The following is a 115343-nucleotide window of genomic DNA, read 5'->3' on the forward strand; positions in this document are numbered from 1 at the left end:
CCCTACGTTGTTGCCCCTGCACCCGGGGGCGTCTACGGCGCCGTCGCGCGGTATGACCCGAATTTGGGCCACCCGTCCCTCGCCTACGTGCTGGGCGTCGGCGGCGGCCCGCCGGGCGTACCCGATGGCCTCGGCCGAGATGTCCACGCCGGTCAGGCGGTGGCCACGCGCGGCGAGGGCCAGGGTGTGCCTGCCGCTGCCGCAGGGAGCGTCGAGGACACGGGCGCCGGGCCGCAGCCCGAGATGACGTTCGACGAAGTCGACGTCCGCCTCGGTGGATTCCGGCGTCGCCGCGCGCCGCCAGAACTCGTTGGGAAGTTCGGTGAAGAAGTTCGCGTACCAGGTGGATGAGATGTCGTGTGACATGGGAAAGCTCCAATGGTGTCGTGCGTCAACATGATCGCGACATCACCGGGGCACCACGGGAGAAGGCCGATCGCCACTCGGGTTGTCTCAGGCGTCGACCTCGATCGTCACCGCGCCGGAACGGCCGGTGCGATGCGGTGGCCCGGTGTCAGATCCCGGGCAGCCATGGCTTCCTCCACACTCGTCGCCGGACCTCGCCCGGCGGAACTCCATCGACGGTAACAGAGCGGGTCGCATCTCGCCGCCGGGTTTTTCGCCGCGACCGGTCAGTCCGCCGCCCCGCGCTCGTCGGCGGAGGCGCCGGGGACATCGGGGGTGTCGGGAGTGTCAGGGACATCGGGGGTGTCGGGAGTGTCAGGGACGTCGGGGACGTCAGGGGCGTCGGGGGCGTCGGGGGCGTCGGGGATGTCCTGCACGTTGTGCGCCATCGTCGCGAGCACCCGTTCGAAGGCGGCGACGTCCTCCTCGTCCAGGTCCGCACGCAGCCGCCGGTCGAAGGCCGTCGCCGCCTCCCGCAGCCGGTGGAACAGGGCCTCTCCCTCCGGGGTGAACTCCACCATGTGGGCGCGCCGGTTGGCCGGGTCGCGGCGGCGGGTGAGCAGGCCGGTGCTCTCCATCGCGTTGAGGTGATGGGTCAGCGTGGCCCCCTGGATGCCGACCGCCTCGGCCAGCTCGCGCTGGTTGCCCAGCCGGTGGGTCTTGAGGGAGATGAGGATCAGCCACACCGGCAACGACCCGCCCGCGGCGGCCAGCGTCTCGTCGAAGGCGCGGCCGACGGACTTGGCGGTACGCGTCAGGTGCAGGCCGATCGGCGGCCTGAAGGGTGGCGGCATCCGCCCACGATAACATCACGCTCTAACCATTTGACATCTAATGATTAGACATCTATCGTTCTGACGAGACGGGCCGCGGGGTGCGGCCGTTCGTCTCTGTCCACCACATCCCGCCCGTCAGGGGGAGTACGCGATGGCCTTTTCCACGGGGAGCACGCCATGACCGTCCACGGGGAGCACAGCATGACCGTCCACGGGGAGCACACCATGACCGTCCACGGGGAGCACACCATGACCGTCCACGGGGAGCACAGCATGACTGACCAGGGGAGCACGCGATGACCGCCACGAACACCACAGACACCACGACGCACTCGGCCGGAGGCCGTCCGCTCGACGGCAGGGTCGCGCTGGTCGCCGGAGCCAGCCGGGGCATCGGCGCCGTCACCGCGCGGGCCTTCGCCCGTGCCGGTGCCGCCGTCGTGCTGGGCGCCCGCGACGAGCGGGCGGTGGAGTCCGTCGCCGAGTCCATCCGCGCCGAGGGCGGCCGGGCGCTGGCGGTGCCCGCCGACGTCGGTGACGCCGCGTCGTCCGAGCGGCTCGTCCGGCACGCGCTGGACACGTTCGGCCGCCTGGACGCCGCCTTCAACAACGCCACCGACGGCCCCCTGCCCGCACCGCTGGCCGACATCGACCCCGACGACTTCGACCGGGGGATCCGCACCAACGTCCGCGGCACGTTCCTCGGGATGAAGTACCAGGTCCGGGCGATGCTCGGTTCGGGCGGCGGCGCGATCGTCAACATGGCGTCCATCGCCGGGACGCGGGGCACCGCCAACCTCGCCGCCTACGTGGCCGGCAAGGCGGGGATCATCGGCCTCACCCAGGTCGCCGCGCTCGACTACGCCGACCAGGGGATCCGGGTCAACGTCGTGGCCCCGGGGCCGATCCTCACCCACCATCTCAGGGCCGCGGGCGAGGAGGCCCAGCGCATGGCAGGTCTCTCCACCCCCATGCGCCGCGTCGGCCGGGCCGAGGAGGTCGCCGACGCCGTCGTGTGGCTCTGCTCCGACCAGGCGTCCTTCGTCACCGGGGTGGTCCTGCCCATCGACGGCGGGCAGTACGCCGGCAACAAGCCCCCGCGGATGTACCGCCAGGGCCGGCCCATGCAGCCCCAGTCCGCGCAGCCTTAGGTCCATACAGCCCCGGTCCATACAGCCCCGGTCCGTACAGCCCCGGTCCGTACAGCCTCAGAGCCCGTGACCCGCCGCGCGGGGCCGGAGAGTCACGACCCAGCGGGGAGGCCGGAGAATCACGACTCCGACGGGAGGCCGGGGGTCACGGTTCCAGCAGTTCGACCGTGCCGTGCTCGCCGTCGACCCTGACCCGGTCGCCGTCGCGCAGGCGCATCGTCGCGTTGCCGGTGCCGACCACGGCCGGGATGCCGAGCTCGCGGGCGACGATCGAGGCGTGGGACAGGGGGGCGCCCATGTCGGTCACCACGGCGGCGGCGCGGGGGAACATCGGGGTCCAGCCGATGTTGGTCAGCGTCGTCACGAGGATCTCGCCGGGGGCGAGCCTGTCGCCGTCCTCGGGACCGGCGATGACGCGGACCACGCCCTCGACGACGCCCGGCGCTCCGGGGAAGCCGGTCACGGTGTCGCTCACCGGGGCGCCGCCGCCCCTGGCGTCGAAGATGTCACCGCGCCGGGCGGGGTCGGCGGCCCAGCGTTCCGGGTCGAAGCGGCCGACGATCAGCGTGGGGTAGGCGGGCAGGGCCGCGTACCGCTCGTACGTCGCCCGCCGGACCGCGACCTTCGCCGCCGGGGTGTCGTCGCCGCGCAGGACGGTGAGGATCTCCTGGATCGACAGGAAGAACAGGTCGTCGCCGTGGCCGGTGAGTTCCCCGGCCCGCAGGACGAAGGCGCGCAGCGCCCAGAAGGCGCGGATCACCTCCGAGCGGGCGCTCTCCCGGTCGCGGACGATCGCGTTCCACCGCGCCACCCGCAGGCGCGTCCCCGCCAGCTTGCGGGGGTGACGCTCCCCGAAGCGCCTCCAGGCCGCCTCGCGCGCCTCCCGCTGGTGGTCGAGCCGCGTACCGGCGTGCCCGCCACCTCCGGAAAGGGCCGCGAGCCGCGCGTCGATCCACCGCGGGTCCTCACCGGGCCGGGGGATGGAGACCTCGAACTCGTGCGCGCCCCGATGCCCGTAGAGACGGGCGAACGTCTCCCTGTCGATCTCCTTCGCGGCGAGTTTCTCCAGGCCGACGATCGTCCCGAGGCTGGCGAGCTCCCCGTCGGCGTTGGCGCCGGTGAGCATGGCCTCGGCGTCCTTCTCGCCCACCGCCTCGCGCAGCCTCGCGCGGGTCATGACCAGGATGTTGCCGCCCTGCCGCCCGGCGGCCTCCAGGGTCCGGCAGGCCTCGACGAAGTACGGGAGCAGCTCGGCCTCCCACAGCCCGGCCAGCTCGCCCGGGGTCGCGGTCGCGGCGATCCGCTCGCGCAGCTCCTCGCATCGCCGTCGCGCCGTGGCGAGGAAACCGGGCATCCTCTCGGCGTTGGCCGCGATCCGCCTGCGCAGGGTGAAGGCGAGCGGCAGCACGCTTTTGATGATCTGCCAGCGCGAGGCGGGCAGCAGCGGCACGTCCAGGCCGCGCGGCAGCCTGCCGAAGACCTGCTCGACCGCGCCGAGCCGCTTCCGCATGCCCAGGGCATGTGCCACCGAGAACACGACGCTCATGTTCATGTAGAAGCGGCCGCCGATGTTGCCGACCATGGTGAAGCCCGGCAGCGACGACGTCGACATCGCCTCCCCGATGAAGATCTGGACGAGTGACCACGTGCACGGCGTCATCACGTCGGGGATGGCCTCGCCGAGGTTGGCGCTGGTCCACAGGCAGTCGCCGGTCAGGCTGTCGTTCCACTCCTCGACCTGCCGCCTGAGCCGGGTGATCGGGCGGGCCTGCACGACGAGGAACGTCCCCCCGCGTCTGACCCACTCCACGTCCATGGGCGTCCCGTACAGTTCCTCGATCTCCGTCGCGAGCCGCGCGAGCCGGGTGACCTGGGCGGGGTCGAGTACGGGCCGGTGGCGCAGGTCCTCGGGCACGGGTTCCTCGCGCGTGCCGCCGGGGACGCGGACCGTCATGACGGCCTTGTCGCCGACGCGCTCCTCGACGATCTCACCGCTCTCCTCGCCGCCGGTCCTGGCGACGATGACGGTGTCGGGTGTCACCTGCCCGCCGACGACGGCCTCGCCCAGGCCCCACGAGGCGTTGACCACGATCTGGTCGAGCGCGCCGGTGACCGGGTTCGCGGTGAACAGGACGCCCGCGGCGTCGGCGTCCACCAGTTCCTGCACCACCACGGCGAGCGCCACGTCGTCCTGCGGCACGCCGTTCGCGGCCCGGTAGGCGATGGCGCGCGCGGTCCACAGCGAGGCCCAGCAGCGCCGGACCGCGTCCAGCAGGCCGTCACCCCGGATGTTGAGGTAGGTGTCCTGCTGCCCGGCGAACGACATGCCGGGGAGGTCCTCCGCGGTGGCCGACGAGCGTACGGCGACCGGCACGTCCTCGCCGAGCCTCGCGTGGGCCGCGCGGATCTCGGCGGCGGTCTCGGCCGGTATCTCCCGCCCGGAGAACAGCTCCGCGATCCGCCGCGACGCCCGCTCCGGGGACGTGCCGGAGACGGCCTCCATGATCTGGTCGTTCAGGCCGTCGCGCGAGACGAAGTCGCGGTAGGCGTCCGTGGTGACGTGGAAGCCGCCGGGAACCGGCAGGCCCGCGCGGGCCAGCCGGGCCAGCGAGGCTCCCTTGCCGCCCGCCAGCGCGAGGTCGGCCGCTTCGTCGTCAAGGGGGAGGGTCTTCACCGTGCGTTCTCCTCGTTCTCCTCGAACTCCTCGTTCTCCCGGAAGCCGAGGGAGACGCGCAGTTTCCGCCGCGCGGCCTCCAGGATGGCGTCGACGTACTCCAGGGTGGCCCGCGTCACCGCGCGGGTGACGTCGGCGGGGAGCGGGCCCGCGACCTCCGTCGCGCTGCCGCCGGCGTCGGCGATCAGCTCCGCCAGCCGTTCGTCGGGCGGCCGGTATCCGGCCGGCATCCTCGGCGAGACGAGCAGGGACCCGTACAGGACGGAGACGAGTATGGTCACGTGCTCGGCGGGCGACAGGTCGCTCCGCAGGGCGCCGTGGCTCCGCAGTGTGGCGAGGTAGGCCTGGAAGTCGCCGCCCAGTTCGGCGCCGGCCGCGCCGTCCCGCTTCTGGCGCGTGAGCCTGCCCAGCACCTCCGAGTCGCCCAGGACGCTCGCCCGCATCAGGGGCCTGCCGAGGACTTCCGAGGCGAGCGACCTGAGCAGGTCGCGGAGGGTGGCCGGGCCGTCCCCGAGCCGCCTCCGCACCTCGGTGACCATCTCGACCCGCTCGCGGCGCACCAGCGCGGCGAACAGCTCCTCGCGCGTCTTCCAGTGCAGATAGATCGTGCCCTTGGCCACCCCGGCCCGCCGGGCGATGTCCTCGACGGTGGTCTTGTCGTATCCCCAGCGCAGGACGAGGTCGGCGGCGGTGTCCAGGATGCGGTGCGCCCGCGCGAGCCGGTGCGAGGCGTTCTGCGGGGGGCGCCCCGCCCTCCTGGTCTCCGGCTTCACGGCACCGTCGTTTCCCGTAATTTTGACCAGATGTCATTATTTGGTCATTTAATTAATACCACGCCGCCGGGGAGGTGGTGGTAGGGGATCGAAGCGGCGGTACGGGGACGGCGTGACGGTGTGTGGACGGCGTGACGGTGCCGTGGGCAGGGTGCGGGGAAGCGGTGCCGGTGTGCGGCCGGGAGCGCGTCCGGGATGCGGCCGGGAGCGCGTGCGGGGTGCTGCCGGGAATGCGTCCGGGAGCGCGTCCGGGGTGCGCGAAGGCGTGAAGGGTCGTGGAAGGGCCGGAGGATCGCGTCCGGGGGGCGCGGTGGCGTGAAGGGTCGCGAAAGGGCTGGAGAAGTTACGTCCGGGGGCGGTGCGCGGGCAGGTCGAACCAGACGCCGGTCCCGATCTGCCCGGTGCCGCACAGCCGCGTCCAGCGGGCCCCGCAGTGACCGGCGGTGAACTCGTCGACGATCCGCAGGCCCCGCCCGCCGAGCTCCAGGTCGTCCACGCGGCCGGGGGTGGTGAGCGGGCGGTGCAGCAGGCGTTGGATCAGCGGGACCCCGCCGCCGGCGTCGGCCACCTCGGCCCTGATCGGCAGGTCGTCGTCGTGCAGGACGCGAAGCTCGTACGGGCCCGGGGCGTAGCTGCCGGCGTTGGTGGCCAGCTCGGTGACCACGACCTCCAGGTCGGCCACCTCGTGGGCGGCGAAGGGCGGCCGGGACAGCAGGTCGCGGAGCAGCCTGCGGGCGCGGCGGGCGGCGTTGCCCGGGGGGAGGCACCAGGCGGTCATCCGGAAGCGGTCGTGGACCCTGCCGTGCACGCCGAAGTCCAGAGCCTGAGCGCGCTCGGTGAGCATCGTCGCTCCTATCGCGTAGGGGACCAGGGGCACTGTCGCCGGGGCGTCCGGCCGCGCGCTGGTCTGAATTACCCATGGTGCGGGACAAGACCGATATACGGAGAGTCGCAGGACCAATACTGTCCGCAGATCGGTTCGCCGATAGGCCGGGCCGATCAGCTTGCATGATCGGTCGTACCGATACGGCTTCGGCGGCGCGGGGTCGCCGGTTACCTTGGCGTCAAGGGAACCCGTCAAGGGGATCCGCCAGGGGATTCGGCCGGGAAAGGTCGGCATGAACGTCAGCAGTGGGAACGCGCAGGACATCGACCCAGCGCTCTGGGAACGCCCGCAGATGCGCCAGGCTCTGGCCGCCCGCGACATGGCCACCGTGTACCGGTTACTCCAGCGGATCGGGGTCTCACAGCGTCACATCGCCGCCCTCACGGCCCAGTCCCAGTCGGAGATCTCCGAGATCCTCAAGGGCCGCCAGGTGATGGCGTACGAGGTGCTCGGCCGGATCGCCGACGGGCTGGGGATCCCGCGCGGCTACATGGGACTGGCCTACGACGCCTCGTCCACCGCGCTCGCCGGGGCGGCGGCGGCCGAGCACCGCGACGACCCCGGCGAGGACGAGCAGGTGCGCCGCCTCCTCGCGCACGCCGCGCAGGTGACCATCGGCGCGACGGTCGGGGACGCCGAGGAGTGGGCCGAGCCGCTGACGCCCACGGAGACCCCCGTCCCGTACCGCATCGGCATGGCCGACGTCGAGCAGATCGAGGCGGTGACCCGCACGCTGCGCGCCCTGGACTACCGGCACGGCGGCGGCGTCTGCCGCGACGCGGTGGTGGCGCAGCTGACCTGGTCGCAACGGCTGCTGCGGGCCAGCTGCCCGGAGTCGGTCACCCTGCGGCTGCACGAGGCGCTGGCCGACCAGCACAACCTCGCGGGCTGGACCTCCTTCGACGTCGGCCTGTACGGATCGGCCAGAGGTCACCTGGCCCGCGCGCTGGAGCAGGCCAAGTACGCGAGGAACTCCTCGCTCGCGGCCAACGTCCTGTACCGGATGGGACGCGTCCACCTGCACTGCGACCGGATCCTGGACGCGCTGCGGTTCTTCCAGCTCGGGCAGATCTGCGCGCAGGACGCCAGCTGCGAGCGGACCGTGGCGATGCTCTTCGCCAACGAGGCGTGGGCCTACGCGCTGCTGGGCGACAGCGACCTCGCGCTCAAGTCGATCAACAGGGCGAGCGACGAGCTGGCGCGCGCCCGCGACCGCGAGTCGCCCGCCTGGGTGAGCTTCTTCGGCACCGCCGACCTCGACGCCACGAGCGGCATGGTCCACGCCGACCTCGCCGAGACCCACCTCGACAGCCACCTCGGCATCGCCGAGCGGTTCCTCACCGAGGCGCTCGGGCAGCGCGACCCGAGCATGGCCAGGAGCAGGGCGTTCGAGCTGACGGCCCTGGCGACGGTGCAGCTCAGAGCGGGGGACATGACCTCGGGGCTCGCCAACGGCGACGAGGCCGTCACCCTGGCGACCGAGATCCGTTCGGTGAGGATCATCGACCGCCTCGCGCCGCTGCAGGCCGTCGCGATGATGCGGGCGCACAGCGGCGACGCGCAGGACCTCGCCCGGCGGATCTCGGCGGTGCGCGCCGCATGACGACGACCACCGACCACACCGGCGGGCTCACTCGCGACCGGCTCCGCTCGCTGCTGGCGTCGGTCTGCGACCGGGCGGGGCTCGTGCCCGGTGACGCCGAGGACGCGGAGCTGATCAAGTTCACCAACAACGCCGTCTTCCGCCTGCGGCGGGCGCCCGTGGTCGTGCGGGTCGCCGGGTCCTCGGCCGCGCGCTCCCGCGTGCCGACGGTGGTGCGGGTCGCCCGCTGGCTCGCCGACCACGACTTCCCCGCGGTGCGGCTGCTGCCCGGCTGCGAGCAGCCGCTCCAGGTGGAGGGCCACGTGGTCACCCTGTGGGAGGAGACCCCCGAGGTGGGGCCGCGCCCCGGCGGCGGCGAGCTGGCCGCCGTGCTCAGGCGGCTCCACACGCTCGGGGACCCGCCGGTGGACCTGCCGGAGTGGACCCCGATGACCGAGGTCCGCCAGCGGCTCGACGAGCCGGAGGACCTGCCCCCGGACGACCACGCCTTCCTGCTCGACGAGTGCGACGAGATCGAGGAGCGGCTCGCCGTGCTCGACTACGTGCTCCCCGCCGGGGTCATCCACGGCGACGTGTTCATGGGCAACGTCATCGCAGGTCCCGGCGGGCCGGTGCTGTGCGACTTCGACAGTACGGCGATCGGCCCGCGCGAGTGGGACCTGGCTCCCGTCGCGGTCGGACGCCTGCGGATGGACTATCCCTGGGACGAGCACACGCCGCTCGCCGAGGGCTACGGCTTCGACGTCACCCGCTGGCCGGGCTTCCCCGTCCTGCGCCGCCTCCGTGAGCTGAAACTGGTCACCAGCGTCGTGCCCGTCCTGCGCAGCAACCCGGGCATCCGGCCGCAGTGGGAGCACCGCATGCGCAGTTTCAGATCCCGCGACCAGACGGTCAGGTGGCAGCCGTACCGGTGACCGGGTTTTGAGGAGGCCGGCGCCCGGCCGTCCGGAGGGAGAACCGGCCGGCCGGTGCCGGGGAAGCGGTGACCTGCCGTCCGGGGAGGAGCGGTGGCCGCCTGCAGGGAAGCGGCGACCTGCCCTACCGGGGGAGGGGCCGTGGACGGCTGCCGGAAGTGAGCGGGTCCGCCGTCCGGGGACTCCCGCCGTCCGGGGATTCCCGCCGCTCGGGGATTTACGAGCGGGCCTGCCGTCCGGGGATTTCGGGCGGGCCCGCTTCGGGGATTTCGAGCGGCCTGCCGTCCGGGGGTGGAGCCGCGGCCGGTTGTCGGGAAGCGACCGGGCGCGTCGTCCGGAGGGGCGGGGAGCGGCGGGCGGCTGTCGGGAAGCGACACCCGGTCAACGTTCGGGACGGTTTTCACGGGGGACATAGGGGCTGAACTCCGGGCCCTCGTTCGAAGGACATCGCATGCTCAGCATCGGCAAGCTCAGATCCGCGGACCGCGCCACCTGGGAAACCCTGTTTCGCGGCTACAACGACTTCTACGGGCGCACGCTCACGCCCCAGTTGTACGACCGCGCCTGGAACGAGTTCCGGGAGGACGTCCGGATGCACGCCCTCGGCGCGAAACTCGACGGCGAGCTGGTCGGCATCGCGCACTTCCTCATCCACTCCAGCACCACGGCGCTGGACGTGTGCTATCTGCAGGACCTGTTCACCGCGCCGGAGGCCAGGGGCAAGGGCGCGGGGCGGGCGTTGATCGGGGAGGTGACCAGGTGGGCCCGCGCCCGTGACTGCAGCCGGGTCTACTGGTCCACCCAGGAGACCAACACCGCCGCCCGGCGGCTCTACGACAAGGTGGCCGTGAACCGGGGATTCATCCTCTACCAGATCGACCTCTCGGCGGGTGGGTCCTGACCGAGGCCGGTGACCGCAGGCGACCGGTCGCCGCGTCCGCCGCGTCCTCTGTGTTTGCCGTGCTCTCCTACGTCCCCTGTGTGCCCGTGCGCTCCCCGTGTTCCCCGAGTGAGCGCCGCCGATCTCCCGCGATCCCGTCTCCCCGCTCTCCTGCCCTCCCCGGTCTCTCCCGCGACCGCGACCGCGAGCACGAACGCGAGCACGAACGCGAAAAGGATTTGTGGCCCCCCGCCCCGGCCAGCATGCTGGACGTCATGCTGATCAGAGACGCGACATCCGGTGACTGGCCGGCGATCTGGGCCTTCCTCCGCCCGATCGTGGCCGCCGGCGAGACCTTCACCTGGGATCGCGACGTCAGCGAGGAGCAGGCCAGGGCGATGTGGCTGCTGGAGCCTCCGGGGCGCACGGTCGTCGCCGTCGACGCCGGCGGGACCGTTCTGGGCACGGCCAAGATGAATCCCAACCACATGGGGCCCGCCGCGCACATCTCCAGCGCGAGCTTCATGGTCGATCCCGATCACGCCGGACGCGGCGTCGGGCGGGCCCTGGGCGAGCACGCCCTGGACTGGGCGCGCGCCGAGGGCTACCGGGCGATGCAGTTCAACGCCGTGGTGGAGACCAACACCCGGGCGGTGCGCCTGTGGCGCTCGCTCGGTTTCGAGGTGCTGGCGACGTTGCCGGAGGGCTTCGACCACCCGGTCAAGGGCTACGTCGGCCTGCACATCATGCACCGGTTCCTCTGAACGTAAGAGCTCCTTCCCCCGAACGTACGAGCCGATCGCCGGTGCGCGGTCAGCCGCCCCCCGCGCCGGGGCCCGCCGCCCGGCCGCGCCGCCGACCGGCCGGGGCGACGCCGAGGCGCGGCGCCTCGACGTCCTCGATCGTCTTGGCGCGCCCGCCCGCTCCGGGAGCGGAGGGGGACGACCGCTCGGCCGTCAGCTGGGCGAGCGCGACCAGGAGAAGCTCGCCGCTGCCCCAGTCGGCGCGGTCGCCGCGGCCCAGCTCCACGACGCGCCGCATGACCTCGGCGGGGCTGAGGCCCAGCGCGATGGCGATGAGTTTGGCGGCCTGCAGGAGCTCGTGGTCCCGGGCTCCCATCAGGCCCTCCCGGGGAGGCCGCCGCCTGCGGGCGACGGGTGGATCGGGAACGGCGGGGCCGCCAGGGCCCGGTCGTGGGGTGACCCGCGCATCTCTCTGTCTCCTCGGCTTGGCGTTCGGGGCTGAGGACATGTTCTCCGACGGCACACCGGCCGGTCCGGTCCTCCCGGCAGCCGATCCCGCGGGCGGACGCGGCGCGGGCCCGCGACCGTCGCTCCCGCCGCGGGTCAGGAGACCCGGGACGGAGGGGCTGTCCACGTGTCGCAGGCGGCGGGGGAGACCGCCCGGTGGCCGCGTTCGAACCAGCGGAGCCGGTTGGCGCCGGTGCCGTGGGTGCGGTGGTCGCCGTCGTCACCGCCGGCGCGGAGCGCGCCGGACAGTGCCTCCCAGTCCTGTCCGGTACGGGGCAGCGAGCCTCGTACGCTGCCCAGGAACACGCCCGCCAGGCAGTCGGCCTGGAGCTCGTAGCGGCGGCCGAGCTCGGCCTGGTGGGTGCGGTCGGAGCGGACGCGGGCCTCGTAGCCGGCCCTGACACCGGTGAGGCTCTGCAGGTGGTGGCCGTACTCGTGGGCGGCCACCTTGAGGGGGTACAGATCGGTCCGGCCCTCGATCCAGTAGCCGGTGAGCGGGAACACCAGCGTGGCGCGTTCGGTGCAGTAGAAGGCGTCCGCGTTGGCGGGCCAGCGCACCCCGCACACGCGCCGGGCCGGTTCCTCGTAGAAGCGGACCGCGGGTTTGCGGAACCTCAGCCCGGCGCGCGTGAGATGGGCGGACCACGATGTGTTCAGGCACTTCACGGCCGCCGCCAGATACTCGCGCGTCAGCGGCACGCCCCTGTCGATGATCGGCGGCTCCTGACAGGAGGTGGCCGCCAGCTTCCCGGTCCTCAGCAGCGGGTTCTTGGGTGAGGTGGCCTGCGCGACCCCGGACGGCAGCACGGCGAGACACACGGTCACCAGAAGGGTCCACCGGGTGAGGGAGGCGGAGCGCCGGGAGGCGACGCCGGGCGGGAGGGGGCGCATGGTCGGACAGCATAGGACCCCCGGCGCGCCATGCCGAGGCGGCGCGGGAAAAAGGGGAGAGGGGCCGGAGAAACGGATCTGCAGAGTGCCGACTCCGCCTGGAGAAGGTCATCCCGGACTACGTCGAAGCCGCCTGCCGGCTCCAGGTGGGCCCGGCCAGGAGGCGACGAGGTCGTCGGCGAGCTGGACCCGCCCGGGGTCTGAGAACGCCGTGGTGCCCGCCGGGTTTCACCGGCCGCCGCGCGGGCGACCGGACGCTCACGCGGGGACTCTTGCCGGACGTTCACGAGGGAACGGGACGGTGTTCTCAGAACGCGGCCCGCTCGGCGGTCGTGGCTCCGGCGTACGGCGTCAAGATGATCCCGGTGCCGGTGGTGGTGACCGGCGTCCAGCCCGCGATCACGAGGCCGGGGGCGGCTCACCGGACGGACAGGTCCTGGGGCGGTTGAGGACAGGTCGAGCCCGCGCCGGTGGGAGCATCGCCCGATCTGCCGGAGGTCAGGGCCGGGAACGAGGTCAGGACCGTGAACAAGGTGTCGAAAGCGGCCGGGCAGGCGCGTTCGGACGGGGCGGCGAAGCCGATTAACAGGCCCTGCGGACGGCCGGCGGGGTCGTGGTGGAGTTCGGTGAGACCGCGCAGGGCGAGGCCGTGGCGGGCATACGCGGTCAGGAGCCGCTCCTCGGCAGGGCCGTCGGGCGGGAGGGTGACGAGGGTGTGCAGGCCGGCGGGGACCCCGTGGGCGGTGAGGCCGGGGAGGGCGGCCACCCGGTCGAGGAGGAGTTCGCGGCGGCGGCGGTAGCGCAGGCGGGCGGCGCGGATGTGGCGGTCGTAGGCGTGCGTGGTGATCAGGTCGGCGAGGACGAGCTGGCCCAGGGTCTCGGTGTACAGGTCGGCGTGCTGCTTGGCCCGCGTCACCGGTCGCACCAGGTGGGGCGGCAGGACCATCCAGGCCAGGCGGAGGGCGGGGCCGAGGGTCTTGGACACGGTGCCGCAGTACACGACCTGATCGGGAGCGATGCTCTGGAGGGCGCCGACGGGCTGGCGGTCGTAGCGGTACTCGCCGTCGTAGTCGTCCTCGACGATCAGGCCGCCCGTGGAGCGCGCCCACGCGGCCAGGGCCCGGCGGCGGCCGGGACGCAGCGGAACACCGGTCGGATACTGGTGCGAGGGGGTGAGGAACACCGCTCCCGTGCTCCGTGTCAGCGCCTCCACGCGGGCGCCGTGCGCGTCGACGGGCAGGGCCTCGACGGCGAACCCGGCACGTCGCACGACGTCGCGGTAGCCGTTGTGGCCCGGGTCCTCCACGGCCACGGTGCCGGTACCGCCCGCGGCCAGCACGCCGCTGAGCAGGCCGAGGCCCTGGTGGTAGCCCGAAGTGATCACGATTCGATCCGGGGTCGTGATCACGCCGCGGGTGCGGCCCAGGTAGTCGGCGAGCGCGGCCCGCAGCTCGATCCGCCCCTGCGGGTCTCCGGCGCCGAAGACCTCGGGGCGGGCGTGGGTGAGGACGCGCCGGGTGGAGGCGAGCCAGGCGCGGGTGGGGAAGGCGCTGAGGTCGGGGAGGCCGGGGCGAAGGTCGTGGCGGGGAGCCGCCGGAGCGGGCGCGTGCCGCGCGGGGGCCTGGGCGCGTTGCGACACCTCGGCCACCCTGGTCCCCGATCCCGGCCGCGCGGTCAGGTAACCCTCCTCGGCCAGCTGGTCGTAGGCGGCGCTGACGGTGCCCCGCGAGAGTCCGAGTTCCCTGGCCAGCCCGCGGGTGGACGGCAGCGGTGTCCCGGCGGGCAGGCGCCCCTGGCGAATCGCCTCCCGGAGCGCGGACTCCAGGCCGGAGCGCCGCCCGCCCGCGACGTCGAGGGGGATGTACAGGTCCAGCCGGGAACTGGCCCAAGAATTCGACACGAAACCGGATCTTATTCCTGGTCCGCCTGCCCCTTACGTTCGAGGTGAGCCCGAACGAGGGGCATGAGCGTGAAACGGGCCGCTGACGCCGGAATCGGCTCGCTGACACCGGTTCGAGGGGGTGCCGGTTCGAGAGTTGCTGGCTCGAAAGGCGCCAGCTCGAGAGGTGCCGGTTCGAAGGGCGCTGATTCGAAGGGCGCTGGTTCGAGAGGTGCCGGTTCGGAGGGGTGCCGGTTCGAGGCCGCCCGGCCGTCCCCGCTCACCTCCCGCACATCACGACGAAGGCACCACGACAAAGGCACCACGACAAAGGCACCACGCAACGAAGCCACCATGACGAAGCCACACAACGACGAAGCCACACAACGACGAACGAAGACACATCACGACGAAGGGACCCCAGGGATGATCGTGATCGCCCACCTCAGCGACACCCACATCGACGGCGGGCAACGCAGCGTCGAGCGCACCCAGGCCGTCATGAACCACCTCGAAGACCTCCCCTACGACCTGGACGCCGTCCTGGTCACCGGTGACATCGCCGACCACGCCCTGCCGGCCGAGTACGAGCAGGCCCGCCGGCTGCTGACCTCCCGGCACCCGGTCGTGATCTGTCCCGGCAACCACGACGAACGCGCCGCGTTCCGGCGGCACCTGCTCGGGCAGCCGGAGACGGCGAGACCGGTCAACCAGGCGCACCACGCGCCCGGCGTCGTCATCGCCCTGTGCGACTCCTCCGTGCCCGGCAAGGACGAGGGCTTCCTCGAGGACGAGACACTGGTGTGGCTGGAGGACACCCTGGCCCAGGCCCCGGCCGGGGTGCCCGTCCTGGTCGGGTTCCACCACCCGCCGGCTACGCTGCACATTCCCTTCGTCGACGGCATCCGCCAGTTCGGGGCGGAGCGGCTCGCCGCGATCGCGGACCGTCACCCCAACCTCGCGGCCTTCCTGTGCGGCCACGCCCACACCTCGGCGGCGACCACCTTCGCCGGACGGCCGCTGCTGGTGGCGCCGGGAGTCGTCTCCACGACCCGGCTCCCCTGGGAGCACCGGGCCCACCCCGATGACCACGTCCACCTCGACCAGCCGCCCGCGCTCGCCTTCCACGTCCTGGACGACGAGGGACGGCTGACCACTCATCACCGATGCGTCGTCAAGCGGTCCCGTCGCCACAGGACTTGAGCCCCCGCCGACCGCGCCCCGCGTGAGGACCGACGGCCCGATCACCGAAACGCGTCACCCGGTACGGCGGTATCTGCCGGGGGCGGTGCCGTACCGGCGTTTGAACGCTCCGGCGAAGGCGAACTCCGAGGTGTAGCCGACCCTGGCCGCGACGGCGTGCAGCGGGGCGTCGGACTCCCGGAGGAGCCGGGCGGCGGTGGTCATCCGCCACCAGGTCAGGTACGTCAGCGGCGGCCGGCCCAGCAGGGCGGTGAAGCGGCGGGCGAACGGCGCCCGCGACAGCCCCGCCTCGGCGGCGAGCGCCGCGACGGTCCACGGGTGCGCGGGGTCGCGGTGCATGGCCTGCAACGCGGCGACGGTGGCCGGGTCGTTGAGCGCCGCCGCCCAGCCCGTGGCCCCGGGGACCGGCCGCCGGTCGAGCCAGGCGCGCAGGATGTGCAGCAGCAGCGTGTCGAGCAACGCGGGAACGATGGCGTCCGTGCCGAGACGGGGGTTCTCCAGCTCGGTGGCGAGCAGGTCCACGGTGGAGCGCAGCTCGGGGTGCCGCCCGAGGTGCGCGGGAAGGTGGATGAGCTCGGGCAGGTCGTCCAGCAGCGGATGGGCGAGGTCCCGATCGAGGCGGTACCCGCCGCAGAGCGTCACGGTGGCCGGAGGACCGGCGTCCTCGGAGAGGTCGGCGCGGAATCGCGGGACATCCGGCTCGTCCGGGTCGCAGGCGCGCGCGATCGCCGGGGGCGTCGGGCTGCCGGCCAGCGTGTGCCCGTGCCCATGGGGCCGGAACACCACGTCACCGGCGGCCAGCGGCACCGGGGCGTCACCCGGCCGGAGGAGCCAGCACGATCCTCGCAGGATTATCTGCAGGCCGGCGGCCCCGGGCATGGCCGCGAACTCCTGCGCCCACGGGGCGTGCCACGCCACCAGCGCCGAGCTCGGCCGCCCGGTCCGCATGAACGCGATCACGTCGCTGAGTACGTCCATCCGGCAAGGGTATCCCCACAGAGACGATCAAGTATGAATCGAGGCTTCTCAAGCATGGTTCATCTCCCATAGGCCCCCGTAGGTTCGACCTGTGAAAGCCATCCGAATTCACCGGTACGGTGACGCGTCCGTCCTCCGCCACGACGACATCCCCCGCCCGGCGCCCGGCCCGGGCGAGGTACTGATCGACGTCGCCGCGACCTCGTTCAACCCGTCCGACATCGGGTTGCGCGAGGGGCTGCTGCGCTCCGTCTTCCCGATCGACCTGCCGTACACGCTCGGCGGGGACGTCGCGGGCACGGTCGCCGAGGTCGGCGACGGTGTGCACACCCTCGCCGCCGGTGACCCGGTCATCGGCCGGCTCGACGGCGGGGGCGCCGCGGCCGAGTACGTCGTCGCCCCGGCGGACATCCTCGTCGCGGCGCCCGCCGGCGTCCCCCTCGCCCACGCCGCCGCCATCCCCATCGCGGGCCTCACCGCGTGGCAGGCGGTGTTCGAGCACGCGGACGTCACGTCCGGGCAGCGGGTGCTCGTCAACGGCGCGGGCGGCGGCGTCGGCGGGTTCGCCGTCCAGCTCGCCAAGCACGCAGGGGCGCACGTCGTCGCCACCGCGGGTCCGCGCAGTGCCGAGACGGTACGCCGGTTCGGCGCCGACCGGATCGTCGACTACACGGCCACGCCCGTCGCCGAGGCGCTGGACGAACCGGTCGACGTGGTCCTCAACATCGCCGCGGTCAGCGCCGACACGCTGGTGCCGCTGGTCCGGCCGGGCGGCGTCGTCGTGTCCATCACCTTCCCGGTCGAGGTGCCGGCCGGTTCCCCGGTGAGCGCGACGCACTTCGTGGTCCGCAACGACACGGGCCACCTCGCCGCCCTGGTCAAGCTCGTCGAGACCGGCGCCGTCCACCTCGACATCTCCGCGTCCCGCCCGCTCGCCGACCTGGCCGCGGTCCACCGCGACGCCGAAGCCGCCCGCACCCGCGGCAAGATCATCCTTGTTCCGTGAAGGAGCCCTTGGCATCGCCGGCCATGCCTCTCTCGTCGCCCGGTACGCCAAGCGGGCGGGGGCCACCTCGTCTGCCCGATCTGCCTCGGTTCGCGGGAACTCGACATGGGCGAGCTCATCGACGGCGCCGAGCCGGGCGGGACCGTCCCCGTGTGGCGGTGGAGCGGCAACGAGGACGCCACGACCTTCGGCTACCGACGGCGGAGCTCACGAGGTCCGGTACCGCCGGAGCGGCCCTCGGCGGCATCCTCGCGGTCGAGGCGGGGCTGATCGTACCGGCCTCCGCTCGTGAGGCCATGATCACACCGAACGAGAACGATCAAGTCATTCGAACCGGCGGTCGAGCCCGGCCGCCCACCGCGAGGTCGGCGGGTGCGCCTCCTCCCCACCCGCCTCCGGAAGGCCACCGTCGGAGTGATCGGCGGAGATCCGGTTCCGTGACCGGGCAACACGTACACTCGGAGACATGACCGCTGCCCATGACTACGAGGACATGCACCACCTTGTCGACCGGCTTCCTCCGGCCGGGGTGCGGCGTCTACGTGTGCTCGTGGAGTCCGATCCGGAACTCGCCAGGTTTGTCGGGGCTTCGGACCCCGAAACCGTACGGAGGGGACTGTCGTTCATCGGCCTGGGGGCTTCTGGACGAGATGATGTCTCCGAACGGCATGACGAGCTGCTTCGTGAAGGGTTAGATCGTCCTTCGTGACGGTTACCTTGCTGGATACCGGCGTCCTGTACGCCGCGATCGACCGATCCGATGCCCATCATGAGGTGTCCGCGCGGTTGCTCTCCACGTTGCCCGATCGGCTTCTTCTCCCCGTGACCGTGCTGACCGAGACATCCTGGCATGTGGAGAGGAATCTCGGCGCCAAGAGTGAAGCCGCGTTCCTGACGTCGGTGGCGCGAGGCGAACTCGAACTGGTGGACCTGACGGTTGAGGACGTCGACCGCACCGCGCAACTCATCGAAACCTACGACGATCTGCGGCTGGGGCTGGTCGATGCCTCGGTGATCGCGCTGGCGGAGCGGCTGGAGATCTCGAAGGTCGCCACCATCGACCGTCGCCATTTCACCGCTGTACGACCACGTCATGTCACGGCCTTGACGTTGTTGCCGGAGATCTTGTGAGGCTGCCGAGGAAGCCGTCCGCCGGTCCGAACGCTGTTGCCCGATCCGGTGCCACAGGACGCGGCCGGCACCTCTGACCTGCTCCTTGGTCATCGTGACCAGGGCTCGGGCGCGAGGACGAACGGCGTCACGGGCCGGTCGTGCGGCGCCTCACGGGGATCGAGCTGGCGGGCGATGACACCGTTGCCGAGCATCAAGATCGGCACCTCGTCATCTCCGGCTCGCGCGGCTCGCCTCGACGTCCACGGCCTCGCTGAGGCCTGGAACCGTCCCGGTCACGCCGTCGAGCCGGCTGCGACGTCGCCGGATGACGATCTGGCGGCCTTCTTCGGCGATGTCGGCGATGTCGGCGATGTCGTTGATGTCGGCCAGGTCTCCCGGGCGAAGACCGGGCGTGCGTAGCGCCGCCGTCGGCAGGGGCACCTGGTTCTCGCCGTCGATGCGCACCGGTCCCGTACGCCTGGCACGTGGCCCGTCGCCGTACTCCGTAGCCTCTGCTTCAGCCGTCACCGGTACAGGTTGACCTGTGTCACGTGGCGCGTGTCGGTGATTCCGGAGAGTCGCTCTCCCTTCGTCGCCGTCCCCGCGTCGCCGTCCCCGCGTCGCCGTCCCCGCGTCGGCGTCAGCCGGTCAAGAAGACCGAGGTCCTCTGGCGCCGGCCAGTCCGGGCCCAAGCGCCGCCGACGTGTTGGCAAGGTGCGCTTCCAGGGCCGGGCGGGGCCGACGCCTCGCGGAAAGATTTAATGAACATTCTCGTCGAATAGGTAAATAGACAATAAAGACACTTTTGGCTGATCATACGTAGCATCATGCTCCTGGGTAGACCCCTATCGATCTAGGAGCAACCTCCTGTGGCACCTCCCCTAGTGCGTCGGCTGATCACGGCCGCGAGTCTGTCGCTGGTGGTCGCGGCGACCATGACAGCACTGCCCTCCAGCACCGCGAACGCTCTCTCGTCCGACGTCGTCATCTCCGCCGTGTACGGCGGCGGCGGCAACTCCGGAGCGGTTTTCAAGAACGACTACATCGAACTGGCCAACCTCACCGACAGCCCCGTCGACCTCTCGGCCTGGAGCGTCCAGTACGCCTCGGCCGCGGGTGCCGTCTTCCAGCTCACCAGCCTGACCGGCAGCATCCCCGCGCACGGCAGGTACCTCGTCCAGCAGGCCGCGGGCGCCGGCGGCTCCGTCAACCTGCCCACCCCCGACGCCACCGGCACGATTCCCATGTCGGGCACCTCCGGCGTCGTCGCGCTGGTCACGAACAAGATCCCGCTGGTGGGCTGCGGCATCTCGTGTTGGAGCGCTCCTAACGTCAAGGACCTGGTCGGATACGGCGCGACCGCGAACGTCGAGACCCTCGCCGCCCCCGCGCTCACCAACACCACGGCCAACGCCCGCACCGGAGCGCTGACCGACACCGACAACAACGCCGTCGACTTCGTCTCCGGCGTGCCGAAGGCCACCAACTCCGCGGGTACCACGGTCAGCGCGGGCGACCCGGGTGGCCCCGGCGACCCCGGCGACCCGACCCCCGGCACCAGGCGCATCCACGACATCCAGGGCTCGGGCCGGATCTCCCCGATCGTCGGGCAGAACGTCACGAACGTCCCGGGCATCGTCACCGCCGTCCGGGTGACGGGCAGCTCCCGCGGTTTCTGGTTCCAGGACCCGTCCGCCGACGCCGACCCCCTGACCAGCGAGGGCCTCTTCGTCTTCACCGGCTCGACGTCGCCGACGGTCGTCATCGGGGACTCCGTCCTGGTCTCCGGCCGCGTCACCGAGTACCGCCCGGCCACCGGCGCGCAGACCCTCACCGAGCTCGGCGGCACGATCAGCACCATCAGGCTCACCGGCGGCAACGCGCTGCCCGCGCCCGTTCCGGTCACCTTCCCCGAGGCCTACACCAAGAGCGGCAGCCTGGAGGCCCAGCCCCTGGAGCCGTCCTCGTACGTGCTGGACTGGCTGGAGGTCCACGAGGGCATGCGGATCACCGTCGCCCAGGACACCCGCCTGATCAGCCCGGTCAACACGGCGTTCTCGGAGCTGTGGGTGACGCTCAAGCCGGGCGAGAACCCGACCCCGCGCGGCGGTACCGTCTACTCGGGCTACGACGCCCTGAGCAGCGGCCGGCTGCTGATCCTCTCGCTGAACGGCGGCGCCCCCGCCGCCAACGTCGGCTCCACCCTGGCCGCCGGGACCACCGGACCGCTCGACTACCAGTCGTTCGGCGGCTACGTCCTGCTGGCCACCCAGCTCGGCACGATCACCGAGGGCGGCCTCAAGCGCCAGAAGGTGCTCCCGCCGAAGAAGCAGGGCGACCTGTCCGTCGCGACGTACAACGTCGAGAACCTCGCCGCCACCAACCCGGCCGCCAAGTTCGCGCGGCTCGCGGAGGCGGTCGTCGACAACCTCGGCAAGCCCGACATCCTCGCCCTGGAGGAGATCCAGGACAACAACGGCGCCACCGACAACGGCGTCGTCGCGGCCGACGAGACCGTCGCGAAGTTCATCGCGGCGATCGAGACCGCGGGTGGACCCACGTACGACTGGCGCTCCATCGACCCGAACAACGGCACCGACGGCGGCGAGCCGGGCGGCAACATCCGCCAGGTGTTCCTGTTCAACCCCGCGCGCGTGACGTTCGTCGACCGTCCCGGCGGCGACGCCGACACGGCCGTCTCCGTCGTCCGCGAGCGGCCGACCAGCAACCAGGTCTCCCTGTCGGTCTCACCCGGCCGGATCGACCCGGCCAGCGACGCCTGGGCCTCCAGCCGCAAGCCGCTCGTCGGCGAGTTCCTGTACGACGGCAACAAGCAGCTGTTCGTCGTCGCCAACCACTTCAACTCCAAGGGCGGCGACGCTCCGCTGAGCGCGGCCGTGCAGCCCCCCGTCCGGAGCTCCGAGGTCCAGCGCGTCAAGCAGGCCACCGAGGTCCGCGACTTCGTCAAGGACCTCTCCGTCAAGAGCGCCGGGCGCGCCGAAGTCGTCGTCCTGGGTGACATCAACGACTACCAGTTCAGCCCCACCATCCAGACCCTCACCGAGAACGGCACCCTCCTCAAGACCCTGATCGACACCCTCCCCGTCAACGAGCGCTACAGCTACATCTTCGACGGCAACTCCCAGGTCCTCGACCACATCCTCATCAGCCCGGCCATCAAGGGCTACTCCTACGGCGTCGTCCACATCAACGCCGAGTTCTCCGACCAGGCCAGCGACCACGACCCCCAGGTCGTCCGCATCCTCACCGGCTGCAACGTCGACCCCCTCCCCACCCGCTGCCGCCCCGGCAGCCCCGTCGTGGACGAGTGACCCCCTGAAAAGCGCCCGTCCTCAGAGGACGGGCGCTTTTCTCGTTCCGTTCCATGCGGTGGTGATTCTGTCGGTGGCGGACCGTATGGTGACGGCATGATCATCATCTCCGGTCGGCTCAGTGTCGATCCCGCCGCTCGTGACGCCTACCTGCGCGACTGCGTCAGCGTGGTCGAGCAGGCGCGCACCGCGCCCGGCTGCCTCGACTTCGCGCTCGGCGCCGACCTCGTCGAGGCCGACCGGATCAACGTCTACGAGCGCTGGGAGTCGGAGGAGAGTCTCGACGCCTTCCGGACCTCCGGGCCGAGCGACGACCAGACGGCGATGATCCGCGACGCCGAGGTGCTCCGCTACCAGATCTCCGGCTCCGGCCCCGCCTGATCAGACGGGCGACGACGGAAGCCGGGTGTCGCCACCGCTGTGGTCCAAGCGGAGGACAGCCCCGCGGAGCAGTGCTTACTGTTACCCCATGGTTCCCTTGCCGTTCTGCACCGCCGTTGTCGAGGTGACTCAGGCCCAGGGGGAGTTTCTCGCCAATCTCCCGTGTGCCGGGCTCGTCGTGGAGCCTTACATGCGATGCTCTCTGGAGGCGGGACATCGCGGTCGGCACGTCACCCTGGCTCAGGGGTCGTCGATGACGGACTGGTGGGCGACCTGGGGGACCGAGGACATCCACGGGGAGTTCCAAGTGCTTCCGAACTGCCCGATCACCGAGCCGATCAGCGAGGACGCGTGCGTCCTACCGGCCGAGCACGTGGGAAAACACAGCTTCCAACTGGTCTGACCCACCGTTCCCGCCCGGCCCGGGTCGGTGCCGAAGGTCCCACGCCTTCTCCCGTTGTCGCCCGGGCGCTCGAAAATCTGGGCTTCGAAGTGACGAAACCGGGGCAGACTGCCGAGGTGCCCTCTGTCGAAGAGCTCCTGCGGAAGGTCGAGTCGCTCAAGCCCGCCGTGTCTCCCGCGACCGGCGCGCAGAAACGGCACCAGCCGTTGACCCTGCTCTGGGCGATCGGCCGCGCGGCCCAGGGCAAGCCACGTCTGCGGCGGTGGGAGAGCGTCTACCGCGAGCTCGGACGGCTCATCGAGGAGTTCGGGCTTGAGGAGGACCGGCCCAACCCCGAGTTCCCCGTGCTGTGGCTCTACCACCACGGTCTCTGGGATCTGCCCGGCCACGCCGACGTACCGGCCGCCAGTGGTCGGAGCGCGCAGAAGTGGATGAAGGAGAACGATCCGGACAGTGGCCTGCAGCCGTGGGCGTACGAGATCGTCACCGACCGGGAGGACATCCGGGCCCGGATCGTCGTGAGGCTGCTCAGCGCGTACTTCCACGGCGTCGACCACAACAGGCTTCTCTCCAGGGTCGGGCTGGACGCGATCTCCCCTCCGGCCAGTCGTCGCGAGGCCGTCGTGGAGCGCGTCATCCGCGACTCCCTGCTCGCCGACCAGATCAAGCGCGCGCACGACTTCCACTGCCAGATCTGCGGCGACCGTCTCGCTCTCCACCGGGGCTTCTACGCGGAGGGGGCCCACATCCGCCCGCTCGGAAAGCCGCACAACGGCCCCGACGAGCCCGGCAACCTGCTCTGTCTCTGCCCCAACCACCACGTCCTGCTCGACAGAGGGATGATCGCCATCCAGGCGGACCTCACGACGACGGACACGGTGTCCGGCGCCTCGCTCGGCCGGCTCCGGGTCACCGAGAACCACGAGATCAGCCAGGATCATCTGGACTACCACCGGCAGGTCATCGCCAAGCGGAGCTGAGCTTCTTCCCTGCCACACCGAGCCGGAGGGGTTCGTTCGTCGGCGTGACGACGAGAACCATCGCGCCGAGATGGGGAGACCGGCGTCCCGGACGAGAGTGGCATCGGGTCCGTGGACGCCGGTCTTTTCGCACGGCCCCACGCCCGGCACGGGGGAGCCGTCGGCGTGGGCCGGCTCCGGGGTCAGCGGGGGTCGGGGGACGACCCCGGCTGCCCGGAGATTGGGAAGTCGTGCCCGGCCGGCAGGTCGAACCAGACGCCGGTGCCGAGCCGGCCGGTGCCGCACAGGCGGGTCCAGTGGGCGCCGCAACGCCCGTGGGTGAGCTCGGCGACGATGCGCAGGCCCCGGCCGCCGAGTTCGAGGTCGTCGACGCGCTCGGGGACGGGCAGGGGGCGATCCAGGAGGTGTTCGATCAGGGCGGCTCCGGCTCCGGCGTCGACCACCTCGGCTCTGACCGGCAGGCCGTGGTCGTGCAGGAGACGTAGCTCGTAGGGGCCGGGGGCGTGGCGGGTGGCGTTGGTGGCCAGCTCGGAAACCACGACCTCCAGCTCGGCGAGCATGCCGGCGGTGAGGGGTGGCTTGCACAGCTGTTCGCGGAGCAGTTCCCGGGCGCGCCGGGCCGCGCTGCCGGGAGGAAGGCACCAGGCGGTCATCCGGAAGCGACCACGGAGTTTCCCGTGTCCGTCAGGAGCTTGGACGGGAACGTCTCGGGGGAGGTGGAGCAGGCGTGCCTGGTCGCCTTGGTGGCGCTGAGATCTGGCGAGCGGTTGCGGTCTGCCCGCTGCGCGAGCTATCTCCGAGAGTTCTCGGTACGCCTCGCGTCGGTGACCACGGCCGCACATCTCGGGGACTTCTACGAGCAGGCCGCGAATTTCTTCATGTGGCAGCAGGTGACGGCGGCTTAGTAGGGTTCCCAATCGTGCCGGTCGGCACCGGTCCTGAGTGCCCGGACGCGTTTGCGCACCTCGGCGGAGGCCCGTTCGTCCTGGCCCGCCTTCTGGCCGAGCCAGGTGACCATGAGGAACTCCCGGACGTCGCCCAGCACCCGGTAGCCGGGCCAGCGCATCACGTCGAAACCGTAGGCATCGACGTAGGCGTCGTACTCCTGGGCCGTGTGCCAGCCGAAGCGTTCGTAGTAGATCGCGGTGAGGACGAGATCCCACTCGCGAGGTCCCAGCGCGAAACCGTCCAGATCGATCAGCACAGGGCGGCCCGTACGGTCGCGGATGACGTTGCCCACGCTCGCGTCCCCGTGGATCACACCCTGGGGAAGCGCGAAGGTCAGCGCCGCGTAGTCGTCACGGAGCCGGGTGAGTCGCTCGTGCAGGAACCGGGTGTCCTCGGAACCGAACCAGTCGCTGCCGGTGATCCGACGCTCCGCCCGAGCGAAGGGTTCCAGACGTGGAAGCCGCAGTTCCGCCGGCGCCCGCATCGCGTGGAGTCTGGAGAGCAGGATGCTCAGCTCGGCGGGTGACCCGTAGTCCTCTCCCTCGGAGAGGGACTCCCAGAACGTGACAGCGTGTCCGTCCACGGTGAGGGGCTGGTCGAGGGGAAGCGCGCGAACGGCCGGAAAGCCCTCGGCGGCCAGCCATCCGGCTACCTCGACCTCCTTCCTGACGTCGTCCGTGGGTGCCGTCGTCCGGCCGATGCGCGCGATGACGGGTGAGGCGAGGCGGTAAACCGCGTTCTCGCCGAGCCGGATCAACCGGGCGTTCGACGGATCGAGCCCGGCCCGGACGCATGCCCGCACGAGGGTGGCCCGGGTGTTCTCGTGGGTGAAGAGAGATCCAGGATGCTGAGGGAGCGATGCAACCGTTCGGCTCTCGGTCATGAGCCGAACGGTACCCCCTGTCACCGGAACCGTCTCGACGCTGCCGGGTGGAGTGCTTCCAAGGATCGGGGGTGTTGACGGTGAGCAGCCGGATGGGCTCGCGTCGCGACATGGCGGACGCCTCCTCCGTCGGACGTTCGCCACTCCGGGATGGCCGGGCGCGTCAGAGGAGGTCGCGTACATGCTGGACGAACGCGAACCACTCGCCTGGCCGGGTTCCTTTGTGCCCGTTGTGCTCCAAGGTCAGCTTCAGGGTCTTCTTGAGTGGGTGCGGTGACAGCATGATGGCCTCGTTCCGCCGTGCCAGCCTGGTCATTTCCGCTGGGGTGGGTGGCCGGTCGCTCTTCCGGCCGTTGCACCGCGCGTGTGTGGGGGCCAGGTTCCAGATCGCGTCCAGGTCCGGTGCCGTGCCCTCGCCTCCGGGGCGGAGAAGTCGCATGAACGAGTAGGGGAACACGTGGTCGACGGCGATGACGTCGGTGCCCGTGGTGATGAGTTCCGCGCAGATCATGCAGAGACCGTGCTGGAAGCCGATGACCGCGTCCGTGACACCGGTGACCGGTCGGCGGCGCCGCCTGTCGGTGATCCGCAGGGTGGTCATGTCCACGGCGACGCCTTCGTCGATCAGGCTGCGGCCGATCCCGGCGGCGAAGGACATCTCCACGATGTTCCAGCGGGCCGACAGCTCGCCGCGCAGGGTCGGGGCCTGCTCCGACCGGGCGAGGTCGCGGAGTTCCCTGCTCAGCCGGACGACCTGCTCGTGGGAGCGGCCCGTCACCTCGTAGAAGCGGTGCGGCACCTCCGCTCCTTCGCCGCGCAGGTTGTGGAACTTCCGCATCACCATCCTGGGCATGGACTCGACGGCCGCCGCCAGCAGTTCTTCGGTGGGGCTACCGAGCCTGAGCGACTCCGGGGCCTCTCGCTCGGCCACCGAGAGGAAATCCTTCTCTCCCCGTTCACCCTTCCGGGATACCTGTGGCGCCTGGCCGAGGTGTCGTACCAGCCCCATCGCGTACGGCACCGCCAGGTCCCTGAGCAGGATCTCCGGCCGGTCCTCGGCGGCGGCGTCCAGGAGCGCGGTGCCGAGGGCGAACTTGTAGGTCCGGGTGTTCGCCCCTATCAGCACGGCCATACGCCACGAGGACCGTGAGCTCCGCTCCCAGTGAGGGAAATCCATGTGCGGCCATCCTTGGTGTGTATTTGCCGAAATACACGCTATTTTCACCGCTCGCGTCGGGGAGCGCGTACGGCGAGGAGGGCCGGTAGTGTCTGGGGCTTCCGAAGGAAGCCGTGCGTACGCGAAGGAGTGGTCCGAGGTGGGGAAGCTCGTGCGGGACAGGATTCCGGAGATCATTCGCGAGAACGGCGGGGAGCCGGTGGTGACCGTTCTCGACGACGCCGACTATCGCGAGGCGTTGCTGGAGAAGCTGTTCGAGGAGGCGGCGGAGCTGCGCGAGGCCCCGGCGGCCGAGGTGGCGGAGGAGATCGCCGACGTGCTCGAAGTGCTGCGAGCCGTCGCTCACGTCCACGGGTACGAGTGGTGGGACATCGAGAAGGTCGCGGAGGACAAACGCGCCGAGCGGGGCGCGTTCTCCGGACGGATCCACCTTGGGTGAAGGTTGAGCCGGAAACGGGAAACGGATCGCCGGGGGTGGACGGCCGACTGCTCCGCAAGGCGGTTCGCGACAAGGTTCCCAGGCTGACGGATCCGGCGCGTGCGAGAAAACTCAAGCAAAACCGTTGAGACGGGAAGCGTCCGTGCGCACACTCAATCAGAGCTCATGACCTGCTCGGTGAGGGAGATCAGGATGGCGCTTCGGTTTCTCGGCAAGGATCCCGACAGCCCGAACGGTGACTCCGCGACGGTCTGGGAGGACACCGAGACCAGCGAGTATGTCCTTCAGGGGTATGTGGTGGCCGATCCGGCCGCCCTCGGTGTCGGTCCCGTTCCCGACGGGGAGACGGTGATCCGGTTCCCCAAGCGAATGATGCGGTTCTTCCCGGAGGTGAACGGTGGCGGTCGGACGGACGCTTGAGCAGTGGCTACGCGTGTGCGCGCACTCCGCGCTGCATCTGGAGATGCGCGACGGCTACATGCTCGACGACCCCGACTACCGTGCCTGGCAGGCCGGCCACCGGATCGACCCGGACGATCGGACTTCCTGGTGGCGGCCGTGGCTGCGGAACGTCGTCGACGCGACCGCTCGCGGTGTGGAGATGCGGCGCGCCCGGATCGTCTCCGAACCTGTCAGCCAGTACATCCGGTACGAGTACGACGTGACCTTTCCCAACGTGCGTGCGGGGGAGCAGGTGCGGTGGCTGCCCCGGCGCAACGCCACCGGTCTGGCATTGCCCGGTAACGACTTCTGGCTGTTCGACGAGGAGACGTTGCTGGTCAGCCACTTCAGCGGCGACGGCGACAAGGTGGGTGCGGAGACCTTCACCGACCCGGATCTCGTGAAGTTCTGCGTCACGGCGTTCGAGGCGGTGTGGGAGCGGGCCATTCCCCACGGCGACTACCGGCCCGCCTGAGCGATAACGGATCATGCGCTCCTCGTCCTCCAGTGCGCACAAGGCGCTCGAAGCCCTTGGCATGAAGCTGCGAGGCATCCGTCTCGACGCGGGACTTTCGGGGCGTGCTCTTGGCCATATGACCGGCTGGCACTCCTCCAAGGTCAGCAAGATCGAACACGGCAGGCAGACTCCCACGGCCGATGACATCCGCGCGTGGTGCGAGCAATGCGGCGCCGACGACCAGATCGCCGACCTGGTCGCCTCGCTACGGGCCGTCGAGGGCATGTTCGTGGAGTGGCGGCAGATGGAACGCACCGGTCTGCGGCTCGCCCAGGAGTCCGTGTTGCCCCTGTGGGAACGAACGCAGCGTTTCCGTATTTACTCCCCGAGAGTGGTCCCGGGGCCGCTGCAGACTCGCGCCTACATCACGGCCGTGCTGACCGCGATCATGCGACGGCGGTCTCTTCCCGATGAGGCCGGTCTGCCGTAATCCCGTCAGCCGGTGGCGATCGCGGCGAAGCGGGGGGCGTCCGCGGTGTGGTCCCAGCGGTGGCACTCCCAGGCCAGGCGCCGGGCGCGGAGTCGCAGGGCGACGGGGGCGCGGTCGGCGGGGCGTGGGTGGCCCGCCGATCGGAGTCCTCTCCCGAGCGGGGCGTCGGCGCGCAGGATCTCCTCGGCGGCGGCGGGGTCACCGGCCAGCACCCGGAGGAGGGCACGGCGTACGTAGCCGAAGTCGTCGTTGGGGCAGCGCGCGATGTGCTCCTCGGTCACCGTGTGCGCGTCGTCCAGCCGGCCCTGCGTCAGGAGCAGCTCGACGCGCAGGCGGTACAGCCACGCCCTGTCGAGCCACCAGCCGTTCCGCGGGATCGCGTGTTCCACGACGGTCAGGGCGTCGGCGATCCCGCCCTCCTCGCGCAGGAGCACGGCCTCCGCGAGCGCGAGGCGCACGGCCGCTTGGTCGTCGTCGGCGCCGACCGCGTGGGCCTGGGCGAGGAGGTCGCGGGCGTCGCCGTCGCGGCGTTCGTAGAGGGCGAGGCAGACCCGGCGGGCCAGCCGCAGGACCCGCACCGTCGGCTGCTCGTCATCGTCGGCGAGCGGCGGCGGGAGGAGGCCGAGCAGCCGCCGGTCGACGCTCCAGCCGGTCTCGTCGCGCACGGTGGCCTCGATCCGCTCGCCCAGCACCTCGCGCAGCGAGACCTCCAGCCAGTCGTGGTACCACGTGCCGAACGACCCGGCCTGCGGGGCGAGCGCCTCGCCGACGCATGTCCAGTCGCCCCAGACCTGGCCCGCGGCGGGGCCGTTGACGACCAGGTGGGAGCGGTAGCCGCAGCCGTGCTCGGCGACCGGCAGCAGTCCCTCGAAGGCGGCCTCCATGGCTTCGTCGTAGCCCTCGTCGGCCGTGGGCGGCTCCCACTCCTCCGTGAACGGGAACGGCCCGGACCGCGTCCAGGAGCCGTCCGGCCGCACCCCGTGCACCCCGTAGTACGGGCCGGCGCCGCCGTTGCCGAGCCGGGTCAGGAACGTGCGGTAGTCGGCGGGAAGGCGCACCCCGATCCGCGTCTCGACGTCCTCCAGCGTGGCCTCGTCGAGCGGCGGCTCGAACCGGTAGCGGTGCTCGCGGGCGCCGAAGAGGCCGAGGTCCGCGTCGTACTCGCGGAGCGCGCCGATGCCGCGCCGGATGACGTCCAGATCCACAGCGGCACCCTACCCGGAGTCCGGCCACCTCCTCGGGCCGTCGTTTCCGTACAAGACGGTCGCGGGGCCGCTTCCTAGCATGGGCGTGGGCATTCCGCCGCGACGCGTCGGCGCGGTGCCGCCATCCGTTTGTCGATCCGCCTGGCGGCCTCGTCGCCCGGCAATGAGGAGAACACCACATGCGTGATCTGGTCTACACCGCGTTCGTTACGCTCGACGGCGTCGTGGACTCTCCGGGCGGGCCGAGCGAGGGGCACCGCGGCGGTGGCTGGGTGGCCGACGTCGAGTTCCTGCCCGAGGCGTTCTCGCTCAAGGGCGAGGAGCTCCAGGACACGACGGCGCTGATGTTCGGCCGCCGCAGCTACGAGGCGTTCGCACCGGTCTGGCCCGGTTCGGAGGACCACGCCGCCTACAGGGAACTGCCCAAGTACGTGGTCTCGTCCACGCTGCCCGACGACGCCCTCGTCGAGGGGTGGGGTCCGATAACGATCCTGCGCTCGGCCGAGGACGTCGCCGAGCTCAAGAAGAGCGAGGGTGGCGCGATCTTCATCCACGGGAGCCCGGAGCTCGCCCGGCGCCTGTCGGACGCGGGCCTGATCGACCGGTACAACCTGCTCGTCTTCCCGGTGCTGCTCGGAGCCGGGAAGAGCCTGTTCAGCAGGGCGGACAAGGACAAGTAGGCACTGAGGCTCCGGGAGTCCGAGGCCTACCCGAACGGTGTCGTCAAGATGATCTACGACGTCGTCGGCTGATCCAGGTCCAGGGCGATCGCACCGCCGGTGCCCTCGCGGAGCTGCCGCGCCGTGCGCCCGACGTAACGGCGCAGCGCACGGGCCAGGTGCGGCTCGTCGAAGTACTCGAACTTGGAGACGACATCGGCGACCGGGGTGCCGGAGGCCAGCAGCGCCGCGGCCTTGCGGACGCGTTCGATCTGCCGTACGGCGCCCTGGGAGAGCCCGGTCGCCGCGCGGAACCGGCGTTCGACGGTGCGCCCCGAGAGCACCGGACGGTGGCCTCGGCGGACCTCGGCGACGAGCGGGTCACGGACCACGGCTCCGGCGCGCACCAGGCGGTCGACCAGGGCTTCGGCGTCGTCGGGGCCGGGCGTCTCCCAGCGGAGACCGTCCAGCCGGAAGGTGCTGTGCGTGGCGTCGGGGAGTTCGACGCCACGGTCGACCAGGGCCGGTGCGGGCACGGCCCGGGGCCAGGTGCCCACCGCGAACTCGATGCCGACGAAGGTCGCGCCCTCCGGCACCGGCGCGGTGCCGGTCCCGGTCTCGGGGCCGGAGATGTTCGCGTACGCCGTGCCGTCGAGCTCCCAGAACACCAGGCCCCAGCACACCGTCGCCACCGAGGTCATCTCCGAGACCCGCTCGCTCGTGCAGGTCCACACGGTGTCGACCCAGGGCGAGTCGGACGCGCGAGTCTCGAACCGCAGTGTCACGGGAGAAGGATAGGCGCAGTTCGTCGTACACCCAATCGAGCCGTCGTGCCGGCCGCCGACCGCCTCGCCGGCGCGTCCGTCCCGGCGGTGTGCCCGATCACCCTGAGCGCCGAGGACGCCACCCGGCGGAGGGAAAACGGGTGGCCGACGAAAGCGGCGTGCTTCTACGCTCGGCGAATGAGCTTCGAGTGGGTTCCGCTGACCAAGGACGACGTCGGGGTGTGGGCGGAGTTGCTGGTGGCGATCGACGAGGTGGACCAGGTCGGGGGGAGGGAGACCGCGGAGGCCCTCGCCGAGGATCTCGCCAACCCGCTGCTCGATCCCGCCGAGGGCACGCTGGGGGTGTGGGAGTCCGGCCGGCTGGTCGCGTACGGGATGACCATGAGCCGGGCGGCGGCCGATCCGGTCCACCGGATGAGTCTGTGGGGCGGGGTGCATCCGGAGTACCGGCGCAGGGGCCTGGGGGGCCGCCTGCTGGAGTGGGCGATCGGCAACACCCCGGTGCTGCACGAGCGCCGCTTCCCCGGGCGGCCGCTCGAACTCCACGTCGAGGTAGACAGCCGCAACGAGGGCCTGCTGGCACTGGTCACCAGGGCGGGGATGAAGCCGGCCCGGTGGTTCTACGGGATGACCCTCGACCTGGGCGGCGAGCTGCCGCAGGCCGCACTGCCGGAGGGGCTGCAGATCATCACCTACCGGGACGATCTGGAGGACGCCGTACGGGAGGTGCGCAACCGCTCGTTCGTCGACCACTGGGGGAGTGTCGAGCACACCCCGGAGTCCTGGCGGAACAACCTCGTCGGGGTGCGGGCGTTCCGGCCGGAGGGGTCCTTCGTCGTGCTGGACGCGTCGGGGGAGTGCGTGGGCATCCTGCTCACCCACTACTTCGAGGCCGACACCGAGGCGACCGGGGTCCGCGAGGCGTGGATCCAGATCATCGGCACCCCGCGCGAGTGGCGTGGGCGCGGTGTGGCGAGCGCGCTGCTCGCGCACGCGCTGGGCGAGTTCCGCGCGCAGGGGTACGACACGGCGGGGCTGGGGGTGGACGCGGACAACCCGACCGGGGCCCTCGGCGTCTACACCCGCGCCGGGTTCGAGATCGCGCGCCGCACGGCCGACCACGGGCTCTCGCTGGTCCCCGCGGTGGCGTGACGGTTTGTTCGAAGGACTTCGGTGGTGGCGTGGCGGTCGTTGTCGCGTGATGACCGCTGGGGCGGGACGCCCCCGGAGGGGCGTCCCGCTGTCGTGCGGGTCAGTGGTGGTGCTGGTCCCGGCCCTTCTCGGGGACGTGGCTGGAGATGACGGCCTCGTAGGACTTGTCCCTGGCCTTGGGGCGTGGGTCGGCGACGAGGCCGGCGCACTGGCCGCTGCCGGTGATCCGGTTGGGCACCCCGGCGTCGGACGGGGCGGGCGTGTTGCCGCTGCAGGAGAGCGCGCCGCGGATCCCGGTGCCCGTCATCACGAGGGCGTCGGCGGTGGTGTTGCCGGTCAGCACCGCCGCGCCCCTGAGGTCGGAGCCGGCGACGATCAGCTGGCGGGTGGTTCCGGAGACGACGACCGCGCCGTTGACCTGGGCCTTGAGCAGGTGCACCTCGGCGGCGCCGGACGAGGTGATCGCTCCGTTCACGCTGCCGCCGTTCACCACCAGGGACGCGCCGGAGCCGACGGTCACCCCGCCGTTGATCCGGGCGCCGTTCAGGCAGGTGACGCCGGAGCGGACGGAGAGCGTCCCGTTCCTGGTGCCGGTGATCGTGGTGGTGCAGGCGGGCGGCGCCGCGAGGGTGGTGACCGTGAAGTTCCGGGCCGTGCCGTAGTTGCCGCTGGGGTCGATCGAGCGGTACTCGACGGTGTGCCTGCCCCGGGGTAGCTTGCCGAACGTGAGGCTGTCGATGACGGTGCCGCTCTCGCTGAACGTCCACGGCAGGTCGGCGGAGGTCGGCCAGCCGAAGTAGTTGAACCAGCCGTCGCCGTCCACCCGGGACTCGTGCACGACGTACCCGTCCTGGTCGTCGCCGCCGGTGAGTCTCATGGTGAAGGGGCCGTTGTAGACGTGGGCGTCGCCGGAGGCGACCAGCGGCTCGGAGAGCTCGTAGCCGGTCGTGGGCGGCGTGTTGTCGACGGTCCAGGACCGGGTGTCGCCGCCGGAGGTGGCGGTGAGGGTGTGGTTGCCGGGGGCGAGCGTGAGCTCTCCCAGATCCAGGTCACCGTCGGTGTCGCCGAGCCGCGTGCCGTCCAGCGTCCAGGTGACGGCGGGGACGCCGTCGTCGGGGTGGGTGGTCTCGACGTAGACGACCTCGTCGTGGCCGACGGCCTGGTTGACGGGCGTGGAGGAGAGCAGGCCCGCCTCGACCGGGGCGGGGACGGTGGTCACGGTCGTGTCCACCGTCCAGGTGCGGGTCGCGGTGAGGGCGCCGGAACGGATGGCGGGGTCCCGTACGAAGCCGGTCGGGTCGACGACGGTCGCCTTCACCGTGTGCGTACCGGCGGGCAGGTCCAGCGTGCGGAGGTCGAGTGTGGTGCGGTCGCCCGGGAGGTCGGTGCCGTCGACGCTCCAGGTGGTGGTCAGCGAGTGGCTGCCGGGGTGCAGCGGCTCCACCCAGAGCACCCGGTCGGCGCCGACCGGTGACGCGGTGGGCGTGCCGTCCTGGATGAGGCCGACCTTGGCGGAGATCTTCTGAGTCATCACCTCACGGCTGACCTGGTCGTAGTAGTAGCCCAGCGTTCTCATGATCGAGTGCTCGCTGGGCCGCCAGACTCCCTTGCCGAAATACAGGCCGCCCTCGTGGCGGCCGATGACGCCGCCCGCCTCGCTCGGCTCGCCCAGCCAGCGCCACCACTTCTTCCGCTCGTCCCTGATCCGCTGCTCGGTCAGCAGGGTGTGGTGCACGGAGGTGGGCTCGCCGCCCTCGTAGGTGCCGCCCTCCACGCCGCGCGTGTAGTAGGTGTACTCGTCCTGCAGCCCGCCCAGCGAGTGGCCGATCTCGTGCGGCGCGATGAGGGCCGACATCGAGTTGTGGCCCGAGGAGGTGGCGTAGGCGCCGCCCGCGCCGCCGTAGGTCCCGCTGTTGCCCAGGGCGAGGATCTGCCGGTTGGCGCCGCTGGTCCCGGTCACCAGGTTGGCGTACGAGTTGGCCGCCGAGTTGCTCATGGTGACGAGCCGCTGGACGCTGGCGGGGTTGCAGCCGCCCCAGAACGCCATGCTCAGCGGGGTGTTCCTCCTGCCGGAGGCGAGGTCGGGGTCACAGCCGATGCCGGACTCGCCGGAGACGATGTCCACCCGGTAGACGTTGAAATAGTTGCGGTAGGACTTGTACGGCTCGATGGACCACATCACGTTGAGCTGCCGGTCGGCGTCGGCGGCGAACGTGGACCGCTCGCCCTCGGTGTAGCCGTCGCCCAGGATGATCAGGTTGAACCGCTTGTCCGGGGCTCCGGTGACCTGGAGCGGCACCACGGTGGCGCTGCCGACGTCGGCCGCGGTGGTGGCGGCGGTGGCGGATGCTGTTGGAGCGGTGAGCAGGGCCGCGGTTATCGAGACGGCCGTCGAGACGGCCGCCACGGCGGTGAGCGGCCTGGTGATACGCATAGCGGGGGGAACCTCCATGGGCCAGTCGAGACTCCCAGCACTATCGTGCGTCGGCGCTCCGGGCGTCCATCTCAAATAGTGATAAATCTGGACTTATGGTCTTCAGTTGGTCTTTATCCCTTTCCATCCCTGTTCTATAGTTCTTTGGAATATTGGTTCAAGGGAGTGGAGGCGCGATGTCGTACCCGGAGGCGCGTTACCTGGGCGAGGCGGGCGAGAGCAGCGGGACCTTCCGTCCGGCGAGCGCCGGGCCGGATCTGATGATCGGCGGGACGGCGGTGCACTACCTGGGCACCGGTGCCTCGACGGGCGGGCAGTTCGGCCTGTACCGCTGGGAGATGGGACCGAAGCGTTCCGGCCCGGCGCCCCACTTCCACCGGACGATCTCCGAGTCGTTCTTCGTCCTGTCCGGGACGGTGCGGCTGTTCGACGGGAAGGGCCCGACCGACGCGACGGAGGGAGACTTCCTGCACGTCCCGGCGGGCGGGGTGCACAGTTTCAGCAACGAGTCCGGCGAACCGGCCTCGATGCTCATACTCTTCACTCCCGGGGCGCCGCGCGAGGCGTACTTCGAGGAGCTCGGCGCGATCGTGGCCGAGGGGCGTGAGCTCAGTGACGCGGAGTGGACGGACCTCTACCTCCGCCACGACCAGTACATGGTCTGACGGTCATGACGGAGTTCCGCGAGGAACCGATCTACCGGCAGCTGGCGCGGATCGGGAAGACGCTGGCCAGCCCCGTGCGCCTCAGGTTGCTCGACGTGCTCGACCAGCGGGAACGCACCGTCGAGCAGCTGGCCGAGGCGGCCGGCGTCCCGCTGAAGAACACCTCGGCCCAGCTGCAGCAGCTCCGCGCCGCCCACCTGGTGACGAGCCGCAGGGACGGTACGCGGATCTACTACCGGCTGGCCGACGAGCGGGTCTCCCGGTTCCTGGGCGAGCTGCAGGACTTCGCCGGGGAGAGGCTCGCCGACCTGCGGGAGGCGGTGTCCGAACACCTCGGCGACCCCGTCGTCCTGGAACCGGTGACCGCCGGTGAGCTCGCCGCGCGCCTCGCCGACCCCGGCGCCGGCGTCGTGATCGTCGACGTCCGCTCCGCGGCCGACCACGCCCGCGGCCATGTGCCGGGGGCGCTGTCGGTGCCCCTGGCCGAGCTGAGCGACCGTCTCGGCGAGCTTCCCGGGGACGCCGAGATCGTGGCCTACTGCGGCGGACCCTACTGCGCGGTCTCCCCTGAGGCCGTACGGCTGCTGCGTGAACGGGGTTTCCGCGCGCGCCCGCTGGACGGAGGGCTCGCCCGCTGGAGGCGTACGGGCAACCGACTGCAGGCCGGTTCCACCCCCTCTACCCCGTGACCGACCCACCCCCTCGCCTTCGCTCTCGTCCTTGCCCTCGTCTTCGGCCGGGTGTGCACGCGCCATGACGCGTATTTCTCCGCTCGCGGTCTCGGCGCTCTCCACGAAGACGTTTCGCGAGTGGGATGGCGACTCGCTTTCCGGGCGATTGCCCGCACTTCTGGATCGCGGCGGTCGACGACGCTTCGCCGCCGAATCACGAGATCGGGGCCGGGGCTCACTTTCCGGGTGGCCGGCACGTCTCACCTGGCAGGAGAACGCGGCCACCACCCTCTCTGACCTGCGTAGAGATAGCCAGGCGGGCCATCCTGAAAGTAGAAAAACAGCTTCATTTACCTTATGTGGGGAAATGGGCGTGCAATAAAATATCCCGCATGTCGCATAACGAGTACGACTTCGCCGATTAGTAGGATCGGATGAAATGGCGCATCGTCGGCAATGCGTCTGAACGGAGTAATACCAAAAGAAAAGGTCAGCATTATGACAGGCATTGGTCATTTGCGAATTGGCGGGCGAAGTGTCGAGCGAAGGGGCATTCGACCCTGGCTCGCCGGAGCCGTGGCAGCAGTCCTCGCGCTGGGGTGCGTCACCGCGACACCGCACGCGGCGAGGGCCGCGACGGCGCCTCCGCTCGGCACGGTCACGAGTTACGCGGTCCTGGGCGGTTCCGCCGTCACCAACACCGGCCCCAGCGTCCTCACCGGAGACCTCGGCGTGAGCCCGGGGTCGGCGATCACCGGTTTCCCGCCCGGCCTCGTGGTCGGCGCCGTCCACGCGGCCGACGCCGCCGCCGCCCAGGCGCAGGCCGACCTGACCACCGCCTACAACAACGCGGCCGGCCAGGTCGCCGACGCCACCCTCGCCACCGAACTCGGCGGCGCGACCCTGACGCCGGGCACCTACAACTCCGCCCTGGGCACCTTCCAGATCACCGGGGAGCTGACCCTGGACGCGCAGGGAGACCCCAACGCCGTCTTCATCTTCCAGGCGGCCTCCACCCTCATCACCGCGTCCGCGAGCACGGTGAACCTCATCAACGGCGCCCAGGCCTGCAACGTCTTCTGGCAGGTCGGCAGCTCGGCCACGCTGGGGACCGGCTCCAGCTTCGTCGGCAACATCCTGGCGCTGACGTCGATCACCGCGACCACCGGCGCGGTGATCGACGGCCGCCTCCTGGCCCGCAACGGCGCCGTCACCCTGGACACGAACACCGTCAGACGCTCGCTCTGCGCCGCGCCGGTGTCACGGGAGACCTCGACCGCGCTGGCCGTGGCGCCCACGCCCGGGGTGCCGGGCGGGTACACCCTCACCGCGACCGTCACCTCCTTCGGCCCCAACCAGCCCACCGGGCCGGTCGGGTTCTTCGACAACGGGGTGAGCCTGGGAACCGCCGTGCTCGACAACAACGGCCGCGCCGTGCTGGCCGTGGTCCTCGCGCCCGGAAGTCACGGGCTCACGGCCGCCTTCCCCGGCACCGCCCTGCTGGACGCCAGCGTCTCACCGGTGGTGCCCGTGGTCGTCCCGCCGGTGTCGCGGCAGAGCGCGACCACACTGGTCGCGGTGCCCACGCCCGGGGTGACGGGCGGGTACACCCTCACCGCGACCGTCATCTCTCCCGGGCCGAACGCGCCGACGGGACCGGTCGGGTTCCTCGACAACGGGGTGAGCCTGGGAACCGCCGTGCTTGACAACAACGGCCGTGCCGTGCTGGCCGTGGTCCTCGCGCCCGGAACCCATGTGCTCACGGCCGCCTTCCCCGGCACCGCCCTGCTGGACGCCAGCGTCTCGGCGCCGGTGACCCTGATCGTCCCGGCCGTCGACGTCCCGGTGTCACCCGCCGGCACATCGTCCACCGGCGCCAAGCCCAGCACGAGCATCAGGAACCACCAGCACGACGACAACGTGATCAGGATCAGGGACCGTGAGCGCCACCGCCGCCACTGCTGCCGCTCGGGGGCCAGGTGCTGCCGCTCGTACGCCGGGGTGGACGAGAAGCCCGTTCTCCGTCGCTGACCACGCGCTCAAGGGGTGAGCGGAAGGAGGTGGCCGCCGGTCGCACGTCCGCTGGATCCGTCGCGGGGCCGTGACCCCGCGACGGATCCGCGGCCGGATTGTCGGAGTGGATCACTACTGTTCGCGGCATGTCCACCCCCCACCAGCACGTTGCCCCGCCGGCCGGGACGCAGGTCCCGGCGCCCGGCGTACCCCCTCGGACCTCCCGCCGCGAAGAGGTCTCCTGTCGTGAAGAGGTCTCCCGCCGGGAAGAGGCCGGTCGCGATGAAGAGGCCGGTCGTCGTGCGGAGGCCGTCGCGTGAGCGCGTGGGAGGAGATCCGCGGGCTCATCGACCGCCGGGACGCCGACGCCGTCGCGGCCCGGATCGCCGGGCTGGACGAGGAGGCGCGCAAGGAGGTCGCCGGTCACCTTCCCGGATACCTGAAGACGCTGCGCGGCCGGCGCGAGTCCTGGCAGAGGCTCGACGACCACGCCGAGGTGCTCCGCGCCGCCGGGGCGGGGGTCCTCCCCGGAGCGGCCGCCGTGGCGACCTGGCTGAACCGCAGGGACTTCACCAACAGCTGGAGCCCGCCGTACGGGGACACCGGGCGGATCATGAGGATCCTCGCGGCCCGGCCGGCGGAGTGGCGGGCCGACCTGGCGGGGCGGCTCGTGCTGAGGCTCCGGACGGCGGAGGACCGCGGCATGGAGCTGGCGCTCGCCCTGCTCCGCGCGACCGGGATCGAGGTGCCGGCCCACGATCCGGTGGTCGCCGGATGGGCGAGCGCGGCCGCCGCGTCCGCACCGCCCGCTCCGCACGAGGATCCGCTCCTCGACGTCATGCTTCCCCGCCTCTTCGAGGCCCAGGGGGTGGGGCGGGCCCTGCGGTGGGAGAGCGATTCGGCCGGGTCGTTGACGGTTGCCCTGAGCGCCCTGGCCGCGGCGGACGGGGCGAGACGGTCGGAGTTGCTCCGGGGATGCGTCAGGCGGTTCCTGCTGGGCGGTTCGGTGACGGAGCTGCGGTTCTTCGTCCGCCTGCACGAGGCCCTGGATCCCGCACCGCACGAGATCGAGCCGCGGGCCCGTGACTACCTGCGGCTGCTGCCCGCGGCCCCGGGGCCGGTCGCCGAGCTGGCGCTGCGGCACCTGCGCGGGCTCGACGGGCTCGACCCCCTCGACCTGCTGGAGGGATGGGAGGCGGTGCTCTTCCGGCCCGAGCGCAAGCTCGTCCGTGCCGGGCTCACCTGGCTGGACCGGCGGGTACGGCTCTCACCGGACCTGGCGTCCTCGATCGCCGGACCGCTGGCGCTCGCGCTCGCCGCCGACTCCGCCGAACTCCAGGAAAGGGCGCTGACCCTCGCGACCAAGCACGCGGCCCTGATAGGCGACGAGGGCCGTGCCGTCATCCGTGACGCGCTCGGCACGCTCCCGCCCGACCTCGGACGGCGTGCCTTCGCGGTCTTCGGCGGCGAGGAGCCGGCCGGGGCCGGTCCGCGGGACGGGTTCGATCCGCCCGCGCTCCCTCGGCCCGACACCCCGCGGCGGATGCCGGAACCGATCGGTTCCGTCGCGGAGATGGTGCCCCTGCTGGACGACTCCGACGACTGGCAGGCGTGGGAGCGATTGCTGGCCGGGTTCGTCGCCCTCACGCACCGGGACCGGGAGGGCACGGCCGCCGCGTTCAAGATCCACCTGCTCGGCAGGTACGAGAGCCTGTACGGAGTCCATTACCGGGACCGGGAGGACATGGCCGCCGCCCTGCCCGGCAGGCACGGGCACCTGCACGGAGTCCATCGCTGGAACCGGGTCCACCAGTGGCTGATCGGTGCCGCGTGTTCCCTCACCGGCATCGCGCCGGAGCGCGGCTCCTGGAAGAGCAGGCTCCCCGACACCCGCCGTCTCCCCCCGCCACGCCTGCTCCTGCTGCACCGGGCCGCCGAGATCCAGATGGCCGTGGAGCAGGACGTCGTCCCGCCCCTGCTGCTCGCCACCCCCACCCTCACGACCGGGCACGTGGAGGCGGCCGAGCTGGTGACGAGGCTGGAGGTCATCGAGGCCGCCGGGGCGAAGCCGCTCGCCGCCGACCTGCAGCAGGCACTCCTGCGGCTGCCGAGGGAGCGGGACGCGGAGGCGGCCGAACGCGCCGGACGGCTCTCCTCGGCGGACGGCCGTCTGGTCGCCCGATGGCTGTCCGGCGCCCGGCTCGCCGACCCGGTGGTGGAGATGGGCTGGTCCTACCCGGGATACGGGTACGGAGAGGTGATTCCCGTCCCGTCGGTGCGAGCGCAGGCCACCGGGCTGCCGCTCGTCGACCGGATGTTCGTCGACTCCCCGAGGCAGGGTGGCGGAATCCAGCCGGCCTGGTGGCCGTCGATGTTCCCGTCCCACCGCGAGGTGGCCGCCGCCTACCTGTCACAGCAGCTCCAGCACGAGCAGTGGCACCACATGGCCGTACGGCCGGGCCAGCTGCGCGAGCTCGCCCGGCTCGACGGGCCGCCGGGAACGGCCGTGGCGCTCGTCCTCGCCCGCCTGCTGGGAAACCCGGACACGCCGGAGGCCGTCGACGTCCTGCTGACGATGGCGGGCCGCGGTGACCTGCCGGCCGCCGAACTCGGCGGGCAGGCGGCGGCGCTGGTCGGACACGACCAGATCAAGCTCGTCCACCTGACGGCGGCCCTGGAGTCGGCGTCGCGCCAGGGCGCCCACAAGGAGGTGTGGACGGCGGTCGCCGCGGCGTTGCCGTCGCTCCTGCCCCAGGCCGGTCACCGGCCGCGCCACGGGCTGGCCGATTTCGTGGCGCTGGCCACCACCGCGGCGGCGTGGTGCGGCGCCCGCGGGGCGATCCCCGAGATCGAGGCCCTGGCGGCGCGCAAGGGATCGAGCGGCCTGCTCCGTGAGGCGCGTCGCCTGCACGGGCTGTTGACGGCGAAGGAAGGGTGACCACGCGCTCGAAGCACGACGAGGAGCGCCGGCTCGGCTGATCGGTCCAGGCAGGAGTGATCACCGCCCTGCCGGCTGAGCCGCCTTCCCGGCCTGGGCCGCCTTCCTGGCCTGGGCCGCCTTCCTGGCTTGAGCCACCTTCCTGGCCTGGGCCATCTCCCCGACGTGGGTCGCCTCGCCTTCTTGAACCGGGGGCTCTCCCGAACAGCCCCCTGAACCGGTCCCCGGCTGTCGGCTGTGAAGGTGACCATGAGGGTGGGCGGGCCGAGTCCCCGTCCACCTGGGGGGATCCGTCTGGCCCTCTGTCGAGGCGCGTGTAAGAAATCGAAGGATTCCAGCGGGATTCTGCATGGTCCTGCGGGTGCGGGCTTCGTACGTTGCTCCAACAAAGGACACGCCGCCGATACGGCACCGTAACAGTTTGTGTGTCTTTCCCGTACTCAACGGGAGCAAAGGTACATATGACGCAACATGGCAGAAATGCCACAAGGAGAAGGGAGCCGGCGATGATCCATCGGTCCCCCAGGAGAACACGGCCGGCCACGGTCCCCGGGGCCGCCCGGCCCGGGGCGTTCCGCGCGGGCGTCGGCGAGGAGTCCGAGGCCAGTGTCGCGGCCAGGCCGGTGTCGCCGATGCCGCTGGCGTTCGAGGCCGGAGTCGAGGCCGGAGTCGTGGCCGGGGCCGGCGTGGGTGGCCGAGGGTGACCGCGGTGACTCTCCCGGACGAGGGCCGCCTCCGGCGGCGCAGGCGGCGGCTGGTGGCCATCGCCTTCGCCTTCCCGGCGCTGGCGCTGAACCTGCTGGTGATCGCCGGCCCGGCGGTGAGCAGCCTCTACTACGCCTGGACCGACTGGAACGGCTTCTCCGCCCCCAGCTTCACCGGCCTGGACAACGCCAGACGGCTGATCGAGGACGCGACCTTCTGGAACGCCCTCGGCCACAACCTCATCTGGCTGGTGCTGTTCCTGACCGTGCCGATGGCGATGGGCCTGGTCGGGGCGTTCATGCTGTCGCGCGTCCGCCGGGGCGCCTCCCTGTTCCGGGTGATCTTCTTCATCCCGTACGTGATCGCCAGCGTCGTCAACGCGCAGATCTGGAAGAGCCTGCTCGACCCGGCCACCGGGATCGCCGCGCAGCTCGACAGGATCGGCATCACCTGGCTCAACGACGTCTACTTCTTCGGCGACTCGAACCTGTCGCTCTACAGCGTCGCGTTCGTCGACAACTGGCACTTCTGGGGGTTCCTGGTGGTGCTGTTCCTGGCCGCGATGCAGAGCGTCGATCCCTCGTTGTTCGAGGCGGCCCGGATCGACGGGGCCGGTCCGTTCCGCGAGTTCTGGCACATCACGCTGCCCGGCATCCGGGCGACCCTGATGTTCGCCCTCATGATCATCTCGCTCGGCGCGCTGCTGGCCTTCGACTACTCCTTCGCGCTCACCGCCGGCGGCCCGGCCGGATCCAGCGACCTGGTGTCGCTGCTGGTCAACCGGACCGCGTTCACCGCGCTCGAACCCGGCTACGCCTCGTTCATGGCGCTGGTGATCTCGCTGCTCGGCGGCGTCCTCCTGGTGATCTTCCACTTCATCCGCAGAAACGAGGACACGCGGTGACCTCCGGGACGACTTTCAAAACGACCCCCAGGACGAATTCCAAGACGACCCTCAGGACGACCCCCAGGACGATCTTCAGGAAGACCTTCGGGACGGGTCCCAGGACGACCTCCAGGACCTCGGGAGGGATCCAGCGGACCCCCGTCTCCTACGTCGTGCTGACCCTGCTGGCGCTGTTCGCCGGGCTGCCCCTGCTGATCCTGGTGTTCAACTCGTTCAAGTCGAGCCTGGAACTCGGCCAGAACCCGCTGGGCCTGCCGTCGAGCCTGGAGTTCGGCAACTACGTCGAGGCCTGGACGCGGGGCAGCATCGGCCGGGGCATGTGGAACAGCGTCGTCCTGGTGGGCGGCACGGTGATCGGCACCTGCGTGTGCGCGGGCGCCTGCGCCTACTCGATGGCACGGCTCGACCTGCCGTTCAAGCGGGGCATGGAGAACTACCTGTTCGTGGTGATCTCGCTGCCGGTGCAGATGTTCATCGTGCCGCTGTTCTTCCTGTGGTCGAACCTGAACCTGATCGACAGCCTGTTCGGCCTGGTCGTCATCTACGTGGCGCTGAACACGCCGTTCTCGGTGCTGCTGCTGCGCACGTTCCTGGTCGGCATCCCGAGGGAGCTCGACGAGGCGGCCAGGATCGATGGCGCCAACGAGTGGCAGATCGCCTGGCGCGTCATCCTGCCCCTGGCCAGGCCGGGGCTGCTCACCGTGGGGCTGGTGGCGGGCCTGGGGGCGTACTCGGAGCTGCTCTTCTCGGTCATCTTCGTGACCACGCCGGAGAAGCTGCCGATGGCCACCGCGCTGCTCCAGTACAGCCAGGGGCACACCCAGCTCTTCGGGCTGGTCAACGCGGCCGCGGTCATCATGACGCTGCCCGCCGTGCTGCTGTTCCTGTTCATGCAGCGCAAGTTCATCGCGGGCCTGGCCAGCGGTGGAGTGAAGGGTTAACGCGAGTGGTGCGCCCGGCGGTACTCGCCCGGCGACTTGCCGGTGAACTTCTTGAAGGCCACTCCCATGTACTCGGAGTGGCTGAAGTTCATCCGCCCGGCGAGCTGCGGCAGCGACCAGTCGGTCTGGATCAGCAGGTGGGCGAGGCGCTCCATGCGGACCCTGGTGATCTCCTCGTGGACGGTACGGCCCAGCGCCCGCGTGAACCGGTAGTCGAGCGAGCGCCGCGAGAGCCCCACGTGGCGCTGCACGGCCTCCACCGCGAGGCCGTCGTCGACGCGGTCCCGGATGAGCTGGAGCGCGCCGGCCACGATCGGGTCGTCGACGGCCAGGATGTCGCTCGACTGCCGGGTGACCACCCGGAGCGGCTCGATCAGGTGCAGCCTCGGCTCGAGGGCCTGGCCGGACATCATCTGGTCGAGCAGCGAGGCGGCGAGGAAGCCGGTGTGGGTGGTGTCGGGCTGGATGCTCGACAGCGGCGGCGTGGTCAGGTTGCAGATCAGCTCGTCGTTGTCGACGCCCAGCACGGCGACGGTGTCCGGCACCGCCAGACCGGCGATCTTGCAGGCTTCCAGGATCTCCTGCCCGGCGATGTCGTAGCAGGCCAGCACGCCCACCGGCTTGGGCAGCCCGAGCAGCCATCCGGTCATCGCCTCGCGTTCGGCGGCCAGGTCGCGGGTGTGCTCCATCTGGAACTCGTACGCGGCCAGGTCGTGCCGGGCGGCGTGCGCGGCGAAGCCGGTGCCGCGTTTCACCGACCAGCCGAACCGGGCGTCGCCGCAGTAGGCGACGTTCCGCAGCCCCCGCACGGTGAAGTGCTCGACGGCGAGCCGGGCGATCACGTCGTCGTCGGTCTCCACGCAGGACAGCTCGGGCGCCAGGTAGGCGGCGCTCAGGTCGACGGCGGGCACCCCGAGGCGGCGCACCTGGCGGGCGGTCTCGGCGTTCTCGATGCGGGCGATCACCCCGTCGCCCCGCCACCCGCCGAGCCACGACAGGTCGGTCTCCTGGCGGCTGTGCTCGCCCAGGTAGATCGACCATCCGGGGTGGGTGACGAGATATTTCTTGATCCCCACCAGCAGGCCCCTCGCGTAAGCGTTGGAGGTCTCGACGAGCAGGGCGACATGTCTGGTTTCCGCCATTTTCACAATGTAGTAAATCGAAGGAAGGCTGCGAGAAATTGCATGGTCCCAGTTCAGCGTCGTTCGTACCTTTGACGCCATGACAGAGAAGGTACGGGTCGCCATCGCGGGCCTCGGGTTCGGAGCCGAGTTCATCCCGATCTACCAGGCGCATCCGAACGCCGAGCTGGTCGCCGTGTGCCAGCGGTCGGAGGACTCCCTCGGCGAGATCGCCGACCGGTTCGGCATCGAGGGCCGCTACACCGACTACGACGCCATGCTGGCGGACCCCGACATCGACGCGGTGCACATCAACACCCCGATCGGCGCCCACGCCGACCAGTCGGTGGCCGCGCTGGAGGCGGGCAAGCACGTGGCGTGCACGGTGCCCATGGCGGTCTCGCTGGAGGACTGCGCCCGGGTGGTCGCCGCCCAGGAGGCGTCGGGCAAGGCGTACATGATGATGGAGACCGCCGTCTACACGCGGGAGTTCCTCTACGCGAAGGAACTGCTGGACAGCGGCGCGCTGGGCCGGATCCAGTTCCTGCGCGGCGCCCACATGCAGGAGATGGCGGGCTGGCCGGACTACTGGCGGAGCATGGCGCCGATGCACTACGCCACCCACGCGGTGGCGCCGCTGCTCGCGCTGGCCGGGGCGCGGGCCGCCTCGGTGCGCTGCGTGGGATCGGGACTGGTCGGCGGTCGCGATCCCGGGTCCGGCCTGCGCTTCGCCGTGGAGAGCGCGGTGTTCTCGCTGCGCGACTCCGACCTGGCGATGGAGGTCACGAGGTCCCTGTACGACGTCGCCCGCGAGTACGTGGAGAGCTTCGACGTGTACGGCTCCCTGAGGAGCTACGAGTGGCAGCAGCTCGAACGGGAACACCCGGTGATCTTCACCGGTGAGGACGGAGAGCGGAGCGAGGTCCCCGACTTCGCCCACCTGCTCCCCGAGGAGATCCGCCGCTTCACCACCAAGGGCGTCTACGGCGCCGACGGCGACCAGCACCTGTCCTTCACCCAGGGCGGCGGCCACGGCGGCTCCCACCCCCACCTGGCGCACGAGTTCCTGACGGCCGTCATCGAGAACCGCCGCCCCTTCCCCGACGTGTACGCCTCCGCCAACTGGACCAGCGCCGGGATCCGCGCCCACCAGTCGGCCCTGGAAGGCGTCGAGCTCGACATCCCGGGGTACGGCGATGACCACTGAACTGACCGTTCTCGCGGACGCTGGCTGGGCCGGGGTCTTCCACGCGGGCTCCCGGACCCCGATCGTGGTGCAGAACGCCACGCCCGGCAGGCGCCCCTTCGTCCACCCGATCGTGGTGCCCGGCGGCACCGCGGCGGTCACCGAGGACGCGCCCGGCCACCACCCGTGGCAGCACGGCCTCTACGTCGGCCTCAACGACGTCAACGGCGTCGGCTTCTGGCTGGAGGGCCTGCGCCCCGCCCACGCCGCCACCGACGGCACCTTCCACCCCCGCCTCCAGGGCACCCCCCAGGCGAAGGACAACCGGGCGTGGTGGTCGGTCGGCACCGACTACCGCCACCCCGACGGCTCCCTCCTCATGCGGGAGACCCAGGACTGGCTGCTCACCGACCACGGCGACCGCTACGACCTGGACGTCGTGCTCACCTTCCAGGCGGAGGTCCCGCTGACCTTCGGGCAGTACGCGTACGGCGGGCTGTTCCTGCGCATGCCGTACCGGAAGGAGACCGGCGGCCACGCGGTCAACAGCGAGGGTCAGGAGGACGCGGCGACGGAGGGACAGCGGGCCCGCTGGGTGGCGGTGCGGATGGCGGTGCCCGGCCACACCGGCGAGGCGCAGGTCGCGGTGATGGACCACCCCGGCAACCTCGAACACCCGGTGCCCTGGCGGGTCGACCACGAGTTCGGCGTCGCGCCCAGCGCCTGCGTCGCCGGGCCGTGGACCCTCGGCGAGGGCGAGAGCCGGGCCTTCCGGCACCGCGTCGCGGTGTTCGCCGAACCCGCCGGCCCCGAGACCATCGACGAGATCTGGACGTCGTTCACCACATGAGGACCACGATGAAGACGACGATCGCCGCCACCCCGGAGTTCGAGTGGCACTGGCCCTTCACGGCCGACCACCTGCTCGGCCTGCTGCCCGGGGCCACCCTGACCCGCCAGGCCACCCTGGAGGGCCTCCCCGCGGACACCGAGCGGCTGATCTCCCTGGGCGCGCTGCCCACGGGGGAGGACCTCGACCGGTTCCCGGCGCTGGCCGAGGTGTACGCCACCTCCGGCTACCGGTCCCCGCCCGAGACGGACGAGCTGCTGAGGTCGCGGGGGATCCGGCAGCTCACCCTGCCCTCGGAGGGCTACTGGGGCCAGTCGGTCTCCGAGTTCGCCCTCGGCCTCACGATCGGCGCGCTGCGGCGCATCCCGCAGACGCACCACGAGATCGTCCAGAGCCTCGACCCGTGGAACCACTCCTACGGCCAGTACTCCGACAACCCCGACTTCACCGCGGGCACCGTGGAGGGCACCCGGGTGCGGATCGTCGGCGCGGGCAACATCGCGAGCCGCTACGCCTCCTTCACCCACATGCTGGGCGCGGACGTCGCCGCCTGGGACCCGTTCGCCGCCGAGCCGTCCTTCCACCGGTCGGGCGCCCGCCGGGTCCACCACCTGGAGAACCTGCTCGCCGACGCGGAGATCTTCGCCCCGATGGTGCCGCTGCTGCCGGGCACCGAAGGGCTGGTCACCGCCGAGCACGTCCGCGCCCTGCCCAAGGGCTGCCTGGTCGTGCTGGTGACCCGGGCGGCCGTCGTCGACATGCCGGAGCTGCGCCGCAGGGTGCTCGCCGACGAGCTGAGCCTGGCCGCCGACGTGTTCGACGTCGAACCGGTGCCGCTGGACGACCCGCTCCTCGGGCGGCACAACGTCGTGCACACCCCGCACAACGCCGGACGCACCCGCGAGTCCAACCTCCGCCTCGCCGAGGCACTGGCCGCGCTCTTCCCGGAGTCAGGGCGATGATCAAGGTCGCGGTGGCGGGACTGGGGTTCGGACGGCAGTTCGTCCCGATCTACCGCGACCATCCCCTGGTGTCGTCCGTGGTGGTGGCCGACCCGATCGAGGGCTCGTCCCTTGACGACGTGCTGGCCGACCCCACGGTCGACGCGGTGCACGTCGTCACCGGGCTGACCGACCGGGCCGACCACGTCGTGGCCGCCCTGGAGGCGGGCAAGCACGTGGCGAGCACGGTGCCGATGGCCCTGTCGCTCGCCGACGTCGAACGGGTGCTCGGCGCCCGGGAGCGGGCCGGGACGACGTACATGATGATGGAGACCGCGGTCTACACGCGGGCCTTCCTGTACGCCGCGGGCCTCGCCTTCGGGGAGATCAACCACGCCAGGGGCGTGCACACCCAGGACATGACCGGCTGGCCCGGCTACTGGCGCGGCCTGCCGCCCATGCACTACGCCACCCATGCCGTCGCGCCGATCCTGCACCTGCTCGGCGCCCCGGCCGTGGAGGTCACCGCCCTCGGGGGCGGCCTGCTCGAACCGGAGAACCGGGGCGGGTACGACAACGAGTTCGCCGTCGAGTCGGCGCTGGTACGGGTGGCGGGCAGGAACACCGTCGTCGAGCTGACCCGCTCGCTCTACCAGGTCGCCCGCCCCTACGCCGAGACCTTCTCCGTCTACGGCGACCGGCTCGGTTTCGAATGGGACCGCGACATGGTCCTGCACACACTCCGGCCTCCGACGGAGGCGAGGGGCCGTCAGGTCACGACCGAACCGGTGATCCCGCCGGACCGGCCCGACCTGCTGCCCGAGGAGATCCGCGCGTACACGAGCGGCGGCCACGACGGTTCGCATCCGCATCTCGTGCACGAATTCGTGTCCGCCGTCGTCGAGGGCCGCCCGCCCGCGATCGACCACACCCGGGCCGCGAACTGGACGGCGGTCGGCATCGCCGCCCACGCCTCGGCCCGACGCGGCGGCGCGCCCGTCGCGATCCCCCCCTTCTGACCGGCAAAAAGGAGCCAGACATGGTCACACGTCGCCGTACGATCGCGTTGGTGGCCGCGCTCACCCTGCTCGGCGGTTGCGCCGCAGAGCCCCCCGCGGTCAAGAACAACACCGTCGTGCCCACCGCCGCCGCGGAGATCGGCGGCAAGGTCACGATGTGGTACGACCTCGATTCCAACGACGAGAAGTCGGTCAAGGAATTCGAGAAGTGGTACATCGAGCCGTACAAGAAGACATATCCAAAGGTCACGGTCGACGCGATCCCCAGCACCGGCGGCACCCTCGCCCAGAAGGTCAAGACCGCCCTCGCGGCCGGGCGCGGCCCCGACTTCATCGAGACCCCCGGCTCCTCCACCGCCATCCCCTACGCCGAGGCGGGCTACCTCACCGACCTCGGCCCGCTGGCCGAGAAGGAGGGCTGGAAGGAACGCATCCTGCCCTGGGCCTACGACATGGGCGTCATCGACGGGAAGTTCCTCGCCGTCCCGCTCTACTACGAGACCCTCGTCCTCTACTACAACAAGAAACTGTTCGCCGAGAACGGCTGGACCCCGCCGACCGACCGGGCCTCCCTGGAGAAGCTCGCGGGCGAGATGCAGGCCAAGGGCATCGTGCCGTTCGTCAACGCCAACGCCACCTACCAGGGCGCCACCGACTGGCTGGTCAGCTCGTTCATGAACGGCGTGGCCGGTCCCGCCAAGATCAACCAGGCGCTCACCGGCAAGCTGCCCCTCACCGACCAGTCGTTCGTCGACTCGATCCAGCTCCTGGCCGACTACTTCGGCAAGGGCTACTTCGCCGGTGGCGCCAAGCAGTACTTCTCCCTCCAGGACCCGCAGAAGTACGCCATGTTCGCCGAGGGCAAGGCGGGCATGTACATCTCCGGGAGCTGGGAGTTCGCCGCCCTGGACGAGTACTTCAAGGAGGCCGGCTCCGAGTGGGCCGAGGCGCCGCTGCCCCCGCTCGCGCCCGGCGTGCCCGCCGAGATCTACCCGCTGTCGGTCGGCGGCACCATGTCGATCAACGCGGCCTCCAAGAACCTCCCGGCCGCCGCCGCCTACCTGAGCTGGATGCTCTCGGACGTCACGACCATGTGGGAGGCCACCTCACTGGGGCTGCGGGTGCCGCTCCCGATCACCTTCACCCAGGCCGACGTGCCCCCGGGCGTGGACCAGCGGGTCGTCGACCACTACCAGAGGATCAACGACGCCTCGGAGAAGGGCGCCGTCGGGTACACCACCTGGACCTCCTTCGGCGGCAAGGCCGAGCAGTTCATCCTGGAGAACATCGACAAGGTGGTGAACGGCGACATGTCGGCGGCGCAGTTCTGCGCCGGTCTCGACAAGGCCTTCAAGGCCGACGTCACCGCGGGCCTCATCCCGCCTGTTTACTCCACCTCCGCGAAGGGCTGACCGATCTGACCGGGCTGGCCAGCCGGGCCGGGGTGACCGGGTTGATCAGCCTGACCGTGCTGACCGGGGTGACCGGGGTGACCGGGTTGATCAGCCTGACCGTGCTGACCGGGGTGACCGGGGTGACCGGGTTGATCGACCGGGCCGGGTTGATCGGGCGGGCAGGGCTGATCGAGCGGGCCGACCCGGCCGGCCCGGTCGGCCGCCGGTCCCCGCCCAGGGCCGGCGGCCCCCCGCGTGCGAGCATGTCCGGGTGACCGTACAGCCCGCACCACCCCCTCCCCAGGTCATGACCGGTGGCCTGACCTTCCTCTTCGCCGTCGCCGGTGGCGCGGCGGTCGGCAACCTCTACTGGGCCCAGCCCCTCCTCGACTTCATCGCCAAGGACCTGCACGCCTCCACCGCCGTCGCCGGGTGGCTCGTCACGGCCACCCAGGTCGGCTACGCGATCGGCGTCCTGCTGTTCGTCCCGCTGGGCGACGTCCTGGACCGGCGGCGGCTCATTCCCCTGATGCTGCTCGTGTCGGCCGTGGCGCTGGTGCTGTGCGCCCTGGCGCCGTCCTTCTGGCTGCTGCTGGCGGCGATCTCGCTGCTGGGCGTCACGACCGTGGCCGGGCAGCTGCTGACACCGCTGGCCGGGGACCTGGCCGTGGAGTCCCAGCGCGGCCACGTGGTCGGGACCGTGACGTCGGGCATCCTGACGGGCATCCTGATCTCCCGTACGATCAGCGGCCTGGTCGCCGGGTTCGCGGGCTGGCGGACCATCTTCGCGGCCGCCGCCGTCGTGGCCGTCCTGCTGGCGGGCCTGCTCTACCGGAGGATCCCCGAGCTGGAGCCGAAGACGCGGCTGCCCTACCCCCGGCTGATCGCGTCGGTGTTCGCGGTGGTACGGCGGGAGCGGGCGGTGCGCTGGACGCTGCTGCTGGCCGGGACCGGCTTCGCGATCTTCACCATGTTCTGGACGTCGCTCACCTTCCTGCTGAGCTCGCCGCCCTTCGAGTACCCCGTCCCGGTGATCGGCCTCTTCGGCCTGGCCGGGCTGGCCGGGGCACTGGCCGCGCGGCGGGCCGGACGGCTGCACGACCGCGGCTGGTCCCTCCCCGCCACGGGGATCGCGTGGGCGCTGGTGCTCGCGTCGTTCGTCGTCGCGATGTTCGCCGAGCGGTCCGTGCTGCTCGTTCTCGTCGTGGTGGTGCTGGTCGACGTGGCGATCCAGGGGCTGAACATCCTCAACCAGACGCGGATCTTCTCGGTGTCCGACGAGGCGCGGAGCCGGTTGAACACGACCTTCGTGACGGGGAACTTCATCGGCGGGGCGATCGGGTCGGCCGCCGCCGTGGTGCTGTGGTCGGTGGGGGAGTGGCGCGCGGTGAGCGTCGCGGGCATGGCGCTGTCGGTACTCGCCCTGGCGATCTGGGCGATCGGCCGACGAGGAGCACTGGTCGTGTCGTGACCGGCCGCACCCCCGGTCGTCCGCCGGAACCGCGGCGCGTTCGCCGTCGCCGCGCGGGGCCGTGGGCGGGCCCGCTCATCGACCGGGTGCGGTCGCCGACGGCGGAGCGGACGCGTCCCTACCGGCCCCGGCTCCGGTGCCTGCTCACCATCCCCGCGGCCAGGGGAGCGCCCGCGAAGTCACCGGCCGCCACGCGGGCCGCGACGGTGCGGCGTACGAGACGGTCGGCCAGGGAGGGGGCGTGCCTGCCGACCATCATCTCGACGCGTCCCCGGGCGGTGGTCGCCACGTCGCGCGGGGCGCGGCGGGCGGTGACGGCGCGGACGATCGCGTCGACCACGCCCTCGACGGGTTCCGGCCTCGACACCGCGTCCAGCGACAGCCCCGCCTGCCGCGTGCTGTCGTGGATCGGGCTGCGGACCATGCTCGGGTAGACCGTCGTCACGCCGACGTGCGTGCCGACCTCCAGCCGGAGCGCGTCGGCGTAGGCCGCGAGGGCGCGCTTGGAGACGCCGTACGCCGCCGCCAGCGGCAGCGGCAGGAGCGCCATCCGCGAGGCGATGAAGACCACCCGCCCGCGCGTGCGTACCAGGTGGGGCATGACCGTCGCCGTCACGCGCCAGGCGCCGAGGAGGTTCAGCCGCAGCTGCGCCTCGACCTCCTCGCCGGGGGCGAGCTCGGCCGGGGCGGGCCCGCCGCGTCCCGCGTTGTTGACCAGCAGGTCGATGCCGCCGAGCAGGTCCGCGGCCTCGGCCACCGCGGCGTCGACGGACTCCTGGGAGGTGATGTCGCACGCGATGATCGGGATCTCGGAGTCGCCGGGGTGGGCCGTGCCCACGATGTCCAGGCCGACCACGCGCGCGCCCTGGGCGGTGAACCGCGCGCTCATCGCCCTGCCGAAGGTGCCCGCCGCGCCGGTGACCAGGATCCGGCGCCCGGCCAGCGCGCGGGACGGGGCGGCGCGCAGCTCGCGGTCCATGACGCGGAGATATTGGTCGACGTCGATCCGCATGTGGGGCCTGCGCCCTCCCCAGCGGTCGCGGGCGGCGTCGAGCTCGGCGGAGGCGATCCTCCGCGCGGTCGCGGGGTCGGGCAGCCGGTGGGTTCCCGCGCGTACGGCGGCCACGAGGCGGCTCTGCGCCTCGACGACGGGCAGCGCCGAGCCGGTCGACTGCATCAGCCCGACGTAGCTGATCGTGTCGTCGCCGATGGGGAAGACGTGGCGGTAGAGCAGCGCGCTCGCCGGGTCGGGCATCGTCGCGGTGTCCAGGAACGGCGTCACGGCCCGGTAGCCGGTGCACCAGACGATGTGGTCGACCTCGTCCACCCGGCCGTCGGCGAAATGGACCCGGGGGCCGTCCAGGCGCGCGATGCCCTGGCGGGCGAGCACCTTCCCCTCCGCGATCAGCCGGGGGACGGAGTCGCTCAGGGTGGGGTGGTCCTGGAGCACGCCCTCGCGGGGCGCGGGCAGGCGCGGCCCGGCGGGCTTCCGGTCGGCGACCCTGAGCACCGCCTGGGAGACCACCTGCCGCACCCGCCAGGGCAGCAGGGCCGCGAGGGCGCCGTTGAGCTGGTCGGAGGGGCGGCCCAGCAGCCGCTTGGGCAGCACCCAGACCCCCCGCCTGGCCGACAGCAGCACGGCGGACGCGTGACCGGACAGCTCGGCGGCGATGTCCATCGCGGAGTTGCCGGTGCCCACCACGAGCACGCGCCTCCCGGCCAGCCCGGCGGGGGTGACGTAGTCGTGCGCGTGCGACTCGGTGCCGGTGAACGTCCCCGGGTACGGAGGTTCGGGGAGCCGGGGCTCGTGGTTGTGGCCGTTCGCCACCACCAGGTGCTCCACCGTCTCGCGGTACGGTCCCTCGGGGCCGGTCAGCTCCAGCTCCCAGCCGTCCCCGGTGCGCCGGGCCGATTCGAGCGTCGTGCCGAACCTGAAGCGCTCGCCGACCCCGAAGCGGTCGGCGTAGGACCGCAGGTATTCGAGCAGCTGGGCGCGGCTCGGGTAGTCGGGCCACCCGGCGGGCATCGGGAAGTCGGAGAACTCCGTGCGCGGCTTGCTCGTGTTGAGGCGGAGGCCCTCGTAGGAGGCGGTGTCGGCGTCCAGCCGCCACAGGCCGCCGAGGGAGGCGGCGCGCTCGACGCCGAGGACGGGCAGACCGGCCTCAATGAGGGCCTTGGCCGCGGCGATGCCCGCCGCACCGCCGCCGACGACGGCGGTCACCCCGCGATTCGGCGTACCGCCGGTGGCGGTCCTGCCGCGGCCCGCGTCGGCGGTCACGCTCCGGTCCGGGGTGCCGCCGGTGGCGGTCATGTCGTGGCCCGCGTCGGCGGTCACGCTCCGGTCCGGGGTGCCGCCGGTGGTCTCGGGCGCGCTCCGGTCGGCCGGGTCCTCGCGGTCGGCGGCCGTCACCGGGCTCGCCACGCCGTCGCCGCCGGCCGCTTCCCGGCCCGCTTCCCTCGCGCCCATCCGTTGCCTCCCATATTCCATCGGTTGATGGAATTATTGGCCGTCCGAGGCGCCCGCGCCAGGGGTCGTGTAGAGCCGGTCGACGAAGCGGTGGGCGTAGGCGCGGAACTCGCGCCTCTCGCGGTCGCCGATCACGGCGTCGCCACCGTGGCCGTTCGGGCCGTTCGGACCGTTTGGGCCCTTCAGGCCGTTCAGGGCGCTGAGCGCGGTCACGTGGCCGTGGGCCGCCCAGACCAGGCTGCGCACGGTGATGTGCGGCGTCGGCTCGACGACGAGGCCGCGGGTGGCCGCCTCCAGCAGGGCGCACTCGATCTCGCCGTAGATCGGCAGCGAGTACGCCTCGTCCAGGGACAGGTGGAGGCTGGGGTCCAGCCACCGCCGCAGCCACAGGAACGTGGTCTGGGGATGCTCGTCGAGGAAGTCGACGAACGCGTCCACCAGGGCGTGCATGGCGCCCACGACGTCGCCCGGGGGGTCCGAGCGCACGGCGGCGAGGAAGGCGCGCACCGGCGGGGTGAGCGTCGCCTGCTCCAGCTCGAAGACGCGCGCGAAGCAGGCGTCGTACAGGGACGCCTTCGACGGGAAGTGGTGGTGCACGCTGGAGACGTCGATCCCGACCCGGGCGGCGATGTCGCGCATGGAGACGCCGTCGGCGCCGTGCCGGGCGAAGAGGTCCGTCGCCTCGGTGAGGATGCGGTCGGGCGTCGACGGCGCCGGCGGCGCCGAGCGGTCCCTGGGCGGGCGCCCCCTGCGGCGCGCCCGGGGCGCGGAGACGCCTTCCCCGCCTTCTCCGCCTTCTCCGCTTTCCCGGCTTTCCCGGCTTTCCCCGGCTTCCCGGCTTTCCCTGCCTTCGCTGCTTCTTCTGCTCTCCCCGCTCTTCCCGCTCTTCCCGCTCTTCCTCATGCCGGACAGTCTGCCAGGATCGTCGGGTCTCACAATCCATCGTGGGATCGATTAACTCGCTCGTGAGCCCGTCCGGGGCCGTCTTGATCCGTACGGACACGCCTGTCCGAGGCGGTGGGCTCCGAGACGCGACCCCGAACCCGGCGTTCCCTTTCCACCCGGCCCGGTGAGGACTGATGCTCAGCCCGGTGAGGAGACGGAGGCGTCCGGCAGGGCGGCCAGGGACCTGATCTCCTCGGGTGTGAGCGCTTCGCCGCGTCCGTGTTCGGCGGCGAAGCGCTCCTCGCCCAGCGCGTCGCGGATCCGCGCGGTGATCCGTTCGATGTCGCCGCGCTCCATCGGGGTGAGGGGAACGGAGTTCGACGCGCGGGTCGCGGCGCCCGCGCCCAGGAGCAGGGCGGCGCGCTCGTGGTGCCCGGCGACGGCGAGGGCTCCGGCCAGGCCGTACACGGCGACCGGCATGTCCCTCGCCCCGCCGATCCTGGCCACGAGGTCGAGGGCCGACAGGTGCAGGGTGAGGGCCGTCGCCGCGTCGCCGCGCTGCTCGGCGACGAAGCCGAGCTCGGTCACGATCATCGGGAGGTACGGCGGCGGCTCCTCGCTGCCGGGCGGGGTGCGGTCCAGCACGTCGCGCAGGTGGGTCTCCGCGATGTCGAGGCGGCCGTCCCTGCGCGCGGCGAAGGCGAGTCCCATCCGGGCGAAGGTCTGCCCCGCCTGGTGCCCCTGTTCCACGGCGAGCCGCAGCGACCTCTCGCTCCACTCCACCGCCCGCGCGTGGTCGCCGCGCTGCAACGCGATCCAGCCCAGCCAGCCCAGCCGCCCGGCGAACTCCGTCCACAGCCCGAGCTCCTCGGCCAGGCGCATGCCGTCGCGCTGCAGCCGTTCGGCCCGGTCGAGGTCACCGGTCATCTCGGCCAGCGCGCCGAGCCAGCCGCCCGCCTCCAGCTGCCCCCAGCGCTCCCCGAGCTCGCCGAAGATCCGCGCGCTGCGCTCGCCGTCGCGTTCGAGCCCCTCCAGGTCGCCGCGCACGTGGGCGAGCTTGGCCCGGAGCGCGAGGGCCGCGGCCGTCCCCCACCGGTCGCCGAGCGCCTCGAAGGAGGGGAGCGCCCGCTCCAGCAGGTCTCCGGCGGCGGACAGGTCGCCCAGGTCGAGCCCCGCGTAGGCGAGGATCCACCACGCCCTGGCACGCCCGCCGGGGTCGCCCGCGTCCTCGTACGCCTCCAGTGCCGCCCGGCGGAGCCTCTCCCGGTCGGCGACGGCCACCTCACCCCTGAGGAACTCGACCGCGGCCTTCCAGGTGAGGGCTTTGGCCCGGAGCGCGGCGAACGAGCCGCCCTCGGGAACGCCCCCGGAGCCACCCCCGGAACCGTCGGCGGTGTCCGGCTCGCGGTCCCGGAAGGTGCCGGATCCGTGGACCCGGCCGCTGCCCGGTTCGCGGTTCTCGGCGGTGCCAGGTTCGCTGTCCCGTACGATGCCCGGTTCGCGGTCCCGGACGGTGCCGGGCTCGTGGGCCGGGAGGACGGTGGCGGGGGGCTCGCCGGGGACGGCCAGCGCTGCCGCCAGGGATCGGCGGGCCTCGGTCAGCCGGCCGCGCAGGAACCAGTACCAGGCCATCGCGCCTGCGAGGCGCAGCGCGCCGTCCGCGTCGCCGTTCCTGACGGCCGCGTTCAGCGCGGCACGGAGGTTGGCGGCGTCGGCGTCGAGACGCCGCAGCCAGAGCCGCTGGTCCGCCTCGTAGAGGCGCGGCGCGGCTCGCTCGGCGAGGCCGGTGTAGTGGCGCAGGTGCCGCAGCCGCACCCGCTCGTACTCCCCGGACCGCTGGAGGCGCTCGACGCAGTACGCCGCCACCGACTCCAGCAACCGGTACCTCGGCCCGTCGGCGCCGTCCACCATGACCACCAGCGACCGGTTCACCAGCCGCGCCACCAGGTCGAGCACGTCCTCGGCCGGGATGTCGTCCCCCGCGCAGACGGCCTCGGCGGCGTCCATGGCGCAGCCGTCGGCGTGCACGGCGAGGCGGCGCAGGACGGCGCGCTCGGCGTCGGTCAGCAGCTCCCAGCTCCAGTCGATCATCGCGGTCAGGGTCTGCTGGCGCGGCGGTACGCCCCGGTGGCCGGTGGCCAGCAGTCGGAACCGGTCGTCCAGGCGGGCGACGAGACCGTGCACCCCCAGGGCGGGCACCCTCGTCGCGGCCAGTTCCAGCGCCAGCGGGATGCCGTCCAGCCTGCGGCACAGGGCCGCGACCGCCGGGGCGGTGTCCGCGTCCAGGGCGAACCCCCGGGCCGCGGCGGACGCGCGTGCCACGAACAGCCGTACGGAACCCGTCCGTTCCAGCGCGGGGATGTCGTCGGCGGCCCGGTCGGGGACCTCCAGCGGCGGGACGCTCCAGACCACCTCGCCGGGCAGGGCGAGCGGCTCCTGGCTGGTCGCGAGGATCCGCAGCCCCGGGGCGGCGCGCAGCAGCAGCCCGGCCAGTTCGGCGACCGGTTCGACGACGTGCTCGCAGTTGTCCAGCACCAGCAGCAGCCGCCGGGGGCGCAGGGCCTCGGTGAGCCGGTCGGCGGCGGTCACCGGTCCCGTGCCGCCCGCGCCGCCCGCGGCGTCCTGGACGTCCAGCACCGTCATGATCGTCTCGGCCAGCCGGTGGACCGCGTCCTCGTCACCGGGACGGTCGAGCGCGGCCAGCTCGACCAGCCAGACGCCGTCGCGCGCGCTTCCGGGGGAGACGCCGGCGGTCTCGATCGCGAGACGGGTCTTGCCCACGCCGCCGGGCCCGGTGAGCGTCACCAGCCGCTCCTTCTCCAGCAGGGCGCGGATCCCGGTGACGGCCTCCTCCCTGCCGATCAGGCCGGTGAGGGGCACCGGGAGGTTGCCGCCGGGCCTGTCCGGGGGAACGCCGGGCGCGGCCAGCGCCGGGTCCTGGGTGAGGACGGCCCGGTGCAGGGCGACCAGGTCGGCGCCCGGATCCAGGCCCAGCTCGTCGGCGAGCAGGACGCGCAGCTCCTCGTAGCTGTCCAGCGCCTCGCTCTGCCGCCCGGAGCGGTACAGGGCACGCATGTGCGCGGCGCGCAGCCGTTCCCTGAGGGGGTACGCCATGAGCAGGTCGCCGAGTTCCACGGCGAGCCGGACGTGCTCGCCCAGCTCCAGCCGTACCTCCGCGCGGTCCTCGTGGGCGGTGAGCCGCTGCTCCTCCAGCCGCGCGATCGCGGGGCGCGCGAAGGGCTCGTCGCCGAAGTCGGCGAACGCGGGGCCGCGCCACGACGCGAGCGCGTCCGCCAGCAGCGCCGCCCTGGCCGCCGGGTCGTCCCCGGCCCGGCCCGCCTCGTCGAGCAGGCGCAGGAAGGCGGCCACGTCGGTGTCGGCCCCCACCGCGTAGCCCGCGGGGCGGCGGACGACGAGGTCCCGGCAGCCGGGTTCGGCGTCCTCCAGCACCCTGCGCAGCTGCGAGACCTTGGCCGACAGGGCGGCGGCCGGGTTGCCCGGTGGGTCGTCGCCCCACAGGTCGTCGATCAGCCGGTCGGCGGGCACCGGGCGTCCCTCGTGCGCCAGGAGGTCGGCCAGCAGGGCGCGGACCTTCAGGCCGGGGATCGCCACCGGCTCGCCGGAGGTCGTCCACACGGCCAGTGGCCCAAGCACCCCGAAACGCATGAAGGCCACGATAACGCCGTGAGCTCCCCGGTTTACCACGGATTACCGCGCTCCCCGGTCCGGCCGTAAAACGACGGGAGCTTTTCCGTAAAGGGGGTGCGGCATGGTGGAACACGTCGGACCGGGGACGGACGCGAGGGAGGTACGGAGATGCGGGAGGACGAGCGGCTGCGGCTGGCGGTGATCATCGGCAGCACCCGCGACGGCCGGTTCGGGCCCACCGTGGCGGGCTGGTTCGCCGCCAGGGCCCGCAGGCGCGGCGATCTGGACGTCGACCTGATCGACCTGGCCGAGACCGGCCTGCCGCAGACCCTCGGCGACCAGGACGGGCCCGTCCCCGCCGAGGTGGCCGCCCTGGCGCCGAGGCTGGCGGCCGCCGACGCCTTCGCCGTGGTCACCCCCGAGTACAACCGGAGCTTTCCCGCCCCGCTGAAGACCGCCATCGACTGGTACTACGAGGAGTGGCAGGCCAAGCCCGTCGCCTTCGTCGCCTACGGCAGGGACTCCGGCGGCCTGCACGCGGTCGACCAGCTCCGCCAGGTCTTCACGGAGCTGCACGCTGTGGCCATCCGCGACGCCGTCACCCTTCCCCGCTACTGGGACCTCTTCGCTCCCGACGGGAGCTGGCCCAGGGCCACCGCGGAGTGCAACACCGCGGTGCGTACCACGCTCGACCGGCTGACCTGGTGGGCCCGCGCCCTGCGCGACGCCCGGGCCAGGAGCCCGTACGTCACCTGAACCCTTCTCTCATTCGGCCCTTGTCTTACGTGAACGACACGGAGGAAATCATGCGCAAGATCATCGCTATGACCAACACCACGCTCGACGGCTTCATCGACAACCCCCACCTGTGGTCCATGCAGTACGTGAACGAGGAGGTGCAGGCGTACGTCATGAACCTCACGCTCGGCAGCGACACGCTGCTGCTGGGCCGGGTCACCTACGTGGGCATGGCCCAGGCCTGGCCCGGCAGGAGCAACCCCTACGCCGACCACGTGAACGGGCTGACGAAGTACGTGGTCTCCTCGACCCTGGAGAAGGCCGAGTGGGAGAACTCGACCATCGTCCACGGTGACGACCTCGTCGCCACGGTGACCGAGCTGAAGAAGCGGCCCGGCGGGGACATCATGATCTGGGGTTGCGGACAGCTGACGGACACGCTGATGGAGCACGGCCTGCTCGACGAGTACCGGCTCCTGGTCTCGCCGGTCATCCTCGGCCAGGGGCAGCGGCTGTTCCGGGGGGAGAACGTCACGGCGACCCTGGAGCTCGTGGACAACACGACGTTCGGCAGCGGTCTCATCGCCCTCGCCTACCGCCCGGTGAACGCGACGGGAGCCCCGGTGGGAGACCAGCCGAACGCCGGCTGAGCGACGCGATTGGACAACACGGAACCCCGGAGGCGCGCACCGCCTCCGGGGCTTCGCGCTGTCCGTGTTTCCCGTGTTCCCCGCGTTTCCTTGTTCTCCGCGCGGTGCCGGCGTGGACGCCGGCCTTGTGCCCCGCGAGATCTCGGGGCCCGCCGTTCGCGTCTCCCAGTCAGCAACGGGTTCATCCCCGCCGGTGGCGGGAGCGCCGCCCGATTTCCTTCGTACCCGCCGGGATGTCCGAAAGGAATGAGTGGTCCGTCGACATCCAGGAAAAGCAACGGGCGCTCCGCGAAACCAGACACCGCCGCAGGATAGCGGCAATCTTTTATCTGGGTAAACATGGAGCATTCTTGCTTGTGGGGATGAAACAAGAAACGCCCCATCGAACCCGATCCGCACGAGTATGGTGAGGCGTTCCGAAATCATCTTTTCAGTACGAACGGACAGCCGTCGGCGACCAGCACGGGAAACATCTGGGTCTTCGGATACTCGGCGAGTGGTCGCATACTGAAGGTTCTGCTGACGCCGGACAAGACGACGATCGTGACAGCCGCCTGGCCAGACGAGTAGGAGCCCATCGTGAGACTGGACTACGACCTGGACGTCGGTGCCCTGTACATCCAGATCGCCGAAGGCGACATCGCCCGCACCGAGACGATCGACGAGGAGACCCTCGTCGACGTGGACGCCACAGGTGCTGTACTGGGCATCGAAGTGATCTCCCCAGCGACGCGGGTATGGCCTTTGGAGAGGATTCTGCAAAAATACGCTTTCTCCGCAGAAGAGGCCGAGCAGTTGCGTGCGTACTTCAAGGGATCGTCCGGCGAGCCGCAACCTGCTCCGACGATTCGCGTTGAGCAGAGCAAGCCGTTATGCGCGGTGTAGCGTTCTCCTGAACGAAAAGCCTCCGTCCTGACTCTCACGGGCGGGGGCTTTCTGCCGCCCGTTTTCCCTGTTCGCCGTCGAGTGGCACGTCATGGGTACGGTCGCCTGCTTGTCTCCCGAGCAGATCCTCGACGAGCCGGGAGACGCGGGCGGGTCTGACCGCGGGTTTTCCGGATGGGACGTCGGAGTGCTATGGAGGCACCCGGGTGGGTGCCTCCACAGCGGCGGTCATCGTACGGACCAGCGCTGCGCCCCGGTGCCGTTGCAGTCCCACAGCCGTACCAGGGTCCCGTTCGCGGTTCCGCTCGCCGCCACGTCGAGGCACTTGCCCGACCCGGCGCCCACGATGGTGCCGTTCGCGGTGAACGTGAACCTCTGCGCGGTCCCGCCGTTGCACGTCCAGATCTGCACCTTCGTGCCGTTGGCCGTGCCGTTGCCGTTCACGTCCAGGCAGCGGTTGCCGTAGACGCGCAGCTCGTCGGTGGCGGTGCGGGTCCAGCGCTGGTTGGTCCCGCCGTAGCAGTCCCAGATGTGTATCTGCGCGCCGGGGGTGGTGCTGACCCCGGAGACGTCCAGGCAGCGGTTCGACTGCGGGTTGGACAGCGAGACGGCGGTGCCGACCGGCGGTACGGCCGCCTGGACGAGGCTGCCGGGCACCGCCTGCAGCGCGGCGAACCAGCGCTCCGCCATCTTGGCGTAGCCGGTCGCGTTCGGGTGGAGGCCGTCGGCGAGGTCGGCGGTGGTGAATCCGGAGTGCATGTCGACCAGGTGGGTCATCGGCCCCTTCTGCGCGACGATGCCGGGGACGGCGGCGTTGAAGGCCTGGATCCGCGCCTCGATCGTGGGGTCGGCGGACGGTGTGATCCTCGCGACGAAGAGCTCGACCGCCGGCGCGTTGGCGCGGATCTTGTCGATGAGCGCGGACAGCCGGGCCGGCGCGGCCGCGACGTTGTAGTTCTGGGTCATGTCGTTGGTGCCGATGTGCAGCAGGATGGTGCGGGGGGCGAAGGTCTGCAGCCAGCCGACGATGTTCGTGTCGATCTGGTCGATCCGCCACCCCGAGTGACCCTCGTGGTCGTGGTCGCCGAGGGTGGACGGCCCGTTGAACCCGGACCCGACGAAGTCGACCGTGTACTGCCCGGTGACCAGCCGCTGCCACAGGTTGACGCGGTAGCCGCCGGGCACGTTGAACCCGTCGGTGATGGAGTCGCCGAGCGGCATGACGCGTACGCCGCCGTTCGACTCGGCCTGTGCCGAGCTGGATAATGTCGAGCCGGTCTGTGCCGAGCCGGATTGTGCCGAGCCGGTCTGTGCTGACGCGGTTTGTGCCGATGCGGCCGTCGTCGTCAAACCGGCGGCCGTGAGGGCGAACCCGAGCACGGCGGCCCAGAACCGCCTGGAGTTCCGTCGCATAGCTGATCCTTTCGTCCGCACCGTTCCGGGGCAGGGCCTCGACAGGCCGTGACGGGGGCGGGTGCGTGGTTCAGGGGGGTGGAAAGGTCCGCTGCTGGCTGGTGCCGTCCGTGCGGTCCGCGATCAGGGGCGGGTGCCGTGACTCATGAGGTGTCCCGGATCGCCGGGACACCTCCCGGAGGCCGGAGCGCCGGGGGTGCCGGGAGCGCCGTTCGACGGTGCCCGCCGCCGGCCGGTGCGGCCGGTGACGTCACGCGTCCTCCCGGCGCCCGCGACATGCCGTCGCCGGGCACGTGGATCGTCCGCGCCGCGGATCCGTCGCCCGGGCTCACCGGCGTGACGGGGTTCGCGACGACGGCGTCATCCGCGACCATCGGACCGGCCGCGCGGGCGAACGAGCGGACGGTGCAGGATCATCGGGGGAAGACGCCAACGTGCCATTACTGCGACTCCAGGATTGGAACTGGTTGCCGGACCAGACCAAACAAAGTGCGGCATAGTCATCAAAGATGAACGGATCTTCCCTGTCAATGTTGTCAGGGAGGCCGGTAAAGACTCCCGGGGCCGTCACCGGCCAAGGGGATGCCCGCCGTTTCCGGGGTACGGCAGAGGCATGACCAACGACCCGAAGGACCCCCTGGCGGGCCTCGACCCTTTCGACCTCCTCGACGCCGAGGCGGAACGTCTCGACCGCTACTTCCAGGGACTCGGCGCGGAGGACTGGGACCGCCCCTCGCGAGCGGCCGGCTGGTCGGTCCGGGACGTGCTCGGGCACCTGGCGGGGGAGGAGCTGTACAACCACGCCTGCCTGGACGACGACATCGACGGGTTCACCGCGACGCTCCGCCGCGAGGGCGTGGACGGTGGTTTCGACGGTTTCAACGAGTGGTGCGTGGAGCAGCGCCGTGGCGTCCCGGTCGAGGACGTGCTGCAGGAGTGGCGGCGCGAGAACGGGGACACGCGCGAGCGGATGCGCGCTCTCGGCCACGAGGCCCCGCTGCAGACCTTCGCCGGGCCGTACCCGGCGGGACTGCAGACCTTCCACTACGCCTCCGAGTACGCCACCCACGCCGACGACGTCGGCGCGCCGGTCACGGAGGACGAGGCGGAGGAGCGGGCCTGGTGGCGGGCCCGGGTGGGCGCGTTCGTGCTCGCCGAGCAGGACTCGAAGGCCCAGGTCGAGCTGACCGCCGACGGGGTGTGGGTGCACGCGTACGGGACGAGCGAGCTGCTGCCCGCCCCGGTGTTCGTGGAGGCGACGGTCGGACGCCTGCCGGATGACCATCCTCTCGACCGCAGGCTCAGGGCCGCCCTGCGCTGCCTGGCCTGAGCCCGGCCCGAGTTCCGAATCTGTCCTGAGTGCTGAGTTCGTTCCGAGTGCTGAGTTCGGCCTGAGCGTGCGGGGGACCGCACGCTCGGGCCTCTCGCCATTCAGTCGCCGGTGGATCCCCGCCCGCCGGAACGGCCCTCCTGGCCCTGCCCCTCGCCCTGCCCCTCGCCCTGGCCCTTCTTCCCGTCCTTGCGGCGCATCCGGTGCAGGGTGCCCGCGTGCGCGCGCTCCTCCGGGTGGTTGCGCACCCTCCGCAGGCTGGTGACGACGGTGACGAGCAGAACCAGGAAGATCACTCCGAGGGAGATCGGGGTCGGGACCTCGGGGAAGGACTTCGAGACGTCCTCGTGCAGGAACGACAGGATGAGCTTGAGGCCGATGAAGCCGAGGATGACCGCCAGGCCGATCGAGAGATAGACCAGGCGTTCGAGCAGGCCCTCGATCAGGAAGTACAGGGCACGCAGCCCCAGCAGCGCGAAGGCGTTGGCGGCGAAGACGATGAGCGGGTGCTTGGTGACGCCGAAGACGGCGGGAATGGAGTCGAGGGCGAACAGCAGGTCGGTGCTCCCGATGGCGAGGAAGACCACGAACAGCGGGGTGACCACCCGCCTGCCGTCCTCGCGGGCGACGAGCTTGCCGCCGTGCATGTCGTCGCTGACCGGCAGCAGCTTGCCCGCGCGCCGGATCAGCGGGTTGTTCTCGACGTCGGGGTCCTGGTTCCGGTGCCGGATGAGCTGGATCGCCGTCCAGATCAGCAGCAGGCCGAAGATCAGGAACGTGAAGGAGAAGAGGGCGATCGCCGCCGCGCCGACCGCGATGAGGACGGCGCGCAGCACCAGGGCGGTGGCGATGCCGAAGAGCAGCACCTTCTGCTGGTGCTCCTCGGGCACCGAGAACCGCGCCATGATGATGACGAAGACGAAGAGGTTGTCGACGGAGAGGCTCTTCTCCACCATCCATCCGGCGAAGTACTCCGTCGCCAGCCCCGACCCGGCCAGCCACCACAGGACCAGGCCGAAGGCGATGGCCACGCCGATGTAGAAGACCGTCCAGGCGGTGGCCTCACGCATGCCCACGGCGTGCGGCCGGCGCGCCGCCACCACGAAGTCGAGGGTGAGGAGCACCACCACCAGCGCGATGACCGCGATCCACATGCCCACCGAGTCGATCGCCATCCGTGTCCCCTCTTACCGGCCGAGATCACTCGCTTTACCCCGGGCGGGGACCTCCACACCCCGCGGACCACCGGAGGAACCCCGTGACCACCGGAGGAACCCCGTGACCGCCGACGGGAAGCCCGTGACCGCCGACGGGTCCGCCCCCTGGCCGCCGGGGCGTCCGGCGGCAGGGGGCGGAGGGAGCGAAGCCGAGGGGAGCCGAGGGGGACGGGTCAGCGGGCCGCGCCCGCGCGGCGCTTGGTCCACACGTCGAGGGCCACCGCGGCGAGCAGCACCAGGCCCTTGAAGAGCATCACCCGCTCGCTGGGCGCGCCGATCAGGGACATGCCGTTGTTGATGACGGCCATGATGAGACCGCCGGTGAGCGCGCCGACCACCTTGCCCACGCCGCCCTGGACGGCGGCGCCGCCGATGAACGCGGCCGCGATGGCGTCCAGCTCGAAGCCGTTGCCCGCGGTCGGGCCCGCCTGGTTCAGCCGCCCGGCGAAGATGATCCCGGCGAGCGCGGCGAGCACGCCCATGTTGACGAAGATCCAGAACGTGACGGACTTGACCTTGATGCCCGACAGGCTCGCCGCGTTCAGGTTGCCGCCGATGGCGTAGATGTGGCGGCCGAAGACGGCGCGGTTGGTCAGGAGCGTGTAGCCCAGGACGAGGAGCGCGAGGAGTACCAGCACCCAGGGCAGGTTCTTGAACCTGGCCAGCTGCACGATGACGACCATCACCACCGCGGCGGCGGCACCGATCTTCAGGAGGAACAGCGGCAGCGCGTCCACCTTCTGCCGGTAGCCCAGCCGCGCCTGGCGGGCCCGCCACTGCGTGCCGGCGATCCCGGCCACCGCGGCGAGGCCGACGAGCAGCGTCAGCAGGTCGGCGCCGTCGAGCGGGCCGAGGGGGATGTTGCCGAAGAAGCCGGGCACGAAGCCGTTGGCGAGGGTCCGCACCTCGTCGGGGAAGGGGCCGATGCCCTGGTTGCCGAGCACGGTCAGGGTGAGCGCCCTGAAGATGAGCATCCCGGCCAGGGTCACGATGAACGCGGGGATGCCGAAGTAGGCGATCCAGTAGCCCTGCCAGGCCCCGATCAGCGCGCCGACGACCAGCGTGACGAGGATGGCGATCGGCCAGGCCACGTCCATGTCGACCATCAGCACGGCCGCTATCGCGCCGGTGAGGCCCACCACCGAGCCCACCGAGAGGTCGATGTGCCCGGCGATGATGATCAGGATCATGCCGATCGCCAGGATCAGGACGTAGGAGTTCTGCACCATGATGTTCGAGATGTTCTGCGGGCTGAGCAGCTCACCGTCGGTCAGGATGGAGAACAGCACGATGATCAGCGCGAAGGCGATGTAGATGCCGCTCTGCCGCAGGTTGAAGGAGAAACGGCCTCCGGGCGCCTTCGGGGGCACCGCCAGGAGGTCGCCGCCCGGTGGCGGCGCTCCGGCGGCGGCGGTTCCTGCGGGTTCGGCGACTCCGTGTGCCGGGACCTGGCCGCTGCTCATCGTGCTCCCTACTCCTTTTCCTTGGTCATGAACTGCATGAGCCGCTCCGGAGTGGCCTCCGCCCGGGGGACCTCACCGGTGATGCGACCGGCCGACATCGCGTAGATGCGGTCGCAGACGCCGAGCAGCTCGGGAAGCTCCGAGGAGATGACCAGGATGGCCTTGCCCTGGTCGGCGAGCTGGTTGATGATCGAGTAGATCTCGTACTTGGCACCCACGTCGATGCCCCGGGTGGGCTCGTCGAGGATGAGGACGTCCGCGTCGGTGAAGATCCATTTCGACAGCACCACCTTCTGCTGGTTGCCGCCGCTGAGCTTCCCGGTGACCGACAGCACGCTGGGAGCCTTGATGTTCATGCTCTCGCGGAAGCCGTCGGCGACCTGGTACTCCTTGTTGTCGTCGACCCAGCCGCGCTTCGCCAGTTTCCTCAGCGCCGCGGCCGAGACGTTCCGCTTGATGTCCTCGATCAGGTTGAGCCCGTACCGCTTGCGGTCCTCGGTGGCGTACGCGAGCCCGTGGCCGATCGCCTCGCCGACCGTGCGGAGCTGGATCTCCCGCCCGTCCTTGTAGACGCGGCCGGAGATGCCGGTCCCGTAGCTGCGGCCGAACACGCTCATCGCGAGCTCGGTGCGCCCGGCGCCCATCAGCCCGGCCAGGCCGACGATCTCGCCGCGGCGCAGCGTCAGGTTGGCGCCGGAGACGACGACGCGGCCGTGCTGGCTGGGGCTGTGCACGGTCCAGTCCTCGATCCGCAGCGCCTCCTCGCCGATCCTCGGCTCGTGCGGCGGGAAGCGGTTCTCCAGGTCGCGGCCGACCATGCCCGAGATGATGCGGTCCTCGGTGACCTGGTCGTTCCTCATGTCGAGGGTCTCGATCGTCCGGCCGTCGCGCAGGATCGTGGTCGAGTCGGCGATGGCCTGGATCTCGTTCAGCTTGTGCGAGATGATCACCGAGGTGATGCCCTCCTCGCGCAGGCCGCGCAGCAGGTCGAGCAGGTGCGCGGAGTCCTCGTCGTTGAGCGACGCGGTCGGCTCGTCGAGGATGAGCAGCCTGACCCGCTTGGAGAGCGCCTTCGCGATCTCCACGAGCTGCTGCTTGCCCACCCCGATGTCCATCGAGAGCGTCACCGGGTTCTCCCGCAGCCCGACCCGCTCCAGCAGCTCGGCGGCCTCGGCGTTCGTCCGGTTCCAGTCGATCAGGCCGCGGCTGGCCCGCTCGTTGCCGAGGAAGATGTTCTCGGCGATCGACAGGTGCGGGCTGAGCGCCAGCTCCTGGTGAATGATCACGATGCCGCGCTTCTCGCTGTCCCTGATGTCGGAGAAGCGGCACGGCTCGCCGTCGAAGAGGATCTCGCCGTCGTACGAGCCGTGCGGGTACACGCCGGACAGGACCTTCATCAGGGTCGACTTGCCGGCGCCGTTCTCCCCGCAGATCGCGTGTATCTCGCCCCGCCGTACCACCAGGTTGACGTCCTGCAGGGCTTTGACGCCCGGGAACTCCTTGGTGATACCGCGCATCCGAAGTATGTCGTCGGTCATGCCGTCCGCCTCCGCGCTGCCTTCCCGCTTCGTGGGCACCCGGCCGGCCGCGGGTGGGGCGCGGCCGGCCGGGTGTCATCCGTCATGGCACCGGTACCGCCGCCTACTTCAGCTGGTCCTCGGTGTAGTAGCCGGAGTCGACGAGGACCTGCTTGTAGTTGTCCTTGTAGACGATCACGGGGTCGAGCAGGTTCGACGGGACGACCTTGTTGCCGTTGTCGTAGTCCTCGGTGTTGTTCACCTCGGGCTTGCCGCCCTTGAGCACGGCGTCGGCCATCTCGACGGTGACGGCGGCCAGCTCGCGGGTGTCCTTGTAGATCGTCGCGTACTGCTCGCCCGCGATGATGGACTTCACCGAGGCGACCTCGCCGTCCTGGCCGGTGACGACCGGGTAGGGCTGGTCGGAGCTGCCGTAGCCGCTGCTCTTCAGCGCCGACAGGATGCCGATGGACAGGCCGTCGTACGGGGAGAGCACGCCCTGGACCTCGGTGCCGCCTGAGTAGGACTTGGTGATCAGGTCCTCCATGCGCTTCTGCGCGGTGGCCGGGTCCCAGCGCAGGATCGCGACGGTCTTGAAGTCGGTCTGGCCGCTCTTGACGACGAGGGTGCCCTTGTCGATGTACGGCTTGAGGGTGTCCATCGCGCCGTTGTAGAAGAAGGTGGCGTTGTTGTCGTCCGGGGAGCCGGCGAAGATCTCGATGTTGAACGGGCCCTTGGCGTCGCCGTCGGAGCCGTCCTCCTTCTTCAGCTTCAGGCCGACCAGCAGCGAGGTCGCCTGCTGCACGCCCACCTTGTAGTTGTCGAAGGTGGCGTAGTAGTCGACGTTCGGCGAGTTGCGGATGAGCCGGTCGTAGGCGATGACCGGGATCTTCTTGTCGGCCGCCTGCTGGAGCTGCGTGGTGATGGCGGTGCCGTCGATCGAGGCGATGATCAGCAGCTTGGCGCCCCTGGTGATCTGGTTCTCGATCTGGTTGACCTGCGTGGGGATGTCGTTCTCCGCGTACTGCAGGTCGACCTTGTAGCCCAGCTTCTCCAGGGCGCTCTTGACGTTGTCGCCGTCGTGGATCCAGCGCTCGGAGGACTTGGTGGGCATGGTGACGCCGACGAGGGTGTCGGCGGGCGCCGCGGAGGCCGCTCCGGACGCGCCCTGGTCGACGGTCTTGACGCTGGAGCCACAGGCCGTCACTCCCATGGCGAGAGCCAGGCTCACCGCGGCGGTGGCCAGCTTCGCGAACTTCATCGAATACCTCCTGTGTGGGAGCCCGTCCCGGCCCAGGGGCGGGCCGGGACAGCGGCGGGACGCGGTGCGTCCCGGGAGTGGCGGGTGCCGTGGCGGCGCGTCCCGGCCCGGCCGGTTGTCAACCTCCGGGCGGCCAGGAGTTCTCGCACCATGGAGACCTTCTCGCAGAAGATGTGAGCGCTAACAAGAGAGTATGCGCCAGTTAAGGGCGTGATGACGGCAACGTCAAGTAGGCGTTAACAGATGATCTCTGAGTAATCAGACCGTAATGTCGGGAGTGCTTGACGGGAGGCATTGTTAGCGCTCACAGTCTGTCCCAAGCCATCCTGAAGGAGCCCGACCGTGAGCCCGAGTCTCGAACGACGCCCGCCGGTGATGGCGGACGTCGCCACGAGGGCCGGTGTGTCGCACCAGACGGTCTCGCGCGTGCTCAACGACCACCCCAACGTCCGCGCCGAGACCCGGGCCCGGGTGCTGGAGGCGATCGACGAGCTCGGCTATCGACGCAACATGGTCGCCCGCGCCCTGGTCACCAGACACACGCGCACCCTCGGGGTGGTCAGCTTCGACACGACCCTGTACGGGCCCGCGAGCACGGTCTACGGGATCGAGCAGGCGGCCAGGGCGGCAGGATACTTCGTCAGCATGGTCAGCCTCAAGACCATCGACACCGCGGGCGTGCGCGACGCGCTCGGCTACCTGGCCGAGCAGGCCGTCGACGGCATAGTGGTGGTCGCCCCGCAGCGTTCGGCCGCCCCCGCGCTGGCCGACGTGCCCACCGACATCCCGGTCGTGGCCGTCGAGGGCAGCCACTCGGGCGACGTGTCGGTGGTCAGCGTCGACCAGGTCGAGGGCGCCCGCCTGGCCACCCGGCACCTGCTCGACCTCGGCCACGAGACCGTGTGGCACGTCGCCGGTCCGTCCGACTGGCTGGAGGCCGACGGGCGGATCGAGGGCTGGCGCGAGGTGCTGGCCGACGCGGGCCGCCCGGTCCCCGAGCTGCTGTCCGGCGACTGGAGCCCGCGCTCGGGCTACGAGGCCGGGCTGCGCCTGGCGGTGACGCCGGGCGTCACCGCGGTGTTCGTCGCCAACGACCAGATGGCGCTCGGCGCGCTGCGGGCCTTCGCCGAGCGGGGCGTGCGGGTGCCCGAGCGGCTCAGCATCGTGGGGTTCGACGACATCCCCGAGTCCGAGTTCTTCACCCCGCCGCTCACCACGATCAGGCAGGACTTCGGGGCGGTCGGGAAACACAGCATCGAGATCCTGCTCAGGCAGATGGAGGCGGGAGCGGAATGGTCCCACGAGCGACACGTCGTCCCGCCGCGGTTCGTGGCCAGAGCCAGCACCGCGCCGTTCCGCGCCTAGGCCCGCGTGCCGCGGTCCCGCGCATCGTGGTTCCGCGCTGCGCCGTGGTTCCGCGCTGCGCCGTGGTTCCACGCTGCGCCGTGGTTCCGCGCCGCGCCGTGGTTCCGCGCCGCGCCGTGGGTCCACGGTGTGCCGTGATCTCGCGCCGCACCGTGGTTCCGCGTTCGGGTCCACGTGCCGTGACCTCGCGTATCGTGGTCCCGCGCCGGGGTCCGCGTGCCGTGGCCCCGCGTGCCGCGGTCCCGCGCCCGGGGCCGCGTACCGTGGTGTCGTGCCCGAGGTCGCGGCCGGGTCCGGGTGCCGTTCCCGGCCCGGGGTCGCGACGTCCCAGGGCGCCGCACCGCGCCTGAACCCCGCGGATCCCGCGCGGCCGCCCGCGCCGGACTCCCCGTGTCGAGCCGTACCGAACCCGCACCGAACCCGCACCGAGTCCGTACCAGAACCCGCACCGAGCCCGTATCGAGGTCCCGCCGTCCCGATGTACTGGAGATGATGTGAACGCTAACAACGATCGTTACGTGGTCGGTGTCGACTTCGGTACGCTGTCGGGCCGCGCCGTGGTGGTGAGGGTGGGTGACGGTGCCGAAGTGGGCACCGCCGTGCACGAGTACGCCCACCGGGTGATCGAGGACCGGCTGCCGGGCACCGGGACGCGCCTGGGCCCCGACTGGGCGCTGCAGTCGCCGGAGGACTGGCGGGAGGTGCTGCGCCAGGCGGTGCCCAAGGCGGTGGCGGCGGCCGGGATCTCCCCGTCGCAGGTCATCGGCCTGGGGACCGACTTCACCGCCTGTACCGTGCTGCCCGCCACCGCCGACGGCGTCCCGCTGTGCGAGGTCGACGGGCTCGCCGCCCGCCCGCACGCGTGGCCGAAGCTGTGGAAGCACCACGCGGCGCAGCCGCACGCCGACCGGATCAACGCCGTCGCCGCCCGCAGGGGAGAGGCGTGGCTGCCCCGCTACGGCGGGAGGATCTCCTCGGAGTGGGCGTTCGCCAAGGGCCTCCAGGTGCTGGAGGAGGACCCGGAGGTCTACGGCCGCGCGGAACGCTGGATCGAGGCCGCCGACTGGATCGTCTGGCAGCTCACCGGCGTGGAGACGCGCAACGTGTGCACGGCCGGATACAAGGCCATCCGCCAGGACGGCCACTACCCCTCCGAGGAGTTCCTCGCCGAGCTCAACCCCGCCTTCACCGGCTTCACCGCCAAGCTCGGCGGGGAGCCGTCCCCCCTGGGCGGCCTCGCCGGACGGCTGGACGCCCGCGCCGCCGGGTGGACGAAGCTGCCCGAGGGCATCGCGATCTCGATCGGCAACGTCGACGCCCACGTCACGGCCGCGGCGGCCGACGCCGTGCGGCCCGGCCAGATGGTCGCGATCATGGGCACCTCCACCTGTCACGTGATGTCCTCCGACGCCCTGGCCGAGGTGCCCGGCATGTGCGGCGTGGTGCGCGACGGCATCGTGCCCGGCCTGTGGGGGTACGAGGCGGGCCAGTCGGGCGTCGGCGACATCTTCGGGTGGTTCGTCGAGACCTCGGTCCCCGGCTCCTACGAGCGCGAGGCGGCGGAGCGCGGGCTCACCGCGCACGAGCTCCTCACCGAGCTCGCCGCCGCGCAGCGGGTCGGGCAGCACGGCCTGGTGGCGCTCGACTGGCACAACGGCAACCGCTCGGTACTGGTCGACCACAACCTCTCCGCCGTGGTCGTCGGCCAGACGCTCGCGACGCGGCCCGAGGACACCTACCGGGCGCTGATCGAGGCGACCGCGTTCGGCGCACGCACGATCGTGGAGACCTTCGAGGGCTCCGGGGTGCCGGTGACCGAGTTCGTCGCCGCCGGAGGGCTGATCAGGAACCGCTTCCTGATGCAGGTCTACGCCGACGTGCTGCGCCGCCCCATCTCGGTGATCGGCTCCGAGCAGGGGTGCGCCCTGGGGTCGGCCATCCACGCCGCCGTCGCCGCCGGGGCCTACCCCGACATCACCTCGGCCTCGGCCGCGATGGGCCGGCGTGGAGAGGCCGCCTACGTCCCCGACGCCGGGCGCGCGGACGCCTACGACCGGCTGTACGCCGAGTACCGCCGCCTGCACGACCACTTCGCCGGAGGGGAGATGCTGCACGGCCTGCGGGCCCTGCGCAACGAGGCCGCCGCACCGGCCGTCGAGAGCGGTGAGAGCGGTGAGAACGACGCGAGCCATGCGAACGGCGAGAGTGACGCGAACGGCGCGAACGGCGAGAGCGGCAAGGGCACGTCGGCGAACGAGAACGAGGAGGACGCGTGACCGGGCGCGAGGAACACCTGATCGGGCGAGCGCTGCCCCCGCGTGCGGCCGGACGTCGGTCCCCGCGTACGGCAGGGCGAACGACCCCGCGTACGGCCGGACATCCGCACCCGAGTGCGGCCGGGCATCCGTCCCCGCGTACGGCAGGGCGACCGGCCCCGCGCGGGACCGGCCACCGGGCACCGCACGCGGCCGGGCGCCGGGCCCCGCGTACGGCCTCGCGCGGAACGGGGGCCGCCGGATGAGCGCCGTCGTGAGGAAACTGCGGGAGACGGTGTCCGCGCTCCACCAGGAACTGGTCCGCTACGACCTCGTCGCCTGGACCGCCGGGAACGTCTCCGGCCGGGTCCCCGGCGAGGACCTCTTCGTCATCAAGCCGTCCGGCGTGATGTACGAGGACCTCACCCCGGAGTCGATCGTGGTCTGCGACCTGGACGGCGAGCTGGTCGAGGGAGAGCTGGCCCCCTCCAGCGACACCGCCGCGCACGCGTACGTCTACCGGACGATGCCGAGGGTGGGCGGCGTGGTGCACACCCACTCCACGTACGCCTCCGCCTGGGCGGCGCGGGGCGAGGCCATCCCGTGCGTGCTGACGGCGATGGCCGACGAGTTCGGCGGCGAGATCCCGGTGGGGCCGTTCGCGCTGATCGGCGGGGACGACATCGGCAAGGGGATCGTCGCCACCCTGGAGGGCCACCGCTCCCCGGCGGTCCTGATGCGCAACCACGGCGTCTTCACCATCGGCGCGGACGCCCGCGCGGCCGTCAAGGCGGCGGTGATGTGCGAGGACGTCGCCCGCACCGTGCACGCGTCCCGCCTGCTGGGCGAGCCGGTGCCCATCGAGCAGTCCGACATCGACAGTCTGTACAACCGCTACCAGAACGTCTACGGGCAAAGGAGTCCGCGGTGACCCTCCACGAGCGCGAGATCTGGTTCCTCACCGGAAGCCAGGGCCTGTACGGCGAGGACACGCTGGCCCAGGTGGCGGAGCAGTCCCGGCGGATCGCCGGGCAGCTCGACGAGACGCTGGCGTTCCGGGTGGTGTGGAAGCCCGTGCTCACCGACGCCGGGGCGATCCGCCGGGTCTGCCTGGAGGCGAACGCCTCGGACGCCTGCGTCGGGGTGATCGCCTGGATGCACACCTTCTCCCCGGCCAAGATGTGGATCGCCGGGCTGGACGCGCTGCGCACGCCGCTGCTGCACCTGCACACCCAGGCGAACGTGGCGCTGCCGTGGAGCTCCATCGACATGGACTTCATGAACCTCAACCAGGCGGCACACGGCGACCGCGAGTTCGGCTACATCCAGGCCCGGCTGGGCGTCGCGCGCAAGACCGTCGCCGGGCACGTGAGCGACCCGGCGGTGGCGGCGCGCGTCGGCGCGTGGGCGCGGGCCGCGGCCGGGCGCGCGGAGGTGGGCTCGCTGCGGCTGGCCCGCTTCGGCGACAACATGCGCGACGTGGCGGTCACCGAGGGCGACAAGGTGGAGGCGCAGCTGCGCTTCGGCGTCTCGGTCAACACCTACGGCGTCAACGACCTGGTCGCCGCCGTCGACGCCGCGGCGGACGCGGACGTGGACGTCCTGATCTCCGAGTACGAGGACACCTACAAGGTCGCCCCCGAGCTGCGCGCCGGAGGCGAGCGCCACGACTCGCTGCGTTACGCCGCCCGCGTCGAGCTGGGGCTGCGCCACTTCCTCACCGAGGGGGGCTTCGGCGCGTTCACCACCAACTTCGAGGACCTCGGCGGGCTGCGGCAGCTGCCGGGGCTCGCGGTGCAGCGGCTGATGGCCGACGGCTACGGCTTCGGCGGCGAGGGCGACTGGAAGACCTCGGTGATGGTCCGCACCCTGAAGGTGATGGCGGCCGGTCTTCCCGGCGGCACCTCCTTCATGGAGGACTACACCTACCACCTCACCCCCGGCCAGGAGGTCATCCTGGGCGCGCACATGCTGGAGGTCTGCCCGACGATCGCCGCCGGGGTGCCCTCGTGCGAGATCCACCCGCTGAGCATCGGCGGGCGCGAGGACCCCGTCCGGCTGGTCTTCGACGCGGAGCCGGGCCCCGCCGTGGTGGTCGGCCTGTCCGATATGGGGGACCGGTTCAGGCTGGTGGCCAACGAGATCGACGTGGTCGCCCCCGCCGAGCCGCTGCCCAGCCTGCCCGTCGCCCGCGCGGTGTGGAGGCCTCGCCCGAACCTGAGCACCTCCGCCGAGGCGTGGCTGACCGCCGGAGGCCCGCACCACACGGTCCTGTCGTCGGCCCTCACCACCGAGGAGCTCACCGACCTGTCCGAGATGCTCGGGGTCGAGCTCCTGGTCATCGACGCGGACACCACTCCCCGCCAGTTCGCGAAGGAGATCCGCTGGAACCAGGCGTACTACCACCTGGCCCGCGGTTTCTGACCCGGCGGGCCTCGTTCGTCCACCACCCGTTCCCCCGGGAGAACGTGCCGCCGCGGGCGACGTGCCGTACGCGACGGGAGGGGTGGTGACGGCGCTGTGAACGCCGGGGCGCTACGGGCGGAGCCGGTGGCCGTCGTCCAGCAGGCGGGAGAGCACGCTGAGGGTGGCCGCGCCCGCCGCGACGCCGCTGAGCAGGGAGAGCGGCCAGGCGGACCCGGCCACCAGGGCGAGCGCGCAGGCCAGCGTCGCGATCACGGCCGTGGCGGCCACGACGAGCAGTCCAGGTACGGAGAACATCGGCTCACTCCCGCAGGGTGCGCCGCCGGGGTTCCGGCGGCACCGTGGTCGAGAACCGGCTCCGGTCGGATCCGTGCTCGCCCCGATATGTTCTGCCCTTCCTGGGCGCGGTAATCATGAAACGGGCGAACTCGTACTCGCTTCGATACATCCCGCCTTTCCCGGGCGCGGCCGGGAGTGGTGGCGAGTGGTGGGGAGTGAGTGGTGAGCGCGGCGGGTGGATCCTGGACGCGGTGCTTCCCATGAGCCGCCCGGACCCCACGATCCGGGACCGCGTGGTCTCGACGGATCATGAAATCCCCTGTCGACCGTTCCTCGCCACCCGCCGGGTCACCCGGCGCCCCCTGCCGAAACTATGACAGAGGGGTGCGAGGCGCGGTTGCCCGTCCGTGCCCGGTCCTTGCCCGTCCGTGCCCGATCGGCTCGGCACCCGTTTAACCCGTCGCCCGCGCGGGGCGCCGTCCCGTTGTCCAGGGGGTGGGCCCGGTGTACCCGGCCCTGCCGACAGGGTAGGAAGGACTGGTCACATCTGGGCGTCATTAGTGTGAAATTCAGTGAACAAGGACGCCCGATGTGATCTTTGATGTCCCCTGTTTCCTGTCTGAGCATTGGTTTTGTGTGTGAACAAGGGTCGGTCTCTTGTTCACCAAACTCAGGTCTGATAGAACAAACGGCACATGTAGGTCGGGCGGGCCGTCAGTGCGACGATCCGCTCACCTCGCGGCCTATCCCTCATGGCCCCTGGAGGACTGCGATGCCCGGTTTCCCTCACCCCCACAATCCGGTGTCCCCCGCGCTGTCCCGTCGCTCGATCCTGCAACTCGGGGGTGGGGTCGCCCTCCTCTTCGCGACCGGGTGCGCCGCCGGCACCAAGGCGGGCGGCTCGGACACCCCCGCGGCGAGCGCGGCCCCCGGCGGGAGCGGCGCCCCGGCCGCCTCGGCGCTGCGGATCGCGGTGGGCAGCTACCTGAGCAGCTGGGACCAGGACTTCGTCGGGTTCGACCTGACCGCGCTGATGCTCTACAAGAACGTCTTCCCCTACATGGTCGACTACGGGGTCACCTCGGTCGGCGACGGCCAGATCCTCGACACCGAGGCGATCGCCCCCACTTTCGCCGAGTCCTTCGAGCCCGACGCCGACAACAAGGTCTGGACCCTCAAGCTGCGCAAGGGCGTGAAGTTCGCCAGCGGCAACGAGATGACCGCCAAGGACGTCAAGTGGTCCAAGGACCGCGCCTTCGCCGCGAAGGCCAACGTCGCCGGGATCTACCGGCTGATCGGTCTCACCGAGGCCGACCAGGTCAAGGTGGTCGACGACCACACCGTGACGTTCACCCAGGCGTTCCCCAGCGCCCTCACCCGGCAGATCCAGGCCATCTCGCTGTACGTCTTCGACTCCGAGGAGGCGAAGAAGCACGCCACCGCCGACGACCCCTGGGCCAAGGAGTGGTACGCCAAGAACCCCCCGAGCGGCGGCTACTTCAACGTGGGCAAGGCGGTGCAGGGCCAGGAGATCGTGCTCACCGCCAACACCGGCTATCCCGGCCCCGACGGCGCCAAGACCCCCGAGATCAGGCTCTCCGTGGTGCCCGCCGCCGCCAACCAGCGCCTCCAGCTGCAGAACGGCGACATCGACATCGCCTTCGGGATCGGTCAGCGCGACATCAAGGACCTCAAGACCACCCCGGGCATCAAGGTCATCTCCGCGCCGAGCAACAACCAGGTCGCCATCCAGATGTCGGTGACCACCGCGCCCTTCGACGACCCCGCGGTCCGCAGGGCGCTCGCCTGCGCCGTCCCGTACGAGCAGATCATCGCCAACGTCTACGGCGGCGACGCGCGGCCCGCGAAGAGCGTCGTCCCGCTGGACATGCCCGGCTACTCCGAGACCGGCTACCCCTACGCCTACGACGTCGCCAAGGCCAAGGAGACGCTGGCCGGGGCGGGCAAGACCTCGGTCGCCTCCGAGCTGGTCTTCCAGACCGACAGCGAGGAGCAGCAGCAGATCGCCGTACTGGTGCAGAGCGAGGCCAGGAAGGCGGGCATCGAGCTGAAGCTCACCCCGCTCGACCCCGCCACGCTCGCCGAGCGCAGGGAGAAGAAGAACATCCCGCTGCAGGTCACCGTGGGCCAGCTCTGGGTCAACGACGTGGAGTACATGCTCGGGACCAGCTTCACCAAGGGCGCCAGCCTCAACTACTCCAACTACGTCAACGACGAGATCGAGAAGATCTTCGAGGACTCCCACACCGTCGTCGACGAGGCCGAGCGTGCCAAGCTCTGGCTGCGCGTGCAGGAGATCCTGGCCGGGGACGTGCCGTGGGTCGTCGTCTGCCAGCCCAACTTCACCCTCCCCGTCAGGGAGGAGGTCGCGGGCTGGGTCCAGCCGATGGACGGCCTGGCCCGGCTGCGCTACCTGAGCGTCTCCAAGTAATCCATGCGCGTTCTCCGGTTCCTCCTCGGACGGCTGCTCCAGCTCGTCCCGGTGCTCCTCGGGGTGGTCGTCCTGACCTTCCTCCTCGTCAGGGTCCTGCCGGGCGACCCGATCCGTACCATCCTCGGCCCCAACGCCACGGAGGCCGACGCCGCCGCCGCGCGGGCCAGGTTCGGGCTGGACCAGCCGCTGTGGCGGCAGTTCCTCGACTACGCCGGGGGGCTGTTCACCAGTGACTTCGGCACCTCCATCCAGAGCGGCGCCCCGGTGGGCTCGGAGATGGCCGTGCGGGTCGGGCCGACCATGGAGCTGGTGGTGATCGCGCTGGTCGTGGCGCTGGTGCTGGCGACGGTGCTCGGCATCTGGTCGGCGCGGAACGCGGGCCGGTTCGGCGACCACACCGTCCGCGTCGCGGCGCTCGTCGGCAACTCGGTGCCGGAGTTCTGGCTCGGCCTGGTGCTGGTCCTCGTCGGCTACAGCGTCCTGGGCTGGTTCCCCGCGCCCAGCGGCCGGGTGGACCCCGACACCGACCTCAGCCTGATCACCGGCGCCGACCTGCTCGACGCGGCGCTGACGGCGAACGGCCCCGCGTTCGTCTCGGCGCTGGAGCACCTCGTGCTGCCGGTGGCCACGCTGGTGATCGTCGTCGTCGCGCCGCTGCTGCGCAGCGTCCGGGCCTCCGCGCTGGAGGTGCTCGCCTCCGAGGCGTACGCCGCCGCCGCCGCGCACGGGCTCAGGGACCGGCTGCTGCTGCGCGGCTACCTGGTACGGGCCACGCTGGTGCGCCTCCCCGCGCTCGCGGCCCTGGTGTTCGGCTTCTCCATCGGCTCGACGGTCCTCGTGGAGTACGTCTTCTCCTGGCAGGGCTTCGGGCAGTGGGCGCTGCGCGGCCTGCTCTACCGGGACTACCCGGTGGTGCAGGCGTCGGTGCTCGTGATCGCGCTGTTCTACGTGGTGGTGTTCCTCGTCGCCGACGTCGTCCACGCGGTCCTCGACCCGAGAGTGAGGATCTGATGCCGGACGCCGAACACACCCCCGGGGCCGGACGCGTCCCGGAGGACGGCCGCGCTCCCGGCACCGGACGCGTTCCGGAGACCGACACCGGACGCGCCGCTGATGCCGGACGCGCCGCCGATGCCGGACGCGCCTCCAGCACTGGACATCCTTCTAGCGCCGGACACGTCTCCAGCACCGGACGCGCCTCCGAAGCCGGACGCGCCTCCGAAGCCGGACATGCCTCCGAAGCCGGAGCCGGACGCGTACGGAGGCCCGGTGACGAGCGTGCCCCGGAGACGGGACGCGGTCCGAGGACGAAGCGCGTCCGGGAGGCCGGTGGGGACCGGCGTTTCGCGTCGTCGCTGATCACGGCCGGTTCCGTGATCCTGGTCCTGGTCGCCGTGGCGGTCGTGTTCGCGCCGCTGCTGACCGCGTGGGGGCCCGAGGAGATCGACCCCCTCGCGTCCCTCGCCCCGCCCGGCGGCGCCCACCTCCTGGGCACCGACCTCAACGGCATGGACGTGTGGAGCCGGGTCCTGCACGCCGCCAGGCTCGACGTCGGCATCGCGGTCGCCGCGGTCGCCCTCGCCGTGGTCGCGGGCAGTTTCGTCGGCCTGGTCGCCGGATACCGGGGCGGCTGGCCGGACGACGTGCTGATGCGGGTGCTCGACGTCTTCCAGGCGTTCCCCACCTTCATCCTGGCCCTCGCGGTGGCCGCGCTGCTCGGCGGCGGGACGGCCAACCTGGTCGCGGTGATCGCGCTGGTGAACGCGCCCGCGTACGCCCGGCTGGTGCGGGCCGAGGTGCGCTCGATCAGGGAACTGCCCTTCGTGGAGGCGTCCCGCACCTCCGGCGCCTCCTTCTGGGGGGTGCTCTGGCGGCACGTCCTGCCCAACAGCCTCACGCCGGTGCGCGTCATCGCCCCGCTGAACTGCGGCTGGGCGATGCTCACGCTGGCCGGGCTCTCCTTCCTCGGGCTCGGCGTGCCGGTGCCCACCGCCGAGTGGGGCGCGATGATCAGCCTCGGCACCGGGGACGTCGTCGCCGGCCGGTGGTGGACCTCGGTACCTCCCGGCCTCTTCCTGCTGATCTGCGTCCTGGGCTTCAGCCTCCTCGGTGAGGGCCTGCAGGAACGCGCCGACTCCACGAGGAGGTGACGGACGATGACCCTCCTGTCGATCGAGGACCTCTCCGTCGTGATCGACCGTCCGGGACGCCGGGTCGCCGCGCTGAGCGGGGTGGACCTGAGCGTCGAGCCCGGCGAGGTGGTCGGCCTGGTCGGTGAGAGCGGCGGCGGCAAGAGCATGGTGGCCCGCTCGATCGTGGGCCTGCTGCCCGGCGGCTCCCGTACGACCGGGCGGGTCCTGTTCGACGGCGCCGACGTGCTGACGATGGGCGCCGCCGAGCTGGAGTCCTTCCGGGGGCACGGCGCCGCGATCTGCTTCCAGAACCCGCGCGGCGCGCTCAGCCCCACCAGGACCGTCGGCCGCCAGCTCGTCGACCGGCTGGTCACCCACCGGGGCCTGGCCCCCGCCCCCGCCAGGGAGGTCGCCGCCGAGCTGTTCGAGTCGGTCGGCATCCGCAGCCCGAGGCGCCGCCTGGACGCCTACCCGCACGAGCTCTCCGGCGGCATGGCGCAGCGCGTGATGATCTCGCTGGCCACCGGGTGCGCCCCCGGCCTGCTCATCGCCGACGAGCCCACCACTGGGCTGGACGTGACCCTCACCAGGGAGATCCTCAACCGCTTCCGGCTCGCCGCGAACGCCGAGCGGCGCGGCGTCCTGCTCATCTCCCACGACCTCGCCTCCATCGCGGAGGTCTGCGACCGCGTCGTGGTCCTCTACGCGGGGACGGTGGTGGAGAGCGGCCCCGGGCCGCAGGTGCTCGACGAGCCCGCCCACCCCTACACGCGGGCGCTGCTGCGCTCGGTGCCCGACATCGACGGGCGCCCGGTGACCGCCACTCCGGGCGCGATGCCGCTGCCGGTGGAGGCGCCGTCCTCCTGCCCGTTCGCGCCGCGCTGCGCGCACGCGACGCAGCTGTGCGCGACGGAGCTTCCGCGCGCCGAGGCCCTCGCCTCCGACTGGAGCGTCGCCTGCTTCCACCCCCGCTCAGGGCCCCTCACCGATCCCGTCGACATACCTTCGCCCGCCGACACGCCTTCCCGGCCGCCTACCGACACGTCTTCCCGATCGCCTCTCATGGGGACCGAGCCTGTTCTCACGGGGATCGCGCCCGTGGAGCCGCCCGCTCGTACGGAGGCACCGTCCGGAGCGGAGACCGTCTCCGGAGTGAAGACCGTCTCCGGAGGGGCGGCGGGCGGAGAGGTGCTGCGGGTCGAGGACGCGCACGTCCTCTACCGGGCACGCTTCGGCGGCGGGGGGCACCACGCCCTGCGCGGGGTGAGCCTCGGCGTCGCCGCGGGCGAGACCCTGGGCATCGTCGGGGAGAGCGGCTGCGGCAAGAGCACGCTCGCCAGGCTGATGCTCGGGCTGGTGGCGCCCTCCCGGGGGAGGGTCGAGGTCGCCGGACGGGTTCTCTCCGAGCTGCGCGGCCGGGAGCTGCGCCGCCTGCGTACCCGGGCCCAGCTGGTCTTCCAGGACCCCGTGGGGTCGCTCAGCCCCCGGCGTACCGTGGCGGACGCGATCGGCGAGCCGCTGCGCGCCGCCGGGGTGCCCGCCGCCGAGCGGGCGTCGCGCGTCGCCCGCGTCCTGGAGCGGATGGAGCTGGACCCGTCGATCCTGGGGCGGCGCCCGCACGAGCTGTCCGGCGGGCAGGCGCAGCGCGTCGGCATCGCCCGCGCGCTCGTCGGCGATCCCGACCTGATCGTCTTCGACGAGCCGACCTCGGCGCTCGACGTCACCGTGCAGGCGCAGATCCTGAAGGTGATCGCCGAGGTGAGCGGCGACCGCTCGCGCGGCACGGTCTTCATCTCCCACGACCTGGCCACCGTCCGGGGGTTCTGCGACCGCGTCGCGGTCCTCTACCTGGGGCGGATCGTCGAGGAGGGGCCGGTGGAGGAGGTCTTCGGCAACCCGCTGCACCCCTACACCCGGGCGCTGCTGGCCGGGGCCCCCAGCCTCGGCGCCGGGTACCGAGGCCCGAGGGTCGAGCTGACCAAGGATCTGGAGGAGGCGGACGCCGCCGCGGGCTGCGCCCTCGCGCCGCGCTGTCCCTTCGCGACCGGCGAGTGCCGGGAACAGGAGCAGGAACTCCGCCCGTACGACGCGAGCCTGGTCGCCTGCCGCCGCGCCGCCGAGATCCCCGCGCTGATCGAAAGGTGACATCCGCGATGCCCGACCCCAAGCACCTCCGGCTCGCCGTCGACATCGGCGGCACCTTCGTCGACGCGATGGAGCTGGACACGCGCACCCACGAGGTGCGCTTCAGGAAGGCCTCGACCACCCCGGCCCGCCCCTGGGAGGGCGTGCTCGACGCGGTCGCCGCGCTCGGCACCGACCTGTCGCAGGTGGAGCTGTTCATCCACGGCACCACCCTCGGCCTCAACGCCGTCCTGGAACGGCGCGGCGAGCCCACCGGGATCGTCACCAACGACGGCTTCCGCGACATCTTCCTGATCGGCAGGGGCAACGTGCCCTCCGACCACATGTACGACTTCCAGTACGAACGGCCGGAGAGCCTCGTGCGGCGCCGCCACACGGCCGGGGTGCGGGGGCGGCTCGACCACCGGGGCCGGGTGGTCGAGGAGCTCGACGCGGCCGGGGTGCGGGAGGCGGCCCGCGTCCTCGTCGAGGAGCGGGGCGTGGTGTCGATCGCCGTCTGCTTCCTGCACTCCTTCCTCGACCCCTCCCACGAGCGGGAGGCCGCCCGGATCATCCGCGAGGCGTACCCGCAGGTGACGGTCTCGATCTCCACCGACATCGTCAGGGAGTACCGCGAGTACGAGCGGACCAGCACGACCGTCCTCGACGCCTACATCAAGCCGATCTTCGAGAGGTACGTGGACCGGCTGGAGCGCGGGCTGGCCGAGCGCGGGTTCGGCGGACGATTCCTGATCATGCGCTCCGGCGGCGGTTCCATGACGTCGGCCGTGGCCAAGACCTCCCCGACGCACACCGTGCTGTCGGGCCCGGCGGGCGGCATCGTGGGCGCGGCGCACATCGCCGACGCCCTCGGTCGCCGGGACCTTCTGACCTTCGACATCGGCGGTACCTCCCTGGACGCGTGCGTGATCGAGCACGGGTCCCCGGTGGCCGCCTACGAGGCGCAGCTGGAGCACTTCCCGCTGCTGATCCCCACGTACGACATCCGCACGATCGGCGCCGGAGGGGGCTCGATCGCGTGGCTGGAGCGGGGATTGCTGAAGGTGGGGCCGCAGAGCGCGGGTGCCGACCCCGGCCCGGTGTGTTACGGCCGGGGCGGCACCCGCCCCACTGTCACGGACGCGGCGGTCGTCCTCGGCTACGTGGACCCGGACCGCTTCCTGTCCGGGGAGATGGAGCTGCGGGCCGACGCCGCCCGCGCGGCGCTCGACGAGCAGGTGGCCGGGCCGCTCGGGCTCACCCCGGAGGCCGCGGCGGCGGGCGTCTTCGACGTGCTGCTCGCCAGGACCGTCGGCGCGGTCCGGCAGATCACGGTCGAGCGGGGGCACGACCCGCGCGGCTTCTCGCTGCTCGCGTTCGGCGGGGCCGGGCCGCTGCTCGCCCCGCTGCTCGCGGCGGAGATGGGCATCGGCGAGGTCATCGTGCCGTTCGCCCCGTCGGGCTTCTCCGCCTGGGGCATGCTCAGCGCCGACATCGTCGACGACTTCTCCCGCACGGTGATGGCCACCCTGGACGACGCCGACCTCGACGGCCTGGAGACGGTGTTCAAGGGCGTCGAGGCCGAGGCGGTCGCCTCCCTGGAGGCGCAGCGGGTCCCGGCCGATCGGATGGTCCTGGAGCGCCAGTTCGAGCTGCGCTACCTGGGACAGGAGCACTCGCTCATCGTCACCGCGGGCCGCGACCTCGACCGGGACGCGATCAGGCGGGCGTTCGAGGAGACCCACGCGGCGCGGTACGGGCACGCGATGGACAACCGGGTGCAGATCCTCAACCTGCGGGTGCGGGGCGTCGGCCGTACCGACAGGCCCGAGCTGGTGACGCGCCCGCCGGGCGACGGCGACGCGGGCCGGGCGCTGCTCGCCCGCAGGGACGCCTACGACTTCGGCACCCGCGCCACGGCGTCGTTCGCCGTCTACGACCGCGCGCTGCTGGAGCCGGGCGACGCGTTCGACGGGCCCGCCCTGGTCGACGAGGGCACCTCGACCACCGTGGTCCCCTCGGGACAGCGGGTCGAGGTCGAGGAGCACGGCTACCTGCTGGTACGGCTTGTGGAGGCGGCGTCATGACGGAGCGGCTGGACGGCGGGCACTCGGACGGCACGCGCCCGGACGGGGCCCGGTTGGAAGGCGCCCGGTTGGAGGGCGCTCAACCGGAAGGCGCTCAACCGGAAGGCGCTCAGCCGGAAGGCACTCGACCGGACGGCGCCCAGCCGGAAGGCACTCGGCTGGACGGGGCGACCGCCGAGGTGGTGCGCAGTTACCTGCTCGCGGCCGCCGAGGAGATGCGGGCCACGCTGATCCGCACATCGTTCAACCCGGTCATCTACGAGGTCCACGACTTCGGCATGTCGATGTACGACGCGGACCTGCGTCTGATCGCCGAGGCCACCGGGCTCACCTTCTTCCTCGGCGCCAACGACTTCTCACTGCGCAAGGGTGTGGAGTATGTGGGGCGGGAGAATCTTCACCCGGGTGATGTGGTGTTGTTGAATTATCCGTATTGGAATGCGGCGCATTCTTATGACGCGACGTTGTTCTGTCCGGTGTTCGTGGGTGTGGATCTGGTGGGTTTCTTGTGTGTGCGGGCTCATTGGATGGATCTGGGGGCGAAGGATCCGGGGTATGTGCTGGATTCGACGGACATGCATCAGGAGGGGATTATCTTTCCGGGGACGAAGGTGTTCTCGGGGGGTGTGCCGAATCGGGAGATCATCGAGTTGATCCGGTTCAACTCGCGGATGCCGGATCTGGTGATCGGTGATCTGAACGCGCAGGTCGCCGCGCTGCGCACCGGCGAGCGCCGGTTCCTGGAGATCCTGGAGAAGTTCGGCCGCCCGACCGTGGACGCCGCCGTCCGGCGGATGGTCGAGGACGGGGAGGCGCGCACCCGCGCCGCCCTCGCCGAGCTGCCGCAGGGGTCGTGGACGGCGGTCGACTGGCTGGACGACGACGGCATCACCGAGGACCCGGTCCGCATGGAGGTGACCGTCACCATCGCCGACGGCACCTTCACCGTCGACTTCGCCGGTTCCTCGCCCGCCACGCCCGGTCCCATCAACATGCCGTTCGGCGCCACCATCGCGATCTGCAAGGTCGTCCTCAAGGCGCTCACCTCGCCCGACGAGCCGTCCAACTTCGGCACGACCGTTCCCCTGGAGGTGCGGGCCGAACCCGGGACGCTCTTCCACGCCGTCTACCCGCAGCCGACGTTCACCCTTTGGACCGGCATCGTCGCGGTCGAGCTCATCCTGAAGGCGCTGGCGCAGGGCATGCCGGACCGGTTGCCCGCCTCGTCCGGGGGTGACGTGCCGGGGTTCATGATGGTGGGGATCCATCCGGAGACCGGGCAGATGTTCGCGGTCAGCAACAACGACCCGGTCGGCTGGGGCGCCACCCCCTCCCACGACGGGATGAACGCCGCCACCCACGTCTCGGGCAGTACGGGACGCATCACCCCGATCGAGGTCCTGGAGGCCAGGACGGGGATGTTCTTCGAGCGGGTGGAGATGCGGGAGGACTCCGGGGGCGCGGGGCGGTTCCGGGGCGGGGTCGGTCTGCGGCGTGACATTCGCTTTGTCGTGCCGGGGGAGTTCCTGTCGGTGATCAAGAAGACGCGGTCGCGGCCGTGGGCGCTGGAGGGCGGGCAGGAGCCGGAGCCGAACCAGGTGGTGCTCTTCCCCGGCACCGAGCGCGAACACCGGGTGAGCACCAAGCGGACCCGGGTGCAGATCGGGGACCGGGTCACGTTGCTCACCGCCGGTGGCGGCGGGCACGGCGACCCGCGCGAACGCGATCCCGAACTGGTCCGGCGCGATGTCGCCGAGGGCTACGTCTCCCCGGAGGCCGCCCGCGACACCTACGGGATCGACGATGTCTGAGTCCTCCGGAAGGGGACGGGCCGTCGCCACCGGTGAGGGGCGCGTCCGGGTGGACGGCGCGACGGTCGAGGTGGTGCGCAGCCATCTCTCCTCGGCCGCCGAGGAGATGCGGGCCACGCTCGTCCGTACCGCCTTCAACCCGGTCATCTACGAGGTCTTCGACTTCGGTATCTCCGTCTACGACGCGGACCTGCGGCTGGTCGCCGAGTCGACCGGGCTGAGCCGTTTCCTCGGCGCCAACGACTATTCCATCCGCAAGGGTGTGGAGTATGTGGGGCGGGAGAATCTTCACCCGGGTGATGTGGTGTTGTTGAATTATCCGTATTGGAATGCGGCGCATTCTTATGACGCGACGTTGTTCTGTCCGGTGTTCGTGGGTGTGGATCTGGTGGGTTTCTTGTGTGTGCGGGCTCACTGGATGGATCTGGGGGCGAAGGATCCGGGGTATGTGCTGGATTCGACGGACATGCATCAGGAGGGGATCATTTTTCCGGGGACGAAGGTGTTCTCGGGGGGTGTGCCGAATCGGGAGATCATCGAGTTGATCCGGTTCAACTCGCGGATGCCGGATCTGGTGATCGGTGATCTGAACGCGCAGGTCGCCGCGCTGCGCACCGGCGAGCGCCGCGTCCGCGAGCTCCACGCCCGCTATGGCGGGGACGTCGTCGCGTCCGTCGTCGAGACCGTGATCGCCGCCGCCGCGGAGTCGGCCGCCGAGGCCGTCTCCCGCCTCCCGCAGGGGTCGTGGACGGCGGTCGACTGGCTGGACGACGACGGCATCACCGAAGAGCCGATCCGCATGCAGGTCACCGTCACCATCGCCGACGGCACCTTCACCGTCGACTTCGCCGGGTCGTCCGGCGCGACCGCGGGGCCGGTCAACCTCCCGTTCGGCGCGACCATCGCGACCTGCCGGGTCGCGTTCAAGGCGATCACCACACCGGGGGAGCAGACCAACGCCGGGCACTTCGCCCCGCTGGAGGTGCGGGCCGAACCGGGCACGCTCTTCCACGCCGTCTACCCGGCGGCGACCTTCACCCAGTGGACGGGGACGGTCGCCCTGGAGCTGATCTACAAGGCGCTGGCGCAGGGCATGCCGGACCGGCTGCCCGCCTCCTCCGGGGGTGACGTGCCGGGGTTCATGATGGTCGGGATCCATCCGGAGACCGGGCAGATGTTCGCGGTCAGCAACAACGACCCGGTCGGCTGGGGTGCCACCCCCTCCCACGACGGCATGAACGCCGCCAACCACCTGTGCCAGACCCAGGCCCGCAACACCCCCGTCGAGGTCCTGGAGGCGAAGACCGGGATGTTCTTCGAGCGGGTGGAGATGCGGGAGGACTCCGGGGGCGCGGGGCGGTTCCGGGGCGGGGTCGGTCTGCGGCGTGACATCCGGTTCGTGGTGCCGGGGGAGTTCCTGTCGGTGATCAAGAAGACGCGGTCGCGGCCGTGGGCGCTGGAGGGCGGCCAGGAGCCGGAGCCGAACCAGGTGGTGCTCTTCCCCGGCACCGAGCGCGAACACCGGGTGAGCACCAAGCGGACCCGGGTGGAGATCGGGGACCGGGTCACGTTGCTCACCGCCGGGGGCGGCGGGCACGGCGACCCGCGCGAACGCGATCCCGAACTCGTCCGCCACGACGTCGCCGAGGGTTATGTCTCCCCCGACGCCGCCCGCGGGACCTACGAGACCGACCCCGCCCGCCGGAGTCACGAGACCGACGCAGCTCGCCGGAGTCACGAGATCGAGGCAGCTCGTCAGACTCACGAGACTGACGCCGCCCGCCGGATCCACGAGACCGACCCCGCTCGTCAGACCCACGAGACCGGCCCCGCTCGTCAGACTCACGACACCGGGGCCGTCCGATGAACGACATGCTCAACGACGTGGTCCTCGTCAACTGCACCGTCACAGACGCCCGTGCCGTCGTTCCCGGTACGGCCCCGGGAGGCCGTACGCCGGAAGCCGGGGCGGCGGGCGGCGAGGGGCGGGTCGCCGACGCCGCGGTGTGGGTCCGGGGCGACCGGATCGCGGCCGTGGGCCCGCGCGAGTCGATCCTGGAGCGGACCGGCGACGCCCACCCGATCGATCTCGGCGGCGCGTACGTCACCCCCGGCCTGGTCAACATGCACACCCACCTGTCCCTGTCGCTCCCGGGCAACGGGGGCGACAACGTCAAGAACATGACGGCGCACGAGCTCGCCCTCTACATGGCCGACGGCGCCCGGCGGACCCTGCACTGCGGGGTCACCACGGTGAGATGCGTGGCCGAGAAGGACCACGCCGACTTCGCGCTGCGCCGGGCGATCGAGTCGGGCCGGGCGATCGGCCCGCGCATCTTCACCGCCGGTCGCGCTCTGGTCTGCACCGGCGGCCACGGGCACGAGGGGAGCGACACCCTGGAGTGCGACGGCGCCGACGGGTTCCGGCGCGGGGTGCGCGCCCAGGTCAAGGCGGGCGCCGACCTCATCAAGATCATGATCTCGGGCGGGATCGCCGGGGAGCACGAGAAGATCGACACCCCGCAGCTGTTCTCCGACGAGATGGCGGCGGCACTGCAGACCGCGCACGCCTGGGGCCGCAAGGTCACCGCGCACGCGGGCCCGGCGACGGTGATCGCCGAGGCCGTCGAGCTCGGCCTCGACTGCGTGGAGCACGGCTACCAGCTCACCCCCGAGGTCGCTAAGCGGATGGCCGAACGCGGCACGTCCCTGGTGCCGACGCTGCTCGTCACCCGCTGCAAGGAGTTCTTCGACGAGCTCGGCGTACCGGAGTGGATGCAGTGCCGCTCGCTCGGCGCCGGACCCCGGCACCTGGAGAGCTACGCCATGGCCCTCGACGCGGGGGTGGACGTCCTGCTCGGCAGCGACATGCCGCCGTTCTGGGGCTTCGAGGGGACCAACGCCTCGGTACGCGAGCTGGAGTGCATGTCCGAGGGCGGCCTCGGCCCGGCGGGGGCGCTGTACGCAGGAACGCTCGGCCCGGTGCGCTGGCTCGGCGCCGACGCCGACCTCGGCACCGTCGAGGTCGGCAAGTACGCGGACCTCGTCGCGATGGACACCGACCCCCTCGCGAGCGCCTCGGCCTTCCGCGGGGTCCGCTGGGTGATGAAGGGCGGCCGGGTCGTCCGCGACGACCGGTCGGGATGGGAGAAGCCGTGAACACCGCCTCCGGCGCGGACGCCGACCTGATCTCGGCGGGCATCGACGACATGTACGACGCGTTCCTCGCGGCCGACCGCCGCCGGTTCGACGGGCACCTGCACGACGAGGTGACCACCTGGGAGACGCACCTGCCGGGACCGCTGCGGACCCGGTCGGAGCTCGACGCCTACCGCGACGACAGGGACGGCTCGGGTGCCCGTCCCCGCCTCGACCGGCTCGCGGCCGAGGACAAGCGGATCGACGTGTGGGACGACACCGGCGTCGCCCGCTACGTGCTCGTCGCCGAACCGCCCGGCGGGCCCGCGCGGCGCAGCCGGGTGACCGACGTGCTGCGCCGCGTCGGCGGCGACTGGCTCATCGTGCACCACCACTCCGAACTGCTCGCGCCGTGAACCGGCGGCTGGTCGCCCACGCGCACGGCGAGCCGGAGGAGGTCCTCTCCCTCGCCGAGGTGCCCGAGGACCGCGCCCCCGGCGACGGGGAGGTCAGGATCGCGGTGCGGGCCGTCGGGCTGAACTACCTCGACGTCATGCTGTGCAGGGGCACCTACCCCGTACGCCCCGACCCGCCGATGACGCCGGGCGTCGAGGCCGCGGGGACGGTGGTCGCCGCTGGGGCGGGTGCCGGGCACCTGGAGGGCCGAGCGGTCCTCGCCTGCCCCACCCTGCCGCGCGGCGCCCTCGGCGACGTCGTCACCGTCGACGCCTCCCTCGTGGTGCCGTACCCGGCCGGGCTCGATCCCGTCACGGTCGCGGCCCTGCCGGTCACGTACCAGACCGCGTGGTTCGCGCTGCGCCGGGCCGGGCTCGCGGCGGGGGAGACGGTGCTCGTGCACGCGGGCGCGGGGGGTGTCGGCATCGCCGCCACCCAGCTCGCGCTCGCCTTCGGGGCACGCGTGATCTGCACGGCGGGCGGCCCGGTCAAGACCGCGCTGTGCCGGGAGAACGGGGCGGGCGAGGCGATCGACTACCTGGACGCCGACTTCGCCGCCTCGGTCATGGACCTGACGGACGGTCACGGCGTGGACGTGGTGGTCGATCCCGTGGGCGGCGACGTCCTCGCGCGCTCGCTGGACTGCCTGGCCTTCGAGGGGCGCCTGGTCGCCGTCGGGGCGGCCGGAGGGTCCCCGCCGCCGGTCGACCCGATGGCGCTCGTCGCCGCCAACGCCTCCCTGGTCGGGGTGTCGTGGGGGTCGGCGTACCCGTGGCGGAGGCCCGGCGCGGTGCGGGACGCCTACGAGGAGCTGTTCGCCCTGCTCGTCTCGGGTGCCGTCCGGCCGCTCGTGTCGCGCGTGGTGGACCTGGCGGGGACCCCGGCCGCCCTCGCCGACCTGGCGGCACGCCGTACGACAGGCAAGATCATGGTCCGCACGGGCTGAGTCCGGACGGGCTGAGTCCGCACGGGCTGAGTCCGCACGGGCTGAGTCCGCACGGGCTGAGTCCGGACATGTTGAGCCCGGACGGGCTGAGGGAGAGGAACCGGCATGGACGACATCGGCGGGAACGGCGACGACGTGGGTGGCGACGGCGGCGACATGGAGCTGTACGACCTGCGGGTGGTGGTCGACCGCATCGAGGGCAGGTCCGTCTGCGGGATGGCGGTGGGCGACCGCTTCACGCTGGAGAACAGCGCCCACCTGCGGCTTCCCGACGGTGAGCACTTCTGCGTCTACGCGCTCGCCTCGGTCCTGCCGTTCCTCGCCGCCAAGCAGCGCGACCTCGCCGAGGGTGACTGGCTGGAGCGCGACACCCTGTTCGCCTGCCCCGACCCGGAGGAACGGCTGGTGATGCGGGTCGAACGGACCCGCCGCCGCCGGATGAACTCTGCCGACCTGACCTGAGGGGGTTCACGATGACGGCCGATCCGAGGGGAACCGCGACGACCGCCACCGGGCCGGGGAGAACCGCGACGACCGCCACCGGGCCGAGGGGAACCGCGACGACCGCCACCGGGTCGAGGGGGCGCGATGACCGTCGTCCCGTGGATCGTCACCGGGCCGGGGGTTCGCGATGACGGCCGCCGAGATCGGCCTCGGCCTGCAGAGCGACAAGCGGGCCGGTGACTACGCGCGGCTCGCGCGCCGCGCCGAGGAGCTCGGCTTCGACGTGCTGAGCGTCTTCGGCGACCTGATGTACCAGCCGCCGATCTTCCCCCTGCTGGAGATGGCCGCCGCCACCGGGAGGGTGCGGCTCGGCGCGGCCTGCCTCAACCCGTACTCGACGGCGCCGTACGAGATCGCCGGGCAGCTCGCCGCCCTCGACCTGGCCTCGCACGGCCGCGCCTACCTGGGCCTGGCGCGCGGCACCTGGCTCGGCGCGGTGGGCATCGCCCAGCCCAGGCCGCTGACCGCGCTGGCGGAGGCCGTCGAGGTGGTCCACCGGCTGCTGGCCGGTGACTCCGGCGGTTACGAGGGGGAGATGTTCCGTCTCGCGCCCGGCACCCGGCTGCGCTACCCCGTGCACCGGGCCCGGCCGCCGTTGCTCCTCGGCGCCTGGGGTCCGCGAGGGGCGGCGCTGGCCGGGCGGATCGCCGACGAGATCAAGGTGGGCGGCAGCGCGAACCCGGCGATGGTCGGGGTGATCCGCGAGCGGGTCGCGGCCGGGGCGGTCGCGGCCGGGCGCGACCCTCGCGAGATCGGCGTCGTCCTGGGCGCGGTGACCGTCGTGGACGCCGACGGCGCCGCCGCCCGCGCCAGGGCGCGCCGCGAGGTCGCCATGTACCTCGCGGTGGTCGCCGACCTCGACCCGACCGTGGAGATCCCCGCCGACCTGCTCGGCCGGGTCAAGGAGCTGGTCGGGGAGGGGAGGGACGAGGAGGCCGGACGGCTGATCCCCGGTGACCTGCTCGACCTGTTCGCCTTCTCCGGCACCCCGGAGCGGGTCGCCGCGCAGGCGCAGGCCCTCATCGACGCGGGCGCGCACCGGGTGGAGTTCGGTACGCCGCACGGTCTCACCGACGACGGCGGCGTGGAACTGCTGGGCACCGGGGTGCTGCCACTGCTGGACCGCTCCCCGGGACGACCTCCCCGGGGAGGGTGACGACGACGCGGTGACCGAGGGTGAGGTACGGCCCTCCGGAGTGACGCTCCGTCATCTCGAAACCGGATGCCCGGAGAACCTTCCATCCGTAAAGCGCGCGGCCGGAATCGTCGCGCGCCGCTAATTTCACCCCAGTTCAGTATGGGTGAACATAAGGAGGGAGGAGGAGATGACGTGACGAGTGAGCGCGCCGGAGGCCCGGCGATCGACCCCGGGATCCCCGGCGAGCGGGAGGCACTGGCCGCCGACGCCGAGTACGCCGAATACGCGGAGTACGCCGAGCGCGCCGGGGAGGCCGAGCGCACCAGGGAGGCCGGGGACGCCACGGATCTCGGGAACCCCCGGACCCCCGGGAACCCCCGGACCCCCGGGAACCCCGGGGACGCCGGGAAGCCGGTGTGCCGTCGCGCGGAGTTCCTCGTCCCGCCCGCTCCCGCCACCTCCCATTACCCCGACGTCGCCTACTTCGCCGGCAACTCGCTCGGCCTCCAGCCCCGTGCCGCCCGCGCCGCGATCTCCGCCGAGCTGGACGACTGGGCCCTGCACGCCGTCGAGGGACACCACCGGGCGGCACACCCCTGGCTGCCCTACCACGCCGGGCTGCGCGAGGACGCCGCCGCCCTGGTGGGCGCGTTCCCCGACGAGACCGTGGTGATGAACTCCCTCACGGTCAACCTGCACCTGATGATGGCGACCTTCTACCGTCCGGCGGGCGAGCGCACCCGCATCGTCATCGAGGACCACGCCTTCTCCTCCGACAGCTACGCGGTCCGCAGCCAGGCCGTGCACCACGGGCTCGACCCCGGCGAGACGGTGGTCCGCCTGCGCCCGCGCGAGGGCGAGGACTGCCTGCGCACCGAGGACATCGCGGACTACCTGGCCCGCGAGGGGCACCGGGTGGCGCTCGTGCTCCTCGGCGGGGTCAACTACCTGACCGGCGAGTTCCTCGACATCCCCGCCGTCACCGCCGCCGGGCACGCGGCCGGGTGCGTCGTCGGCTGGGACCTCGCGCACGCCGCCGGGAACGTGCCGCTCGCGCTGCACGACTGGGACGTGGACTTCGCGGCCTGGTGCTCGTACAAGTACCTCAACGCCGGTCCCGGCGCGGTCGCCGGGTGCTTCGTGCACCGGCGCCACGTGACCGACCCGGAGCTGCCCCGGCTGGCCGGGTGGTGGAGCACCGAGCAGGCGACCCGCTTCGAGATGCGGCCCGAACTCGTCCCCGTCCCCACCGCCGACGCCTGGCAGATCTCCAACCCGCCGATCCTCGCGATGGCCCCGGTCAGGGTCTCGCTGCGGATGTTCGCCGAGACCGGGATGGCGGCGCTGCGGGAGCGGAGCCTGGCACTCACCGGCTACCTGGAACGACTGCTCACCGAGGTGGCCCGCGACCGCCCGCTGGAGATCGTCACGCCCGCCGACCCGGCCAGGCGCGGGGCCCAGCTCTCCCTCCGGGTGACCGGGGGCATCGATGCCGCCGACCTGGCGGCCCGGCTGCACGAGGTCCACGGCGTCCTCGCCGACGTACGGCGGCCGGACGTCATCCGGTTCGCCCCCGTGCCCATGTACTCCACGTTCCACGACTGCTGGCGGGCGGCCGACGCGCTCGCCAGGGAGGTGAGACCGGCATGAGCTCCCGTGGAGAGGTCGCCGTGGTCGGCGCCGGGCTGGTCGGCTGCCTGACGGCCTGCTACCTGGCCCGCAGGGGCTACGGGGTCACCCTGTACGAGCGCAGGCCCGACCCGCGCGAGGCCGCCCCCGAGCGCGGTCGCTCGATCAACCTCGCGATCTCCGAACGGGGGATCGACGCGCTGCGCAGGATCGGGCTGGACGGGACCGTGCTGAAGGCCGCGCTGCCGATGCCCGGCCGGATGATGCACGCCCCCGACGGCACGCTCGGCTTCCAGCCGTACAGCGCCGGGGGGCGGCGGGCGATCAACTCCATCAGCCGCTCGGAGCTCAACCGGACCCTGCTGGACGCGGCCCTCGGCATGCCCGGGGTGCGCGCCCTCTTCGAGCACCGGCTCACCGGGCTCGACGTCGACTCGGGACGGATGGACTTCGACACCCCCGGCGGTCCCGTCACCCACACCGCCCCGGTCGTGCTCGCCGCCGACGGCGCCTACAGCGCGGTACGGGGACGGCTGCAGTTCCTTCCCGGCTTCGACTTCAGCCAGGAGTACCTCGACTACGGCTACAAGGAGCTGACGATCCCGGCGCGCGACGGCGGGTTCGCCCTCGACCCGGGCGCGCTGCACATCTGGCCGCGCGGCAAGGCCATGATGATCGCCCTGCCCAACCCGGACAGGTCCTTCACCTGCACGCTGTTCTGGCCCAAGTCGGGGCCGGGCAGCTTCGCGGAGCTGGACACCGCCGAGCGGTTCGAGGAGTTCTTCGCCGCCAACTATCCCGACGCCCGCGCCCTCATGCCCGACCTCGCCGGGGACTACGCCCACAACCCGATCGGGCACCTGGTCACCGTGCGGGCCCACCCCTGGCACGTGCGCGGCACCGCCGGAGCGGTGGTCGGCCTGCTCGGCGACGCGGCCCACGCGATCGTCCCCTTCTACGGCCAGGGCGCCAACTGCGGCTTCGAGGACTGCGTGGAGCTCGACCGCTGCCTGGAGGAGACCGGCGACGACTTCCCCCGGGCCCTCGCCATGTACGGGGCCCGCCGCAAGGAGCACGCCGACACCATCGCCGAACTCGCGCTGGAGAACTTCGTCGAGATGCGCGACAAGGTCGCCTCCCGGTCGTTCCTGCTGCGCAAACGCGTCGAGCACGGCCTGGAACGGCTGCTGCCCGGCCTCTACGCCTCCCGCTACGAGCTCGTGTCGTTCAGCACGGTGCCGTACGCCGAGATCCGGCGGCGCATCTCCCGCCAGCGCGGGGCGGTCGCCGCGGGGGCGCTCGGCGCGCTGGCCGCGGTCGCGCTGGCGGCCCGCGCCCTGCGCCGCCACTGACCGCCTGGGCCGTCACCGATCGCCCTGGGCCGCCGCCGATCGTTCCCGCCGTCCGGGCGGGGGAGGGTCAGAACAGCCGGGGGGTCACCACGGACACGACCGTGGTGACCCGGTCGGTGTCGTTGAACATGCTGTGCGGGACGGTCGACCTCAGGTGGACGCTGTCACCCGGGTGCAGCCGGTGCTCGACGCCGTCGACCTCGTAGAGGAGCTCGCCCTCCAGCACGAAGGCGAACTCCTCCCCGGCGTGGCCGTAGGAGTTCTCGCGCTTGCCGCCGGGCGCGATGTGCACCAGCAGCGGTTCGAGCACCAGGTTGGGGCCTCTGGCCGAGAGCATCCGGTAGGTCTGCTGGCCCGAGATGTATTCGGTGGCGGCCGTCGCCGAGCGGGTGAGCGTGAAGTGGCTCGGCAGGTGCGAGACCGGGGCGTGCTCCTCCTCGGTCTCCTCCTCGGGCGGCGCGTCGTTGAAGAACTCCGCCACGCTGCGGTCGAGCGCGGTGGCCACGCTGTTGAGCGCGGTCAGGCCGATGGAGGAGATCCCCCTCTCGACCTGCGACAGAAACCCGATCGAGAGCCCGGAGTGAGTGGCGAGACCGCGTAGTGTCAGACCGCGCTCCTTGCGGAACTGCCGCATCCGGGCTCCGACGGCGTCGTGGCGGTCCAGCTCCTCACCGCTGCGACGCTCCGATGTGCCCACCTACGGCTCCCTCCGTCAAGCGGCGTGACCGCCTGTTCGCTCTAGCTAAACATATTTCATAACAAGAGTCGTCCTGCGTCAAAAAAGGAGTCGGAAATGGCAGACGGTGATGCCCGGCAGCTGTCCGGAGTGCCCTCGGCGCCGTACGATCCGCCGGAGTTCCTGAGCGATGTCCCCGGTTCCTATCCGTGGCGGGTCCTTCACGAACGGCACCCCGCCCTGATCGAGAAGGTCCGGGCCGCCACGCCGTACGACATCCGGGTGAACCGGGCGCTCGACCTGCTGCTTGAGGAGATCGAGGGGGTGATGGAGCCGCTGGAGGGCTCCGCGCACGACCGTGACCTGTGGGAGAGCTGGGACCGGGGGCACATCGGGCGGCGCTGGGACGACGCGCCGTTCCTGTGGGCGGAGAGTTACTTCTACCGCAAGCTGCTGTCCGCGGTCGGCTACTTCGGGCCGGGCGCGTGGCAGGGCGTCGACCCGTTCGAGCCCTTCAAGCAGGCCGAGCTGTCCGGCGAGGCCGTCGACGAGGAGTTGCGCGAGCTCGACGCCCTGGCGGACCTGCCTTCCGCCGAGCGGGCCCAGACGCTGACCCTGAGGGCGCTGTGGGGGAACCGGGCCGACCTGGTGTTCCGGGTCGCGGCCGGTCCTGAGCTCGCCGGGCGCGAATCGGGGCTGGTGGCCGACGACAGCGCGCTCCTGTGGTCGCTGATCGGCGGCGAGGGGGCCGGTGTTCCCGGTCTTTCCGCTGTCTCCGGTGTCCCCGGTGGCTCCGATGTTTCCGGCGTCTCGGGTGGCTCCGGTGTTTCCGGCGGCCTCGGTGTTCCCGATGGCGAGGCCGACCGCGCGGTGGCCGGGCGCGGGGGTGTCGCGAGGATCTGCCTGGTCGCGGACAACGCCGGGAGCGAGCTGCTGCCCGACCTCGTCCTGATCGACCACCTGCTGCACGCCCGGGGAACGGGCGAGGTCGTCCTGCACGTCAAGCCGCTGCCGTACTACGTGTCCGACGCCACCCCGGCCGACGTCCTGGCCTGCCTGCGGCGCATGTCGGCCGCGGGCGGCGAGGCGGGGGAGGTCGCGGGACGGCTGCGGGCGGCGCTCGGGTCGGGGCGGCTGCTCGTCCGGGCGCACGCCTTCTCCTGCGCGCCGCTGCCCTACCGCGAGATGCCGGTCGGCATGCGGGACGACTTCGCGTCCGCGTCACTGACGATCATGAAAGGCGACCTGAACTACCGCCGCCTGGTCGGCGACAGGGCCTGGCCGCACACCACCCCGTTCGCCGAGGCCACCGCGTACTTCCCCGGGCCGGTCGCGGCGCTGCGCACCCTGAAGTCCGAGGTCGCGGTGGGCCTGGACGGCGACGTGGTCAAGGGCCTGGAGGCCACCGGCCGCCCCTGGCTGACCACCGGCGCCCACGGGCTCATCCAGGCCAGGCCGTGACGACCGGGCCCGGCCACCGGACCGGGGCCCGGTCGGGCCACCGGACCCGGCCGGGCCCCGGCACGGCCTCCGGGCCTGGGGACGATTGGGTCACCGATCCAGGCCGACCCCCACCGCCGGGCTGGAGAACGATCCGGCCGGATCCCCGTGTGGTCCCGCGCCGTCAGCCGGCCTGGGGACGATCGGGCCGGGGCTCCCGGCTTCGCGGGGTCAGCCGGACTGGGGGACGATCGGGCCCTCGCTCGCCTGGACGAGGACGAAGCCCTCTCCCTTGAACGCGAGCTGCAGGGCCTCGCCGCTGCCCCGCCCGACCAGCGCCCCCGCCTTCATCGTGCGGTTGACGCCCACGTTCAACCCCGCGCTCCAGCACACCGCGGACTGGCCGTCGGCGAAGGTCGGCGCCTGGGCCGCGTCGAGGAGCACGGGAGCGCCGTGCGCGGTGACCGCCACCCAGCCGGTGCCGTTGAGCGTGGTGTTGAACAGGCCTCCGGCGGCGACGCCCGCGCCCTGGACGCGCTGGATGTCCCAGCTGAGCTGCGGATCGAAGGCCAGCAGGTTGGTGCCGTTGACGGTGAGCGCCTCGTTCTCCAGGTAGAACAGGTGCACGTCCGTGGCGTTGTCGGCGAAGAAGATCACGCCCTGCCCGCGGACCCGCATCAGCGGCGCGCCCTCCCCGCTGACCATCTTCTTCAGGAAACGGCCGACGCTCCCCGCGCCCTCGTAGTCGAAGTCCATCTGCCCCTGGAAGGCGACCATCGCCCCCTGCCGGGCCAGGACCTCACCGCCGAGCCGCACCCGCAGCATCTTGGAGTTCTGCAGGGCGAAATGGTCGGGGAGCCGGTCCTGGTCGAGGTTGCCGAAGAATGAGCTACGCACGGAAGATGCCTCTCGGTGTCAGGGACGTCACATGGTGGGCGGCCGCATGGTGAATGACGAATCCGGCCGCGACGGAGTTCCCGCCCGCCGCTCCGTCCCCTCGCGAACGACCTCGGAGCGCCCACCCGAACAGCCTCGGGGCACCCCGCCCGAACGACCTCGGAGCACCCGCCCGAACAGCCTCGGCGCGTTCTCACCGATGCCCGGACGCGCCGATGCCCGGACGCGCCGACATCCGGACCCCTAGCTCCCGGACCCCTGGCTCCCGGACGCGCCGACGCGCGGACGCATCGATCCCTGGACAGGCCGATCCCCGGACGCGGTGATCCGGGGCGCACTCAGTGGCTTCGTTTGAGCATCGCGTCCGCGAGCGCGTCGGCGGCCTCGCCGAGACGGCGGCCCACCGCGTCGAGCCGTGACAGCAGCTCGCGCCTGCGCAGGGTGTCCATGTCCAGCGGTTCGGCGAACAGCTCGGCGAGCCGGGCCTGGTAGAGCTGGCGGACGCGGCTGCACGCCTTGCGGGTGGCCAGCACGGCCTCGGTGACCGAGGCCGGGGCGTCGATCACCTTCAGCACGGCGCCCTCCAGCTCGTCGAGGCCGTCGATCACCGCCCGCAGCGGTTCGGCCGCGAACCGCAGGTCCTCCGGCCCGAACAGGTCGATCTCGCGCACGTGGTCACGCAGCTGGTCCAGCACGTCGTCGACCGAGCGGGAGAGCCTGAACAGGTCCTCCCTGTCGATGGGAGTCGCCAGCACCCGCCGCAGGAGCCGTACCAGCTCGGCCCTGGCCTCGTCCCCCTCGTGCTCCACGTCGGCCATCCGGGCGCGTGCCGCCGACCGCTCGATCTCGCCGGACGCGACCGAGCGGGCCAGCTCGGCCCCCGCCCGCGCGATGGCCACCTGGTCGCGTACCAGCCCGACGATCCGCCGCCCGGAACGGCCGCGCAGGTCGTCCCAGGCGCGCGCGAACCTCCGGGTCCCGGCACGCCTCACGTCAGCCTCAGGGCGAGGCCGCCGAGGCAGCCCAGCGCCATCGACGACGGCAGCGTGACCAGCCACGCCGTACCCACGTTCACGACCCCTTGCCATCGCACTCTCCTCGTTCCCTCGCTCGTCGCCGCGCCGACCACCCCCGCGGTGATCGACTGGGTCATGCTCACCGGGCTGCCCAGCGCCGAGCTGCCGAGGACGGCGCCGGTGGCCGCGGTCTCGGCGGAGACGATGTGCAGCGGCCGGGTGATGACCACCCCGCGGCCCAGCCGGCCTCCGACGCGGACCAGGCTCGTCAGGGCGCCGGCGAGGAAGACCGCCACCAGGGCGGCCATCCACACCGGCGGGACCTCGACGGGCCCCACCCCGCCGAGCCCGTCGCGGCTCACCCCGATCGCCACGCTCACCACCGCGATCATCTTCTGGCCGTCGTTCACCGCGTACGCAACGCACTGGGCCGAGTAGGCCAGCAGGTGGGTGGTGAACACCAGCCGCGGCATGCGGCGGTGGGACGGCACGCGGCGCGACAAGGCCCCCAGCAGGTAGCCCAGGGCCAGCCCGGCCAGGGGCGCGCCTGCCCCGATCGCGAGGACGGTGCCCAGGTCCCGCCACGACACGGGGAGCCCGGCGCCGAGCCCCGCGCCGCTGATGCCGCCGATCACCGCGAGGGTGAGGCTGGTCGGCAGGCCCCGGCCGGTCAGCACCGCGACCACCGCCACCGCGATCACCACTCCCACCAGGAACGCCGCCGCGCCGCCGCTCGTCCCGAGCCCGGCCAGCCGCTCGGTGAACGTGCGCGCGACCGCGACCCCCAGGAGGTACGGGACGGCGAAGAGCACGGACACCAGGAGCACGGCGACCGCCCACCCGGGGGAGCGGGGGAACCTGAGTCCGAGGCCGATGATGGTGGCGCCGTCGTTGGCCCCGCTGGCCAGCACGAAGAGGATCGCCACGACGGCGAACGCCAGGGTCCATCCCATCAGCGGGAGGACCTCCGGCCGTGCTGCGCGCCCTCGCGGCCCTCGCGACGCTCGCGACCCGGGTGGCTCGCCGTCACGCCTCCCCCTCGCCCAGCACGCCGCCGCCGACGTAAGTGGCACGGGCGGCACAGGCGTACGAGGCGCCGGTGCCGTGGAGACGGTGGCCGGTCGGTTCCCGGAGTTCCGGGAGTTCCGGGAGTTCCCGGAGGGAGCGCGGAAGGCTGGGAAAGCGCCTGTGACCACGGCTGGGGGAGCTCACACGCATTTATGGCCCTTCATTTGGAAAGCTTCAGTTTTAGGTTAACAGAAGGTGAACAACTGGGTAATTGCCGTTGACGTACAGATGGCGGGAAGATGGCGTCCCGTGCTCGCCGCCGCGTGCCCGGCCGGGAGCCCGCCGGGCGGGGACGCGCCGGGGACGCGGCGGGGACGGGGGGTGGGTGTCGCCGCGAGCGGGCCGGGCGGGGGTTGTTACGATCGGCCGGTGCCATCGGGGAGGTGGAGGGTGGGCGAGCGCCCGTACGTGCTGCTGAGCTGCGCGATGTCCGTCGACGGATACATCGACGACAACACGCCGCACCGGCTGCTGCTCTCCAACGACGAGGACTTCGACCGGGTCGACGCGGTCCGCGCCACCTGCGACGCGATCCTGGTCGGGGCGGGCACCGTCCGCCGTGACGACCCCCGGCTCCTGGTCAGGTCACCGGAGCGCGGGCGGGAGCGGGCCGCGCGCGGCCTGCCGCCGTCTCCGGCGAAGGTGACGCTGACCGCCACCGGTGACCTCGATCCCGGCGCCGCCTTCTTCACCGCCGGTGACGCGGAGAGGATCGTGTACGCCGCTCCGGCGGCCGTGGCGAAACTCGCCGACCGTCTCGGCGGGGCCGCCGAGGTGGTCGACGCGGGAGGCCCGGCAGACCCGGGGGGCCCGGGAGACCTGGGAGGCCCGGGGAGCCAGGTGGACCCGGCAGGCCCGGGTGACGCCGGTGGTGACGGCGGTGACGGCCGCGACGGGGTCGATCTCGGCCGCGTCCTCTCCGACCTGTACGGGCGGGGGGTGCGCCGCCTGATGGTCGAGGGCGGCACCTCCGTCCACACCCGCTTCCTGCGGGAGGACCTCGTGGACGAGCTCCACCTCGTCGTCGCCCCGTTCTTCGTCGGCGACCCCGCCGCCCCGCGTTTCGTCCTGGGCGGCGATTTCCCCCGCGACCGCCGTCGCAGGATGAACCTGGCGGAGACCCGCGCGATGGGCGACGTCACCCTCCTGCGCTACCTGCTGAGCTGAGGAGGTCCCGATGGACGACCACGACTGGCTGGAGCTGGCGTGCGACCTGGCGGGGTCGTGCCCGCCCTCGGATACGGCCTTCTCGGTCGGCGCCGTGGTCGTCTCCGCCGACGGCGAGGAGATCTCCCGGGGATACTCGCGCGAGGGCGACCCGCACGTCCACGCGGAGGAGTCGGCGCTCGCCAAGATCTCCCCGGATGATCCCCGGCTGGCCGGTGCCACGGTCTACAGCAGCCTGGAGCCGTGCAGCGCGCGCAGGTCGCGTCCCAGGACCTGCACCCGGCTGATCCTGGACAGCGGCGTCCGGCGCGTGGTGATGGCGTGGCGCGAGCCGCTGGTCTTCGTCGACTGCCACGGGGCCGAGGAACTCGCGGCGGCCGGGGTGACCGTGCTGGAGATTCCCGACCTGGCGGACCGCGCCCGCGAGCCCAACGCCCACCTCGTCCCCGGCTGACGGGCTCCCCGGACATCCCGGCCTGCACGGACCTCTGATCCGGCTGACGGGTTGCCCGTGAACCTCGATCCCGTCACCGGATCCTGATCCGGTGACGGGTCTCCGGTCCCCGTGCACCCCGATTCCGTACCGGACCCCTGACCCGGCCGGCCGTTTCCCCGGTGCACCCCGATGCCGTACGGGCCCTTGATCCTGCCGAGCGTACGATCGCCGGAGGTGTTCTGCCCGGTTCGGGAGTGATGGGCACCGCTGAAAGGGACGCGCCGTCGCGGTGGTCCGCCTTGTTACCCGGTCAGGTCGCCGGATAACCCTGGGAATGATTACTTATAGCGATAAGAGTAATCGTATAACCCTCTCAACTGCGCTTATATACGATTTTTCGGTTTGTACGGCCGCTCCGCTCGGTAGTCATTAGATATCGAACGAGAGGCCGAGCACCATGAGATTTCTCGGAAAAAACGTGATTTTTCATGACCCGTCGGCCGCCCCCGTGGTCAGCGGGGAGATCACCACCGTGGCACGGCCCGGGGGACGGTGGTGACCGGCACCGTTCTCGTCGCCCGCGTGGACAACGCGGGCGACGTCCTGCTGGCGGGACCGGCGATCCGCGCGGTGGCCGCGAGCGCGCGGGAGGTCGTGCTGCTGACCGGGCCGTACGGCCGGGCCGCCGCCGAGCTGCTGCCCGGGGTGTCGCGGGTGGTGGAGTGGCGCACGCCGTGGATCGACCCCGCCGCGCCGCCCCTGACCGGCCCGCACGTCCTGAGGCTGCTGCGGATCGTCCGGGACGTGGCCCCCGAGCAGGCTCTGATCCTCACCTCGCTCCACCAGTCGCCGCTGCCGCTGGCCCTGCTGTTCCGGCTCGCGGGCGCGCTGAGGATCGCCGCGATCTCCGCCGACTACCCCGGCTCGCTGCTCGACGTGCGGCACGTCGTCGACGAGGACGTGGACGTGCCGGAGCCCGAACGGATGCTCGGGCTGGCCGGCGCGGCGGGATTCCGGCTCCCCAAGGGAGACCCGGGCGGTCTCGCGGTACGACGCCCGCTGCCCGACGTCGGCCACCTCACCGGGCCGCCGGGCTACGTGGTCCTGCACCCCGGCGTGTCGGCCCCGGCCAGGGCGTGGCCGGAGGAGCACTGGGCACGCGCGGTCCACGACCTGGTCCGCTCGGGCCGCAGGGTCGTCGTGACCGGCGGCCAGGACGAGCGGGGGCTCACCGCGCGGATCGCCTCCGGCGTCGGGCAGCACGGCCTGTCGCCCGGCCCGCTCTTCGCGGGCGGCTGGATGGGCGGCGGACCCGTACGCCTGCGCGGCTGGGAGGAGGCGGAGGAGCCCACCTTCACCGAGGGCTGGGTCGACGGGCAGTCCGCCGCGACGGGCGGCCGGGGTCCGGACGGCCCCTCGGCCCCGCGCGGCGAGCGGCCGGGCGGGCACCCGGCGAGGTCCGTCGTCGACCTGGGCGGCAGGACGACCTTTCCCGAGCTCGCCGCGGTGCTCGAAGGGGCGTGCGCGGTGGTCGCCGCCGACGCCGGTCCCGCCCACCTCGCGGCCGCGGTCGGCACGCCGGTCGTCAGCCTGTTCGCCCCCGTGGTCCCCGCAGGGCGCTGGGCGCCGTACGGGGTGCCGACCGTGGTCCTCGGCGACCAGGAGGCCCCCTGCAGGGAGACGCGGGCCGGCACCTGCCCGGTCGCCGGTCACCCGTGCCTGTCGTCGGTGCCGAGCACTCGGGTCGTCGAGGCGGTCGACCGCCTGACGTTCGTGAAAGAGGCCGTCACATGAGGATCGCCACGACGTTCGTGAAAGAGGCAGTCACATGAGAGTCCCCCTGGTACCGGATCACGCGAGCCCTCTGGAGAGCGTCGGCGACACCGACCCCGACGCCGGAGGGCGGAACGTCGATGTCGCGGGAGCTCCGGACGGCCGGCCGCTCATGGTGGTGCTGCGCGGGCTGGGGCTGGGGGACCTGCTCACCGCGGTCCCGGCGCTGCGCGCCCTGCGGCGCTCCCACCCCGGCCACCGGATCGTGCTGGCCGCGCCCTCCGCGCTCGCGCCCCTGGTGCCGCTGATCGGCGGGGTGGACGAGGTGTGCGACGTGTCGGGACCCGGCCACGTGCCGCCGCTCGGCTGCCGCGTCGACGTCGCCGTCAACCTGCACGGCGGTGGCCCGCACAGCATCGCCGCGCTCCACCGCACCGGCCCGGTGCGGCTGCTGACCCACGCGCACCCCGCCTTCCCCGACGCGTACGGACCGGAGTGGCCGGACGGGCCTGAGGGCGTGCACGAGGTGCGGCGCTGGTGCGACCTGCTCGGCTGGTACGGCATCGAGGCCGACTCCGCCGATCTGGAACTGCGACGCCCCCGGCTCGCTGACGAGGACTCGCGGCCGGTCGTCATCCACCCGGGGGCCGCGTACCCGGCCAGGCGCTGGCCGCCGGAGCGGTTCGCGCTCGTGGCCGCGGAGCTGCGCGACAACGGGCACGAGATCGTGATCACCGGGAGCGAGCGGGAACGCGACCTCGCCGAACGGGTGGCACTGCTCGCCGGGCTGCCGTCCACGTCCGTGCTCGCCGGGCGCACCGGGCCGCTCGAACTGGCCGAGCTGGTGGCGAGGGCCCGGCTGCTGATCTGCGGCGACACCGGGGTGGCCCATCTGGCGGCGGCCTTCGTCACCCCCTCCGTGGTGCTGTTCGGCCCGGTCTCACCCGCCCGGTGGGGACCTCCCGAGACGGGACCGCACACCGTCCTGTGGACCGGGGGTCTCGGGGACCCCTACGGGTACGAGCCCGATCCGGGGCTGCTGGAGATCGGGGTCTGGGACGTCCTGGACGCCGTGGCGCGGTTGACGGAGGTGGGTGTGCGGTGAACGGCCGACGGGTGGTGGTGACCGGCGGGGCCGGGTTCGTGGGGTCGCATCTGTGCGAGCGTCTGCTGGCCGAGGGGGCGGAGGTGGTCTGCCTGGACAACTTCCTGACCGGTTCGCCGCGCAACGTCCGGCATCTGGCCGGGCTGCCGTCCTTCCGGCTGGTGGAGTGTGACGTGACCGGGTTCGTGCACGTGCCGGGGACGGTAGACCTGGTGCTGCACCTCGCCTCGGCGGCCTCGCCGGTGGACTACCTGCGTCACCCGATCGAGACGCTGAAGGCGGGCAGCCTGGGCACGCTGCACGCCCTGGGACTGGCCAGGCAGAAGGAGGCCCGGCTGGTGCTGGCCTCCACCAGCGAGGTCTACGGGGACCCGCTGGAGCACCCGCAGCGCGAGGGCTACTGGGGCAACGTCAACCCGGTCGGTCCGCGCAGCGTCTACGACGAGGCCAAGCGGTTCGCCGAGGCCCTCACCACCGCGTACCGCACCTGCCACGGCGCCGACACCGCGATCGTGCGGATCTTCAACACCTACGGGCCCAGGATGCGGCCCTACGACGGCAGGGCCATTCCCACCTTCGTACGCCAGGCGCTGCGCGGCGAGCCGATCACGGTGGCCGGCGACGGCGGGCAGACCAGGTCGGTGTGCTACGTCGACGACACCGTGGAGGGGATCATGGCCCTGGCCCGCGGCGGGCTCACCGGCCCGGTCAACATCGGCAATCCCACCGAGCTGACCGTGCTGGCCCTGGCCGAGACGGTCCGCCACCTGACCGGCTCGGAGTCGCCGATCCGCTTCGTCGGCCGCCCCGACGACGACCCCGAGATCCGCCGCCCCGACATCTCCCTCGCCATCTCCGCGCTGGGCTGGCGGCCGAAGATCGACGTCATCGAGGGGCTGCGCCGCACCATCACCTGGTTCACCCGAGAACTCAGCGCGTCACAGGAACTGATCCCCGGCTGACAGTCCCCTCGCCCGCACGAACCTTCCCGCCTACCTGGAGTTTCCGGCTTGTGCGGAACCTCCGCTTACACGGACTTTCCCGCCTGTGCGGAACCCCCGCACGTGGAGTTTCCTGCCGTACGCGAAGCGGCGGTCAGGCGTGGTCGTGGCCGTGGTACCGGCCGTGGTCGTGACCGTGGTCGCGGCCGGGGGCGTCGGCGCGGACGAGGCGCAGGAAGGCCTTGAGCCCGGTGATGACCTCGTGGTTGTCGGTGAGACCGTCCACCGTGTCCTCGAAACGCCGGGCGAGACCGGTGATCCGGCGCTCCAGGGCCTCGTCGCCGTTCCGCAGGTCGGCGCCGAGCGTCTCGGTGACCTCCCGGAGCCGTTCGGCTGATTCGGTCAGCGCGGTCACCTCGACGGCCAGGCCGTCCACCCGGGCGACGAGGGAGACGATGTCCTCGCGGGGGTGACGAGCCTCGCTCATCAACGTGGTGACCCGCTCGCGAAGGTGGGACAGGTAGGCGCCCGCCGGGCGGAAACAGGTGCTCAGCAGGTAGAACCCGGCGAAGTAGTAGCCCACCGAGGCGCCGGAGAAGTAGGTGATGACCGCCAGGACCGCCGCCGAGACGATGTGGCCGCCGATGGCGAACCGGCGCATCCGCCGGGCGATCTCCAGGGCCTCGGCCTCGTGCCCCTCGGGCACCTCGATGCCGCGTTCCCTGGACACGTGGATCTCGTGGACCACCTGGCGCGCCCCGAAGTAGAGATTCCACGGCAGGGTGAGCAGCACGACCAGCCAGATGAGGCTGATCGCGCCGAGCCCGAGCGACAGGAGCGTGGAGAGCGGGACGTGGGCGTACACGAGCAACCACGCCGCGACCACCGTGGCGACGAGCCCGACCAGGAAAATCCACCATTTCATGATCTGAGCATTTCGAAGATCGCGAAATGCGGGGAGGGCGCGCGCACTCAGCCCCCCTGAGCATCCCTACTCAGACGCGTCCCGGTGCGGCGAGTCCCACGGTCGTGCGAATCCGCCCCGGATTCACCCGTCCCGCTGTTCGTGCGGTCCAGAGGTCTCCGGCAAGGGCCGGTCCCGGACCTGGCCGGAAGGACCTAGCGGGATCTCCAGACGACCTCGCCGTCCACCCTGCCGCCGGTCGGTGCCAAACCCGCGCGGCGGGCCACCGCCGACGAGGCGGTGTGGTCGGGATGGATGGTGGCGACGATGGTGGTCGTGCCCCGCTCCCGGAGCCAGGCGACGAGCGCGACCGCCGCCTCCCCGGCGATGCCACGCCCCTGCCAGGGGGTCCCCACGACCCAGGCCACGGTCGCGCGGTCACGGGAGACGGTCGCCTGGACGTAGCCGACCAGCCGGCCCGAGCCGTCGGCCGACGGACCCGTACCGTCGTCCGTGTCGCCGTCCGTGTCGCTGTCCGTACCGCCGTCCGTGTCACCGGTCGGACGGTCCGAGCCGGTGTCCGCAGCGGCCTCCGGGGCGGTGTCCGAGTCGGTGTCCGGGCCGGTGTCCGGGCCGGTGTCCGCAGCGGTGTCCGGGGCGTGGAGGCGGATCACCCAGTTGAGCCACGACTCCGCCCGGTCGGGCGGCGGGGTGGCGGTCAGGCGGGCGTAGCGGTCGCGGAGCTGCTCGGGGGTCTCGGGCGAACCGCCGATGAAGGTGTGCAGGGCCGGATCGCCGAGCACCTCGGCCATCTCGGCCGCGTGGCGCACCGCCAGCGGCTCCAACGTGAGCCGGGCGGTCGTGATGGGTTCGGCGTTCATGGTCGAACGAGTGTCCCACGGGCGCCGTCCGCCCGCCGTCGTCCGCGTTCGCTCACCGGCGCGGTCGAGGGACGAGAACGGGCGAGGGCCGGCCGGACACGGTAGGGGTGGTCAAAACCCGGGTGGCAGGGACGGACAGGAACTCGAAACGGCAGGGGTGGGCAAAACCCGATCAGACAGCGGAGACAGACAGCAGAGATGGAAAACAGGAGAAACAGCCAGCAGAGACAGGCGGAACCGGTCAGACCGTGGGGACGGACACGGATCGGTCGACGCTGCCGGGGGCCAGCACGTGCTCGATGACCATGACCGCGGCGCCGATCACGCCCGCGCGGTCGCCCAGCTCGCTGGCGGTGATCGTCAGGTGCTGGGTGGCGAGGGGGAGCGACCGGCTGTAGATGACCTCGCGGAGACCGGCGAGCACCTGCTCCCCGGCCTCGGAGATGTCGCCGCCGACCACTATCACCGAGGGGTTGAAGAAGTTGACGATCGAGGCGAGCACGTCGCCGACCTCGCGGCCCGCCTGCCGGATGAGCTGGACGGCGTGGGTGTTGCCGCCGCGTACGAGGCGGACGACGTCGCGGCTGTCCTCGGCCCGCACCCCGTCCGAGGACAGCTTGGCGGCCATCGCGGCGCCACTGGCGACGGCCTCCAGGCAGCCGACGTTGCCGCAGCGGCAGACGGTGTTCAGGGCCGAGGCCACCCGGATGTGCCCGATGTCGCCGGCCGCGCCCTGCGCGCCCCGGTGCAGGCGGCGGTCGCTGATGATGCCGCAGCCGATGCCGGTGCCGATCTTGACGAAGATGAGGTGGTCGGCCTCGGGGCGGGCGGCCCAGTGCTCGCCCAGCGCCATGATGTTCACGTCGTTGTCGACGAGCACGGGGGCGCCGAGGCGCGAGCCGAGCCACTCGGGGACGGGGAACCCGTCCCAGCCGGGCATTATCGGCGGGTTGACCGGTCGTCCCGAGCTGTGCTCGACCGGGCCGGGGAGGCCGACGCCGATGCCGCAGATCTCGTCCGGGCGGTGGCCGGTCTCGGCGAGCATCTCCTCGAAGGTGCGCTGCAGCCAGCCGAGCGTCTCCTCGGGGCCGCGGTCTATCGAGACCTCGGCCGCGCGCTCGGCGAGGACCGTGGTGCCGAGGTCGGTGACCGCCACCCGGGCGTGGGTGGCGCCGAGGTCGGCGGAGAGGACGACGCGGGCGGTGCGGTTGAACGTGAAGGCGATGGCCGGACGGCCCCCCGAGGAGATGGCCTCCTCCGTCGGGATGATCCACTGCTGGCTCAGCAGCGCGTCGAGACGCTGGGCCAGGGTGGATCTGGCCAGCCCGGTGAGCTGGACCAACTCGGCCCTCGTTCTGGCTTGACCGTCGCGCAGGATGTTGAGAAGCGCCCCCGCGCCGGCGATCGAACCGTTCGCTTCGCTAAGCATGCGCACAGTCAACACTCCTTGTTTCCACCGCGTCAAAGCGACTTAGGTCCTCTACTTGCTCCATTATGCCAAATGGTGACGTGCTTTTGCTTGACCATCGGCATAAGGGCGCTTTAGCATCCGGAAACATGGAGGAAATCGGGCCGATACCGACGAATCAATTACCATCCGGTGTCGTCGGAACCGGCTTTTCGGACGTGTTCGCCCTGTCCCCGACATCCCTGACGAGATCCCTGAGAAGTTTTCCCGCCGCCGGATCTCACGCCGGGGCGGTTATCCCATGATCCTGAGGATGCGCGGCATCGCCAAGAGTTTTCTCGGAGTTCGCGTACTGAGCGGGGTCGATCTGGACGTCGCCGCCGGAGAGGTGCACGCGGTCGTCGGGGAGAACGGCGCCGGCAAGTCCACGTTGATGAAGGTCCTCGCCGGGGTGCACGCCCCAGACGAGGGCACCGTCGAGATCGACGGCTCCCAGGTCTCCTTCGCCCACCCGGTCGAGGCCCAGCGCGCCGGGGTCGCGATCATCTACCAGGAGTTCAACCTGCTGCCCGAGCGCAGCGTCGCCGAGAACGTCTTCCTGGGCCGCGAACCCGTCCGGCGGGGACTGGTCGACAGGGAGGCGATGGAGACCGCGACCACCCGGCTGCTCCAGGAGCTCGGCGAGACCTCCTTCTCCGCCCGCGACCTGGTCCGCCACCTCTCCATCGCCCAGCAGCAGGTCGTGGAGATCGTCAAGGCGCTCTCCCAGGACGCCCGGATCATCGTGATGGACGAGCCCACCGCCGCGCTGGCCGAACACGAGGTGGAGCTGCTCTACCGGCTGGTGGCCCGCCTGCGGGAGCGGGAGATCGCCGTCCTCTACATCTCCCACCGGCTGCGCGAGGTCTTCGACCTGTCCACCCGGGTGACGGTGCTGAAGGACGGCGCGCTGGTCAGGACCGCCGACACCGCCGGGATCACCTCCGACGAGCTGGTCAGGCTGATGGTCGGCCGCGACCTCGGCACCTACTTCCCCGCCAGGAACGCGGAGCCGGGCGAGGTACGGCTCAGCGTGCGCGGCGGCGGCAACGCCGTACTTGACGGGATCGACCTCGAACTGCGCGAGCGCGAGATCCTCGGGGTGGCCGGCCTGCAGGGGTCGGGCCGCACCGAGCTGGCCAAGGCCCTCTTCGGCGCCGAGCCGTTCACGCGCGGCACGATGAGCCCGCTGCGGCCGGTGTCGGTACGGCAGGCCGTGGCCGCCGGGATCGGCCTGGTGAACGAGGACCGCAAGGCCGAGGGGCTCGCGCTGCGCCAGTCCGTACGGGACAACGCCCTGCTGGTCTCCCGCTCGGTGCGCAGGATCGGCAACGGCGGCAGGATCGGCGGCACCGGAGGGACAGGCGTCCTCGAACTCCTGGAGGCGGTACGGCTCCACCCGCCCCGCCCCGACCAGGAGGTCCGCTACCTGTCCGGCGGCAACCAGCAGAAGGTCGTGCTGGCCAAGTGGATGACCGTCGCGCCGAACGTCCTGATCTTCGACGAGCCCACCCGCGGGGTCGACGTGGGGGCCAAGGCCGCCATCCACGACCTGATGCGCGGCCTGGCCGAGGACGGCATGGCGATCATGATGATCTCGTCCGAGCTTCCCGAGCTGATCGGCATGAGCGACCGCGTCGTGGTGATGCGCGACGGCCGTGTCGCCGGGGAGCTCCCGGCGGGCTCCTCCGAGGAGGCCGTCATGCGCCTGGCCGCCGGTGAGGTGACGGCATGACCGGCACCGGCCGGGTCCGGCCCGCGGCGGCGACCGGCACCGCGGGTCCCGCCGCCCCCGTTCCCCCCGGAGGTGGCGGGCGTCGCGCCCTGGCGGGCCGCATCGGCTCGACCCAGGTCATCTACCTGGCCCTGGCCGGGGTGATGCTCGTCGGATGGGTGCTGGTCGCCTTCGACGGCGGGAACTTCCTCACGCTGGAGACCGTCGTCGGCATCCAGCAGCGCTCGGCCGCGCTGGGCATCGTCGCGGTGGGGCAGACGCTGGCGATCCTGGTCGGGTCGCTCGACCTGTCGGTCGCGTACCTGATCAGCCTCACCTCGCTCGTCGCGGCCGAGATCATGGCCGGGCAGGACGGCGGGATCGTCCCCGGCGTCGCGGCGGTGCTCGCGGTGAGCGCGCTGATCGGCCTGGTCAACGGCCTGGTCATCACCCGGCTGCACGTCCACGCCTTCATCGCGACCCTCGGCACGGCGCTGATCGTCAAGGGGGTCGTGGACCACCTCTACGACGGGCCCGCGGGCAGCGTGCCCGAGTCCTTCCAGCGGCTCGGCTACGACAGGATCGGGCCGGTCCCGGTCTCGGCGCTGCTCTGGGCCGCCGTCGCGGTCGCCGTCTGGTTCCTGCTGCGCCGCACGAGGCTCGGGTACCGGATCTACGCGGTCGGCGGCGACGAGGAGGTCGCCCGGCTGTCCGGCGTACGGACCGGCAGGATCGTCGTCGCCGCGCACGTCCTGTGCTCGGTCTGCGCGGGCGTCGCCGGGCTGCTGCTGGCGAGCAGGCTCGGCGCGGGCGCGCCCACGGTCGGCACCGACGGCGGCTACGACCTGGAGTCGATCGCCGCGGTGGTCCTCGGCGGCACGGCCCTCGCCGGAGGCAGGGGCGGGGTCGTGGGGACGGTCGGCGGGGTGCTGCTGCTCGCCGTGCTCGACAGCGTCTTCAACCAGCTGGAGGTCAACGCGTTCTTCAAGGACGTGGTCCGCGGCGTGGTCATCGTCGCCGCCGTGGCCGTCTACGCCCGCCGCACCGCCCGGAGGCGATCGCGATGACCGTCGTTCACGCACGCGGTGGCGCCCGGAGAGGTCTCGATGACCGTTCACGCCCGTCGCGGTGTTCGGAGGGGGTCTCGATGACCGTTCACGTCCGTCGCGGTGTTCGGAGGGGGTCTCGATGACCGTCCACGCCCGTCGCGGCATCCGGAGGGGATCCCGGTGAGAGCCCTCAGGTCCATGGGGCCGATCCTGGCCGTGCTGGCGGTGCTGCTGGTGCTGATCGCGCTGGCCAACCCGTTCTTCCTGGAGCCCGCCGGGTTCCTCGCCTTCCTCAAGCGGGCCGCGCCGCTGGTCATCCTGGCGGCCGGGCAGTACTTCGTGATCGTCTCCGGGGAGTTCGACCTGTCGGTCGGGTCGCTGGTCACCGTGCAGGTCGTGGTGGCCGCCCGGCTGATCGACGGCCAGGAGCAGGCGACCTGGCCGGTGCTCGCCCTGCTGATCGTGATCGGGCTGCTGGTCGGGCTGGCCAACGGGGTCGTCACCACCGGGCTGCGGGTGCCGTCGTTCATCACCACGCTCGGCATGATGCTCGTACTGTCCGGCGCGGTGTTCCTGTGGACCGGCGGCGCCCCGCGCGGCGCGCTGTCGGAGACGTTCCGGATGTTCGGCCGCAAGGACCTCGGCCCGGTGCCCTGGTCGGTGCTCATCCTCCTCGCCGCGGGCACCGCGGCGATCCTCCTCATGCGCTCCGACTTCGGCAAGCGGCTCATCGCCACCGGAGACAACGAGCGCGCCGCCGGACTGTCCGGGGTACGGGTCGACCGGACCCGGATCGCCGCCTTCGTCCTCTCCGGCCTGGCCGCGGCCGTCGCGGGCATCCTGCTCGGCGGCTTCGCGGGGGTCTCGGCCCAGGTCGGGCAGGGCCTGGAGTTCCAGGCCATCACGGCCGTCGTCCTCGGCGGCGTGGCGCTCGGCGGCGGGCGCGGCTCCGTGGTCGCCGCGATGGCCGGAGCCTTCACCCTCGAAGCGCTGTTCACCCTGCTCAACCTGTACGGGATCTCGGGGGCCCTGGAGTTCGCCGTCCAGGGCGTGATCATCATCGCCGCCGTCGCGGCGAGCGCCGTACGGCTTCCGTTCAGGCGCGCGGCACGCGTCTGAACGCACCCCCCAGAAAAAGAAGGAGACCTTCATTGAACAGGTCGATCACGGTGCTCGTCGCGGGTGTCTCCGCGATGCTGCTCGCCGCGGGATGTGCCAGCGACAAGCCGGTGACCTCCAGCGCCGCCCCCGATACGTCCGCTGCGGCCCCGTCCACCGGCACGGCGGCGGCGTCCCCCAACACCGGCGAGCAGTCGAAGTTCTTCGTCCAGGCCGACTACGACGCCCAGCTGGCCATGCGGACCCAGAGCGCGGAGGGGCCCGCGGACAAACCGTGGGAGCAGGCCATCGCCCCGGAGATGGTGGACACGGCCAAGTACAAGAAGGACGGCCCCTACAACCTGTGCTTCTCCAACGCCGCCGTGAACAACCCGTGGCGGCAGGTGGGCTGGAAGACCATGCAGGCCGAGGTGGCGCTGCACAAGGAGATCAAGCAGTTCACCGCGCTCGACGCGGAGGGCAAGGACGACAAGCAGATCTCCGACATCGCCGAGCTGGTCGGCAAGGGCTGTGACGCGCTGATCGTCTCGCCCAACACCACCGCGACGCTCACCCCCGCGGTGACGGGCGCGTGCCCCGAGGTCCCGGTGATCGTCTTCGACCGCGGCGTGGAGACCGACTGCCCGGTGACGTTCATAAACCCCATCGGCGGCTACGCCTTCGGCGCCGACGGCGCGGAGTTCCTGGTGGAGAAGGTGCCGGCCGGGGGCAAGGTCCTCGCGCTGCGGATCTTGCCGGGCGTCGACGTGCTGGAGACCCGCTGGTCGGCGGCGAAGGTCACCTTCGACAAGAGCCAGCTCGACGTGGTCGGGGTGGAGTTCACCGACGGCGACGCGGCCAAGACCAAGAGCATCGTGAGCGACTACATCCAGCGGCACGGCAAGATCGACGGGGTGTGGATGGACGCGGGGGCCACCGCGGTGGCGGCCGTCGAGGCGTTCGAGGACGCCGGGGTCCCGGTGCCGGCGATCGTCGGCGAGGACCAGCAGGACTTCCTGCAGAAGTGGAAGAGCGGCGGCCTCACCGCCATCGCGCCGACCTACCCCACCTACCAGTGGCGCACCCCGATCATCGCCGCCCTGAAGATCCTCAAGGGCGAGGAGGTGCCCAAGACCTGGAAGCTGCCGCAGCCCAAGATCACTTCCGAGAACCTGGACAGCTACCTGCAGCCCAACATGCCTCCGCTGCACTACGCGCTCTGCGGCTGCGAGAAGCTGCCGGACTTCCCCGCCAACTGGGGCGGCAAGTAAGCAGGTAAGCAGGTAGGCAGGTAGGGCGAGTAAGGCTTGGGGCGGTCGGTAAGGCCGACCCGCCGGGCTCCGGGCACCGCCGCCGGGCGGCGCCCGGAGCCCACCACCACGTTCACGGGCCCACGACGGACCTGTGGCGAACCTGTTCACGGGCTCACCGCGAGCCCGCACCGCACTTGTTCACGGGCTCACGACGAGTCCGCACCGCACTCGTTCAGGGGCTCACGACGGGCCCGCCGAACTCGTTCACGGGCTCGCCGCGAGCCCGCACCGAACTCAGGGAAGGGGTTGCCGATGTTCCCCATCGGGGTCAACACGTGGGTGTGGGTCTCGCCGCTGACGGACGAGGATCTCGGCCGGCTGGCGCCGAAGGTGGCCGCGTGGGGGTTCGACACGATCGAGCTGCCGGTGGAGCAGGTCGGCGACTGGGACCCCGGCTGGGCGGCCGAACTGCTGGGCGACCTCGGGCTGAAGGCGTCGGTGGTCCTCGTCATGCCGCCGGGCAGGGAGCTGGTCGGCGCCGACGCGGGGACGGTCGCCGCCACCCAGGACTACCTGCGCGGGTGCGTGGACGCCGCGGTGGCGGTGGGCAGCCCGGTGATCGGCGGACCCGCCTACGCGTCGGTGGGGCGGACCTGGCGGATGTCGGCCGAGGAGCGCAAGACCTGTTACGCCGAGCTGCGGGAGAACCTGGCCCCGGTCGGCGCGTACGCGGCCGAGCGCGGGGTGACGGTCGCCGTCGAACCGCTCAACCGCTACGAGACCAGCCTGATCAACACCGTCGAGCAGGCCGTCGAGGCGGTCGGCGGGATCCCGGGCGTCGGCCTCGCGCTGGACGTTTACCACATGAACATCGAGGAACGGGACCCGGCGGCGGCCGTACGGCGGGCCGGGGGCCTGGTCGCGCACGTGCAGGTCTGCGCCAACGACCGGGGCGCGCCCGGCGCCGACCACCTGGACTGGCCCGCCCTCGCCGACGCCCTGCGCGCCGTGGACTACCGGGGCCCGCTCTGCATCGAGTCGTTCACCGCGCACAACCGGACGATCGCCACGGCCGCCTCGATCTGGCGCCCCCTCGCCGACACCCAGGACGCCCTCGCCACCGCGGGCCTCGCCTTCCTGCGCACCCTCTGACGAGCCGCGGTTCCTCCGGCGGGTCCCGGCTCCACCTTCGCCGCCGGAGGCCGGGCCGCGACGCCCCCTTGTACGCGCGGCCGGAGGCCCGGCCGCGTCACACCGCCCGCGCGCCGGCACACCCCGGTCCTCGCGGGGGCGTTCAGCGGTCGGCGTCTCCGGCGCGCCCCGGGATCAGCGTCCCGGATCAGCGTCCCGGATCAGCGCCCCGGGTCAGCGTCCGGCGTCCCCGCCCGGCGTGCCGGGGGCCCGCCGGGGGCGCCTGAAGAAGGCGGCCACCGCGTAGGGGTCGACGGGGTCGGCGAGCAGGGCGAGCATCTCCTCCCGCCGCTCCGGATCGACCTTGAACGGGTGGCCGAACACGTGCGGCCCCGTCCCGTCGCCCAG

General features: G+C 71.7%; 102 protein-coding genes (1 of these 102 running past the window's edge). 68 read left to right on the forward strand and 34 right to left on the reverse strand.

Features of this window, described 5'->3' with window-relative positions; all coding sequences use genetic code 11:
- Both ABT053_RS19945 and ABT053_RS19950 read right to left on the reverse strand, forming a co-directional pair.
- The coding region (locus ABT053_RS19945) for an SAM-dependent methyltransferase (RefSeq protein ID WP_350970581.1) at window positions 1-366 on the reverse strand (366 nt) is incomplete at its 3' end.
- A gap of 266 nt (window positions 367-632) precedes the next feature.
- Entirely contained in the window at window positions 633-1199 is a 567-nt protein-coding gene (locus ABT053_RS19950) for a MarR family winged helix-turn-helix transcriptional regulator (RefSeq protein ID WP_350970582.1), read from the reverse strand.
- Between the two features lie 159 nt (window positions 1200-1358).
- Here ABT053_RS19950 and ABT053_RS19955 point away from each other — a divergent pair, with 159 nt between their 5' ends.
- Together ABT053_RS19955 and ABT053_RS19960 are read left to right on the forward strand one after the other, a co-directional pair.
- On the forward strand, window positions 1359-1481 hold the full coding sequence (locus tag ABT053_RS19955; protein ID WP_350970583.1) for a hypothetical protein: 123 nt from the start codon (window positions 1359-1361) through the stop codon (window positions 1479-1481).
- Window positions 1478-2332: an SDR family NAD(P)-dependent oxidoreductase gene (locus ABT053_RS19960; protein WP_350970584.1), complete on the forward strand. Its 855-nt coding sequence runs from the start codon at window positions 1478-1480 to the stop codon at window positions 2330-2332. The genes ABT053_RS19955 and ABT053_RS19960 overlap by 4 nt, the downstream gene beginning before the upstream one ends.
- Window positions 2333-2477: 145 nt before the next feature.
- Here ABT053_RS19960 and ABT053_RS19965 read toward each other — a convergent pair whose 3' ends face one another.
- The 3 genes from ABT053_RS19965 to ABT053_RS19975 all read right to left on the reverse strand — a co-directional run bounded on the left by ABT053_RS19965 (window position 2478) and on the right by ABT053_RS19975 (window position 6623).
- Entirely contained in the window at window positions 2478-5006 is a 2529-nt protein-coding gene (locus ABT053_RS19965; RefSeq protein ID WP_350970585.1) for a PEP/pyruvate-binding domain-containing protein, read from the reverse strand.
- A complete protein-coding gene (locus ABT053_RS19970; RefSeq protein WP_350970586.1) occupies window positions 5003-5779 on the reverse strand; it encodes a TetR/AcrR family transcriptional regulator in 777 nt (258 codons plus the stop codon). Before ABT053_RS19970 ends, ABT053_RS19965 begins: the two co-directional genes overlap by 4 nt.
- A 343-nt stretch (window positions 5780-6122) precedes the next feature.
- Window positions 6123-6623, reverse strand: coding sequence for an ATP-binding protein (locus ABT053_RS19975; RefSeq protein WP_350970587.1), 501 nt, complete (start codon window positions 6621-6623; stop codon window positions 6123-6125).
- Between the two features lie 274 nt (window positions 6624-6897).
- Here ABT053_RS19975 and ABT053_RS19980 point away from each other — a divergent pair, with 274 nt between their 5' ends.
- The 4 genes from ABT053_RS19980 (at window position 6898) to ABT053_RS19995 (ending at window position 10826) form a co-directional block, all read left to right on the forward strand.
- Window positions 6898-8268 carry a helix-turn-helix domain-containing protein gene (locus tag ABT053_RS19980; RefSeq protein ID WP_350970588.1) on the forward strand — a complete coding sequence of 457 codons (1371 nt, stop codon included), beginning with the start codon at window positions 6898-6900 and terminating at the stop codon, window positions 8266-8268.
- Window positions 8265-9182: a phosphotransferase enzyme family protein gene (locus ABT053_RS19985; protein WP_350970589.1), complete on the forward strand. Its 918-nt coding sequence runs from the start codon at window positions 8265-8267 to the stop codon at window positions 9180-9182. The genes ABT053_RS19980 and ABT053_RS19985 overlap by 4 nt, the downstream gene beginning before the upstream one ends.
- 451 nt (window positions 9183-9633) lie before the next feature.
- Window positions 9634-10083 carry a GNAT family N-acetyltransferase gene (locus tag ABT053_RS19990; RefSeq protein ID WP_350970590.1) on the forward strand — a complete coding sequence of 150 codons (450 nt, stop codon included), beginning with the start codon at window positions 9634-9636 and terminating at the stop codon, window positions 10081-10083.
- 254 nt (window positions 10084-10337) lie between these two features.
- On the forward strand, window positions 10338-10826 hold the full coding sequence (locus ABT053_RS19995; protein WP_350970591.1) for a GNAT family N-acetyltransferase: 489 nt from the start codon (window positions 10338-10340) through the stop codon (window positions 10824-10826).
- 49 nt (window positions 10827-10875) lie between these two features.
- Here ABT053_RS19995 and ABT053_RS20000 read toward each other — a convergent pair whose 3' ends face one another.
- The 3 genes from ABT053_RS20000 to pdxR form a co-directional block, all read right to left on the reverse strand.
- Window positions 10876-11181, reverse strand: a complete 306-nt coding sequence (locus ABT053_RS20000; protein WP_350970592.1) for a hypothetical protein — start codon at window positions 11179-11181, stop codon at window positions 10876-10878.
- A 227-nt stretch (window positions 11182-11408) separates the two neighbouring features.
- A complete protein-coding gene (locus ABT053_RS20005) occupies window positions 11409-12203 on the reverse strand; it encodes a neutral zinc metallopeptidase (RefSeq protein ID WP_350970593.1) in 795 nt (264 codons plus the stop codon).
- Window positions 12204-12621: 418 nt separating this feature from the next.
- Window positions 12622-14103: a MocR-like pyridoxine biosynthesis transcription factor PdxR gene (pdxR, locus tag ABT053_RS20010; RefSeq protein WP_350970594.1), complete on the reverse strand. Its 1482-nt coding sequence runs from the start codon at window positions 14101-14103 to the stop codon at window positions 12622-12624.
- Window positions 14104-14508: 405 nt separating this feature from the next.
- Here pdxR and ABT053_RS20015 point away from each other — a divergent pair, with 405 nt between their 5' ends.
- Window positions 14509-15285: a metallophosphoesterase gene (locus ABT053_RS20015; RefSeq protein WP_350970595.1), complete on the forward strand. Its 777-nt coding sequence runs from the start codon at window positions 14509-14511 to the stop codon at window positions 15283-15285.
- 54 nt (window positions 15286-15339) lie between these two features.
- Here ABT053_RS20015 and ABT053_RS20020 read toward each other — a convergent pair whose 3' ends face one another.
- A complete protein-coding gene (locus ABT053_RS20020; protein ID WP_350970596.1) occupies window positions 15340-16263 on the reverse strand; it encodes an AraC family transcriptional regulator in 924 nt (307 codons plus the stop codon).
- Between the two features lie 91 nt (window positions 16264-16354).
- Between ABT053_RS20020 and ABT053_RS20025 the strand changes: the two genes are divergently transcribed.
- The 3 genes from ABT053_RS20025 to ABT053_RS20035 all read left to right on the forward strand — a co-directional run bounded on the left by ABT053_RS20025 (window position 16355) and on the right by ABT053_RS20035 (window position 18400).
- A complete protein-coding gene (locus tag ABT053_RS20025; protein WP_350970597.1) occupies window positions 16355-17269 on the forward strand; it encodes an NADP-dependent oxidoreductase in 915 nt (304 codons plus the stop codon).
- Window positions 17270-17735: 466 nt separating this feature from the next.
- Window positions 17736-17978, forward strand: coding sequence for a hypothetical protein (locus ABT053_RS20030; RefSeq protein WP_350970598.1), 243 nt, complete (start codon window positions 17736-17738; stop codon window positions 17976-17978).
- Window positions 17975-18400: a type II toxin-antitoxin system VapC family toxin gene (locus tag ABT053_RS20035; RefSeq protein ID WP_350970599.1), complete on the forward strand. Its 426-nt coding sequence runs from the start codon at window positions 17975-17977 to the stop codon at window positions 18398-18400. The genes ABT053_RS20030 and ABT053_RS20035 overlap by 4 nt, the downstream gene beginning before the upstream one ends.
- Before the next feature lie 210 nt (window positions 18401-18610).
- Here the strand turns inward: ABT053_RS20035 and ABT053_RS20040 are convergent, their stop codons facing one another.
- Window positions 18611-18910: a hypothetical protein gene (locus ABT053_RS20040; RefSeq protein WP_350970600.1), complete on the reverse strand. Its 300-nt coding sequence runs from the start codon at window positions 18908-18910 to the stop codon at window positions 18611-18613.
- 341 nt (window positions 18911-19251) lie between these two features.
- Here ABT053_RS20040 and ABT053_RS20045 point away from each other — a divergent pair, with 341 nt between their 5' ends.
- From ABT053_RS20045 to ABT053_RS20060, 4 genes are all read left to right on the forward strand, one after another.
- Window positions 19252-21714 (forward strand): DUF8508 domain-containing protein, encoded by a 2463-nt coding sequence (locus tag ABT053_RS20045; protein ID WP_350970601.1) that lies wholly within the window; start codon window positions 19252-19254, stop codon window positions 21712-21714.
- A gap of 96 nt (window positions 21715-21810) precedes the next feature.
- Window positions 21811-22095 carry a putative quinol monooxygenase gene (locus ABT053_RS20050; protein ID WP_350970602.1) on the forward strand — a complete coding sequence of 95 codons (285 nt, stop codon included), beginning with the start codon at window positions 21811-21813 and terminating at the stop codon, window positions 22093-22095.
- A gap of 253 nt (window positions 22096-22348) precedes the next feature.
- Entirely contained in the window at window positions 22349-22498 is a 150-nt protein-coding gene (locus tag ABT053_RS20055) for a hypothetical protein (RefSeq protein WP_350970603.1), read from the forward strand.
- A gap of 116 nt (window positions 22499-22614) precedes the next feature.
- Window positions 22615-23478, forward strand: a complete 864-nt coding sequence (locus ABT053_RS20060; RefSeq protein ID WP_350970604.1) for an HNH endonuclease — start codon at window positions 22615-22617, stop codon at window positions 23476-23478.
- 182 nt (window positions 23479-23660) lie between these two features.
- Here ABT053_RS20060 and ABT053_RS20065 read toward each other — a convergent pair whose 3' ends face one another.
- Entirely contained in the window at window positions 23661-24131 is a 471-nt protein-coding gene (locus ABT053_RS20065; protein WP_350970605.1) for an ATP-binding protein, read from the reverse strand.
- Between the two features lie 24 nt (window positions 24132-24155).
- On the opposite strand from ABT053_RS20065, the gene ABT053_RS20070 reads away from it, so the two are divergent.
- The gene (locus tag ABT053_RS20070; RefSeq protein ID WP_350970606.1) at window positions 24156-24383 is read left to right on the forward strand and encodes a hypothetical protein; all 228 of its coding nucleotides are present in this window, start codon (window positions 24156-24158) and stop codon (window positions 24381-24383) included.
- On the opposite strand, the gene ABT053_RS20075 is transcribed toward ABT053_RS20070, so the two are convergent.
- Window positions 24380-25309 carry a phosphotransferase enzyme family protein gene (locus tag ABT053_RS20075; protein ID WP_350970607.1) on the reverse strand — a complete coding sequence of 310 codons (930 nt, stop codon included), beginning with the start codon at window positions 25307-25309 and terminating at the stop codon, window positions 24380-24382. The two genes, ABT053_RS20070 and ABT053_RS20075, sit on opposite strands and share 4 nt — an antisense overlap.
- A 163-nt stretch (window positions 25310-25472) precedes the next feature.
- On the reverse strand, window positions 25473-26486 hold the full coding sequence (locus ABT053_RS20080) for an HNH endonuclease family protein (protein ID WP_350970608.1): 1014 nt from the start codon (window positions 26484-26486) through the stop codon (window positions 25473-25475).
- 139 nt (window positions 26487-26625) lie between these two features.
- Here ABT053_RS20080 and ABT053_RS20085 point away from each other — a divergent pair, with 139 nt between their 5' ends.
- From ABT053_RS20085 to ABT053_RS20100, 4 genes are all read left to right on the forward strand, one after another.
- Window positions 26626-26925 carry a nucleoside triphosphate pyrophosphohydrolase gene (locus ABT053_RS20085; RefSeq protein WP_350970609.1) on the forward strand — a complete coding sequence of 100 codons (300 nt, stop codon included), beginning with the start codon at window positions 26626-26628 and terminating at the stop codon, window positions 26923-26925.
- A gap of 177 nt (window positions 26926-27102) precedes the next feature.
- On the forward strand, window positions 27103-27345 hold the full coding sequence (locus ABT053_RS20090) for a hypothetical protein (protein ID WP_350970610.1): 243 nt from the start codon (window positions 27103-27105) through the stop codon (window positions 27343-27345).
- On the forward strand, window positions 27323-27841 hold the full coding sequence (locus ABT053_RS20095; RefSeq protein ID WP_350970611.1) for a DUF6879 family protein: 519 nt from the start codon (window positions 27323-27325) through the stop codon (window positions 27839-27841). The genes ABT053_RS20090 and ABT053_RS20095 overlap by 23 nt, the downstream gene beginning before the upstream one ends.
- 61 nt (window positions 27842-27902) lie before the next feature.
- Window positions 27903-28313 carry a helix-turn-helix domain-containing protein gene (locus ABT053_RS20100; protein ID WP_350970612.1) on the forward strand — a complete coding sequence of 137 codons (411 nt, stop codon included), beginning with the start codon at window positions 27903-27905 and terminating at the stop codon, window positions 28311-28313.
- 5 nt (window positions 28314-28318) lie between these two features.
- Here ABT053_RS20100 and ABT053_RS20105 read toward each other — a convergent pair whose 3' ends face one another.
- Window positions 28319-29518, reverse strand: a complete 1200-nt coding sequence (locus tag ABT053_RS20105) for an SMI1/KNR4 family protein (RefSeq protein WP_350970613.1) — start codon at window positions 29516-29518, stop codon at window positions 28319-28321.
- A gap of 179 nt (window positions 29519-29697) precedes the next feature.
- On the opposite strand from ABT053_RS20105, the gene ABT053_RS20110 reads away from it, so the two are divergent.
- Window positions 29698-30198: a dihydrofolate reductase family protein gene (locus ABT053_RS20110; protein WP_350970614.1), complete on the forward strand. Its 501-nt coding sequence runs from the start codon at window positions 29698-29700 to the stop codon at window positions 30196-30198.
- 53 nt (window positions 30199-30251) lie between these two features.
- Here ABT053_RS20110 and ABT053_RS20115 read toward each other — a convergent pair whose 3' ends face one another.
- Entirely contained in the window at window positions 30252-30962 is a 711-nt protein-coding gene (locus ABT053_RS20115) for a helix-turn-helix domain-containing protein (protein ID WP_350970615.1), read from the reverse strand.
- A 177-nt stretch (window positions 30963-31139) separates the two neighbouring features.
- Here ABT053_RS20115 and ABT053_RS20120 point away from each other — a divergent pair, with 177 nt between their 5' ends.
- Window positions 31140-32114 carry a GNAT family N-acetyltransferase gene (locus ABT053_RS20120; RefSeq protein ID WP_350970616.1) on the forward strand — a complete coding sequence of 325 codons (975 nt, stop codon included), beginning with the start codon at window positions 31140-31142 and terminating at the stop codon, window positions 32112-32114.
- A gap of 100 nt (window positions 32115-32214) precedes the next feature.
- On the opposite strand, the gene ABT053_RS20125 is transcribed toward ABT053_RS20120, so the two are convergent.
- A complete protein-coding gene (locus tag ABT053_RS20125; RefSeq protein ID WP_350970617.1) occupies window positions 32215-34548 on the reverse strand; it encodes a M64 family metallopeptidase in 2334 nt (777 codons plus the stop codon).
- A 176-nt stretch (window positions 34549-34724) separates the two neighbouring features.
- Here ABT053_RS20125 and ABT053_RS20130 point away from each other — a divergent pair, with 176 nt between their 5' ends.
- The 7 genes from ABT053_RS20130 to ABT053_RS20160 all read left to right on the forward strand — a co-directional run bounded on the left by ABT053_RS20130 (window position 34725) and on the right by ABT053_RS20160 (window position 43388).
- Entirely contained in the window at window positions 34725-35213 is a 489-nt protein-coding gene (locus ABT053_RS20130) for a cupin domain-containing protein (protein WP_350970618.1), read from the forward strand.
- A gap of 5 nt (window positions 35214-35218) precedes the next feature.
- A complete protein-coding gene (locus tag ABT053_RS20135; RefSeq protein ID WP_350970619.1) occupies window positions 35219-35902 on the forward strand; it encodes an ArsR/SmtB family transcription factor in 684 nt (227 codons plus the stop codon).
- A gap of 558 nt (window positions 35903-36460) precedes the next feature.
- Window positions 36461-37915 (forward strand): ice-binding family protein, encoded by a 1455-nt coding sequence (locus tag ABT053_RS20140; protein WP_350970620.1) that lies wholly within the window; start codon window positions 36461-36463, stop codon window positions 37913-37915.
- Between the two features lie 298 nt (window positions 37916-38213).
- The gene (locus tag ABT053_RS20145; protein ID WP_350970621.1) at window positions 38214-40835 is read left to right on the forward strand and encodes a DUF7824 domain-containing protein; all 2622 of its coding nucleotides are present in this window, start codon (window positions 38214-38216) and stop codon (window positions 40833-40835) included.
- Between the two features lie 506 nt (window positions 40836-41341).
- Window positions 41342-41539: a hypothetical protein gene (locus ABT053_RS20150; RefSeq protein ID WP_350970622.1), complete on the forward strand. Its 198-nt coding sequence runs from the start codon at window positions 41342-41344 to the stop codon at window positions 41537-41539.
- Between the two features lie 5 nt (window positions 41540-41544).
- Complete coding sequence (locus ABT053_RS20155) at window positions 41545-42444, forward strand: carbohydrate ABC transporter permease (protein ID WP_350970623.1); 900 nt, start codon at window positions 41545-41547, stop codon at window positions 42442-42444.
- Window positions 42441-43388 (forward strand): carbohydrate ABC transporter permease, encoded by a 948-nt coding sequence (locus ABT053_RS20160; RefSeq protein WP_350970624.1) that lies wholly within the window; start codon window positions 42441-42443, stop codon window positions 43386-43388. Before ABT053_RS20155 ends, ABT053_RS20160 begins: the two co-directional genes overlap by 4 nt.
- Here ABT053_RS20160 and ABT053_RS20165 read toward each other — a convergent pair.
- The gene (locus ABT053_RS20165; RefSeq protein WP_350970625.1) at window positions 43385-44530 is read right to left on the reverse strand and encodes an AraC family transcriptional regulator; all 1146 of its coding nucleotides are present in this window, start codon (window positions 44528-44530) and stop codon (window positions 43385-43387) included. The two genes, ABT053_RS20160 and ABT053_RS20165, sit on opposite strands and share 4 nt — an antisense overlap.
- 79 nt (window positions 44531-44609) lie before the next feature.
- Here ABT053_RS20165 and ABT053_RS20170 point away from each other — a divergent pair, with 79 nt between their 5' ends.
- The 7 genes from ABT053_RS20170 to ABT053_RS20200 are packed head-to-tail and all read left to right on the forward strand — an operon-like array spanning window position 44610 to window position 51370.
- The gene (locus ABT053_RS20170) at window positions 44610-45716 is read left to right on the forward strand and encodes a Gfo/Idh/MocA family protein (protein WP_350970626.1); all 1107 of its coding nucleotides are present in this window, start codon (window positions 44610-44612) and stop codon (window positions 45714-45716) included.
- On the forward strand, window positions 45706-46545 hold the full coding sequence (locus tag ABT053_RS20175; RefSeq protein WP_350970627.1) for a DUF6807 family protein: 840 nt from the start codon (window positions 45706-45708) through the stop codon (window positions 46543-46545). Before ABT053_RS20170 ends, ABT053_RS20175 begins: the two co-directional genes overlap by 11 nt.
- 8 nt (window positions 46546-46553) lie before the next feature.
- Window positions 46554-47507, forward strand: a complete 954-nt coding sequence (locus tag ABT053_RS20180; protein WP_350970628.1) for an NAD(P)-dependent oxidoreductase — start codon at window positions 46554-46556, stop codon at window positions 47505-47507.
- A complete protein-coding gene (locus ABT053_RS20185) occupies window positions 47504-48505 on the forward strand; it encodes a Gfo/Idh/MocA family protein (protein ID WP_350970629.1) in 1002 nt (333 codons plus the stop codon). Before ABT053_RS20180 ends, ABT053_RS20185 begins: the two co-directional genes overlap by 4 nt.
- Before the next feature lie 20 nt (window positions 48506-48525).
- Window positions 48526-49917 carry an ABC transporter substrate-binding protein gene (locus ABT053_RS20190; RefSeq protein WP_350970630.1) on the forward strand — a complete coding sequence of 464 codons (1392 nt, stop codon included), beginning with the start codon at window positions 48526-48528 and terminating at the stop codon, window positions 49915-49917.
- 41 nt (window positions 49918-49958) lie between these two features.
- Window positions 49959-50174: a hypothetical protein gene (locus tag ABT053_RS20195; protein WP_350970631.1), complete on the forward strand. Its 216-nt coding sequence runs from the start codon at window positions 49959-49961 to the stop codon at window positions 50172-50174.
- Window positions 50171-51370, forward strand: a complete 1200-nt coding sequence (locus tag ABT053_RS20200) for an MFS transporter (RefSeq protein ID WP_350970632.1) — start codon at window positions 50171-50173, stop codon at window positions 51368-51370. The genes ABT053_RS20195 and ABT053_RS20200 overlap by 4 nt, the downstream gene beginning before the upstream one ends.
- Before the next feature lie 118 nt (window positions 51371-51488).
- On the opposite strand, the gene ABT053_RS20205 is transcribed toward ABT053_RS20200, so the two are convergent.
- From ABT053_RS20205 to ABT053_RS20215, 3 genes are all read right to left on the reverse strand, one after another.
- Window positions 51489-53837, reverse strand: a complete 2349-nt coding sequence (locus ABT053_RS20205; protein WP_350970633.1) for an SDR family NAD(P)-dependent oxidoreductase — start codon at window positions 53835-53837, stop codon at window positions 51489-51491.
- 33 nt (window positions 53838-53870) lie between these two features.
- A complete protein-coding gene (locus ABT053_RS20210; RefSeq protein WP_350970634.1) occupies window positions 53871-54740 on the reverse strand; it encodes a TetR/AcrR family transcriptional regulator in 870 nt (289 codons plus the stop codon).
- Window positions 54741-54920: 180 nt separating this feature from the next.
- The gene (locus ABT053_RS20215) at window positions 54921-58388 is read right to left on the reverse strand and encodes an AfsR/SARP family transcriptional regulator (RefSeq protein WP_350970635.1); all 3468 of its coding nucleotides are present in this window, start codon (window positions 58386-58388) and stop codon (window positions 54921-54923) included.
- Between the two features lie 150 nt (window positions 58389-58538).
- Between ABT053_RS20215 and ABT053_RS20220 the strand changes: the two genes are divergently transcribed.
- The 3 genes from ABT053_RS20220 to ABT053_RS20230 all read left to right on the forward strand — a co-directional run bounded on the left by ABT053_RS20220 (window position 58539) and on the right by ABT053_RS20230 (window position 60643).
- Window positions 58539-59126: an NADPH-dependent FMN reductase gene (locus tag ABT053_RS20220; RefSeq protein ID WP_350970636.1), complete on the forward strand. Its 588-nt coding sequence runs from the start codon at window positions 58539-58541 to the stop codon at window positions 59124-59126.
- 50 nt (window positions 59127-59176) lie between these two features.
- Window positions 59177-59758, forward strand: a complete 582-nt coding sequence (locus tag ABT053_RS20225) for a dihydrofolate reductase family protein (RefSeq protein ID WP_350970637.1) — start codon at window positions 59177-59179, stop codon at window positions 59756-59758.
- Between the two features lie 579 nt (window positions 59759-60337).
- Window positions 60338-60643 (forward strand): DUF2283 domain-containing protein, encoded by a 306-nt coding sequence (locus tag ABT053_RS20230; RefSeq protein WP_350970638.1) that lies wholly within the window; start codon window positions 60338-60340, stop codon window positions 60641-60643.
- 228 nt (window positions 60644-60871) lie between these two features.
- On the opposite strand, the gene ABT053_RS20235 is transcribed toward ABT053_RS20230, so the two are convergent.
- Complete coding sequence (locus tag ABT053_RS20235; RefSeq protein WP_350970639.1) at window positions 60872-62056, reverse strand: RICIN domain-containing protein; 1185 nt, start codon at window positions 62054-62056, stop codon at window positions 60872-60874.
- A 613-nt stretch (window positions 62057-62669) separates the two neighbouring features.
- Here ABT053_RS20235 and ABT053_RS20240 point away from each other — a divergent pair.
- On the forward strand, window positions 62670-63386 hold the full coding sequence (locus ABT053_RS20240) for a maleylpyruvate isomerase family mycothiol-dependent enzyme (RefSeq protein WP_350970640.1): 717 nt from the start codon (window positions 62670-62672) through the stop codon (window positions 63384-63386).
- Between the two features lie 101 nt (window positions 63387-63487).
- Here the strand turns inward: ABT053_RS20240 and ABT053_RS20245 are convergent, their stop codons facing one another.
- The 4 genes from ABT053_RS20245 to chvE all read right to left on the reverse strand — a co-directional run bounded on the left by ABT053_RS20245 (window position 63488) and on the right by chvE (window position 68844).
- Window positions 63488-64561 carry a TerC family protein gene (locus tag ABT053_RS20245; protein ID WP_350970641.1) on the reverse strand — a complete coding sequence of 358 codons (1074 nt, stop codon included), beginning with the start codon at window positions 64559-64561 and terminating at the stop codon, window positions 63488-63490.
- Window positions 64562-64776: 215 nt separating this feature from the next.
- Window positions 64777-66066 carry a multiple monosaccharide ABC transporter permease gene (gene mmsB, locus ABT053_RS20250; protein ID WP_350970642.1) on the reverse strand — a complete coding sequence of 430 codons (1290 nt, stop codon included), beginning with the start codon at window positions 66064-66066 and terminating at the stop codon, window positions 64777-64779.
- 8 nt (window positions 66067-66074) lie between these two features.
- Window positions 66075-67604: a multiple monosaccharide ABC transporter ATP-binding protein gene (mmsA, locus tag ABT053_RS20255; RefSeq protein ID WP_350970643.1), complete on the reverse strand. Its 1530-nt coding sequence runs from the start codon at window positions 67602-67604 to the stop codon at window positions 66075-66077.
- A gap of 103 nt (window positions 67605-67707) precedes the next feature.
- Window positions 67708-68844: a multiple monosaccharide ABC transporter substrate-binding protein gene (chvE, locus tag ABT053_RS20260; RefSeq protein WP_350970644.1), complete on the reverse strand. Its 1137-nt coding sequence runs from the start codon at window positions 68842-68844 to the stop codon at window positions 67708-67710.
- Between the two features lie 375 nt (window positions 68845-69219).
- Here chvE and ABT053_RS20265 point away from each other — a divergent pair, with 375 nt between their 5' ends.
- From ABT053_RS20265 to araA, 4 genes are all read left to right on the forward strand, one after another.
- Window positions 69220-70209 (forward strand): LacI family DNA-binding transcriptional regulator, encoded by a 990-nt coding sequence (locus tag ABT053_RS20265; protein ID WP_350970834.1) that lies wholly within the window; start codon window positions 69220-69222, stop codon window positions 70207-70209.
- 494 nt (window positions 70210-70703) lie between these two features.
- Entirely contained in the window at window positions 70704-72485 is a 1782-nt protein-coding gene (gene araB / locus ABT053_RS20270) for a ribulokinase (RefSeq protein ID WP_350970645.1), read from the forward strand.
- A gap of 241 nt (window positions 72486-72726) precedes the next feature.
- A complete protein-coding gene (locus tag ABT053_RS20275) occupies window positions 72727-73395 on the forward strand; it encodes an L-ribulose-5-phosphate 4-epimerase (RefSeq protein WP_350970646.1) in 669 nt (222 codons plus the stop codon).
- A complete protein-coding gene (gene araA, locus ABT053_RS20280; RefSeq protein ID WP_350970647.1) occupies window positions 73392-74888 on the forward strand; it encodes an L-arabinose isomerase in 1497 nt (498 codons plus the stop codon). Before ABT053_RS20275 ends, araA begins: the two co-directional genes overlap by 4 nt.
- A gap of 111 nt (window positions 74889-74999) precedes the next feature.
- Here araA and ABT053_RS20285 read toward each other — a convergent pair whose 3' ends face one another.
- Complete coding sequence (locus ABT053_RS20285; protein WP_344743693.1) at window positions 75000-75185, reverse strand: hypothetical protein; 186 nt, start codon at window positions 75183-75185, stop codon at window positions 75000-75002.
- Window positions 75186-75939: 754 nt separating this feature from the next.
- Between ABT053_RS20285 and ABT053_RS20290 the strand changes: the two genes are divergently transcribed.
- From ABT053_RS20290 to ABT053_RS20355, 14 genes are all read left to right on the forward strand, one after another.
- Window positions 75940-77619, forward strand: a complete 1680-nt coding sequence (locus ABT053_RS20290) for an ABC transporter substrate-binding protein (protein WP_350970648.1) — start codon at window positions 75940-75942, stop codon at window positions 77617-77619.
- Between the two features lie 3 nt (window positions 77620-77622).
- Window positions 77623-78633: an ABC transporter permease gene (locus ABT053_RS20295; protein ID WP_350970649.1), complete on the forward strand. Its 1011-nt coding sequence runs from the start codon at window positions 77623-77625 to the stop codon at window positions 78631-78633.
- 362 nt (window positions 78634-78995) lie between these two features.
- A complete protein-coding gene (locus tag ABT053_RS20300; protein WP_350970650.1) occupies window positions 78996-79772 on the forward strand; it encodes an ABC transporter permease in 777 nt (258 codons plus the stop codon).
- Window positions 79773-79778: 6 nt separating this feature from the next.
- Window positions 79779-81899 carry a dipeptide ABC transporter ATP-binding protein gene (locus ABT053_RS20305; RefSeq protein WP_350970651.1) on the forward strand — a complete coding sequence of 707 codons (2121 nt, stop codon included), beginning with the start codon at window positions 79779-79781 and terminating at the stop codon, window positions 81897-81899.
- An 8-nt stretch (window positions 81900-81907) separates the two neighbouring features.
- A complete protein-coding gene (locus ABT053_RS20310; protein WP_350970652.1) occupies window positions 81908-83965 on the forward strand; it encodes a hydantoinase/oxoprolinase family protein in 2058 nt (685 codons plus the stop codon).
- Entirely contained in the window at window positions 83962-85776 is a 1815-nt protein-coding gene (locus ABT053_RS20315; protein WP_350970653.1) for a hydantoinase B/oxoprolinase family protein, read from the forward strand. Before ABT053_RS20310 ends, ABT053_RS20315 begins: the two co-directional genes overlap by 4 nt.
- A complete protein-coding gene (locus ABT053_RS20320) occupies window positions 85769-87643 on the forward strand; it encodes a hydantoinase B/oxoprolinase family protein (protein WP_350970654.1) in 1875 nt (624 codons plus the stop codon). The genes ABT053_RS20315 and ABT053_RS20320 overlap by 8 nt, the downstream gene beginning before the upstream one ends.
- Window positions 87644-87648: 5 nt before the next feature.
- Window positions 87649-88935, forward strand: coding sequence for an amidohydrolase family protein (locus ABT053_RS20325; protein ID WP_350970655.1), 1287 nt, complete (start codon window positions 87649-87651; stop codon window positions 88933-88935).
- Entirely contained in the window at window positions 88932-89330 is a 399-nt protein-coding gene (locus tag ABT053_RS20330; protein ID WP_350970656.1) for a DUF4440 domain-containing protein, read from the forward strand. Before ABT053_RS20325 ends, ABT053_RS20330 begins: the two co-directional genes overlap by 4 nt.
- Window positions 89327-90316 carry a zinc-binding dehydrogenase gene (locus ABT053_RS20335; protein WP_350970657.1) on the forward strand — a complete coding sequence of 330 codons (990 nt, stop codon included), beginning with the start codon at window positions 89327-89329 and terminating at the stop codon, window positions 90314-90316. The genes ABT053_RS20330 and ABT053_RS20335 overlap by 4 nt, the downstream gene beginning before the upstream one ends.
- A gap of 105 nt (window positions 90317-90421) precedes the next feature.
- Window positions 90422-90778: a TIGR04076 family protein gene (locus ABT053_RS20340; protein ID WP_350970658.1), complete on the forward strand. Its 357-nt coding sequence runs from the start codon at window positions 90422-90424 to the stop codon at window positions 90776-90778.
- A gap of 169 nt (window positions 90779-90947) precedes the next feature.
- Window positions 90948-91976, forward strand: coding sequence for an LLM class flavin-dependent oxidoreductase (locus ABT053_RS20345; protein ID WP_350970659.1), 1029 nt, complete (start codon window positions 90948-90950; stop codon window positions 91974-91976).
- 174 nt (window positions 91977-92150) lie between these two features.
- The gene (gene kynU, locus ABT053_RS20350; protein ID WP_350970660.1) at window positions 92151-93608 is read left to right on the forward strand and encodes a kynureninase; all 1458 of its coding nucleotides are present in this window, start codon (window positions 92151-92153) and stop codon (window positions 93606-93608) included.
- Window positions 93605-94939 (forward strand): FAD-dependent oxidoreductase, encoded by a 1335-nt coding sequence (locus ABT053_RS20355; protein WP_350970661.1) that lies wholly within the window; start codon window positions 93605-93607, stop codon window positions 94937-94939. Before kynU ends, ABT053_RS20355 begins: the two co-directional genes overlap by 4 nt.
- Window positions 94940-95006: 67 nt before the next feature.
- Here ABT053_RS20355 and ABT053_RS20360 read toward each other — a convergent pair whose 3' ends face one another.
- Window positions 95007-95636: a helix-turn-helix domain-containing protein gene (locus tag ABT053_RS20360; protein WP_350970662.1), complete on the reverse strand. Its 630-nt coding sequence runs from the start codon at window positions 95634-95636 to the stop codon at window positions 95007-95009.
- 96 nt (window positions 95637-95732) lie between these two features.
- Here ABT053_RS20360 and ABT053_RS20365 point away from each other — a divergent pair, with 96 nt between their 5' ends.
- Window positions 95733-97076, forward strand: coding sequence for a damage-control phosphatase ARMT1 family protein (locus ABT053_RS20365; RefSeq protein ID WP_350970663.1), 1344 nt, complete (start codon window positions 95733-95735; stop codon window positions 97074-97076).
- 210 nt (window positions 97077-97286) lie between these two features.
- On the opposite strand, the gene ABT053_RS20370 is transcribed toward ABT053_RS20365, so the two are convergent.
- From ABT053_RS20370 to ABT053_RS20380, 3 genes are all read right to left on the reverse strand, one after another.
- Window positions 97287-97952 carry an AIM24 family protein gene (locus tag ABT053_RS20370; RefSeq protein ID WP_350970664.1) on the reverse strand — a complete coding sequence of 222 codons (666 nt, stop codon included), beginning with the start codon at window positions 97950-97952 and terminating at the stop codon, window positions 97287-97289.
- 338 nt (window positions 97953-98290) lie between these two features.
- Window positions 98291-98944: a DUF47 domain-containing protein gene (locus ABT053_RS20375; protein WP_350970665.1), complete on the reverse strand. Its 654-nt coding sequence runs from the start codon at window positions 98942-98944 to the stop codon at window positions 98291-98293.
- A complete protein-coding gene (locus ABT053_RS20380; RefSeq protein ID WP_350970666.1) occupies window positions 98941-99921 on the reverse strand; it encodes an inorganic phosphate transporter in 981 nt (326 codons plus the stop codon). Before ABT053_RS20380 ends, ABT053_RS20375 begins: the two co-directional genes overlap by 4 nt.
- A 505-nt stretch (window positions 99922-100426) precedes the next feature.
- Here ABT053_RS20380 and ABT053_RS20385 point away from each other — a divergent pair.
- From ABT053_RS20385 to ABT053_RS20405, 5 genes are all read left to right on the forward strand, one after another.
- Entirely contained in the window at window positions 100427-101203 is a 777-nt protein-coding gene (locus ABT053_RS20385) for a RibD family protein (RefSeq protein WP_350970835.1), read from the forward strand.
- 10 nt (window positions 101204-101213) lie between these two features.
- Window positions 101214-101657, forward strand: a complete 444-nt coding sequence (locus ABT053_RS20390) for a cytidine/deoxycytidylate deaminase family protein (RefSeq protein ID WP_350970667.1) — start codon at window positions 101214-101216, stop codon at window positions 101655-101657.
- A 537-nt stretch (window positions 101658-102194) separates the two neighbouring features.
- Complete coding sequence (locus ABT053_RS20395; RefSeq protein WP_350970668.1) at window positions 102195-103433, forward strand: glycosyltransferase family 9 protein; 1239 nt, start codon at window positions 102195-102197, stop codon at window positions 103431-103433.
- A gap of 34 nt (window positions 103434-103467) precedes the next feature.
- Window positions 103468-104517 carry a glycosyltransferase family 9 protein gene (locus ABT053_RS20400; RefSeq protein WP_350970669.1) on the forward strand — a complete coding sequence of 350 codons (1050 nt, stop codon included), beginning with the start codon at window positions 103468-103470 and terminating at the stop codon, window positions 104515-104517.
- Window positions 104514-105479: a UDP-glucuronic acid decarboxylase family protein gene (locus tag ABT053_RS20405; protein WP_350970670.1), complete on the forward strand. Its 966-nt coding sequence runs from the start codon at window positions 104514-104516 to the stop codon at window positions 105477-105479. Before ABT053_RS20400 ends, ABT053_RS20405 begins: the two co-directional genes overlap by 4 nt.
- A 133-nt stretch (window positions 105480-105612) precedes the next feature.
- Here ABT053_RS20405 and ABT053_RS20410 read toward each other — a convergent pair whose 3' ends face one another.
- The 3 genes from ABT053_RS20410 to ABT053_RS20420 form a co-directional block, all read right to left on the reverse strand.
- Entirely contained in the window at window positions 105613-106383 is a 771-nt protein-coding gene (locus ABT053_RS20410) for a hypothetical protein (protein ID WP_350970671.1), read from the reverse strand.
- A gap of 194 nt (window positions 106384-106577) precedes the next feature.
- Window positions 106578-107243 carry a GNAT family N-acetyltransferase gene (locus ABT053_RS20415; RefSeq protein ID WP_350970672.1) on the reverse strand — a complete coding sequence of 222 codons (666 nt, stop codon included), beginning with the start codon at window positions 107241-107243 and terminating at the stop codon, window positions 106578-106580.
- A gap of 241 nt (window positions 107244-107484) precedes the next feature.
- Complete coding sequence (locus ABT053_RS20420) at window positions 107485-108672, reverse strand: ROK family protein (RefSeq protein ID WP_350970673.1); 1188 nt, start codon at window positions 108670-108672, stop codon at window positions 107485-107487.
- Window positions 108673-108964: 292 nt separating this feature from the next.
- Between ABT053_RS20420 and ABT053_RS20425 the strand changes: the two genes are divergently transcribed.
- From ABT053_RS20425 to ABT053_RS20445, 5 genes are all read left to right on the forward strand, one after another.
- Window positions 108965-110425 carry a sugar ABC transporter ATP-binding protein gene (locus ABT053_RS20425; RefSeq protein WP_350970674.1) on the forward strand — a complete coding sequence of 487 codons (1461 nt, stop codon included), beginning with the start codon at window positions 108965-108967 and terminating at the stop codon, window positions 110423-110425.
- Complete coding sequence (locus tag ABT053_RS20430; protein WP_350970675.1) at window positions 110422-111471, forward strand: ABC transporter permease; 1050 nt, start codon at window positions 110422-110424, stop codon at window positions 111469-111471. Before ABT053_RS20425 ends, ABT053_RS20430 begins: the two co-directional genes overlap by 4 nt.
- Before the next feature lie 180 nt (window positions 111472-111651).
- A complete protein-coding gene (locus ABT053_RS20435) occupies window positions 111652-112572 on the forward strand; it encodes an ABC transporter permease (RefSeq protein WP_350970836.1) in 921 nt (306 codons plus the stop codon).
- 74 nt (window positions 112573-112646) lie between these two features.
- Window positions 112647-113822 carry a substrate-binding domain-containing protein gene (locus ABT053_RS20440; RefSeq protein ID WP_502991821.1) on the forward strand — a complete coding sequence of 392 codons (1176 nt, stop codon included), beginning with the start codon at window positions 112647-112649 and terminating at the stop codon, window positions 113820-113822.
- Between the two features lie 294 nt (window positions 113823-114116).
- A complete protein-coding gene (locus ABT053_RS20445) occupies window positions 114117-114956 on the forward strand; it encodes a sugar phosphate isomerase/epimerase family protein (RefSeq protein ID WP_350970677.1) in 840 nt (279 codons plus the stop codon).
- Window positions 114957-115169: 213 nt separating this feature from the next.
- Here ABT053_RS20445 and ABT053_RS20450 read toward each other — a convergent pair whose 3' ends face one another.
- Window positions 115170-115343, reverse strand: the 3' end of a protein-coding gene (locus ABT053_RS20450) for a hypothetical protein (protein WP_350970678.1). 1302 nt of this gene lie beyond the right edge of the window; the window shows 174 of its 1476 coding nt (coding positions 1303-1476); its start codon lies beyond the right edge, outside the window; the stop codon is at window positions 115170-115172.

It is taken from the genome of Streptosporangium sp. NPDC002524 (genome assembly GCF_040295985.1).
In the GTDB taxonomy this organism is placed as follows: domain Bacteria; phylum Actinomycetota; class Actinomycetes; order Streptosporangiales; family Streptosporangiaceae; genus Streptosporangium.

Coding starts and splice junctions, on each gene's coding strand:
- ABT053_RS20185 (WP_350970629.1), top strand. CDS start 47,504: ATGATCAAGGTCGCGGTGGCGGGACTGGGGTTCGGACGGCAGTTCGTC.
- ABT053_RS20125 (WP_350970617.1), bottom strand. CDS start 34,548: ATGCGTATCACCAGGCCGCTCACCGCCGTGGCGGCCGTCTCGACGGCC.
- ABT053_RS20020 (WP_350970596.1), bottom strand. CDS start 16,263: ATGGACGTACTCAGCGACGTGATCGCGTTCATGCGGACCGGGCGGCCG.
- mmsA (WP_350970643.1), bottom strand. CDS start 67,604: ATGACCGACGACATACTTCGGATGCGCGGTATCACCAAGGAGTTCCCG.
- ABT053_RS20170 (WP_350970626.1), top strand. CDS start 44,610: ATGACAGAGAAGGTACGGGTCGCCATCGCGGGCCTCGGGTTCGGAGCC.
- ABT053_RS20015 (WP_350970595.1), top strand. CDS start 14,509: ATGATCGTGATCGCCCACCTCAGCGACACCCACATCGACGGCGGGCAA.
- ABT053_RS20325 (WP_350970655.1), top strand. CDS start 87,649: ATGCTCAACGACGTGGTCCTCGTCAACTGCACCGTCACAGACGCCCGT.
- ABT053_RS20320 (WP_350970654.1), top strand. CDS start 85,769: ATGTCTGAGTCCTCCGGAAGGGGACGGGCCGTCGCCACCGGTGAGGGG.
- ABT053_RS20440 (WP_502991821.1), top strand. CDS start 112,647: ATGCTGCTCGCCGCGGGATGTGCCAGCGACAAGCCGGTGACCTCCAGC.
- ABT053_RS20430 (WP_350970675.1), top strand. CDS start 110,422: ATGACCGGCACCGGCCGGGTCCGGCCCGCGGCGGCGACCGGCACCGCG.
- ABT053_RS20295 (WP_350970649.1), top strand. CDS start 77,623: ATGCGCGTTCTCCGGTTCCTCCTCGGACGGCTGCTCCAGCTCGTCCCG.
- ABT053_RS20365 (WP_350970663.1), top strand. CDS start 95,733: ATGGCAGACGGTGATGCCCGGCAGCTGTCCGGAGTGCCCTCGGCGCCG.
- ABT053_RS20135 (WP_350970619.1), top strand. CDS start 35,219: ATGACGGAGTTCCGCGAGGAACCGATCTACCGGCAGCTGGCGCGGATC.
- ABT053_RS20215 (WP_350970635.1), bottom strand. CDS start 58,388: ATGCGTTTCGGGGTGCTTGGGCCACTGGCCGTGTGGACGACCTCCGGC.
- ABT053_RS19975 (WP_350970587.1), bottom strand. CDS start 6,623: ATGCTCACCGAGCGCGCTCAGGCTCTGGACTTCGGCGTGCACGGCAGG.
- ABT053_RS20435 (WP_350970836.1), top strand. CDS start 111,652: ATGGGGCCGATCCTGGCCGTGCTGGCGGTGCTGCTGGTGCTGATCGCG.
- ABT053_RS20180 (WP_350970628.1), top strand. CDS start 46,554: ATGAAGACGACGATCGCCGCCACCCCGGAGTTCGAGTGGCACTGGCCC.
- ABT053_RS19980 (WP_350970588.1), top strand. CDS start 6,898: ATGAACGTCAGCAGTGGGAACGCGCAGGACATCGACCCAGCGCTCTGG.
- ABT053_RS19995 (WP_350970591.1), top strand. CDS start 10,338: ATGCTGATCAGAGACGCGACATCCGGTGACTGGCCGGCGATCTGGGCC.
- ABT053_RS20210 (WP_350970634.1), bottom strand. CDS start 54,740: ATGAGGAAGAGCGGGAAGAGCGGGAAGAGCGGGGAGAGCAGAAGAAGC.
- ABT053_RS20075 (WP_350970607.1), bottom strand. CDS start 25,309: ATGACCGAGAGCCGAACGGTTGCATCGCTCCCTCAGCATCCTGGATCT.
- ABT053_RS20065 (WP_350970605.1), bottom strand. CDS start 24,131: ATGACCGCCTGGTGCCTTCCTCCCGGCAGCGCGGCCCGGCGCGCCCGG.
- ABT053_RS20415 (WP_350970672.1), bottom strand. CDS start 107,243: ATGAACGCCGAACCCATCACGACCGCCCGGCTCACGTTGGAGCCGCTG.
- ABT053_RS20130 (WP_350970618.1), top strand. CDS start 34,725: ATGTCGTACCCGGAGGCGCGTTACCTGGGCGAGGCGGGCGAGAGCAGC.
- ABT053_RS19960 (WP_350970584.1), top strand. CDS start 1,478: ATGACCGCCACGAACACCACAGACACCACGACGCACTCGGCCGGAGGC.
- ABT053_RS20310 (WP_350970652.1), top strand. CDS start 81,908: ATGCCCGACCCCAAGCACCTCCGGCTCGCCGTCGACATCGGCGGCACC.
- ABT053_RS20290 (WP_350970648.1), top strand. CDS start 75,940: ATGCCCGGTTTCCCTCACCCCCACAATCCGGTGTCCCCCGCGCTGTCC.
- ABT053_RS20055 (WP_350970603.1), top strand. CDS start 22,349: ATGACGGACTGGTGGGCGACCTGGGGGACCGAGGACATCCACGGGGAG.
- ABT053_RS20305 (WP_350970651.1), top strand. CDS start 79,779: ATGACCCTCCTGTCGATCGAGGACCTCTCCGTCGTGATCGACCGTCCG.
- ABT053_RS20345 (WP_350970659.1), top strand. CDS start 90,948: ATGACGGCCGCCGAGATCGGCCTCGGCCTGCAGAGCGACAAGCGGGCC.
- ABT053_RS19950 (WP_350970582.1), bottom strand. CDS start 1,199: ATGCCGCCACCCTTCAGGCCGCCGATCGGCCTGCACCTGACGCGTACC.
- ABT053_RS20265 (WP_350970834.1), top strand. CDS start 69,220: ATGGCGGACGTCGCCACGAGGGCCGGTGTGTCGCACCAGACGGTCTCG.
- mmsB (WP_350970642.1), bottom strand. CDS start 66,066: ATGAGCAGCGGCCAGGTCCCGGCACACGGAGTCGCCGAACCCGCAGGA.
- ABT053_RS19990 (WP_350970590.1), top strand. CDS start 9,634: ATGCTCAGCATCGGCAAGCTCAGATCCGCGGACCGCGCCACCTGGGAA.
- ABT053_RS20240 (WP_350970640.1), top strand. CDS start 62,670: ATGACCAACGACCCGAAGGACCCCCTGGCGGGCCTCGACCCTTTCGAC.
- ABT053_RS20410 (WP_350970671.1), bottom strand. CDS start 106,383: ATGAAATGGTGGATTTTCCTGGTCGGGCTCGTCGCCACGGTGGTCGCG.
- ABT053_RS20190 (WP_350970630.1), top strand. CDS start 48,526: ATGGTCACACGTCGCCGTACGATCGCGTTGGTGGCCGCGCTCACCCTG.
- ABT053_RS19985 (WP_350970589.1), top strand. CDS start 8,265: ATGACGACGACCACCGACCACACCGGCGGGCTCACTCGCGACCGGCTC.
- ABT053_RS20175 (WP_350970627.1), top strand. CDS start 45,706: ATGACCACTGAACTGACCGTTCTCGCGGACGCTGGCTGGGCCGGGGTC.
- ABT053_RS20390 (WP_350970667.1), top strand. CDS start 101,214: ATGGACGACCACGACTGGCTGGAGCTGGCGTGCGACCTGGCGGGGTCG.
- ABT053_RS20340 (WP_350970658.1), top strand. CDS start 90,422: ATGGACGACATCGGCGGGAACGGCGACGACGTGGGTGGCGACGGCGGC.
- ABT053_RS20245 (WP_350970641.1), bottom strand. CDS start 64,561: ATGGCGATCGACTCGGTGGGCATGTGGATCGCGGTCATCGCGCTGGTG.
- chvE (WP_350970644.1), bottom strand. CDS start 68,844: ATGAAGTTCGCGAAGCTGGCCACCGCCGCGGTGAGCCTGGCTCTCGCC.
- ABT053_RS20120 (WP_350970616.1), top strand. CDS start 31,140: ATGAGCTTCGAGTGGGTTCCGCTGACCAAGGACGACGTCGGGGTGTGG.
- ABT053_RS20005 (WP_350970593.1), bottom strand. CDS start 12,203: ATGCGCCCCCTCCCGCCCGGCGTCGCCTCCCGGCGCTCCGCCTCCCTC.
- ABT053_RS20400 (WP_350970669.1), top strand. CDS start 103,468: ATGAGAGTCCCCCTGGTACCGGATCACGCGAGCCCTCTGGAGAGCGTC.
- ABT053_RS20355 (WP_350970661.1), top strand. CDS start 93,605: ATGAGCTCCCGTGGAGAGGTCGCCGTGGTCGGCGCCGGGCTGGTCGGC.
- ABT053_RS20000 (WP_350970592.1), bottom strand. CDS start 11,181: ATGGGAGCCCGGGACCACGAGCTCCTGCAGGCCGCCAAACTCATCGCC.
- ABT053_RS20420 (WP_350970673.1), bottom strand. CDS start 108,672: ATGCTTAGCGAAGCGAACGGTTCGATCGCCGGCGCGGGGGCGCTTCTC.
- ABT053_RS20110 (WP_350970614.1), top strand. CDS start 29,698: ATGCGTGATCTGGTCTACACCGCGTTCGTTACGCTCGACGGCGTCGTG.
- ABT053_RS20275 (WP_350970646.1), top strand. CDS start 72,727: ATGAGCGCCGTCGTGAGGAAACTGCGGGAGACGGTGTCCGCGCTCCAC.
- ABT053_RS20285 (WP_344743693.1), bottom strand. CDS start 75,185: ATGTTCTCCGTACCTGGACTGCTCGTCGTGGCCGCCACGGCCGTGATC.
- ABT053_RS20030 (WP_350970598.1), top strand. CDS start 17,736: ATGACCGCTGCCCATGACTACGAGGACATGCACCACCTTGTCGACCGG.
- ABT053_RS20100 (WP_350970612.1), top strand. CDS start 27,903: ATGAAGCTGCGAGGCATCCGTCTCGACGCGGGACTTTCGGGGCGTGCT.
- ABT053_RS20165 (WP_350970625.1), bottom strand. CDS start 44,530: ATGGCGGAAACCAGACATGTCGCCCTGCTCGTCGAGACCTCCAACGCT.
- ABT053_RS20315 (WP_350970653.1), top strand. CDS start 83,962: ATGACGGAGCGGCTGGACGGCGGGCACTCGGACGGCACGCGCCCGGAC.
- ABT053_RS20220 (WP_350970636.1), top strand. CDS start 58,539: ATGCGGGAGGACGAGCGGCTGCGGCTGGCGGTGATCATCGGCAGCACC.
- ABT053_RS20445 (WP_350970677.1), top strand. CDS start 114,117: ATGTTCCCCATCGGGGTCAACACGTGGGTGTGGGTCTCGCCGCTGACG.
- ABT053_RS20235 (WP_350970639.1), bottom strand. CDS start 62,056: ATGCGACGGAACTCCAGGCGGTTCTGGGCCGCCGTGCTCGGGTTCGCC.
- ABT053_RS20150 (WP_350970622.1), top strand. CDS start 41,342: ATGATCCATCGGTCCCCCAGGAGAACACGGCCGGCCACGGTCCCCGGG.
- ABT053_RS20050 (WP_350970602.1), top strand. CDS start 21,811: ATGATCATCATCTCCGGTCGGCTCAGTGTCGATCCCGCCGCTCGTGAC.
- ABT053_RS20380 (WP_350970666.1), bottom strand. CDS start 99,921: ATGGGATGGACCCTGGCGTTCGCCGTCGTGGCGATCCTCTTCGTGCTG.
- ABT053_RS19955 (WP_350970583.1), top strand. CDS start 1,359: ATGACCGTCCACGGGGAGCACAGCATGACCGTCCACGGGGAGCACACC.
- ABT053_RS20080 (WP_350970608.1), bottom strand. CDS start 26,486: ATGGATTTCCCTCACTGGGAGCGGAGCTCACGGTCCTCGTGGCGTATG.
- ABT053_RS20425 (WP_350970674.1), top strand. CDS start 108,965: ATGCGCGGCATCGCCAAGAGTTTTCTCGGAGTTCGCGTACTGAGCGGG.
- ABT053_RS20205 (WP_350970633.1), bottom strand. CDS start 53,837: ATGGGCGCGAGGGAAGCGGGCCGGGAAGCGGCCGGCGGCGACGGCGTG.
- ABT053_RS20225 (WP_350970637.1), top strand. CDS start 59,177: ATGCGCAAGATCATCGCTATGACCAACACCACGCTCGACGGCTTCATC.